This is a genomic window from Bombilactobacillus sp. ESL1097 (assembly GCF_058107205.1).
This window is the reverse complement of the sequence record NZ_JBYLUB010000001.1, coordinates 230,686-346,028: the sequence shown is the minus strand read 5'-3', so window position 1 is coordinate 346,028 and position 115,343 is coordinate 230,686. Positions and strand designations below refer to the sequence as shown.

103 protein-coding genes, 7 tRNA genes, 1 pseudogene and 1 riboswitch (1 of these 112 running past the window's edge) are annotated in these 115,343 nt (G+C 38.8%); of the genes and pseudogenes, 22 read left to right on the top strand and 89 right to left on the bottom strand.

Annotation, left to right across the window (positions count from 1 at the left end; genetic code table 11):
• The 14 genes in view from rplE to rpsJ are tightly spaced (at most 41 nt apart) and all read right to left on the bottom strand, a layout consistent with a single transcriptional unit that may run on beyond the window.
• Positions 1–26, bottom strand: the beginning of a protein-coding gene (gene rplE, locus AC3B6D_RS01555; RefSeq protein WP_489757705.1) for a 50S ribosomal protein L5. It extends 517 nt beyond the left edge of the window; 26 of the gene's 543 nt are visible here — the first part of the coding sequence; it begins with the start codon at positions 24–26; its stop codon lies off the left edge, out of view.
• A gap of 25 nt (positions 27–51) precedes the next feature.
• Entirely contained in the window at positions 52–315 is a 264-nt protein-coding gene (gene rplX, locus AC3B6D_RS01550; RefSeq protein ID WP_489757151.1) for a 50S ribosomal protein L24, read from the bottom strand.
• A gap of 31 nt (positions 316–346) precedes the next feature.
• Entirely contained in the window at positions 347–715 is a 369-nt protein-coding gene (rplN, locus tag AC3B6D_RS01545; protein WP_489755276.1) for a 50S ribosomal protein L14, read from the bottom strand.
• Positions 716–754: 39 nt separating this feature from the next.
• Positions 755–1,030 carry a 30S ribosomal protein S17 gene (gene rpsQ / locus AC3B6D_RS01540; RefSeq protein ID WP_489757150.1) on the bottom strand — a complete coding sequence of 92 codons (276 nt, stop codon included), beginning with the start codon at positions 1,028–1,030 and terminating at the stop codon, positions 755–757.
• A 16-nt stretch (positions 1,031–1,046) separates the two neighbouring features.
• Positions 1,047–1,244: a 50S ribosomal protein L29 gene (rpmC, locus tag AC3B6D_RS01535; RefSeq protein WP_249514631.1), complete on the bottom strand. Its 198-nt coding sequence runs from the start codon at positions 1,242–1,244 to the stop codon at positions 1,047–1,049.
• The gene (rplP, locus tag AC3B6D_RS01530; protein WP_489757149.1) at positions 1,234–1,668 is read right to left on the bottom strand and encodes a 50S ribosomal protein L16; all 435 of its coding nucleotides are present in this window, start codon (positions 1,666–1,668) and stop codon (positions 1,234–1,236) included. The genes rpmC and rplP overlap by 11 nt, the downstream gene beginning before the upstream one ends.
• A 3-nt stretch (positions 1,669–1,671) precedes the next feature.
• The gene (gene rpsC / locus AC3B6D_RS01525; RefSeq protein ID WP_489757148.1) at positions 1,672–2,355 is read right to left on the bottom strand and encodes a 30S ribosomal protein S3; all 684 of its coding nucleotides are present in this window, start codon (positions 2,353–2,355) and stop codon (positions 1,672–1,674) included.
• Positions 2,356–2,375: 20 nt separating this feature from the next.
• Positions 2,376–2,729 carry a 50S ribosomal protein L22 gene (rplV, locus tag AC3B6D_RS01520; protein ID WP_489757147.1) on the bottom strand — a complete coding sequence of 118 codons (354 nt, stop codon included), beginning with the start codon at positions 2,727–2,729 and terminating at the stop codon, positions 2,376–2,378.
• 17 nt (positions 2,730–2,746) lie between these two features.
• Positions 2,747–3,025 (bottom strand): 30S ribosomal protein S19, encoded by a 279-nt coding sequence (gene rpsS, locus AC3B6D_RS01515; RefSeq protein ID WP_489755271.1) that lies wholly within the window; start codon positions 3,023–3,025, stop codon positions 2,747–2,749.
• A gap of 38 nt (positions 3,026–3,063) precedes the next feature.
• Positions 3,064–3,903, bottom strand: coding sequence for a 50S ribosomal protein L2 (rplB, locus tag AC3B6D_RS01510; RefSeq protein WP_489757146.1), 840 nt, complete (start codon positions 3,901–3,903; stop codon positions 3,064–3,066).
• Positions 3,904–3,920: 17 nt separating this feature from the next.
• Entirely contained in the window at positions 3,921–4,208 is a 288-nt protein-coding gene (gene rplW, locus AC3B6D_RS01505) for a 50S ribosomal protein L23 (RefSeq protein WP_489757145.1), read from the bottom strand.
• Positions 4,208–4,831 carry a 50S ribosomal protein L4 gene (rplD, locus tag AC3B6D_RS01500; RefSeq protein WP_489757144.1) on the bottom strand — a complete coding sequence of 208 codons (624 nt, stop codon included), beginning with the start codon at positions 4,829–4,831 and terminating at the stop codon, positions 4,208–4,210. The genes rplW and rplD overlap by 1 nt, the downstream gene beginning before the upstream one ends.
• Positions 4,832–4,857: 26 nt before the next feature.
• Positions 4,858–5,547, bottom strand: a complete 690-nt coding sequence (gene rplC / locus AC3B6D_RS01495; protein ID WP_489757143.1) for a 50S ribosomal protein L3 — start codon at positions 5,545–5,547, stop codon at positions 4,858–4,860.
• Positions 5,548–5,588: 41 nt separating this feature from the next.
• Complete coding sequence (gene rpsJ / locus AC3B6D_RS01490) at positions 5,589–5,897, bottom strand: 30S ribosomal protein S10 (protein ID WP_489757142.1); 309 nt, start codon at positions 5,895–5,897, stop codon at positions 5,589–5,591.
• A 264-nt stretch (positions 5,898–6,161) separates the two neighbouring features.
• Between rpsJ and AC3B6D_RS01485 the strand changes: the two genes are divergently transcribed.
• The gene (locus tag AC3B6D_RS01485) at positions 6,162–6,716 is read left to right on the top strand and encodes a cysteine hydrolase family protein (protein ID WP_489774761.1); all 555 of its coding nucleotides are present in this window, start codon (positions 6,162–6,164) and stop codon (positions 6,714–6,716) included.
• A 66-nt stretch (positions 6,717–6,782) separates the two neighbouring features.
• Here the strand turns inward: AC3B6D_RS01485 and fusA are convergent, their stop codons facing one another.
• The 3 genes from fusA to rpsL are packed head-to-tail and all read right to left on the bottom strand — an operon-like array spanning position 6,783 to position 9,836.
• Positions 6,783–8,876 (bottom strand): elongation factor G, encoded by a 2,094-nt coding sequence (gene fusA / locus AC3B6D_RS01480; protein WP_489757140.1) that lies wholly within the window; start codon positions 8,874–8,876, stop codon positions 6,783–6,785.
• Between the two features lie 35 nt (positions 8,877–8,911).
• The gene (gene rpsG, locus AC3B6D_RS01475; RefSeq protein WP_489757139.1) at positions 8,912–9,382 is read right to left on the bottom strand and encodes a 30S ribosomal protein S7; all 471 of its coding nucleotides are present in this window, start codon (positions 9,380–9,382) and stop codon (positions 8,912–8,914) included.
• Between the two features lie 40 nt (positions 9,383–9,422).
• Positions 9,423–9,836 carry a 30S ribosomal protein S12 gene (gene rpsL / locus AC3B6D_RS01470; RefSeq protein ID WP_489755262.1) on the bottom strand — a complete coding sequence of 138 codons (414 nt, stop codon included), beginning with the start codon at positions 9,834–9,836 and terminating at the stop codon, positions 9,423–9,425.
• 299 nt (positions 9,837–10,135) lie between these two features.
• On the opposite strand from rpsL, the gene AC3B6D_RS01465 reads away from it, so the two are divergent.
• On the top strand, positions 10,136–10,813 hold the full coding sequence (locus tag AC3B6D_RS01465) for a prepilin peptidase (protein ID WP_489774760.1): 678 nt from the start codon (positions 10,136–10,138) through the stop codon (positions 10,811–10,813).
• Here the strand turns inward: AC3B6D_RS01465 and msrA are convergent.
• A complete protein-coding gene (msrA, locus tag AC3B6D_RS01460) occupies positions 10,805–11,323 on the bottom strand; it encodes a peptide-methionine (S)-S-oxide reductase MsrA (RefSeq protein ID WP_489757137.1) in 519 nt (172 codons plus the stop codon). The genes AC3B6D_RS01465 and msrA overlap by 9 nt on opposite strands.
• Before the next feature lie 143 nt (positions 11,324–11,466).
• Between msrA and AC3B6D_RS01455 the strand changes: the two genes are divergently transcribed.
• A complete protein-coding gene (locus tag AC3B6D_RS01455; protein WP_489774759.1) occupies positions 11,467–12,249 on the top strand; it encodes a TraX family protein in 783 nt (260 codons plus the stop codon).
• 71 nt (positions 12,250–12,320) lie between these two features.
• Here the strand turns inward: AC3B6D_RS01455 and rpoC are convergent, their stop codons facing one another.
• The 22 genes from rpoC to pth all read right to left on the bottom strand — a co-directional run bounded on the left by rpoC (position 12,321) and on the right by pth (position 37,950).
• Positions 12,321–15,962 (bottom strand): DNA-directed RNA polymerase subunit beta', encoded by a 3,642-nt coding sequence (gene rpoC / locus AC3B6D_RS01450; protein WP_489774758.1) that lies wholly within the window; start codon positions 15,960–15,962, stop codon positions 12,321–12,323.
• 14 nt (positions 15,963–15,976) lie between these two features.
• On the bottom strand, positions 15,977–19,648 hold the full coding sequence (gene rpoB / locus AC3B6D_RS01445; protein WP_489774757.1) for a DNA-directed RNA polymerase subunit beta: 3,672 nt from the start codon (positions 19,646–19,648) through the stop codon (positions 15,977–15,979).
• Between the two features lie 221 nt (positions 19,649–19,869).
• On the bottom strand, positions 19,870–22,335 hold the full coding sequence (locus AC3B6D_RS01440; protein ID WP_489774756.1) for an ATP-dependent Clp protease ATP-binding subunit: 2,466 nt from the start codon (positions 22,333–22,335) through the stop codon (positions 19,870–19,872).
• A 357-nt stretch (positions 22,336–22,692) separates the two neighbouring features.
• Positions 22,693–22,766 (bottom strand) — tRNA-Pro (locus AC3B6D_RS01435).
• Positions 22,767–22,769: 3 nt separating this feature from the next.
• Positions 22,770–22,843, bottom strand: a tRNA-Pro gene (locus tag AC3B6D_RS01430).
• An 8-nt stretch (positions 22,844–22,851) separates the two neighbouring features.
• Positions 22,852–22,923, bottom strand: a tRNA-Gly gene (locus AC3B6D_RS01425).
• Between the two features lie 36 nt (positions 22,924–22,959).
• Positions 22,960–23,033: transfer RNA gene (locus AC3B6D_RS01420), tRNA-Arg, on the bottom strand.
• 9 nt (positions 23,034–23,042) lie between these two features.
• A tRNA-Leu gene (locus AC3B6D_RS01415) sits at positions 23,043–23,128 on the bottom strand.
• A 14-nt stretch (positions 23,129–23,142) separates the two neighbouring features.
• A tRNA-Gly gene (locus AC3B6D_RS01410) sits at positions 23,143–23,214 on the bottom strand.
• A gap of 26 nt (positions 23,215–23,240) precedes the next feature.
• Positions 23,241–23,313: transfer RNA gene (locus AC3B6D_RS01405), tRNA-Lys, on the bottom strand.
• Positions 23,314–23,392: 79 nt separating this feature from the next.
• Positions 23,393–24,883 (bottom strand): lysine--tRNA ligase, encoded by a 1,491-nt coding sequence (lysS, locus tag AC3B6D_RS01400; RefSeq protein WP_489774755.1) that lies wholly within the window; start codon positions 24,881–24,883, stop codon positions 23,393–23,395.
• An 11-nt stretch (positions 24,884–24,894) separates the two neighbouring features.
• Positions 24,895–25,887 carry a tRNA dihydrouridine synthase DusB gene (gene dusB / locus AC3B6D_RS01395; protein WP_489774754.1) on the bottom strand — a complete coding sequence of 331 codons (993 nt, stop codon included), beginning with the start codon at positions 25,885–25,887 and terminating at the stop codon, positions 24,895–24,897.
• 138 nt (positions 25,888–26,025) lie between these two features.
• Complete coding sequence (gene hslO, locus AC3B6D_RS01390; protein ID WP_489774753.1) at positions 26,026–26,898, bottom strand: Hsp33 family molecular chaperone HslO; 873 nt, start codon at positions 26,896–26,898, stop codon at positions 26,026–26,028.
• Between the two features lie 108 nt (positions 26,899–27,006).
• The gene (ftsH, locus tag AC3B6D_RS01385; protein WP_489757129.1) at positions 27,007–29,079 is read right to left on the bottom strand and encodes an ATP-dependent zinc metalloprotease FtsH; all 2,073 of its coding nucleotides are present in this window, start codon (positions 29,077–29,079) and stop codon (positions 27,007–27,009) included.
• Positions 29,080–29,268: 189 nt separating this feature from the next.
• On the bottom strand, positions 29,269–29,811 hold the full coding sequence (gene hpt / locus AC3B6D_RS01380) for a hypoxanthine phosphoribosyltransferase (protein WP_489757704.1): 543 nt from the start codon (positions 29,809–29,811) through the stop codon (positions 29,269–29,271).
• 8 nt (positions 29,812–29,819) lie between these two features.
• Complete coding sequence (tilS, locus tag AC3B6D_RS01375) at positions 29,820–31,142, bottom strand: tRNA lysidine(34) synthetase TilS (protein ID WP_489774752.1); 1,323 nt, start codon at positions 31,140–31,142, stop codon at positions 29,820–29,822.
• A 39-nt stretch (positions 31,143–31,181) separates the two neighbouring features.
• Positions 31,182–31,589 carry a S1 domain-containing RNA-binding protein gene (locus AC3B6D_RS01370; RefSeq protein ID WP_489757127.1) on the bottom strand — a complete coding sequence of 136 codons (408 nt, stop codon included), beginning with the start codon at positions 31,587–31,589 and terminating at the stop codon, positions 31,182–31,184.
• Positions 31,590–31,605: 16 nt separating this feature from the next.
• Positions 31,606–31,971: an FtsB family cell division protein gene (locus AC3B6D_RS01365; RefSeq protein ID WP_489774751.1), complete on the bottom strand. Its 366-nt coding sequence runs from the start codon at positions 31,969–31,971 to the stop codon at positions 31,606–31,608.
• A gap of 96 nt (positions 31,972–32,067) precedes the next feature.
• On the bottom strand, positions 32,068–32,310 hold the full coding sequence (locus tag AC3B6D_RS01360; protein ID WP_489757125.1) for an RNA-binding S4 domain-containing protein: 243 nt from the start codon (positions 32,308–32,310) through the stop codon (positions 32,068–32,070).
• A gap of 16 nt (positions 32,311–32,326) precedes the next feature.
• A complete protein-coding gene (locus AC3B6D_RS01355) occupies positions 32,327–33,856 on the bottom strand; it encodes a putative polysaccharide biosynthesis protein (protein WP_489757124.1) in 1,530 nt (509 codons plus the stop codon).
• A 4-nt stretch (positions 33,857–33,860) separates the two neighbouring features.
• Positions 33,861–37,382 carry a transcription-repair coupling factor gene (mfd, locus tag AC3B6D_RS01350; RefSeq protein ID WP_489769210.1) on the bottom strand — a complete coding sequence of 1,174 codons (3,522 nt, stop codon included), beginning with the start codon at positions 37,380–37,382 and terminating at the stop codon, positions 33,861–33,863.
• 10 nt (positions 37,383–37,392) lie between these two features.
• A complete protein-coding gene (gene pth / locus AC3B6D_RS01345; RefSeq protein WP_489757122.1) occupies positions 37,393–37,950 on the bottom strand; it encodes an aminoacyl-tRNA hydrolase in 558 nt (185 codons plus the stop codon).
• 410 nt (positions 37,951–38,360) lie between these two features.
• Between pth and AC3B6D_RS01340 the strand changes: the two genes are divergently transcribed.
• The 3 genes from AC3B6D_RS01340 to cbpA all read left to right on the top strand — a co-directional run bounded on the left by AC3B6D_RS01340 (position 38,361) and on the right by cbpA (position 40,310).
• Complete coding sequence (locus tag AC3B6D_RS01340; RefSeq protein ID WP_489757121.1) at positions 38,361–39,332, top strand: L-lactate dehydrogenase; 972 nt, start codon at positions 38,361–38,363, stop codon at positions 39,330–39,332.
• 154 nt (positions 39,333–39,486) lie between these two features.
• Positions 39,487–39,630, top strand: coding sequence for a hypothetical protein (locus AC3B6D_RS01335; RefSeq protein WP_489757120.1), 144 nt, complete (start codon positions 39,487–39,489; stop codon positions 39,628–39,630).
• A gap of 14 nt (positions 39,631–39,644) precedes the next feature.
• Positions 39,645–40,310: a cyclic di-AMP binding protein CbpA gene (gene cbpA / locus AC3B6D_RS01330; protein ID WP_489757119.1), complete on the top strand. Its 666-nt coding sequence runs from the start codon at positions 39,645–39,647 to the stop codon at positions 40,308–40,310.
• A 73-nt stretch (positions 40,311–40,383) separates the two neighbouring features.
• On the opposite strand, the gene thiW is transcribed toward cbpA, so the two are convergent.
• The 8 genes from thiW to AC3B6D_RS01290 form a co-directional block, all read right to left on the bottom strand.
• Positions 40,384–40,893, bottom strand: a complete 510-nt coding sequence (gene thiW / locus AC3B6D_RS01325) for an energy coupling factor transporter S component ThiW (protein ID WP_489774750.1) — start codon at positions 40,891–40,893, stop codon at positions 40,384–40,386.
• A 152-nt stretch (positions 40,894–41,045) separates the two neighbouring features.
• Positions 41,046–41,134: riboswitch (TPP riboswitch) on the bottom strand.
• Between the two features lie 44 nt (positions 41,135–41,178).
• Positions 41,179–41,892, bottom strand: a complete 714-nt coding sequence (locus AC3B6D_RS01320) for a C39 family peptidase (protein WP_489774749.1) — start codon at positions 41,890–41,892, stop codon at positions 41,179–41,181.
• A gap of 183 nt (positions 41,893–42,075) precedes the next feature.
• Positions 42,076–42,420 (bottom strand): type II toxin-antitoxin system PemK/MazF family toxin, encoded by a 345-nt coding sequence (locus AC3B6D_RS01315; RefSeq protein WP_489757116.1) that lies wholly within the window; start codon positions 42,418–42,420, stop codon positions 42,076–42,078.
• Positions 42,404–42,667, bottom strand: coding sequence for a ribbon-helix-helix domain-containing protein (locus AC3B6D_RS01310; protein ID WP_489757115.1), 264 nt, complete (start codon positions 42,665–42,667; stop codon positions 42,404–42,406). The genes AC3B6D_RS01315 and AC3B6D_RS01310 overlap by 17 nt, the downstream gene beginning before the upstream one ends.
• Positions 42,668–42,897: 230 nt before the next feature.
• Positions 42,898–44,022, bottom strand: a complete 1,125-nt coding sequence (gene alr, locus AC3B6D_RS01305; protein WP_489774748.1) for an alanine racemase — start codon at positions 44,020–44,022, stop codon at positions 42,898–42,900.
• The gene (gene acpS / locus AC3B6D_RS01300; protein ID WP_489757113.1) at positions 43,982–44,383 is read right to left on the bottom strand and encodes a holo-ACP synthase; all 402 of its coding nucleotides are present in this window, start codon (positions 44,381–44,383) and stop codon (positions 43,982–43,984) included. Before acpS ends, alr begins: the two co-directional genes overlap by 41 nt.
• A gap of 11 nt (positions 44,384–44,394) precedes the next feature.
• A complete protein-coding gene (gene cshA / locus AC3B6D_RS01295; RefSeq protein WP_489769213.1) occupies positions 44,395–45,897 on the bottom strand; it encodes a degradosome RNA helicase CshA in 1,503 nt (500 codons plus the stop codon).
• Between the two features lie 322 nt (positions 45,898–46,219).
• Positions 46,220–47,587, bottom strand: coding sequence for a UDP-N-acetylmuramoyl-tripeptide--D-alanyl-D-alanine ligase (locus AC3B6D_RS01290; protein WP_489774747.1), 1,368 nt, complete (start codon positions 47,585–47,587; stop codon positions 46,220–46,222).
• Between the two features lie 93 nt (positions 47,588–47,680).
• Between AC3B6D_RS01290 and AC3B6D_RS01285 the strand changes: the two genes are divergently transcribed.
• The gene (locus tag AC3B6D_RS01285; RefSeq protein WP_489757110.1) at positions 47,681–48,895 is read left to right on the top strand and encodes a multidrug efflux MFS transporter; all 1,215 of its coding nucleotides are present in this window, start codon (positions 47,681–47,683) and stop codon (positions 48,893–48,895) included.
• Positions 48,896–48,989: 94 nt separating this feature from the next.
• Here AC3B6D_RS01285 and AC3B6D_RS01280 read toward each other — a convergent pair whose 3' ends face one another.
• The 5 genes from AC3B6D_RS01280 to AC3B6D_RS01260 form a co-directional block, all read right to left on the bottom strand.
• Complete coding sequence (locus AC3B6D_RS01280; protein ID WP_489757109.1) at positions 48,990–49,238, bottom strand: type B 50S ribosomal protein L31; 249 nt, start codon at positions 49,236–49,238, stop codon at positions 48,990–48,992.
• Positions 49,239–49,349: 111 nt separating this feature from the next.
• Complete coding sequence (gene murA, locus AC3B6D_RS01275; RefSeq protein WP_489757108.1) at positions 49,350–50,618, bottom strand: UDP-N-acetylglucosamine 1-carboxyvinyltransferase; 1,269 nt, start codon at positions 50,616–50,618, stop codon at positions 49,350–49,352.
• 153 nt (positions 50,619–50,771) lie between these two features.
• Complete coding sequence (pyrG, locus tag AC3B6D_RS01270; RefSeq protein ID WP_489757107.1) at positions 50,772–52,385, bottom strand: CTP synthase; 1,614 nt, start codon at positions 52,383–52,385, stop codon at positions 50,772–50,774.
• A 238-nt stretch (positions 52,386–52,623) separates the two neighbouring features.
• Positions 52,624–53,166: a DNA-directed RNA polymerase subunit delta gene (gene rpoE / locus AC3B6D_RS01265; RefSeq protein WP_489757703.1), complete on the bottom strand. Its 543-nt coding sequence runs from the start codon at positions 53,164–53,166 to the stop codon at positions 52,624–52,626.
• Between the two features lie 287 nt (positions 53,167–53,453).
• Entirely contained in the window at positions 53,454–53,888 is a 435-nt protein-coding gene (locus AC3B6D_RS01260) for a YwiB family protein (RefSeq protein WP_489757106.1), read from the bottom strand.
• Positions 53,889–53,953: 65 nt separating this feature from the next.
• Here AC3B6D_RS01260 and AC3B6D_RS01255 point away from each other — a divergent pair, with 65 nt between their 5' ends.
• From AC3B6D_RS01255 to mscL, 3 genes are all read left to right on the top strand, one after another.
• A complete protein-coding gene (locus AC3B6D_RS01255) occupies positions 53,954–54,772 on the top strand; it encodes a lipoate--protein ligase family protein (RefSeq protein WP_489774746.1) in 819 nt (272 codons plus the stop codon).
• Complete coding sequence (locus AC3B6D_RS01250; RefSeq protein ID WP_489774745.1) at positions 54,765–56,105, top strand: HD domain-containing protein; 1,341 nt, start codon at positions 54,765–54,767, stop codon at positions 56,103–56,105. The genes AC3B6D_RS01255 and AC3B6D_RS01250 overlap by 8 nt, the downstream gene beginning before the upstream one ends.
• A gap of 142 nt (positions 56,106–56,247) precedes the next feature.
• On the top strand, positions 56,248–56,622 hold the full coding sequence (gene mscL / locus AC3B6D_RS01245) for a large conductance mechanosensitive channel protein MscL (RefSeq protein WP_489757103.1): 375 nt from the start codon (positions 56,248–56,250) through the stop codon (positions 56,620–56,622).
• A gap of 209 nt (positions 56,623–56,831) precedes the next feature.
• Here mscL and AC3B6D_RS01240 read toward each other — a convergent pair whose 3' ends face one another.
• The 3 genes from AC3B6D_RS01240 to purR form a co-directional block, all read right to left on the bottom strand.
• Entirely contained in the window at positions 56,832–57,779 is a 948-nt protein-coding gene (locus tag AC3B6D_RS01240) for a ribose-phosphate diphosphokinase (protein WP_489774744.1), read from the bottom strand.
• A gap of 53 nt (positions 57,780–57,832) precedes the next feature.
• Positions 57,833–59,224: a bifunctional UDP-N-acetylglucosamine diphosphorylase/glucosamine-1-phosphate N-acetyltransferase GlmU gene (glmU, locus tag AC3B6D_RS01235; protein WP_489774743.1), complete on the bottom strand. Its 1,392-nt coding sequence runs from the start codon at positions 59,222–59,224 to the stop codon at positions 57,833–57,835.
• 70 nt (positions 59,225–59,294) lie between these two features.
• Entirely contained in the window at positions 59,295–60,140 is an 846-nt protein-coding gene (gene purR, locus AC3B6D_RS01230) for a pur operon repressor (protein ID WP_489757100.1), read from the bottom strand.
• A gap of 324 nt (positions 60,141–60,464) precedes the next feature.
• Here purR and AC3B6D_RS01225 point away from each other — a divergent pair, with 324 nt between their 5' ends.
• Entirely contained in the window at positions 60,465–61,379 is a 915-nt protein-coding gene (locus AC3B6D_RS01225) for an L-lactate dehydrogenase (protein WP_489774742.1), read from the top strand.
• Between the two features lie 165 nt (positions 61,380–61,544).
• On the opposite strand, the gene AC3B6D_RS01220 is transcribed toward AC3B6D_RS01225, so the two are convergent.
• The 7 genes from AC3B6D_RS01220 to AC3B6D_RS01190 all read right to left on the bottom strand — a co-directional run bounded on the left by AC3B6D_RS01220 (position 61,545) and on the right by AC3B6D_RS01190 (position 68,097).
• A complete protein-coding gene (locus AC3B6D_RS01220) occupies positions 61,545–61,778 on the bottom strand; it encodes a Veg family protein (RefSeq protein ID WP_489757098.1) in 234 nt (77 codons plus the stop codon).
• Between the two features lie 75 nt (positions 61,779–61,853).
• Entirely contained in the window at positions 61,854–62,741 is an 888-nt protein-coding gene (rsmA, locus tag AC3B6D_RS01215; RefSeq protein WP_489757097.1) for a 16S rRNA (adenine(1518)-N(6)/adenine(1519)-N(6))-dimethyltransferase RsmA, read from the bottom strand.
• Entirely contained in the window at positions 62,731–63,303 is a 573-nt protein-coding gene (gene rnmV / locus AC3B6D_RS01210; RefSeq protein ID WP_489757096.1) for a ribonuclease M5, read from the bottom strand. Before rnmV ends, rsmA begins: the two co-directional genes overlap by 11 nt.
• Positions 63,290–64,069: a TatD family hydrolase gene (locus AC3B6D_RS01205; protein ID WP_489774741.1), complete on the bottom strand. Its 780-nt coding sequence runs from the start codon at positions 64,067–64,069 to the stop codon at positions 63,290–63,292. The genes rnmV and AC3B6D_RS01205 overlap by 14 nt, the downstream gene beginning before the upstream one ends.
• A gap of 15 nt (positions 64,070–64,084) precedes the next feature.
• Entirely contained in the window at positions 64,085–66,094 is a 2,010-nt protein-coding gene (gene metG, locus AC3B6D_RS01200; protein WP_489774740.1) for a methionine--tRNA ligase, read from the bottom strand.
• Positions 66,095–66,453: 359 nt separating this feature from the next.
• Positions 66,454–67,149 carry an NAD-dependent protein deacylase gene (locus AC3B6D_RS01195; RefSeq protein WP_489757093.1) on the bottom strand — a complete coding sequence of 232 codons (696 nt, stop codon included), beginning with the start codon at positions 67,147–67,149 and terminating at the stop codon, positions 66,454–66,456.
• A gap of 12 nt (positions 67,150–67,161) precedes the next feature.
• Positions 67,162–68,097 carry a hypothetical protein gene (locus AC3B6D_RS01190; protein WP_489774739.1) on the bottom strand — a complete coding sequence of 312 codons (936 nt, stop codon included), beginning with the start codon at positions 68,095–68,097 and terminating at the stop codon, positions 67,162–67,164.
• 120 nt (positions 68,098–68,217) lie between these two features.
• Between AC3B6D_RS01190 and AC3B6D_RS01185 the strand changes: the two genes are divergently transcribed.
• Positions 68,218–68,730, top strand: coding sequence for a YbhB/YbcL family Raf kinase inhibitor-like protein (locus AC3B6D_RS01185; RefSeq protein WP_489757091.1), 513 nt, complete (start codon positions 68,218–68,220; stop codon positions 68,728–68,730).
• Between the two features lie 102 nt (positions 68,731–68,832).
• Here AC3B6D_RS01185 and AC3B6D_RS01180 read toward each other — a convergent pair whose 3' ends face one another.
• From AC3B6D_RS01180 to trpS, 10 genes are all read right to left on the bottom strand, one after another.
• A complete protein-coding gene (locus tag AC3B6D_RS01180) occupies positions 68,833–69,735 on the bottom strand; it encodes a Ppx/GppA phosphatase family protein (RefSeq protein ID WP_489769225.1) in 903 nt (300 codons plus the stop codon).
• Between the two features lie 124 nt (positions 69,736–69,859).
• Positions 69,860–70,747, bottom strand: a complete 888-nt coding sequence (locus tag AC3B6D_RS01175; protein WP_489774738.1) for a DNA/RNA non-specific endonuclease — start codon at positions 70,745–70,747, stop codon at positions 69,860–69,862.
• A 752-nt stretch (positions 70,748–71,499) separates the two neighbouring features.
• Positions 71,500–71,664 carry a hypothetical protein gene (locus tag AC3B6D_RS01170; protein WP_489774737.1) on the bottom strand — a complete coding sequence of 55 codons (165 nt, stop codon included), beginning with the start codon at positions 71,662–71,664 and terminating at the stop codon, positions 71,500–71,502.
• 177 nt (positions 71,665–71,841) lie between these two features.
• Positions 71,842–73,365: a CAP domain-containing protein gene (locus AC3B6D_RS01165; protein ID WP_489774736.1), complete on the bottom strand. Its 1,524-nt coding sequence runs from the start codon at positions 73,363–73,365 to the stop codon at positions 71,842–71,844.
• 1 nt (position 73,366) lies between these two features.
• Positions 73,367–73,795, bottom strand: a complete 429-nt coding sequence (locus tag AC3B6D_RS01160) for a hypothetical protein (RefSeq protein ID WP_489774735.1) — start codon at positions 73,793–73,795, stop codon at positions 73,367–73,369.
• Positions 73,796–74,250: 455 nt separating this feature from the next.
• Positions 74,251–75,570: a PTS sugar transporter subunit IIC gene (locus tag AC3B6D_RS01155; RefSeq protein ID WP_489757085.1), complete on the bottom strand. Its 1,320-nt coding sequence runs from the start codon at positions 75,568–75,570 to the stop codon at positions 74,251–74,253.
• 23 nt (positions 75,571–75,593) lie between these two features.
• Entirely contained in the window at positions 75,594–76,118 is a 525-nt protein-coding gene (locus tag AC3B6D_RS01150; protein ID WP_489757702.1) for a GrdB-related putative oxidoreductase, read from the bottom strand.
• A 16-nt stretch (positions 76,119–76,134) separates the two neighbouring features.
• Positions 76,135–77,091: a glycosylasparaginase gene (locus tag AC3B6D_RS01145; protein ID WP_489757084.1), complete on the bottom strand. Its 957-nt coding sequence runs from the start codon at positions 77,089–77,091 to the stop codon at positions 76,135–76,137.
• A 15-nt stretch (positions 77,092–77,106) separates the two neighbouring features.
• A complete protein-coding gene (locus AC3B6D_RS01140) occupies positions 77,107–78,417 on the bottom strand; it encodes a Sapep family Mn(2+)-dependent dipeptidase (protein ID WP_489774734.1) in 1,311 nt (436 codons plus the stop codon).
• Between the two features lie 237 nt (positions 78,418–78,654).
• Positions 78,655–79,671 carry a tryptophan--tRNA ligase gene (gene trpS, locus AC3B6D_RS01135; protein ID WP_489774733.1) on the bottom strand — a complete coding sequence of 339 codons (1,017 nt, stop codon included), beginning with the start codon at positions 79,669–79,671 and terminating at the stop codon, positions 78,655–78,657.
• Positions 79,672–80,341: 670 nt separating this feature from the next.
• Between trpS and helD (AC3B6D_RS01130) the strand changes: the two genes are divergently transcribed.
• On the top strand, positions 80,342–82,630 hold the full coding sequence (gene helD, locus AC3B6D_RS01130; RefSeq protein WP_489774732.1) for an RNA polymerase recycling motor HelD: 2,289 nt from the start codon (positions 80,342–80,344) through the stop codon (positions 82,628–82,630).
• Between the two features lie 230 nt (positions 82,631–82,860).
• On the opposite strand, the gene coaA is transcribed toward helD (AC3B6D_RS01130), so the two are convergent.
• Positions 82,861–83,790, bottom strand: coding sequence for a type I pantothenate kinase (coaA, locus tag AC3B6D_RS01125; protein WP_489774731.1), 930 nt, complete (start codon positions 83,788–83,790; stop codon positions 82,861–82,863).
• A gap of 95 nt (positions 83,791–83,885) precedes the next feature.
• Here coaA and AC3B6D_RS01120 point away from each other — a divergent pair, with 95 nt between their 5' ends.
• Positions 83,886–84,473 carry an SGNH/GDSL hydrolase family protein gene (locus tag AC3B6D_RS01120; RefSeq protein ID WP_489757079.1) on the top strand — a complete coding sequence of 196 codons (588 nt, stop codon included), beginning with the start codon at positions 83,886–83,888 and terminating at the stop codon, positions 84,471–84,473.
• Between the two features lie 139 nt (positions 84,474–84,612).
• On the opposite strand, the gene AC3B6D_RS01115 is transcribed toward AC3B6D_RS01120, so the two are convergent.
• The 4 genes from AC3B6D_RS01115 to AC3B6D_RS01100 all read right to left on the bottom strand — a co-directional run bounded on the left by AC3B6D_RS01115 (position 84,613) and on the right by AC3B6D_RS01100 (position 91,925).
• Entirely contained in the window at positions 84,613–86,019 is a 1,407-nt protein-coding gene (locus AC3B6D_RS01115; RefSeq protein ID WP_489774730.1) for an amino acid permease, read from the bottom strand.
• Positions 86,020–86,594: 575 nt separating this feature from the next.
• Positions 86,595–87,251 carry a beta-phosphoglucomutase gene (gene pgmB / locus AC3B6D_RS01110; protein ID WP_489757077.1) on the bottom strand — a complete coding sequence of 219 codons (657 nt, stop codon included), beginning with the start codon at positions 87,249–87,251 and terminating at the stop codon, positions 86,595–86,597.
• The gene (locus AC3B6D_RS01105; RefSeq protein WP_489769843.1) at positions 87,248–90,061 is read right to left on the bottom strand and encodes an alpha-L-rhamnosidase; all 2,814 of its coding nucleotides are present in this window, start codon (positions 90,059–90,061) and stop codon (positions 87,248–87,250) included. Before AC3B6D_RS01105 ends, pgmB begins: the two co-directional genes overlap by 4 nt.
• Positions 90,062–90,221: 160 nt before the next feature.
• On the bottom strand, positions 90,222–91,925 hold the full coding sequence (locus AC3B6D_RS01100) for a glycoside hydrolase family 3 protein (RefSeq protein ID WP_489757075.1): 1,704 nt from the start codon (positions 91,923–91,925) through the stop codon (positions 90,222–90,224).
• A 182-nt stretch (positions 91,926–92,107) separates the two neighbouring features.
• On the opposite strand from AC3B6D_RS01100, the gene AC3B6D_RS01095 reads away from it, so the two are divergent.
• From AC3B6D_RS01095 to AC3B6D_RS01060, 8 genes are all read left to right on the top strand, one after another.
• A complete protein-coding gene (locus AC3B6D_RS01095; RefSeq protein ID WP_489757074.1) occupies positions 92,108–93,118 on the top strand; it encodes an AraC family transcriptional regulator in 1,011 nt (336 codons plus the stop codon).
• A gap of 257 nt (positions 93,119–93,375) precedes the next feature.
• Positions 93,376–94,104 carry a hypothetical protein gene (locus AC3B6D_RS01090; RefSeq protein ID WP_489757073.1) on the top strand — a complete coding sequence of 243 codons (729 nt, stop codon included), beginning with the start codon at positions 93,376–93,378 and terminating at the stop codon, positions 94,102–94,104.
• Between the two features lie 100 nt (positions 94,105–94,204).
• On the top strand, positions 94,205–95,938 hold the full coding sequence (locus AC3B6D_RS01085; RefSeq protein ID WP_489757072.1) for a hypothetical protein: 1,734 nt from the start codon (positions 94,205–94,207) through the stop codon (positions 95,936–95,938).
• Positions 95,939–96,193: 255 nt separating this feature from the next.
• On the top strand, positions 96,194–97,492 hold the full coding sequence (locus AC3B6D_RS01080) for a PTS sugar transporter subunit IIC (RefSeq protein WP_489757071.1): 1,299 nt from the start codon (positions 96,194–96,196) through the stop codon (positions 97,490–97,492).
• Positions 97,493–97,502: 10 nt separating this feature from the next.
• Positions 97,503–98,909 carry a glycoside hydrolase family 1 protein gene (locus AC3B6D_RS01075; protein WP_489774729.1) on the top strand — a complete coding sequence of 469 codons (1,407 nt, stop codon included), beginning with the start codon at positions 97,503–97,505 and terminating at the stop codon, positions 98,907–98,909.
• Between the two features lie 207 nt (positions 98,910–99,116).
• Positions 99,117–100,325, top strand: coding sequence for an MFS transporter (locus AC3B6D_RS01070; RefSeq protein ID WP_489757069.1), 1,209 nt, complete (start codon positions 99,117–99,119; stop codon positions 100,323–100,325).
• 27 nt (positions 100,326–100,352) lie between these two features.
• Positions 100,353–101,819: a GH39 family glycosyl hydrolase gene (locus AC3B6D_RS01065; RefSeq protein ID WP_489757068.1), complete on the top strand. Its 1,467-nt coding sequence runs from the start codon at positions 100,353–100,355 to the stop codon at positions 101,817–101,819.
• A 355-nt stretch (positions 101,820–102,174) separates the two neighbouring features.
• A complete protein-coding gene (locus tag AC3B6D_RS01060; protein WP_489774728.1) occupies positions 102,175–103,365 on the top strand; it encodes an MFS transporter in 1,191 nt (396 codons plus the stop codon).
• Between the two features lie 130 nt (positions 103,366–103,495).
• Here AC3B6D_RS01060 and AC3B6D_RS01055 read toward each other — a convergent pair.
• The 11 genes and pseudogenes from AC3B6D_RS01055 to hdcA all read right to left on the bottom strand — a co-directional run bounded on the left by AC3B6D_RS01055 (position 103,496) and on the right by hdcA (position 115,245).
• A pseudogene (locus tag AC3B6D_RS01055) lies at positions 103,496–104,611 on the bottom strand (MFS transporter).
• A gap of 241 nt (positions 104,612–104,852) precedes the next feature.
• Positions 104,853–105,251 carry a PTS sugar transporter subunit IIA gene (locus AC3B6D_RS01050; RefSeq protein ID WP_489757065.1) on the bottom strand — a complete coding sequence of 133 codons (399 nt, stop codon included), beginning with the start codon at positions 105,249–105,251 and terminating at the stop codon, positions 104,853–104,855.
• Positions 105,252–105,331: 80 nt separating this feature from the next.
• A complete protein-coding gene (gene helD / locus AC3B6D_RS01045) occupies positions 105,332–107,623 on the bottom strand; it encodes an RNA polymerase recycling motor HelD (RefSeq protein ID WP_489774727.1) in 2,292 nt (763 codons plus the stop codon).
• Positions 107,624–108,572: 949 nt separating this feature from the next.
• Positions 108,573–109,349, bottom strand: a complete 777-nt coding sequence (locus AC3B6D_RS01040) for a hypothetical protein (protein ID WP_489774726.1) — start codon at positions 109,347–109,349, stop codon at positions 108,573–108,575.
• 34 nt (positions 109,350–109,383) lie between these two features.
• Complete coding sequence (locus AC3B6D_RS01035) at positions 109,384–110,169, bottom strand: hypothetical protein (protein WP_489769246.1); 786 nt, start codon at positions 110,167–110,169, stop codon at positions 109,384–109,386.
• 19 nt (positions 110,170–110,188) lie between these two features.
• Positions 110,189–110,971 carry a hypothetical protein gene (locus tag AC3B6D_RS01030; protein ID WP_489757061.1) on the bottom strand — a complete coding sequence of 261 codons (783 nt, stop codon included), beginning with the start codon at positions 110,969–110,971 and terminating at the stop codon, positions 110,189–110,191.
• On the bottom strand, positions 110,964–111,686 hold the full coding sequence (locus AC3B6D_RS01025; RefSeq protein WP_489774725.1) for an ATP-binding cassette domain-containing protein: 723 nt from the start codon (positions 111,684–111,686) through the stop codon (positions 110,964–110,966). The genes AC3B6D_RS01030 and AC3B6D_RS01025 overlap by 8 nt, the downstream gene beginning before the upstream one ends.
• Positions 111,676–112,053, bottom strand: a complete 378-nt coding sequence (locus AC3B6D_RS01020) for a GntR family transcriptional regulator (RefSeq protein ID WP_489757059.1) — start codon at positions 112,051–112,053, stop codon at positions 111,676–111,678. Before AC3B6D_RS01020 ends, AC3B6D_RS01025 begins: the two co-directional genes overlap by 11 nt.
• A gap of 176 nt (positions 112,054–112,229) precedes the next feature.
• Positions 112,230–112,760: a histidine decarboxylase maturation protein HdcB gene (hdcB, locus tag AC3B6D_RS01015; protein ID WP_489757058.1), complete on the bottom strand. Its 531-nt coding sequence runs from the start codon at positions 112,758–112,760 to the stop codon at positions 112,230–112,232.
• Positions 112,761–112,805: 45 nt separating this feature from the next.
• Positions 112,806–114,290, bottom strand: coding sequence for an amino acid permease (locus AC3B6D_RS01010; protein ID WP_489757057.1), 1,485 nt, complete (start codon positions 114,288–114,290; stop codon positions 112,806–112,808).
• 19 nt (positions 114,291–114,309) lie between these two features.
• Positions 114,310–115,245: a histidine decarboxylase, pyruvoyl type gene (gene hdcA, locus AC3B6D_RS01005; RefSeq protein WP_489774724.1), complete on the bottom strand. Its 936-nt coding sequence runs from the start codon at positions 115,243–115,245 to the stop codon at positions 114,310–114,312.
• Positions 115,246–115,343 lie beyond the last annotated feature (98 nt).

Here is a 115,343-nt window from a genome sequence, read left to right as displayed (position 1 = left end):
TATTTTTTATGCAAAGCATTTTCCATCTTAGACAAAATCCTCCTTCCTTAATTATTTATCTTTCTTTTTGTCGGACTTTTTAGCAGGTTCTTGAGCTGCTGTCACAACTTTAACATTTGATGCATCAAGCGGAGCTTCAACGTCTTTGATTCCACCGTTAGGTTCTGTTTGAGATGGTTTTTGATGTTTCTTTACCATATTGATTCCCTTAACAGTTACCTTATTGGTCTTAGGAAAAGCCTTAATGACTGTACCAGTCTTACCTTTATCTTTTCCCGCAATGACTTTGACATTATCGCCGGTTTTTACAAACACTGGTCAAGCACCTCCTTATGAATTCCAGATTTTACAAAACTTCGGGAGCTAATGAAACGATCTTCATAAAGTTGTTATCACGTAACTCACGTGCAACTGGTCCAAAAATACGAGTTCCCTTAGGGGTCTTATCAGCGTTAATAATAACAGCAGCATTTTCATCAAAACTGATGTAAGAACCGTCTGGACGATGAGAACTAGATACTGTTCGAACAATAACAGCCTTCACTACGTCACCTTTTTTGACAACGCCACCTGGTGTTGCTTGTTTAACAGTTGCAACAATGACGTCACCAACACCGGCAACTTTGCGACCAGAGCCGCCTAACACTTTAATAGTTAACAATTCACGTGCACCAGAGTTATCAGCAACACGTAACCGCGTTTCTTGTTGAATCAAATTAGGATCCTCCTCTCATGGACTTATCTCAATATCAAATTAAATTTTAACAGCTTTTTCTACAACGTTTAATAAACGGAAACGTTTCAACCGTGACAAGGGACGAGTTTCCATGATACGAACAACGTCGCCAACTTTTGCTTCATTATTGTCGTCTTGGGCATAGAATTTCTTAGAATATCTAAATCGTTTGCCATAGACTGGGTGAGTTTTGTAAGTTTCCACAACGACAGTAATTGTTTTATCCATTTTATCAGAAACTACACGTCCTTGATAAACTTTACGATGGTTACGAGAATTTTCTGTTTCGCTCAATTAATTCCACTCCTTCCTACTTGTCTTCTAATTCTTGTTGACGTAACACTGTCTTAATCCGTGCAATATTTTTACGCACTTGCTTAAGACGTGCTGTGTTTTCTAATTGACCAGTTGCTTGTTGAAAATGCAAATTAAATAGTTCTTCTTTATATTGCTTTTCTTTATCATGCATTTGCGCAGTGGTTAATTGTCTAATTTCACTAGTTTTCATCAGATTCGCCACCTACTTCCTCACGCTTAACAAACTTAGTTTTAATTGGGAGTTTGTTAGATGCAAGCCGCAAAGCTTCACGAGCAACTTCTTCGGAAACACCACCGATTTCAAACATGATCTTTTCACGTTTTACTACTGCTACCCAGCCAGCCGGTGCACCTTTACCAGATCCCATCCGGACACCAACACCTTTTGCAGTGTATGATTTATGAGGGAAGATCTTAATCCAAACTTTACCGCCACGTTTCATGTAACGAGTCATCGCAATACGGGCTGCTTCAATTTGACGGTTAGTAATCCAATGTGATTCTAAGGCTTGTAAGCCATATTCACCAAAAGTTACCTCACGACCGCCTTTAGCAGCACCACGCATTTTACCACGAAATTCACGACGGTGTTTTACACGCTTAGGTACTAACATCGATTAGTTTCCTCCTTTCGCTCCATTATGATCAGTACGATTATTCGTTCTTGGCTTATCTGGTAAAATTTCGCCACGATAAATCCAAGTTTTAACACCCAAATTACCATAGGTGGTTGATGCTTCAACCCAAGCATAATCAATATCAGCTCGTAAAGTATGCAAAGGAACAGTTCCTTCTGTATGCCATTCTGTCCGTGACATATCAGCACCATTTAACCGACCAGAAATTTGAGTTTTGATACCTTTAGCACCAGCACGACGAGTCCGTTGTGTAGCTTGGCGTTGTGCCCGACGAAAAGCAATACGTGCTTCCAATTGGCGAGCAATACTTTCACCAACTAATTTGGCATCCAAATCAGGCTTTTTGATTTCCACAATGTTAATGTGAATATTTTTGCCTGTTAAAGCATTTAATTCTTTACGAAGTTTTTCAACTTCGGATCCACCTTTACCAATAACCATACCTGGTTTTGCAGTATGAATGGAAACATTGATTTTCTTTGCTGCACGTTCAATTTCAATACGTGAAACTGAAGCACTAGCTAACTTCTTTTCAATAAACTTACGAATTTTTAAATCTTCAAGCAAGTATTTAGAAAAGTCTTTTTTATCAGCATACCATCTTGAATCCCAGTCACGGATAACACCAACACGGAATCCAATTGGATTAATCTTTTGACCCACGTTTTTTCCTCCTTATTGGATTATTCGACTTCAGAAACAACAACCGTGATATGGCTAGTCCGCTTGTTAATTGGAGATGCGGAACCTTTAGCCCGTGGACGGAATCGTTTCAAAGTTGGTCCTTCATTTACATAAGCTTCACTAACAACTAAGTTTTGAGCATCCAAATCATAGTTATGTTCAGCATTAGCAATTGCGGATTTTAATACTTTAGCCACAATTGGTGAACCTGCACGTGGAGTGAATTGTAAAATTGCCAAAGCTTCAGCAGCACTTTTACCTTTAATCAACTCTACAACCAAGCGCGCTTTTCTTGGAGCGATGCGAACTGTTTTAGCGGTTGCCGTTGCAGTAGTAATTTGTTCTTCTGCCATCGTATAACCTCTCCTTTCTATGCGCCAGTTTTCTTGTCATCTTTGCTATGACCATGGAATGTCCGTGTTGGTACGAATTCACCAAGCTTATGACCAACCATGTCTTCAGAAATATAAACTGGGACGTGCTTTCTTCCATTGTAAACAGCGATTGTATATCCTACAAAACTAGGAAAAATAGTAGAACGACGTGACCAAGTCTTAATAACAGACTTCTTTTCTTGATCTGCTTGAGCTTCAACTTTTTTTAACAAGTGAGCATCCGCAAATGGTCCTTTTTTTAAACTACGGCTCATTAGACAACCTCCCTTAACGTTATCGTGATCAAACTAAATTATTTTCTCTTATTCTTACGGTGACGTACAATAAACTTCTCAGATTGTGCACGTTTAGAACGTGTCTTCTTACCAAGAGTTTTCTTACCCCAAGGAGAAAGAGGAGATGGATGTCCAACGGGAGCCTTACCTTCACCACCACCATGAGGGTGATCGTTAGGGTTCATAACAGAACCACGAACTGTTGGGCGAATACCCATCCAACGTTTACGACCGGCTTTACCGATATTAATCAATTCGTGTTGTTCATTACCAACAGCCCCGATTGTTGCCCGACATGCAGAAAGGATCATCCGCACTTCACCAGAAGCTAAACGAATTAAGGTATATTTACCATCACGACCCAAAACTTGAGCTGAAGTTCCTGCAGAACGAACTAATTGTCCACCCTTACCAGGCTTTAATTCAATGTTATGAATAACTGTACCAACTGGGATGTTAGCTAATGGTAGTGCATTACCAACTTTGATATCAGCTTGTGCACCAGATTGTAACTTTTGACCAACTTCCAAACCTTTAGGTGCCAAAATATAGGATTTAACACCATCATCATAATGTAATAAAGCAATGTTGGCAGAACGATTTGGATCGTATTCAATAGCCTTAACAGTTGCTGTTACATCATCTTTGGTCCGTTTAAAGTCAATAATACGGTACTTTTGCTTATGACCACCGCCACGATGACGAACGGTAATTTGACCGTATGAGTTACGACCAGCAGTATGACTTTGAGATTCTAATAAAGTCTTTTCTGGCTTCGTCTTCGTGATTTCAGCAAAATCAGAGCCAGTCATGTTCCGGCGACCATTAGTTGTCGGTTTGTATTTAATAATACCCATGCTCATTACCTCCTATTTTACTTGTTTTCAAAAATTTTAATTTCTTTAGAATCAGCAGTCAACTTAACAATGGCTTTCCGCCGACGATTAGTTTTACCAAGATAACGACCAACGCGTTTCTTCTTGGGTTTTACATTCATAATGTTCACTTGAGCAACTTTTACATCAAAGATTTCTTCAATGGCTTGACGTACTTGAATTTTGTTAGCAGTAACTGCAACATCAAAAACGTACTTTTTGTCGTCCATATCAGCCATGGAAGATTCTGTAATTACAGGACGTAAAATGATATCTTGTGCTGCCATTATCCAAGTGCCTCCTCAATTGTTGATAAAGCTGATTGCGTCACAACAATTTGGTTGTTATTTAAAACATCCAAAACGTTAATTCCATCAGCCTTGATTACTTTAACTTTATCAATGTTACGTGCAGATAAGATCGCATTTTCATTGTCAGATTCAACAATCACTAATGTCCGACCTTGAGCATTTAATTGATCTAAAGTTTTCTTAAATTCTTTGGTACTTGGTTTAGTAAAGTTCAAAGAATCCACAACGATCATTTCTTGGTCAGCAACCTTTTGTGAAAGTGCTGACTTAATTGCCAAACGTGCAACTTTACGTGGCAACTTATAAGCATATGATCTTGGTGTTGGTCCAAAGACAACACCACCACCACGCCATTGTGGAGAACGGATAGAGCCTTGACGAGCACGGCCTGTTCCTTTTTGACGCCAAGGTTTACGACCACCACCACGAACTGCAGAACGGTTCTTGACGGCATGATTTCCTTGACGTAATGATGCTTGTTGCATGATAACAGCATCAGCTAAAACATGATTATTAGGTTCAATACCAAAGACTTCATCTTTAATATCTGTAGAACCATTTTTAGAGCCTGTTTGTTTAAAGACATCAATTTGTGCCATTAATAGTTTCCTCCTTTCCTTTCCAATTATTCTTCGTTAGAAGTAGCTTCTTCATCAGAAATCAAAGCACCAATATTCTTTTGGCCTTTAATTCCCTTAATAGTTGATTGAATCTTAACTAATGATTTATTAGCACCAGGAACGTTACCTTTGATCATTAATAAGTTATTCTCAACATCTACTTTGGCAATTACCAAATTTTGTGTTGTAACTTGGTTACCGCCCATCCGTCCAGGTAACATCTTACCCTTAAAGACGCGATTAATGATTGAACCCATTGAACCAGGGATTCGGTGATACCGAGAACCGTGGGTTTCTGGTCCACGTGATTGACCAAAACGTTTGATATTTCCTTGGAAACCATGTCCCTTAGTAATACCAGTAACATCAATCACATCGCCACTAACAAATGTGTCAACTTTAACTTCATCGCCAACTTTGTAATCATCCAAATTTACATCGCGAAATTCACGGATATAATGCTTGGGAGTTGTGTTGGCTTTTTTAGCATGGCCTTGTTGCGGTTTGTTACTTAAAATTTCACGCCGGTCTTCTAAGCCTAATTGAACAGCTTCATAACCATCATTTTCATTGGTCTTAAGTTGCATAACAACATTCGGTGTTGCTTGAATAACTGTTACTGGAATTAATTCGCCTTTATCAGTAAAAAGCTGAGTCATTCCGACTTTTTTACCAAGAATTCCTTTTCTGGTCATGATTACACCTCCATTAATTGATTTATTTTTTAAAGATAAAATTATAATTTAATTTCGATATAGACACCACTTGGAAGATCAAGCTTCATTAAAGAATCAACTGTCTTCGGTGATGGGTTAACAATATCGATTAAGCGCTTGTGTGTGCGCATTTCGAATTGTTCACGTGAGTCTTTAAACTTATGTGGTGAACGAATAACCGTATATACTGTACGTTCTGTTGGTAAAGGAATTGGGCCAGAAATTTGTGCACCAGTTCTCTTTGCGGTTTCAACAATCTTATCAGCTGATTGATCGATAATCCGATGTTCATAAGCTTTAAGACGAATACGAATCTTTTGACTTGCCATGGATTTCCCTCCTTTTTGTATCTTTCAGACACCGGCTCTGTGAAAATTACCGATAGCCCTGCCGTGGCAAAGCGTCCGGGCGTGTCGCAACCTCTCACATCAATGCCGTAGCCACCAATCCAAGTTTTAAGCATAATTATCCCTTGAATCAGCACTCTTACTATATTACACTGATGAATGCCTAATTTCAAGGATTTAGTTGCATTTTATTAGCTATATTTGAAATTGATTATGCTAAAATCAAGAGGAAAGGAAGTAAGCAAAATGTCTAACGAAGCACTATTAATTATTGACTATACAAATGACTTTGTGGCTGATCAAGGCGCGCTAACTGCGGGCAAACCAGCTCAGCAATTGGAATCAGCTATTGTTGATTTAGCTAATCAATTTCTAGATGAGAAGAAGTGGGTTATTTTACCAACCGATCTCCATCAAAAAAATGATCCCTATCATCCTGAATCGAAACTATTTCCCCCACATAATTTAGCGAATACCTGGGGGCGCGAATTTTATGGACAATTACAAACTTGGTACAAACAAAACCAAACTAACTCCTTAGTTTATAATTTTGCTAAGAATCGTTATTCCGCTTTTGCTAATACTAATTTAGATAATTTTTTACGGGAGCGGAAAATTGATACGCTTCATTTAACTGGTGTCTGCACCGATATCTGTGTTTTACACACAGCTATGGATGCTTATAACCGGGATTATCAACTCGTGATCCATGAAAATGGCGTAGCCACTTTTAATCCACAAGGACAGACTTGGGCCCTAGATCATTTTAAAAACAGTTTAGGCGCCACTATTGTTTCATAAGTTAATCATTTCTTTACTGAACACAAAAAAAGCTGGGAAAATTCCCAGCTTTTTTTGATTCAGCAATTAACCAGCGTTACCGCCATTTTTCTTAATAATATCTTCTTGAATACTCTTTGGAGTCTTTTCATAATGATCAAAAGTCATCGTGAAAGTACCACGTCCTTGAGTTGCAGAACGCAAAGTAGTAGCATAACCAAACATTTCAGATAATGGCACAAATGCATTAATCAATTGCGCATTACCACGTTCTTCCATACCTTCGATCCGACCACGACGAGCTGTAACTTGTCCCATAACATCACCTAAGTAATCTTCTGGAGTTACAATTTCAACTTTCATGATTGGTTCCAAGATTACGGCACCAGCATTCTTCACTGCATTATGCAAGGCCATTGAAGCAGCAACTTTAAAGGCAGCTTCAGAAGAATCGACTTCATGGTAAGAACCATCGTATAACTTAGCTTTAATATCAATCAAAGGATAACCAGCTAAGACACCATTAGCCATTGAATCTTTCAAACCATCTTCAACTGATGGAATGTATTCACGTGGAACAACCCCACCAACAATAGCATCTTCAAATTCAAAGCCTTTGCCTTCTTCATTTGGTGTAAATTCAATCCAAACATCACCGTATTGACCTTTACCACCAGACTGACGAACAAACTTACCTTCAGCAGAGGCTTGTTTCGTGAAGGTTTCACGATAGGCAACTTGCGGTTCACCAACTTGAGCATCAACCTTGAATTCACGCCGCATCCGATCAACCATGATATCCAAGTGCAATTCACCCATACCAGCGATTAAAGTTTCACCAGTTTCCGGATTCGTTTCAGCACGGAAAGTTGGATCTTCTTCAGCTAATTTTTGAATAGCAACATCTAATTTATCACGGTCTTCTTTAGACTTCGGTTCAATAGAAACTTGGATCACAGGATCAGGAATTTCCATTGATTCCAAAATCAAAGGATGATCAGGATCAGTCAAAGAATCACCAGTTGTCGTATTCTTCAAGCCAATTGCGGCAGCAATATCGCCAGAGAACACTTCTGGAATTTCCATTCGGTGATTAGAATGCATCTGTAATAAACGACCAACACGTTCCCGCTTATCTTTGGTAGCATTCAAGACATAAGAACCAGCTTCCAAAGTACCAGTATAAACCCGCAAGTAAGTTAAACGACCAACAAATGGGTCCGTAGCAATCTTGAAAGCTAAACCAGCAAATGGCTTAGTATCATCAGCTACTAATTCAACATCATCACCAGTTTCTGGATCTTTGGCATTATATGGACGAACATCCAATGGTGATGGCAAATAATCAACCACGGCATCCATCAACATTTGCACACCTTTATTCTTAAAGGCAGAACCAGCTAAAACAGGGAACAATTCCAAGTCAATAGTAGCTTTACGAATAGCTGTCCGAATTTCATCATTACTGATTTCAGCACCGTCAAGGTATTTCTCCATGATTTCATCATCAACATCAGCTAACTCTTCAATCATTTGTGCCCGACGTTTTTCAGCTTCTTCTTTATATTCATCAGGAACATCAATGGTATCCCATTTAGAACCTAATTCATCTTCGTCATAAAGATCAGCTTTCATTTCGATTAAGTCAATAACACCTTCAAAAGCATCCTCGGCACCAATTGGCATTTGAATTGCTAATGGTTTAGCATCCAAACGATCTTTGATCGTTTGAACAGAATAATCGAAATCGGCTCCTAATTTATCCATTTTGTTAACAAAAACGATTCTAGGAACATGGTAAGTGGTAGCTTGACGCCAAACATTTTCTGTTTGTGGTTCAACACCAGATTGACCATCCAAAACTGTAATTGCACCATCTAACACACGTAAAGAACGTTCAACTTCAATCGTGAAGTCCACGTGTCCTGGGGTATCGATAATGTTAATCCGATGATCCTTCCATTGAGCAGTTGTCGCAGCTGAAGTAATAGTAATACCACGTTCCTGTTCTTGTTCCATCCAGTCCATTTGGGAAGCTCCATCATGAGTTTCACCAATTTTATGAATTTTACCAGTGTAATAAAGGATCCGTTCTGTTGTTGTTGTTTTACCGGCATCAATATGTGCCATGATCCCGATATTACGTGTTTTCTCTAAAGGAAATTCACGTTTATTAGCCATAAGACTAGTACTCCTCTCAATAAATCGGTTTTAAATTACCAACGATAATGTGCAAAAGCCCGGTTGGCATCAGCCATCTTATGAGTATCTTCACGTCTTTTGACAGCTGCACCAGTATTGTTAGCAGCATCCATAATTTCTTGAGCTAAACGTTCATCCATTGTGTGTTCACCACGTAAACGTGCGTAGCTAACAATCCAACGTAAGCCTAAAGTTGTCCGCCGTTCTGGACGTACTTCGATCGGAACTTGATAGTTAGAACCACCAATCCGGCGAGCTTTAACTTCCAAAACTGGCATAACATTTTTCATTGCTTCGTTAAAAACTTCAACTGGATCGTTACCAGTTTTATCTTTAATAATATCAAATGCATCATACAAAATAGTTGAAGCTTTACCACGTTTACCATCGATCATTAAGTGATTAATTAAACGAGTAACAAGCTTTGAATTATAAATTGGATCTGGCAAAACATCGCGCTTTGCAACTGTACCTTTTCTTGGCATTGGAAATCCTCCTAAATAGATCTCTTAGAATTTTGATTGCTTATTTTTTAGGCTTCTTTGCGCCATACTTGGAACGGCCTTGCATCCGACCATCAACACCAGCAGTATCTAACGCACCACGAACAATATGGTAACGAACACCAGGTAAATCTTTCACACGGCCGCCACGAATCAAAACAACACTATGTTCCTGCAAATTATGACCAATTCCTGGAATATAAGCAGTAACTTCGATTAAGTTTGATAAACGAACACGAGCATATTTACGTAAAGCAGAGTTTGGTTTCTTTGGTGTCATAGTACCGACACGAGTTGCAACTCCCCGTTTTTGTGGAGCAGGATTATCAGTAGCAATTTTCTTCATACTGTTATAGCCGAAGTTCAAAGCTGGAGAATCAGACTTTGAAGTTCTTGATTTACGACCTTTACGTACCAATTGGTTAATTGTTGGCATTAAAAGTTCCTCCTTAAAATTTTAAGTACACACATCCAGGTGGTTCTTTTTTGATTAAATAAAAAGACCACACGTGTGGTTTACTAAGCTAATTATGGCACACTAAACCTCTAAAAAGCACAACTATCATGGTAGCATTGAATCAACTTAATGTCAAATTAAATTCCACGCCAATTGCTAACGACCGTCAAAAAATTAATCTCTCTACGATCTTAACATTTACACTCTGGTATCCAATTTTTTTACACTTTATTCAAAAAAATCACCGCAATTTACGTAGTGTGAATTGAGGTGAAAATATGATTATTTTTAAATTATGCTTGAGTATCTGTCTGGCATCTTTCTGTGGCTTAGTTGCCTTACGTTTACCATTAGGATATTCCATTGTCCGCGGACGTTCCCGTTGTGACGTCTGTGCCAAACCACTGAAGTGGTATCATGAAATTCCTATTATCAGCTACCTATTACTACGTGGTCGTTGTGCCTATTGCCACCGCAGAATCTATCCGGGCATTTTTTGGATTGAAGTAATTGGACTAGTTATTGGGCTAGAGGCTAGCTTGCAACATACTGTCAATTCTTATTTATTAATCTTAGTTGGCTTAACTATCGCTCTAAGTGCCATGACCGATTACATCTTTTTGAGTATTTGGCCAGTAACTTTAGTTCCTGCTTATCTCGCTTGCATTATCTTCAACTTCCCCAACTGGCACCAATTGATTTTCATTGGACTTTTTAGTCTATTTATCATTGGTTTTTATTTCTGTTGTCGTCCACGCTTCGGTTTAGGCGATTGCGAAATACTGATTTTAATGAGCCTTTTAACTCCTAATCAGATAACATTACAAATCGTCCTCATTGCATGCGGATTAGCATTAATTGGATTTTTGATTTTATATCATAAACAACATCGTCGAGTTTTAATGCCCTTTATTCCGTTTATTCTCATAGCTTTCATTTTACGCTTTTTATTTTGACCAATGCTCCTTTAAAAACTGTTCTCGCCCACCAGCTTCTTCTAATTGATAACGTGCAGGATTTTTTTTATAAAAAGCTTGATGATAGTCTTCCGCCGGATAAAAAGTTTGTGCCGGTTCAATTTTGGTCACAATTGGTCGATCAAAATGGCCACTTTGAATCAAACTTTGTTTTGAGGCTTCAGCAATCTTTCGTTGTTGTTCATCTTTCACAAAAATAACCGGTCGATAGTTGTCTCCGCGGTCTTGAAATTGACCCATTGCATCTGTAGGATCCGTTTGCTGCCAGTAAATATTAACTAAATCTTGATAAGAAATAATTGCTGGATCAAATACAATTTTGACTGCTTCAGTATGACCAGTTTGGTGACTGGCCACTTGTTCATACGTCGGATTGGGGACGTGACCACCAGTATAACCAGAAATGACTTGTTTAATGCCCGGCATTGTATCAAATGGTTTAACCATGCACCAAAAACAACCGCCCGCAAAAATTGCAGTTTCTTCCATAATTGAAAACCTCCTTTTTATTATTAACTAAGAATAGCACGATTTTAACTAAGATTGGCATAATTGAATTAATGGACAGTTGCAATTGTATAACCCAAAAGTTATAATTCTTATTCGATGTTAAATATAGCAGGAGGATTCCCATGAATCTCAAACTAACTAATTTTAAAAAAGGGTTAACCACTTTTGATTTAAAAATTTTAGGTATTATTCTCATGGTCGTTGACCACATTCATCAAATGTTTTTGCCATTTGGCGCTCCCAATTGGTTAGACTGGTTTGGTCGCCCCGTAGCGACGATTTTCTTTTTTACTTGTGTTATTGGTTTTAGTTACACACATAGCAAAAAGAATTATATGTGGCGCTTATATTTCAGTATGGTCTGTATGTCCCTATTAACCTTTGGTGTAGAACACTGGGTTAAATATGACAAAGTCGTTTTATCAAATAACATTTTTCGAGACTTATTCATCGGTACTATTTTTATGTTAGCTATTGATTATTTTCAAAAGGCGCGCCAACAACAACGTGGCAAAAATATTATTATTGGTCTCTTATTATTTAGCTTACCTTTTGTTGCTTCATTATTAATTTTACCGTTAACTAAAGCTCCTGTACCATTAATGGTCATTGGTACTAGTCTCTTACCAGCTTTGTTATTAGCCGAAAATAATTTTATGGTTTTGCTGATTCCTTTACTTTATCTTTTTAAAGACAATCGCAAAATCCAATGTCTCATTATTGCTTTAGTCGCCCTGATTTACGCTTTATTACGAATGGATCAATGGTTGATGGTTCTGGCGATTATTCCTATTCTATTTTATAACAATCAAAAAGGGCCCGGAATGAAGTACTTCTTTTATATTTTCTATCCAGCGCATATTATTATTTTATATTTAATTTCAGCTTTCATTTATATGCACTAGTTCCATGAACTTGGCAAATTAACGCCAGCAAAAAAACCTTACGAAAAATTTCGTAAGGTTTTTTCTTTACATTAATCACGATTCATTTCAGCTTCAATATCGGATAAGTTAGTATGATCAGTGGTATCGCCTAACACTGCGCCCACCTTTTGTGGTTGCATGTGCCGATACTTAGCCATACCGGTACCAGCTGGAATAATCTTACCAATCATGACATTTTCTTTTAAGCCGACCAATGGATCGCTCTTACCACGAATCGAGGCATCAGTTAGAACTCTCGTAGTTTCCTGGAAGGAAGCGGCTGACAAGAAACTATTGGTTTCTAATGAAGCTTTGGTAATTCCTAATAAGACTGGCGAACCAGTTGCTGGCAATTTACCCTTAATTAAAGCATCGGTATTCGTGTCAGTAAAGTCACCAATATCTAATAAGGAACCCGGTAAGACTTCAGTATCTCCAGGATCTAAGACCCGGATCTTACGTAGCATCTTACGGACCATAACTTCAATATGCTTATCACTGATATCAACACCTTGCATCCGATAAACTTTTTGCACTTCAGATAGCAAATAGTTTTCGGTAGTTTGGACATCAGTAACTTTAATTAATTGCTTAGGATCAATTGAACCAGAAGTTAATTTATCACCCCGCTGAATCACATCGCCTTCACTCACAGCAACACTCGCTGTGTAAGGAACACTGTAGGTGCGGTTATCAATTTTACCTTCAACAGTGATTTCACGAGTATGTTCTGCAGGATTTTCATCAATAGCAGTAACTGTCCCATCAACTTCAGAAATATAAGCTAGACCTTTAGGATTCCGGGCTTCAAAAATTTCTTCAACCCGCGGCAATCCTTGCGTAATATCTTCGCCACCAGCAACACCACCGGTATGGAAGTTTCTCATGGTTAACTGGGTACCGGGTTCACCGATGGATTGTGCAGCAACAACCCCGACAGCTTCACCAACTTCAACTTCTTCACCAGTTGCCAAGTTGCGACCGTAACATTTTTGGCAAACACCATGCAATGTGTTGCAGGTGAAAGCAGAACGAATCGTTACTTTGGTTACACCAGCATCCAAAACTAACTTGGTTAATTCTTCATCCAATAAAACGTTACGTCCAACTAATTCTTCACCAGTTGCGGGATCTAAAATTTCCTTTTGCGTGTAACGACCTAATAAACGATCGGCCAAAGGTTCAATAATTTCATTACCTTCAGTAATGGCCGAGACCTCTAAGCCCCGATCAGTACCACAATCTTCTTCTCTGACAATCACGTCTTGGGCAACATCAACCAAACGTCTAGTCAAGTAACCAGAGTTAGCCGTCTTCAAAGCCGTATCAGTCATACCCTTCCGGGCACCGTGAGTGGACATAAACATTTCCAAAACAGATAAGCCTTCACGGAAGTTCGAAGTAACAGGAACTTCCATCATTCCGCCGTTAGGAGCGGCCATTAAGCCCCGCATTCCTGCTAACTGCGTAAAGTTAGAAATATTACCCCGGGCTCCAGAATCAGACATCATGGAAATTGGGTTCTTCGGATCAAAACTATCAACCAATTGTTGTTGAATCTCGTCTTTAGCATCATTCCAAATGCTAATAACCCGATTATGCCGTTCTTCATCAGTAATTAAACCACGCCGGAATTGCTTAGCTACAGTAGCTACTTGTTTATGTGCTTCATTAACAATATCTTGCTTATCAGACAATTGTGGTACGTCAGAAACCCCAACGGTTAAACCAGATAAAGTACAGATCGTATAACCCAATTCTTTCATATCATCTAGCAATTCGGAAGTGCGTTGAACTTTATAAATCTTAAAGACTTGTGCAATGATATCACTTAAATAACCTTTTTTAAATGGATCAATTAACGGCATATCCGTTAAGCGTTGGTGAATATCTTCACCTTCATTTAAGAAGTATTGATCAGCAACGCCATCAGTTAAGTTAGCCGCAGTTGGTTCATTAATATATGGCATTCCTTCTGGTAAAATCCGATTAAAAATCACTTTACCAACACTAGTTATCATAATCCGATCTTTTTGATCTTCTTTGAAGGCAAAATTAGTCAAAGACTTAGTTGACAAACCAATTCTTGTATGCCAATGAACGACCCCATTTTGAAAGGCCATCTCCACTTCGTCCATGTCTTTAAAGATCATGCCTTCGCCTTCACGACCACGTTCTTCTAGCGTTAGATAATAGTTACCCAACACAACGTCCTGTGAAGGAGTAACGATTGGTTTACCATCTTTCGGAGCTAAAATATGGTGAGCAGCTAACATTAACATCCGCGCTTCTGCTTGTGCTTCATCAGATAAAGGAACGTGAACAGCCATCTGATCGCCATCAAAATCGGCATTATAAGCTTCACAAGCCAATGGATGCAATCGAATGGACTTACCATCAACTAAGACGGGCTCAAAAGCTTGAATACCTAACCGGTGTAAAGTTGGTGCCCGGTTTAACAACACTGGACGTTCTTTAATCACATCTTCGAGGACGTCCCACACCACATCATCTTGCCGTTCAATTTTGCGTTTAGCATTTTTAATATTGGAAGCTAATTCCCGTTCAACCAATTCGTGCATTACAAATGGCTTAAATAATTCCAAGGCCATTTCCCGTGGCAAACCACATTGATAAAACTTCAACGTTGGTCCAACATCAATAACCGAACGCCCAGAATAATCAACACGCTTACCTAATAAGTTTTGACGGAAACGTCCCTGCTTACCTTTAAGCATATGCGATAAGGATTTTAATGGTCGATTTCCTGGGCCAGTTACTGGACGACCCCGTCGGCCATTATCAATCAAAGCATCGACTGCTTCTTGTAACATCCGTTTTTCATTTTGCACAATGATATTTGGCGCATTTAAATCTAATAACCGCTTCAAACGATTATTACGATTAATGACCCGCCGATATAAATCATTCAAATCAGATGTGGCAAAACGCCCACCTTCTAATTGCACCATTGGCCGTAAATCTGGCGGAATAACTGGGATACAGTCCATAACCATCCATTCGGGACGATTACCGGAATCCCGAAAAGCATTTAAAATATCTAAGCGCCGAATTGCCCGCGTCCGCTTTTGACCAGTAGCAGTTTTTAAGAGTTCTTTCAAACCGGCAACTTCTTTATCTAAATCTACGGCCTGTAATAACTCTTTAATACCCTCGGCACCCATTTTGGCATCGAAAGCTTTACCATACTGCTCCCGTTTTTTACGATACTCAGTTTCGGTTAATAATTGCTTATCTTCCAGATCAGTATCACCGGACTTGATAACAACATATGCGGCAAAATAAATAATTTCTTCCAATGCTCTAGGACTCATATCTAACACTAAGCCCATCCGACTCGGAATTCCTTTAAAATACCAAATATGCGTTACAGGAGCTGCTAATTCAATATGCCCCATCCGTTCACGACGAACTTTTGAGCGCGTTACTTCCACACCACAGCGATCGCAAACAATTCCTTTATAACGGATGCGCTTATATTTACCACAAGCACATTCCCAATCTTTGGTGGGTCCAAAAATTCGTTCATCGAACAAACCATCACGTTCTGGTTTTAAAGTCCGATAATTGATAGTTTCTGGCTTCTTAACTTCGCCGTAAGACCAACTTCTAATCTTATCTGGTGAAGCCAGACCAATTTGCATACTTTCAAACTTATTGACGTCTATCAATTGGCAACCTCCTATTATTTATCAGTTGTATCGCCATCATCCGCGTTTAAACTATTAATTTTATCCATTAAATTATCTAAATTAGGTTGTAATTGTGCTTCTTGTTCTTTATTCTTATCAGCCATTTCTTGCAGTTTCCTTTGTTCCTGCTCTTGTGCTAATTTGGATAAAGCATCAACACTCTTAGACGTAGTATCTTCATCCATATCACGTAAACCAATTTCTTGATGTTCATGATCTAGAATCTTCATATCTAAGCCCAATGATTCCAATTCTTTAATTAAAACTCTGAAGGATTCTGGAACCCCAGGTTTAGGAATTGTCTCACCTTTAACAATAGCTTCGTAGGTGTTGACCCGACCAGTTACATCGTCGGACTTATAAGTCAAAATTTCTTGTAAGGTATAAGCTGCACCATAAGCTTCTAAGGCCCAAACTTCCATTTCACCAAAACGCTGACCACCAAATTGTGCTTTACCACCTAATGGCTGTTGCGTAACTAATGAGTAAGGTCCGATGGAACGCGCATGGATTTTATCATCAACCATATGCGCTAATTTCATATAATACATAACCCCGACAGCTACCCGGTTATGGAAAGGTTCACCTGTCCGGCCATCGTACAAAATAGTCTTAGCGTCAGAAGCCATATTAGCTTCTTTAACAGCTTCCCACAAATCATCATCACTGGCCCCATCAAACACAGGAGTAGCCACGTGAATACCTAAATTCCGAGCAGCCATACCTAAGTGTAATTCCAAAACCTGCCCAATATTCATACGGGAAGGAACGCCCATAGGATTTAACAAGATATCAATTGGGGTACCATCTGGCATATATGGCATATCTTCTTCAGGAACCACAATGGAAACTGTTCCTTTGTTACCATGACGTCCGGCCATCTTATCACCCACTTGAATCTTCCGCTTTTGAGCAATATAAACCCGAACCATCGTATTAACACCAGGGCTTAATTCATCGCCGGCTTCGCGAGTAAAGACTTTCACGTCTTGCACAATTCCGCCGCCACCATGAGGCACCCGTAAGGAAGTATCACGTACTTCACGAGCTTTTTCACCAAAAATGGCGTGAAGTAAACGTTCTTCAGCTGATAATTCGGTCATACCTTTTGGTGTCACCTTACCAACTAAGATATCACCATCACGAACTTCGGCCCCAATCCGGACAATTCCGGTTTCATCCAAATCTTTTAACGCATCTTCACCAACATTCGGAATTTCACGTGTAATTTCCTCTGGTCCTAATTTGGTATCCCGAGATTCTGACTCATATTCTTCAATATGAATTGAGGTATAAACGTCATCTTTGACCAAACGTTCAGATAAAACAACCGCATCTTCGTAGTTGTACATGTTCCAAGTCATAAAAGCAATCAGTGGGTTTTGACCTAAAGCCAATTCCCCTTCTTGCATCGCTGGACCATCGGCAATAATTTCACTCTTATCAACATGGTTGCCCTTTTCCACAATTGGTCGTTGATTGTAACATTTACCCGCATTAGAACGCCGATATTTCATCAAATGATAAGTGTCAATCACATCTTCATCGTCACGTTTAACCTTGACAATCTTAGCATCAACATATTGCACTACTCCGGCATGATGGGCTAATAAAGCTGTTCCCGAGTCATGGGCAGCGACATATTCCATGCTGGTTCCCACCAATGGAGAATGTGGCTTTAATAATGGAACCGCCTGCCGTTGCATGTTAGCACCCATCAATGCCCGGTTGGAGTCATCGTTTTCCAAGAATGGAATACAAGAAGTCGCTACCGACACAACTTGACGCGGTGAAACATCCATATAATCGACTTTATCGGCGGTCGTTTCAATATTATCATCTTTATGCCGGGCCAAAATCCGTTCTTCAGCAAATGAACCATCATCATTCAAAGGCGTGTTAGCCTGGGCTACCACATAGTTATCTTCTTCATCGGCAGTCAAATAGTCAATCTTATCAGTAACTTTATGCGTATCCCAAGAAACACGACGGTAAGGAGTTTCAATAAAGCCATACTTATTAACAACCCCATAAGTGGCCAAGTTATTGATCAAGCCAATGTTCGGTCCTTCAGGTGTTTCAATCGGACACATCCGTCCATAATGCGTATAGTGCACGTCCCGAACGGCATATCCAGCTCGATCACGAGTTAAACCACCCGGTCCTAAAGCTGATAAACGTCTCTTATGCGTTAATTCACCCAAAGGATTGTTTTGATCCATGAACTGGGACAATTGTGAAGAACCAAAGAATTCCTTAATAGCTGCTACCACAGGCCGAATATTAATCAATTGCTGCGGCGTTACAGTTGCTGTGTCTTGAATGGACATCCGTTCCCGAACAACCCGTTCCATCCGGGATAAACCTAAACGAAATTGGTTTTGCAACAATTCACCAACAGACCGAATCCGCCGGTTACCCAAGTGGTCAATATCATCAGTGGTGCCAATACCCTCTTGTAAATTCAAGAAGTAATTAATTTCAGCTAAAATATCAGCTGGGGTAATATGCTTGATTTTTTCATCGATATTACCATTGCCAATGATATTAACAATCCGATCTTCATCAGTTTGTGAATAGACTTTAATAATCTGTAATTTAACTGGATCGCCCAAAATTCCTTCATCAGCTGGTTGGAAAGTAACCGCCTTAAAGTCGGGATTTTTGAGATATGGAGCTAATTTGCTCATCGCTTCCCGGTCAATTTTGGTATCTTTAGCTAAGATAACTTCACCAGTTTCTGGATCGGCTAAAGTTTCGGCGAGTGTTAAACCTAACAAACGTGTTTTTAAATTTAATTTTTTGTTTACCTTATAACGTCCCACTGGCGCTGTATCGTAACGCTTTGGATCAAAGAAGCGCGCGTACAATAAGGACCGTGAACTTTCAGCAGTCTTAGGTTCACCAGGGCGTAACCGTTCATAAATATCTTTTAGAGCTTCGGCAACCCGCGAATCACTGGTATCCTTGTGGACATCTTTTTCTAAAGATAAGTTCAAGGAATCACTGTTACTGCCAAAAATTTCCGTAATTTCTTGATCAGAACCAAAACCAATGGCCCGAATCAATTCAGTAATCGGTAATTTTCGTGTTCGATCAATTCGAACATAACTAATATTTTTCGCATCGTTATCGAATTCTAACCAAGCTCCCCGATTGGGAATCACCGTTGTGCCGTAAATCATGCGGCCATTTTTGTCAGCTTCGGCAGTGTAATAAACGCCCGGTGAACGTACTAATTGGGAAACAATTACCCGTTCGGCACCATTAATGATAAAAGTTCCTTGCTCAGTCATTAAGGGAAAATCACCAAAGAAAACATCTTGGGTCTTGATTTCGCCTGTGTCATGATTAGTCAAACGCAAAGTAACGTGTAGTGGTGCAGAATAGTTGGCATCATGATCACGTGCTTCTTCAACCGTATATTTAGGCTTTAATAGTTTATAACCAACATAATCCAAAGATAATGTTCCTGCAAAATCATTAATTGGCATAATATCTTGGAACATTTCTTTTAAACCTTCATCCAAGAACCAATTATAAGAATTAGTTTGAATGTCAATTAAATTTGGTAATGGTAAAACTTCCTTAATCCGCGCATAACTCCGCCGCGTCCGGTGTTTTCCATAATTGACATTGTGGTAACGTACTGTGTCTTGCGTCAAACTATTCACCCTTTCAAATCAAATAAATTACCAGTCAAATATTACAATTTCATTACAAATTAGCATTTAACAATTCGAAAGCAAAAAAAAACCAAAAATAGTTCAAACTATTTTTGCTTTTTTATAATTCCGGCTCGGACAAGATTTCGAGGGAATACGCCCACTGCACCACGCTAATTAATTATAATTAGAATAAAACAAATTCACCTAAGTGTCAAGTTCTAGACTTGAACTTTTTGAGCATGACGAATGTTAAATGATAACTGGCCTTTAGCTACCCCTACCGACAAACGATCACCTGCAACTAATTGCCGCGACAATAATAAATCACTAATTTGATCTTCGACTTGGCTTTGAATCGTCCGGCGTAACGGCCTTGCGCCCATTTGGGGATTGAAGCCTTTCTCCACTAACCAATTTAAAGCTCGCGTTGTAATCGTCAATTTGATTTGCCGTTGTGTCAAACGCTGAACTAAATCTTTCGTCAAAATCTTGACCACTGCTTGTAAATCAGTTTTAGTCAACTCATGGAAAATCAAGATTTCATCAATTCGATTTAAAAATTCGGGCCGGAAAAACTCTTTAGTTGCCGCTAAAATATGATTCTTCATGGTCTGATAATCGTGAGCTGTCGTTTGGTTAAAGCCCACATTATGTTCTTCATTGAGGCTATCAACGCCTAAATTAGAAGTCATAATAATGATTGTATTGCGAAAATCAACTTTGCGACCCTTAGAGTCTGTCAAAAAACCATCATCCAAAACTTGGAGTAATAAATTAAACACATCGCGATGAGCCTTTTCAATCTCATCTAATAAAATCACAGAATAGGGATGATTGCGGACTTGTTCAGTTAGTTGTCCGCCTTCATCGTAGCCCACATAACCAGGAGCTGCTCCTACTAAGCGTGAAGTACTAAATTTTTCCATATACTCAGACATATCAATACGAATAATTTCGTCTTCGCTGCCAAAAACACTTTGTGCTAAAGCTTTGGCTAGCTCAGTTTTCCCAACGCCAGTAGGTCCTAAAAACATGAAAGAACCAATGGGGCGTTTCGGATCTTTTAAGCCACTACGCGCACGACGAATAGCTTTGGCAATGGCTGTCACAGCTTCATCCTGGCCAACAATCCGTTGATGTAATTCATCTTCTAAATGTAGTAATTGTTTGGATTCTTGTTGAGTAATCTTCGTTACCGGAACATTCGTCCATTGCGAAATGATTGTTGCAATATCATCACTAGTTACTTGAGATTGATCATCTGTTGGCTGTGCGCTGCTTTGTTCACTTTCGGCAAGTTCTTGTTGCAGTTTTAATTCCTGCTTCCGTAAAACTGCCGCTTTTTCAAAATCTTGTTGGGCAATAGCCTGATCTTTTTGCATCCCCACATTACTCAACTTTTGCTCCAGGGCCTGCCATTTTTGCGGTTGTTGCTGTGCAGACTGATTAATGTGCACCCGCGCAGCGGCCTCATCAACTAAATCAATCGCTTTATCGGGCAAGAAACGATCTGTCAAATAACGTTTGGATAAATCAACTGCAGCCTGTAAAGCCGCATCGGTAATTTTTAAATGGTGATGTTGTTCATATTCTGGGCGCAAGCCTTTCAAAATCTCATAAGTTTGTTCGGTAGTTGGTTCTTCCACCACAATCTTCGCAAATCGACGAGCAAAAGCCGCATCTTTTTCAATATATTTTTGGTATTCATCTAAAGTAGTGGCACCAATCATTTGGAGCTCACCGCGTGATAGTGGTGGCTTTAAGATGTTCGAGGCATCAATGGCCCCTTCAGCTCCACCTGCACCGATTAAAGTATGCAACTCATCAACAAATAAAATAACATTTTGATCTTGGTTAATTTCATTAATTATCTTTTTCAGACGATCTTCAAATTCACCACGATATTTGGTGCCAGCCACTAGTGAACCCATATCCAACATCATTACCCGTTTATTGAGTAATTCTAACGGAACCTCTTGCTTAATAATTTTTTGAGCAAGACCTTCAACAATTGCCGTTTTACCGACTCCTGGTTCACCAATTAAAACTGGATTATTCTTGGTGCGACGGCTTAAAATCTGGATCATTCGTTCAATTTCTTTGTCTCGACCAATGACCGGATCTAAGTGTTTTTGTTTGGCTGAAATAGTTAAGTCACGGGCTAAAGAATCCAGTGTTGGTGTCGCACTTTGTGAACCATTCATACTCTTTTTTTGGTTAGCCCGATCAACTCGTTCAGAAATGCCCATATTTTTTAATAATAAGCGCTTGGTCTTAACAATACTTAAGCCCAAACTAGTTAAAATCCGTGAAGATAAAATTGTCTGATCATGTAATAAAGCCAATAAAAGATGGCCGGTTCCAACTTGATTAGCACCTAACAATTTGGCTTGTTGACTAGCTTGTTCTAGAACTTGCCCCGTTCTAGGTGAATACGGTAGATAGAGTTGATCTTGGCGCTCATCCGTATTATCGCCATAGCCTGTGAGGGCTTCAATTTCGTCTTTAATATCCTCAGAAGTGACTGTCATTTCAGTAATTGTTTGAGCTGCAACTCCAGAACCCTGTTCTACTAAACCATAGAGTAAATGTTCTGTACCTACAGCTTGATGACGAAAAGCCATTGCGATCTTTTGTGCCAAACTTAGAGCAGTTTTGGCACTATCAGTAAATAATTCGCTCATAACAATCTCTCTTTCTTTTACTTCAATTGAATATTCTTAAAACATTACGTTGTTTGACTATTTTACCGCAGATTAACAAGAGTACCAATGAAAAGTCATCGTAATGAATTAAATTATTAATTTTAGTTTATCGTCAAACACTTATCTGAACAATGATTAAGAATTAGAACCAAAAGCTTCAAACTATTGAAAGTGTGGCTTTTGCCCATAGCAACTCTTGTTCAGTAACATAACATCTTAAAAGCATATAGGTTTAAACAGCATTAATTACGTGACCTCCCTTACTGAACTTTTTAATATACAAAAAGATACGATAAATAATATCGTATCTTCAACCATCATATGTAACTGGACTTATCGGGAAAACAAGATTCGAACTTGCGACCCCTACGTCCCTAACGTAGTGCTCTACCAAGCTGAGCTATTTCCCGAAATCGGGAAAACAAGATTCGAACTTGCGACCTCTACGTCCCGAACGTAGCGCTCTACCAAGCTGAGCTATTTCCCGATGAAAAAAGCGGAAGACGGGATTCGAACCCGCGACCCCCACCATGGCAAGGTGATGTTCTACCACTGAACTACTTCCGCAATCAAATTCACAAATATAAATGTACAATCGTACAATGCACCCAGTAGGAGTCGAACCTACAACCTTCTGATTCGTAGTCAGACACTCTATCCAATTGCGCTATGGGTGCTCATTATAATGCCGAGGACCGGAATCGAACCGGTACGGTAATCACTTACCGCAGGATTTTAAGTCCTGTGCGTCTGCCAGTTCCGCCACCCCGGCGTGATTATAATGAAAGCGGAAGACGGGATTCGAACCCGCGACCCCCACCATGGCAAGGTGATGTTCTACCACTGAACTACTTCCGCAATTAAAACTATCTTCAACGATAGTATGAGTCGCGTGGGGCTCGGACCCACGACCCACGGCTTAAAAGGCCGTTGCTCTACCAACTGAGCTAGCGACTCAATACAATCATCAGCTAACCCAATGACTGTATTAGTATAACAATTTTAATTTCAAAATGCAACTCTCTCAAACAAAAATTTACTTATTTTGTTCACCTGGCCGTAATGTTGGGAATAAAATGACATCACGAATGGATGGCGCATCGGTTAACAACATGACCAAACGGTCAATTCCAATGCCTAAACCACCAGTTGGTGGCATCCCATATTCCAAAGCTTCCACGAAATCTTCATCAATTGGTTCAGCTTCATCATTACCAGCTTCACGTTCTTTAGCCTGAGCTTCAAAGCGTTCCCGTTGATCAATTGGATCATTTAATTCAGTAAAGGCATTGGCATATTCATTACCTAAAATAAACAATTCAAAGCGATCAACAAAACGGGGATCGCGTTCACTCTTTTTAGCTAACGGTGAAATTTCAATTGGATGACCATAGATAAAAGTTGGTTCAGTAATGGTTTCTTCAACAAATTCTTCAAAGAAAGCATTAATAATATGACCAACTTGCCAATAATCTTCGTAATGAACCTGATGTTCATCTGCAAGCTTACGAGCTTGTTCAATGGACATTTCAGGCCAAAAATCAACTCCGGTCCGTTCCTTAATGGCATCAACCATGTGTTGGCGTTTAAACGGTTTACTTAAGTCAACAACATGACCTTGATAAGTCACTTGCTGGGTACCTAAAGCTTTTTTGGCGGCATAGCGAAAAATACCTTCAGTTTCGTCCATCACATCTTCAAAGTTAAAGTAAGCAGCATAACTTTCTAATTCAGTAAACTCAGGATTATGCTTGGTATCAATCCCTTCATTTCGAAAGACCCGACCAATTTCGTAAACCCGTTCCATGCCACCAACGATCAAACGTTTTAGTGGTAGTTCCAAGGCAATGCGCATATACAAATCAATATCCAAGGCATTATGGTGTGTCAAAAATGGTCGTGCCGATGCGCCACCGGCTTGACTATGCAAAACGGGCGTTTCCACTTCTAAGAAGCCATTTTGGTCCAAATATTCTCTAATTGCTGAAATAATTTTGGTGCGTTTCACAAAACGATCGAAACTTTCTTGGTTGGTAATCAAATCCAAGTACCGTTGCCGATAAATTTGTTCCACATTGGTTAAGCCGTGATACTTATCTGGCAATGGTCTTAAGGCCTTCGTTAATAAAGTAACATGATCAGCCCGCACAGTTAATTCACCCATGTCGGTCTTCATCACCGTTCCTTCAATGCCAAACAAATCCCCTAAGTCCGCTTTTTTAAAAATCTGATAATTTTCTTCGCCGACAACATCTTTACGCACATAAAGTTGAATCTTACCCGTCCGATCTTTTAAATCAGCAAAACCAACTTTACCCTTGCCACGTTTGGTCATCATCCGACCAGCAACTTGCACTTTAACTGGCTCAATTGCATCTTTATCTAAAGCGTCATATTGCTCATGCAATTCTTGGGCAGTTGCTGTTGGTTGATAACGATGACCAAACGGGTCAATCCCAGCATCACGTAAGTCTTGCATCTTTTGTCGCCGAACACGTAATTGATCATTCATTTCATTTTCTGCCATATTACTAACCCCTATCTTTGTAATTGTCGTTGCATTGCTTGCTGGGCAAATTGATCCAGCAAGTCATCAACTTCTTGTTGCGTATTCACTTCATTAATGGCCGCTTTCGTGCGGGCTGAACGAGGAATCCCTTTTAAATAGTAAGCGGCCTGCTGCCGAAATTCTGGAACACCAATTCGCTCGCCTTTTAATTCCACTAACCGCGCTAATTGTTCTTTCGCAATTTGAATTTTTTCAGCCGGTGTTGGTTCTGGCAATAATTTACCGGTGTCTAAATAAGTGACCATGGCTTTCAGTGCCCAAGGATTACCAATCGCGCCCCGCGCTACCATCACTGCATCGGCTCCGACTTCATCAATCATTACTTTAGCATCTTGGGGAGTTTTCACATCACCGTTACCCATAAACGGAATGGTTAAATGTTGTGCCACTTCATGTAATAATTCCCAATCCGCATGCCCCGTATACATTTGTGCTTTAGTCCGTCCGTGCATGGCAATGGCATCGGCGCCGCCTTCTTGAGCTGCTAAGGCATTCTCTACAGCCAAAATATGATCGCTATCAAACCCTGTGCGCATTTTCACAGTCAAAGGCTTTGAGATTTCTTGTTTGACCGCTTTCACTAAATCATAAATACTATCCGGATCCAATAACCAATGTGAACCAGCCCCGGTTTTAGTAACCTTTTTCACGGGACAGCCCATATTAATATCGATAATGTCCGCCGCTGTATTTTCGGCCACATATTTAATCGCCGGAACTAACGTTTCCTTCGAACCACCAAAAACTTGAATGCTAATCGGATGTTCGTTAGGATTCACATACAACATTTCATGGGTCTTTTGATTATTGTATAAAATACCGCGATCACTAACCATTTCGCAAACTACCAATCCTGCCCCAAATTCTTTGGCCGTCATGCGAAATGAATAATTAGAAATTCCCGCCATTGGGGCGACCACAACTTGATTGGGGATCGTAACATCCCCTATTTTCCACTCCATACTCTCTTCTTCTTTCTTTTAAAATCAAACCTCAGCCTGTTAAAATTAGCGTCTAGCGTTAATCAATGAATTGGTTAGTTTTAATTTTTTCAGATAACTATCATTTACATGATAGCAAAGTCAATACCCTACTGGCAATTATTTCTGTGAAATCATTTGTTGAATTTCAGTCGGTGTAAAATGATACTTTTGTCCACAAAATTTGCAAACCACTTCTACTGGTTGATTTTCTTGTTCCATAGCCTGCAATTCAGTTAATGGCAAAGCTTGAATCGTTTTTGCAAAGCGTTGTTTGGAACAATCACAAGTAAAACTCACTGGTATTTTCTCTAAAATTTTATTTCCCGTGGCAAATAATAACGTTAAGATTTCTTCGGGACTTTTTTCTTGCAGTAATTCATGCAATGGTGGTAATTGCTGAATCTTGGTGGTTAACGCCGTTAACTCTTGTTCCGTAGCCTGCGGCATGGCTTGCACCATAAATCCACCAGCACAACTCACATGATTATCACTTTCTACGTAAACAGACAGTCCCACTGCTGCGGGAATCTGTTCTGACTGTACTAAATAATACGCATAATCTTCGGCTAATTCACCCGAAATTAATGGAACCTTGCCCGTAAAAGGTTGAGCTAAATGCTGATCTTTGGTAACCGCTAAATAACCATCTTGTCCCACGGCTTTAGCCACATCAATTTTGCCCTTTTGATTCAGCGGCAAACTAATATGTGGATTTTGAACATAGCCTTTCACTTGGCCCTGCGCATTACCGTCCGCAACAATTAACCCGACTGGTCCGCCACCAGCAATCCGCGTAGTTAATAATTCATCATTTTTTAACATGGAAGTACTTAATAATAATGTTCCGATTAAACTACGCCCTAAACTAGCCGTGGAAGCACTCCATGTATCATGATTGACTTGCGCCGTCGCCACTAAGTTAGTGGCCCGTACGACATAAATTCGAAAATGACTATTTTGATTTAAAGCTTTAATTAAATAATCTTGCATCGCAAATTCTCCTTCAAAATTCAGTTGTATCATTTGAAACTCGTTATTAAATCTCCAAAAGCAAGTAAGCACAGACCACTACAGTCTGTGCTTACCAACTTGATTTTGTTATTCTTCAGTTTGATCATCATCACTATCAGCAGGATCTGCAGTGATAGTTTCTTCATGATGTTGTGCAACCTCATGCGCTTGTTTGGCTTCATCACGGCGTTGCGCAGCTTGTTTAGCTTCTTCAAAAGTCGAAGCCTTTTCTGATGGAAATTCATCTTGATTAGTTTCTGGCATATGACCAGTATTATATAAACTCAAAATTTGTTTTTCATCTAAAGTTTCATACTTTAATAGTGCTTGTGCAATCGCCTTATGTTGTTCACGATGGCTTTGGATAACTTCCACCGCCGTTTGATGACCTTCATCTAAAATCTTGCGAATTTCTTCATCAATGGCAGTTGCTGTTTCTTGAGAATAGTTAGGTTGACCGTAGGCCCCAACTGGAGCACCACCTTTTTCAAGTTGGACCATCCCTAAGCGCTCCGACATTCCGTATTCAGTGACCATGGACCGCGCAATTTGCGTTGCTTGTTCAAAGTCATTGGAAGCACCAGATGATTGTACCCCAAAGATAATTTCTTCAGCAGTGCGACCACCCATTAAGCCAGCAACTTGCTCCATTAAATCTTTCTTAGTCAGCAAGTTCTGATCTTCTTTAGGCAACATAATCGCATAACCACCCGCACGACCACGCGGAATAATCGTAACTTTGCGGACAACGCGGGAATCACTCAAAACCACACCAATGATCGCATGTCCTGCTTCATGGTAAGCCACGGTTTCACGTTCTTTAGCAGAAATAACCCGATCCTTTTTAGCGGGACCCGCAATTACACGATCTTCAGCCTCATCAATATCGGCCGCATCAATTTTAGTTTTATTACGTTCAGCCGCTACTAAAGCTGCTTCGTTTAAGACATTTTCCAAGTCGGCTCCGACAAACCCAGGGGTTTGTTGGGCAATAACTTTCAAGTCAACATCATCAGCCAAGGGTTTATTCTTGGCATGGACTTTCAAGATGGCTTCGCGCCCTTTGACATCCGGTTGACCAACTAAAATCTTTCGATCAAACCGACCTGGCCGCAATAAGGCAGGATCTAACACATCCGAACGGTTAGTAGCCGCCATCACGATTAAACCTTCTTTACCGGTAAAGCCGTCCATTTCTACCAATAATTGATTTAAAGTTTGTTCGCGTTCATCATTGCCACCACCAGTTTTACCGTTACCACGTTGGCGACCAATGGCATCAATTTCATCAATAAAGATAATGGCGGGGGCATTCTTTTTAGCACTACTAAACAAATCACGCACTCTGGAAGCACCAACACCAACAAACATTTCCACAAAATCTGAACCAGAAATAGAATAGAATGGCACGGCTGCTTCACCAGCAACGGCACGAGCTAATAATGTTTTACCAGTTCCGGGAGGTCCCTCTAATAAAACACCTGATGGTATCCGCGCACCTAAAGCTAGATATTTCCGCGGATCCTTTAAGAAATCAACTACTTCAACTAATTCTTGTTTTTCTTCTTCAGCACCAGCAACGTCAGAAAAACGAACCTTATTTTTCTTAGGATCAACTGGCTTGGTTTGCGACTTGCCAAAACTCATGATCTTGCCAGCACCGCCACCTTGACCAGCTTGACCCATCATAGAATACAATAAGAATGCGAAGAATAAAAACGGAATTACCGTTAAGGCAATATTAAGCCACATTCCATTCTGTGATTCCTCACGCGTACTCATTTTTGTTTGCGACTTCTGTGCCGCGCGATTAATTTCTTGCAACGTTGAATTATTCGGCAAAACGGTAGCCGTAAAATTCTTTGCCTTAGTTACAGTCGCTGCTGAGTGTGAAAATAAATTAACATTTGACTGACTGCCTTTACTAGTTTCAGACTTTTTTAAAGTTCCTGAAACTTTATAAACACCATTAGACGGTTGAAGCGAAAAATGTTTAATTTTATTAGCTTTTAATTTGGACACAAATTCACTCGAAGAAAGGTTTTCAACTTGTGATGATCCTTGTCCTCCAACAAACCAACTAGTAGCCAAAATTAACAACACGAAAATAATGATATAAAATAGACTATTATTTCGTAGTCCATTTCGATTATTTTTCAATCTATTTTTCCTCCACAAGAATAAACTTGCTTTTCATGCTAACACAATCTCGCATGAGCCGCTAGCCTTGATTAAGATATAACTATGTGAAACAAATGCTTACCACTTAAGCCCTTAACAGCTTTCAGCTACTCAGCAATTAAAACCAGTATATCATATTGTTTTGATTCCACTTGAATTAGAATTAACTTAATTTTGCGTGTAAACTTCTGGCTTTAAAACACCGATATATGGCAAATTACGATAACGTTCTTGATAATCCATACCATAGCCTACAACAAATTCATCTGGACACTGTAACCCCACGTAGTCCACATGCACATTTTGTTGCCGGTTAGCTGGCTTATCAAGCAGGGTCACAATTTTAATGGACTTAGCATGACGAGACTTAAACAAATTCGTTAATTCTTTTAAGGTAATGCCTGTATCAATAATATCTTCGATAAAAACGACATCGCGACCCGTCACTGATACGTCTAAGTCTTTGAGAATTCGAACCTGACCAGACGTTGCGGTTTGACCGTTATAACTTGAAACATCCATAAATTCAATTTCGGCACTTTGAGGTAGTTGCCGCATTAAATCTGTTAAAAAGACAATTGCTCCTTTTAAAATACAAACAAACAGTGGGTCCTTATCTTTATAATCAGCTGCTAACTGTTGTCCTAACTTTTTGTTAGCTTGTGCGATTTCTTCCGCAGAAAAAAGCACTTTCTGCATGTCCTGATCCATTTCCATAATTAATCTCCAATCTTAATTTCAAATAAATATTGTGTAGGGGAAATTTGATAACGATAAATATCTTTAATCCAAACAATTTCTTCATCAAAAGTGACTACCCACAATTGATCTCGCAATAAGCGGGGCAACTTCAAGTTAATCAAACGATCTTTTAGCTTTTGATGCTGCCCGTTCATTAAACGCACACGATCTCCTGGCTGGCGTGTCCGAATCCGAATTCTTTGTGGCAAACGATTAAAATAAAAAGTATTGCGATTGATTTTTGAAGACTGTTTAATTGTAAACTTTTGTCCATCATTTGCAAGACAGGGCTGATTCAACTTGAGCGCAAGCGCGAACGTCTTTTTCGATTGTGACTTCTGAAGCAAACTTAATTTTTGATAAGCTTTCACCAGTAACCAATTTTGTCCAATATCCATCTGGGCGTTAGCCTGTGGTAATAAGCGTTTAACTTGTTGCAATTGGCGGTTAGTTAAATCTAAGTTTAACTGGTGATGGCATACATACTGAATAAATAAAACTGTTTGCTCTGCATTTAAAGAATTAATCGCCGTTAAATCCATATCTAATGCTCGCGCGCCAACACTAATACTAAGCGTTTGTAATTGTTCAAACATTGCTGTCGTTAATTGCACTGACTGTTGTAACTGGGTAGCAAAATTAGTTACGTGCTGGGAAAATTGCGGATTTAATGCTTGCAGTTGGGGAATGATTTGATTGCGCAATTGATTGCGCCACGTAATATCTTCAAAGTTAGTTGCATCAACTGCAAAGCTAATGTGCTGGCGTTGTAAGTAAGCCACTAATTCTTGCTTAGAAAAATTGAGCAACGGTCGTATTAATTGTCCAGAAGCAAAAGCCCGACACCGCTGCATTGCCGGCACTTCCCACAAACTACCACTTCGGATCAATTTCATTAAGATTGTTTCCACTTGATCATCTTGCTGATGCGCAACTAATAATTGTTCTAAATCAAATTGCTTCATTAATTGTGCAAAGTACTGATAACGAAATTGGCGGGCTTGATTTTCTAAATCCGTCACTACCGATTCATGCTGCCAAGTAATCGTATGAAAAGCAATCTGGTGCTGTTGACAAAACTGCTGCACTAAAACCACTTCTGACACACTTTGCGCTCGCAACTGAAAATCAACAGTTGCCACATGAATCACAGGGCGCCAAGCTTGAGGTAATTGTAACACCAAGTTTAACAATGCCAGGGAATCACTACCGCCAGAAACCGCAATTAACACACGCGTTTTAGCAGTCCAATCTTGATAAGTACGCACTTCTTGAACAAATTTAGCTTCTGTCACATCCATAATTTATACTAAAAAAGTCCGGGCTAAACTTGCTCGCACTTAACCACGACGACCACCACGGCCGCCTCTTTTCCCTTCAGTGTTCTTTTTAATCGTTGCCAAACGATCCTGACTTTCTTTCATAAAACCAGCTAATAAGTCATCAAAATCCTCCGATTTATGTGTAGCAACATGACCATGATTATTATGTCCACCATGACGTTTATAACTAGGTTTGGGTTCAGCTTTTTTCATTGATAAAGCAATTTTACCATTATCAACGCTCACCACAATAGCGGTAACTTCATCACCAATACTCAACTTATCATGAATATCTTTGACATAATCATTAGAAATCTGGCTAATATGTACCAGACCACTCTGGCCATTACCAATATCAACAAAAGCTCCAAAATTTTTAATGCCAACCACTTTACCCGTTACTTTTGTTCCTACCGATACGGTCATTTTCTTTCCTTACTCCTTAAAAATTTAAATTTTTATTTGATTCATTAGGAATATTATAAATGATTTCCCCATTTTTAGAATAGTTGAATCGATAACGAATTAAATTGTCGAGATATTCTGGTCGATGTAATTGCTGAATTTCGTTTTGTAAATCGGCGTTTTTATTTTTTGCCGCTGTCAACTTCTGTTGCTGTTGAAAGACACTTTGCTTGGTTACGGCTTGCGTTTTATTAGCTTGATAAATGCGTCCACCAAATAACAGACTAATCAAGGCTAATACACCTAGTAATACCGTTACCCGGCGCCGATGAACTGCTTGAACATGCCGTTTAAATTGACGTTCAGCTGACCGATCTTCATTATCAATGTTAATTGGACTCACGTTATTAGTCCTCGGCTGATTAGACAAAATAATCCCTCCGTTTAGCTATCCTATTTTGAGTATAACAACATTAATATTATATTGTCTATTATTTAATCAGTCTAATCTTTGATACATCTTCGCTGCATCTTCTTTTTTAACAATTTGCGGTGTTGCCACTACGCGTACTTGCACTTGACGATTACCATAGTGAATTGTAATTTGATCACCAATTTCTACATCACTAGCGGATTTAGCAACTCGCTCATTGACTTCTACTCGTCCTTTGTCAGCCAACTCTTTAGCTAATGGCCGTCGTTTCACTAATCGCGACAACTTCAAATATTTATCTAAGCGCATGTTTGACTCCTTTTTTTCACAGAAATTTTGCCCCCGGTAATAACTGCCATTCTGCTTTTGACCACAGATGGCTATAATAACTACCTCCTAAGACTAAGATCACTCCCAAACCAGCTTCGAACAGTGTTTCAATGGCAGCATGGAAACGATCTAGTGGCCAAATAAATTGCCAGCACCAACTAGTAGCTCCAACAATTAATCCCATTGTACCAACAATAACAATAACTTTTAAGCAGAAATTTTCTTTCCAGATAATTTTTTGTAAGAAAGCACCTGAATAATGATAAATCAGTGCGGCCATGACTAAACTAGCTAATAAAGTAGCCCAACTAGCCCCTTGAATTCCCAAAATGGGCATCAAGCCCAAATTAGCTAATAACTTGACCACAATACCAACGACTAACACCCGCCAATTTTTTTGTTGTTGATGAAAAGCATGCATAATCGTATTGATAATGGTGACATAAGAAATAAAGATGAGCGATAAAACATAAATTGCTAAACTCAGACTTTGCTGAGCATTGGTAAAAAGTAAGGTATTGATTTGTGGCATTAAAACGGCCAACCCCACTGCACAAGCACTCGCTAACACCAAGGAAACATGTAAAGTAGCCGCCACCAACTGTTGAGCCTTGGGTCCACGTTGTGCGCTAATTTGTGGTAGTAAAGTTGTCGCAAAAGAAACAGCAATCACAATGCCTAATTGGGCTAGTGGTTGCCCGCGATCATAAATGCCCTTTACTACTTGCGGATGTGCTACGTGGATCTGGCGTAATAACTTCAAGACCGTGACGGAATCAACTAATTGTAACAAAATTAAAATGCTACCAAATAAACTAAGGGCTAAGCCTTCGGTCAAAAAGCGGTGTCTTAGTTGCTGCCAAACAACTGGTTGCGAATTGTCTGTTACTTGCTGTAGGTGAATTTGTGTCCAAAAATACCCTAATACTAATAAACCAACTATGGCTCCTACAATGGCCCCTGCGTGTGCTAAACTTCCCATTAAATATAACGACCAATGAAATTGTTTAAAACCCAGCGCAACGAACACAATCACTAGCACGCGTGCAATTTGTTCACTCACCTGCGCTAAAGCCGTAGGCAACATCAAGAGCTTTCCTTGAAAAATCCCACGAAATAAGGCCGCCAGTGGCGCTAATAGATAAAAGCCTGCTACCGTTTGAATCAAATAACTTAACTTTCGATCGCCCATCAACCGTGCCAAATCTGGCGCAACTAACCACAAAGTTACTGCTGAAATAATCGCTAGTAACACTAACCAATTACGCAAATGCTGATAATTACTTTGTTGGTGATCAGGATCCTCCACCATTATTTGCGAAATAAACATTGGCAAACCGGTTAACGTAATCGCTGTCCAAAGTCCGTAAATTGGATAAACCTGCTGGTAAACAAAAAAGCCGCGATCACCAACAATATTTTGTAATGGGATGCGGTATAAAGCACTCAAAATTTTAGTAATTAGTGCTGATAATGACAGAATCCACGTACTTTGCCACCAAAAATGTAATTGCTTTTTTTTCATTGTTTTAACTTGTCTTTTCTAATTTGGCCTGCGCCTGTTTAGCAAATGGCGTTAAAAGTTGTTTTAAACCAGCTAATAAATCATCAGTTGGTTTTAACTGTAATTTTATCACAAAATAATGGTGCTCATTAGCCACGCGGGCCTTAAAATCAACAGTTGCCAAATTAGCGAAAAGTTGTTTCCCTGTTAAATAACGATTAGCCGCTGGATCAAACGTTATTTCGACTTGTGTCTCTAGTTGCACAATCTTCTTAACCAATGCTTGATCGGCTAAAATCTTTATGGCACTAATCTGCAATAAATTAGTTACTTCTTGTGGAAAACGGCCAAAACGTTCCTGAAGTTCCTGTCCTAATTGGGTAATCTGCTCTAGGGACTTGGCTTCACGTAGCCGCTTATAAATTTCAATTTTTTGACTTTCATCACTGATATACTCATGTGGTAAATAAGCTTCGACATTTAACCGTAATTGAGCATCGGTTAACGGCGTTTGTGCTTGTTGATTGCGCTTTTTGGCAACTGCTTCATTGAGCATTTGCGTATACAAGTCATAGCCCACAGAGTCAATAAAACCATGCTGTTGCTGGCCTAATAAATTACCAGCACCTCGAATAGCTAAATCGCGCATTGCAATTTTGAAACCGGAACCTAACTCTGTAAAATTCTTAACAGCTTCCAAGCGCTTTTCGCCAACTTCTGTCAAAGTTTTATTAGGTTGATACATAAAATAAGCATACGCCACGCGACTGGAACGCCCAACCCGCCCACGTAATTGGTACAACTGAGATAAGCCATAATGATCTGCGTTCTCAACAATTAGCGTATTGGCATTGGCAATATCGACACCGGTTTCAATAATTGTGGTGGTCACCAACACGTCATATTCACCATTTAAAAAACTAGTAATCACACTCTCTAACTGGTTTTCGGACATTTGACCATTAGCAATCCCGACTCGAACATCCGGAATCAGATCCTCCAAGATACTAACGGTTTGCTCCATATCTTCAACCCGATTGTGTAGATAAAATACTTGTCCACCACGCTGGATTTCGCGTTCAATCGCGTTACGAATCACTTCATAATTTTGTTCCATAACAAATGTTTGAATCGGATAGCGGTTAGGAGGAGCCGTCTCAATCACCGACAAATCCCGAACCCCCATCATCGACATGTTCAAAGTTCGTGGAATTGGGGTGGCAGTCATGGATAAAACATCAATTTGTGATTTGAGTTGTTTTAAGCGTTCTTTATGCTTTACACCAAAACGTTGCTCTTCGTCAATAATCAATAGACCTAAATCTTTAAACTGGATATCCTTCGACAACAAGCGATGGGTGCCGACAACAATATCCACGCTGCCATCAATTAAGCCTTGCTTAGTTTGCCGCTGCTGTGCTGTGGTTTGAAACCGTGACATAATCGCAATCTGTACCGGAAAATCCGCAAAACGCTCCAACATCGTCTGGTAATGCTGCTGTGCCAAGATAGTTGTTGGTACCAAAAAGGCCACTTGCTTATTATCATTGACTGCTTTAAAAGCTGCGCGTAAAGCGACTTCTGTCTTACCAAACCCCACATCACCCACTAATAGCCGTTCCATGGGATGGGGTTTTTCCATATCCGCTTTCACTTCCGCAATACTGCGCAATTGATCTGGTGTTTCAATATAAGCAAATTGTTCGTCAAACTTTGTTTGCAAATCATCATCTGGGGAAAAAGCAAAACCCGGTTCTGATTCTCGCTGAGCATATAATTTTACCAAATCATCAGCAATATCTTCGATGTTTTTTTGAACTTTTTGCTTAGTCTTATGCCATTCACTACCACCTAACTTATTTAACTTCGGTGATTTGCCTTCAGCAGACACATATTTTTGGACCATGTTCAATTGCGTAACGGGAATAAACAACTTGCCATCATCACGATACTCAATGGTCATATAGTCCTGGTGCTTACCGTCCACTTCTAATGTCTGCGTACCCAAGAATTTACCAATACCATGATTAACATGGACTACGTAATCTCCCGGTTTCAAATCCGTATAACTTTTTAATCGTTGCGCATTACTAATCGTTGAACGGACACGTTTGCGTTGCGGCTGGCGATTGAATAACTCCTTATCAGTAATAATAACCACTTTTTCTTGGGGCAGATCAACGCCAGCATGAAAACCGCCAGCTACTAATTGAGTCTGACCTTTTTGTAAAGTGGTAAGCGTTGCGGTTTTGGCTGTGATCTCAAAATCGGCTAAAGTTCGTTGTAATTTTTGTAAATTACTTTGATTACTGATTAATAAAACAATCGTGTATCCTTGCTTTTGCCACCGGTTGATCTCCGTCTTTAATAACGGTAAATTACTAAAAAATTGTTGAACACTGCGGCTATTTACATGCAGCAATTGCTGTAAGCGAAAAGTATAACTACTTCTTTGAAATAATGATAGATAAATTTGCGGCTGCTGGATTTTAGTCGTCACTTGATTAAATGTTTGCCGCAATTGTTGTTGTGGCAATAACTTCCCTGTTTCCAATTGTCCGCTCATCCACGCCGTATTTTCTTCAACATTGGCGCGCTCTTGTTCTTGCAAACGATTATAGTCATCGTAAACCAAAACCCCAGTGGGCGCTAAATAATCAGTTAACGTCGTAGTCGTAGAATATAATAAATCCACATATTGATTTAAATTAGCTGGCAGTTGTGCACGTAACATTTGGTCAATATCAGCTTGAAAATTGGTCCGTAACGCCTTTTTAGTAGCGTCATCTTTAATTTTCTTTAAATCAGCTTGCAAACGTTTTTGTAAGCGTTGACCACTTTGTTTCAAGACTTCTGGCGTGACTAATTGATCTTGCGCTGGCGTAATAGTTATTTGTGATAACTGCGCTTGGCTGCGTTGACTTTGCGGGTCAAATTCATGAATCGTATCAAGCTCATCGCCAAACAATTCTAATCTAACTGGTTGGTTACTGGTTAACGGATAAAAGTCTAAGATATCGCCGCGCAAAGCAAACTCACCAGGATGGGCAACTAAACTATCCCGCCGATATCCCAAAGTCACTAGTTGTTGTAGCAGGTGTTCCACCGTAATTTCTTGGCCGACTTTTAAACTTACTTGCGCTTCAGCAAATTGTTCTGGTGTTGGTAACAAATATTCCAGACCACTAACCGAAGTCACCACAATTCCCGGACGTTTCGTCTGTAAAAAATTCAAAGCTAAAATCCGTTGCCGTAAAGCCTGCGGTGAGCTAGTTGCTACTTGCGTCGCAATTAAGGCTTCCACTGAAAAGTTATACAGTTGCTGTGCTGGTAGCAATTGGTGTAAATCATCACATAACAAATCTGCATGGTAATTATTATCAGTAACGAGCAACACTGGTTGTTGTGTTTGCTCAACTAAAGTGGCTAAAAATAATGCTTTAGCCGATCCACTAAGACCCGTCAATAATTGTTTTGATTGCGGTTGTAATTGCGCAATAAATTTTTTCAAATCATGATTTTGTTTTAAAAAATCAACTAGTTGCACTATCTTTCTCCTAATTAAAATCATTCATTGTTTGTTGAAAATTATCCGTAGTAATCCATTGTTCAATCGCTTCAGCTGCCCGCTGGATGCCAGCTTGCGCCTGGGGCGCATCAGCCTCAGAAAATGGATCTAACACCCAATTAATCACTTGTGAACGTTTAGGATGCCCAATTCCAATCTTAACCCGCTTGAATTCTTTGGTTCCGACCGCAGAGATAATACTTTTTATACCATTATGTCCACCAGCTGAGCCTTGTTGACGTAAACGGACCTTCCCAATTGGCATATCTAAATCATCTTGAATCACTAAAATTTCTTCCGGACGAATTTGATAATAATCCATGAGCATTCGTACCGCATTACCTGAAGTATTCATAAATGTTAAGGGCTTAACTAAATAAATTGCTTCGCCCTGTAATTTAAAACGCACATCTAGTGCGGAACATTCTTTTTTGTTTAATTCCACTTGATAATACTGGGCCAATTGATCAATTGTCATAAACCCCATATTATGTTTTGTCTGATCATATTGTACGCCCGGATTGCCTAATCCAAAAATTGCCTTCATAATTTTTCACCTAGTTTTCAAGTTTTAATTACATAATTTATTAACTAATATTGCTTAATTTTTCCAATTCAATCTTTCTCTAAAAAATTTAAGTCCCTTCGACTTAAAATGCTAGTGTTTAGGTTATCACTAATAATTAATGTTCGTTGTGGTTGAAAACAAAGCCCAGCAATTAATATTAATAGCTCGTAATTTTTGATTTCAACATAATTTTAACAAGCATTGCTGCTTGATTATAACATTTATCTTGAAAAAATATCCGTCATAGTAATGGAACTCAAATAGCTTTCTCAGGCTATTTTAGTCTAATTTAATAGTGTCAAATTACACAAACCACTTTTTTTTCAGAAACTTGCGTGGTAAAATCAAGTCGTGCAGTTATTAACAAAGTAAAAAAAGGGGTAGAATTCATGACAAGTATTACAGATAAAAACCATACTAAAATTTTATTAGTTGGTGATGGTGCTGTTGGTTCAACATTTGCTTACGCAATGACTTTACAAGGTATTGCTAACGAAATTGGCATTACTGATATTGCTAAAGATAAGACCAAAGGTGACGCATTGGACCTTGCTGATGCCACACCTTTAAGTTATCCAACTAAACTTTATTCTGCTGAATATAGTGACGCCAAAGATGCTGATATCGTTGTCATTACTGCTGGTGCTCCACAAAAGCCCGGTGAGACGAGATTAGATTTAGTTAATAAGAATTTAAAGATTCTACAAACGATCATTAAACCAATCGTTGATTCTGGATTTAATGGAATCTTTTTAGTTGCTGCTAACCCAGTAGATATTTTAACTTATGGTACTTGGAAGATTTCTGGTTTCCCAAGAGAACGGGTTATCGGTACTGGTACTTCACTAGATACTGCTCGTTTACGGAAATTTGTTGGTCAAGAATTAAATGTTGACCCTCGTTCAGTTCACGGCTATATCTTGGGTGAACACGGTGATAGTGAATTTGCTGCCTGGTCTCATGTAACAGTTGGGGGCTTAACAATGGCTGAATTGCGTGCTACTCATCCAGAATTAACCGAAGAAAAATTAGCTGAACTCAATGATACCATCGTTAATGCTGCTTACGACATTATTAATACTAAAGGTGCTACCTTCTATGGTATTGGTACTGCTTTAGCACGAATCTGCCAAGCTTTGTTACGTGATGAAAATACTGTTTTACCATTATCCGTTGGGATGAACGGTCAATACGGTGTCCAAGATCTATACATCAGTTCACCAACTGTGATTAACCGCAATGGTGTCCAAAAGATTTTGGAAATTCCTTTAACTGATGCCGAAAAAGCTAAAATGGACAATTCTGCAGCGCAATTACGGAAAGTTGCTGAAGATAGCTTTAAAGAAGTTGGCATTAAATAATTTAATTAAACAAAAGACTGAATCAGAGATTGGAGCAATCAGAGTAACAATCACTTCAGTCTTTTTTTATGGCCAAATTAATCGTCATTAATTTGTCAAACCCGGAACTTGGCTTTACAATAAAAGATAATAGATAATGATTGGAGGTTCATCAATGAAGAAGTTCATGATTATTTTATTAGTCTTATGTGTGTTATGCGTTTTAGGTGGCATTGCTTTAGAAAATTGGTGGTTAGGTATTGTACCTTTGTTTGTTGCCTTTTGGCCAGCAGCTTATTTTGCTTCCAGCGATGAGTAGTAAAGGAGACAATCATGCTGATTAAATCACTTGTTTTAAAAAAACAATTTTTAACTACGGTTCAAGAATCAGTTACTTTAGCTGAAGCTTTACAAATTTTAGAAGATACTGGTTTTCGGTGTGTCCCGATTTTAGATGAAACGGGAACAATCTTTCGGGGCAATATTTATAAAATGCACATTTACCGTCACAAATCACGTGGGGGTGATATGAACTTACCAGTTACCTATCTAATCAAGAATGCAACCAAAACCATTCCCGTGAACGCTCCCTTTTTTAAAGTCTTTTTTAATATTAAGGATTTACCTTACATTGCTGTTTTAGACGAGAACAACCATTTTTACGGAATTTTAACACATACTAAATTATTAAATATGTTATCTGAAGCCTGGAATATTAATACTGGTAGTTACGTCTTAACGGTAATTTCCTCGGGACAAAGCGGCGAATTAGCAGCTATGTCTTCAATTATTAGTCGCTATGCTAATATTGCTGGTTGCTTAACCTTGGATGCCCGCAAAACAGCTCTCGTACGGCGGAATTTATTTACGTTACAATCGGGACTGACACCAGCTACGCTAGCAAAAATTGTTCATGAACTAGAAGAAAACAACTTTCGCGTAGCCGAAATTGATGATTTGCAAAAGGGCACTATTTTAAACGAGCTCCCCCAAGCTTAAAGTCAATTGAAGAATTTTTTTAATACTAAAATGAGGCTCGGACAATTTTGGTCCGAGCCTCATTTTTTATTTTTTAACGAAATAACTTTTGGATCTTTTGAAAGGTAGATAATTTACCCAATTTAATTAATAATAAACAAGATACAATAGAACCCATAATGGCTGCGCCTAAAAAACGGGGCGTATAAACGAATAAATATAAGCCACTAGCTGATCCTGTGAACCAGGCCATTACTGGATAAGATAATAATGAACCAATAATGCCCGTACCAATTATTTCTCCCAGAGCAGCTGACCACGAATGCGGCCAAACTTTGTAAAAGAATGCCGCTAAAAAAGCGCCAAAAACCGCTCCTGTTAAAGCTAATGGCGGAATACCTAAAAATAGCATCCGCATTAACCCACAAATCAAGGCCATCAACGTCGCAGCGAACGGATTCATTAATACCGCCGCAATGATATTGACAACACTCGACATGGGAGCCATGCCCTCGACTCTCAAAATTGGTGATAGGATAAAATCCAACGCAATCATTAATGCTATCACTGTTAATCTTTTGACCTGCAAACTTTGTTTCGTCATCACTGTTTCCTCCAACTATTGAATTAAAGTCGAAGGGGGTTCACAGCCTTAAAAACATCTTGAAGCCAAAATAAGTTCAAGAACTAATCAGCTTCAGCCAGATCTCAAAACAATTCCCTTATCTCAAGATCAGTTATCAACAATTAGCTGCCAGCTTATTTTGTGTCTATTCCTGCGCTAGTATTATCTAGATCAGGTTCACGAGTATGTTCTCAGCTATTTAGCACCCCGTAGACTTTCTAAAATTCATTATAGTAGCTTTTGTTGATTTAGGAACACCCAAATTTATTTTTGACTTAAATATAAATATTGAGCTCGCATTCCCGTAAAAGAACGCAATAATTTTTTAATTGGAACTTTCCGATCTTTTTTCTTGAGTGGGTCATTTACATAAAAATAATGTTGATCAATACCAGTCACAACTACCGAATGAATCAAAGGACTGACGGTCATTGTTCCTGAAGGCGTCTTCCATTTGAGCAAATCATTTTTGGTCACTGGTTGAAAATCTAACGTAGCCAAAATCCAAACTGGTTTCTCATGGTGTATCAAACGTTTTAAATCGGCTGGCTGTAAATTTTCGCCACTGTGAACCTGATATTTGTTACCGACAATTTGCCGACACAACTTACTAATTGGTTCCACGTAAACGCCCATAGCTGCATAACCATCTTTGATATTACCAACAAACCCCTTACGCGGATCACCATGGTGCGTCGCATCTACAAAAAAAGGCTGACGGTCAATCTGAGCTGCCAAGTCATTTTTAGTTTCGTGAAAACCATAGTATCGCAATAACATTGACAATGAAGTCACTTCACAGCCATTTTTTAAAGGATTATCCTCTAGTTGATTTTCGTAAGGTACATCTAATAAAACCTCTTGATGGTAAGTGAACGGATTATGCAGACCATCGGCGGCGATAAACAAATAATAACCTAGACCACCAACTAAGAAGATTGCTAAAAAGAATATGACGAACTTTGTAGTTTTTTTCATATAAATAATTATACTCAGATACTGGCTTTTTTGTACGATAATTATTAATTTCGCTAGTTAAAAAAAGTTAAAACAAAAAATGCCCACAAATTTTTAAAAATTTGCGAACATTTTTGTGAAGACTGCTTTCTCAAATGCTATTTAGTACTTCCACTTACAACGTCTTTTATCGCAATCTTAATTTTATACATGAATACTAATTCTTAAAGCTTTATCAACTGCACTCATTTTTTCTGCTGACAGAGTCGTTACTTTTTCTTTTAAACGTTGCTTATCAATTGTGCGAATTTGTTCAGTTAAAATCACTGAATCTTTACTAAAACCATCTTCCTTAGTAATACCAACATGCGTCGGCATCTTCGGCTTTTCGATTCGCCCAGTAATGGCAACAATAACGGTTGTCGGGCTGTAACGATTACCGACATTATTTTGTACTACTAATACTGGTCGCATTCCACCTTGTTCGGAACCAACCACGGGTGATAAATCGGCGAAAAATACGTCGCCACGTTTAATTGGAATAGCCACTGACTTGCCTATCTACTTCCTGTTCACAAATTGAAAAAGCATTACTTATTTCTTCGTTAATATCTGCCATATTTAAATAACCATCAACTAATTGACCTACCATCCGATCCTCTTGCTGAAAGAAGTTAAACAATGCTTCATCAATAACATAATTAGTATCACAAGCATTTTCAGCGCTATACTTCTGCAATCGATCGACGACATCAGAATCTAATTGAACGGAAAAATTTTTCTGAAATGCGGCCATGGTTATTCTCCCCCCTAATCTTTTACCAATTAAATATCATTGTCAACTACCGGACTCAGTCGCTAGCAACTAATTATCCAAAAATCAGCTAATAACTATTATATCTTGTTTAAAAATTATTCATAGCTAGAGTTCAGTGTTCCAGAAGTCTGTTTTTTTAAACTTAACGTTATTTTAACACAATTAATTTAAAAAACAGGACTGCTTCTGACGTTAATTCAGTTGAGTACCTAATTAATATACGTGCGGGGAATTCGCTCGGATAGAGAACATAAAATTTCATAGTTAATGGTTTGACCATAGCTAGCTACATCATCAACACTAATAGTTTGCTGGTCTTGAGTACCGATCAGCGTCACGGTAGTTCCTAACGCATAACGCTGAGGAACTTTAATCATTAACTGATCCATACAAATGCGCCCCACAATCGGACACTTATGCCCTGCTACTAAGACCGAACCACCACTCAAATTTCGATGCCAGCCGTCAGCATAACCCAGTGGCACCGTGGCAATCCATTCCGACTCAGCTTGCACGGTATACGTTGCTCCATAGCCGACTTTGTCACCGGCATGTAACTGGCGCAAAGCAACAATTTGACTAGTTAAGCTTAAAACGGGTTTTAAAGGTAACGACACATCATTACGCAACTTACCGGCCGGACTTAGTCCGTACAAACCAATCCCGAGCCGCACCAAATTACTGTTGTCCAAAGTTGGCGCCCAAATAGCAGTGGCCGTATTAGCCATATGCACATAGGTAAACTTAAGTGGCAATGCAGTTACCGTCTGTTCAAAAGAGGCCCATTGTTGTTGAAAATAAGCCGAATTTTGTTCATCGGCAGTCGCAAAATGCGTAAAAATTCCTTCCGGAATTAATAACGGTGATTGCTCCAAGATTTGACATGCCGCTAATAAACTTGCCTTATCTGCTGGCATTCGAAAACCAATCCGCCCCATCCCAGTATCCAGGGCTAAATGCACCTTCACTGGGGTTTTAACCTGTTTACTAGCTTGCACTAACCATTCATAGCTATCGACGGTTAGCGAAATGTCATGTTGTGTCGCCAACGGTGCTTGTTCAACCGGAACAACATTTAAGACCAAGATTGGTTCTGTAATATGAGCATGCCGCAATTGTAAGGCTTCGTCAATAGTAGCAACACAAAAACCATCCACTTGGACTTCCTGTAAAGCTTTGGCCACTTCTACCGCACCATGATGATAAGCATCAGCCTTCACAACCGCAAAAACTTGCCGCTGAGGGCCGGCCAATTGCCGAAAAGTCAAATAATTCTGTCTTAGTGCCTGCCGATCAATCGTGATCATTGTCGGACGGTGGATTGAAGGTTGCATCTGAACCACTTCCCTTTTCCAAGATAACTTCGGTCATTACATAAGTTTGAGTATGTGAAATCGAAATCCAAACAGTTCCAGTATATACCTTTTGTTTAACATAAGGTTGTCCATTATCACTATTTAAAATTGTTAAATCTTGAAAACTAACCGGCCCAATACCGGTGCCCAAAGCCTTACTAAAAGCCTCTTTAGCAGAAAAGCGGCCCGCCAAAAACTCTTTTTGACGCTGACCGCGATATTGATGAAATACATTTTGTTCTGCTACCGTTAAAACTTTGGTTAAAAAACGGGGCTGTTTTTGATAAGCCTGCCAAATGCGCTCAATTCCTGCTATGTCAATTCCTAAGCCTTGAATCAACTGAAACTCCTTTACCGACTATTATTAGTCCTAATTGTAAAGTTACGATGATGGTTGTTATTATTGTTGCGTTTTTGCCGGTCATCATGAGAATAATGCCGGCGATCATTATTATTGTACCGCCGACGGTCGTTACCCCGATAACGAGAATGTGACCGGTGATCATTACCACCACGGTAATTACGGTTATGGCGACTCGGCAATGGCCGTTCTGGTGTAATCTTTACCGGAATGGCTTCAGGATCTTTCGTCAAATTCTTCAATAATAATTCAACTAATTGAACATCATCATATTGTTCCAATAACTGTTGTGCCACTGTTTGAAACTTATCCAATTTACCATGGCTAATTTGTTCAGCAATCTTTTTAGTTGCATCTTCTAGCTGTCCAGCTAATGCTTGTTGATCAGTTGGCGGCTTTAAGGGCAACATCCGCACCTTAGTTAATTGCTCAATTGCACGTAAATAACTCATTTCATTTGGTGATACAAACGTGATGGAAATTCCAGAGCGACCGGCACGACCCGTCCGGCCAATTCGATGCACATAACTGTCTGGATCTTGGGGAATATCATAGTTAAATACGTGACTAACACCAGAAATATCTAAGCCCCGCGCAGCAACATCCGTTGCCACTAAATATTCTAATTTTCCCGCTTTAAATTGCTTCAGAACACTCATCCGTTTTTGTTGGGACAAATCACCATGAATACCTTCAGCATTATAGCCCCGCGCTTTTAAACCCCGAGTAATTTCATCAACCCGCCGTTTGGTCCGCCCAAAAATAACGGCCAATTCTGGCTTTTGAACGTCAAATAACCGAGTCATGGTATTAAACTTTTCATATTCCTTAGAACGAATCATATATTGTTCAATTTTATCTGCGGTTAATTCTTTAGACTTAATTTGAACTATTTTGGGATCCTTCATAAACTTCTCGGCAATATTCATAATTGGCCGCGGCATGGTTGCTGAATAAAGTAAGGTTTGATGATCCGCTTGCACATTCTTCAAGATATTTTCAATATCTTCAACAAAGCCCATATCCAACATTTCGTCTGCTTCATCTAACACAACCGTTTGGACATGGTCTAATTTTAAAGTATGGCGCTTAATATGATCCAAAACCCGTCCGGGAGTGCCCACGACAATTTGGGGATGATTACGCAAAGCTTGAATTTGCCGCCGAATATCGGAACCACCATAAACTGCTTGCACTGCTACATGATGATAGCGACCTAAACGATGCAACTCTTCTTGCGTCTGCACAGCTAGTTCTCGAGTTGGTGAAATAACCAAGGCTTGAACATAAGGTGCATGTGTATCCACTGTTTGCAATAATGGCAAACCAAAAGAAGCGGTTTTACCAGTACCGGTTTGTGCTTGACCAATGACGTCCACCCCTGATAAAACTAGCGGAATGGTTTTTTCTTGAATGGGCGTTGTCTCTTCAAAACCCGCTTCCTGTGTTGCTTTTAATAAGTCTTCATTTAAATTAAGTTCACTAAATTTCAAAAAATATCCTCCTAGAATTGTGAAAGTCAATCACAAAACAGGGGCTAGTTTTGTATCAAATCAACTGTCTTGTAATCATTATCATTATTTTTCAGAAACTTTCACTAGCTAACTACTTTACCACGTTTTGAATTGAAGATAAAGAACTTTAACTCAAATCAACTGTGACATGGAGCGTTGAGAAGTTAAGTATGGCTTACTTAAGTTTTGGTTTTTAAACTTAAGAACTTGGCCGTAGCTAGTCGCAAACTGCTGCTTCCGGGAACGTCACACCATTACAATCAGCTGTGAAATTGAGTTTTAAATTAAATACCGGAGCAATTTATTTCAATAGTGCCTGCACAACTTCATCTAAGTGCAAACCATTGCTAGCTTTTAATAAAACTAAATCATTGGCCTGAATCGTTGCTTTTAAATCATTAATTAATTGCTGCTTTTGGTTTAGTTCATAAAAAGCCACTGGAAAATCAGGTGGTAAAGCTTTTTGTAAAGCTGCTATCTGTTGACCATATAAGTAAATTTTATTAATTTTAGAAAAATCAATGGCTTGTGCCACACTGGCATGCAACTGAGCTGACTTTTCTCCCAGCTCTAACATATCACCCAACACTAATAGGCGCCGGCCTGGTTGTGTAATCGGAAATTCCTGAAAATTTTTAATCACATCAATCATCGCCGTCGGATTAGCATTATAGACATCACTTAAAATTTGTGTGCCGGCAGCTGTCCGCAACCACTGGGTCCGGTTTTTAGTAGGTTGAAAATCACGCAATGCTGACTGCATTCGTGTTAATGGCACTTGATAATGTCGACCTACTAACAGGGCTGCTAGAGCGTTATCCACATTATAATCACCCATTAACGGTAAACTAAACTCTAAGTTTTCATCCCAGTTAATTTTAAAATTAGTATGTGTCTGATAAGTCTGAATCATCGTCGGATACACATCTAATTGTGATTGCTGACCGAAAGTTTGTTTAGCCTGCGAAACAGTTTGGGCTCTAGTTTGCAATAGCGGCTCTGAGCCATTGTAAATAAACAAACCCGTTGTTTTTAAAGCCGAAACGATTTCCATCTTAGCATCCGCAATTTTAGCTCGTGTGCCGAAGAATTCAATGTGAGCTTCACCAATCATCGTAATGACTGCCACATCGGGACAAACTAATTTTGATAAAGCGGTCAACTGACCGGGACGATCCATTCCCATTTCTACCACTAAAATTTCCGTATCGGGAGCCATTTGTAAAATGGTTAGCGGTACTCCAATTTCATTATTAAAATTAGCCGGTGTTTTCGCTACGCGATATTTTTGCGCTAAAATCGCCGCTACCATATCTTTCGTCGTTGTTTTGCCATTACTGCCAGTAATGCCCACTACTTGGGGATGAATCTGAGCTAAATAGGTTTGGCTCAACTGTTGCACTGCTTTTAGTGGGTCAGCCACCACTAAATAATTCTCAACATTCGTAGCTGGTAACGGATGATCCGCTTGCCACAAGGTGGCCACAGCTCCTTGGTTCAGTGCTTGTGCAACAAATTCATGACCATCACGTTGATCAATCAAGGGAACGAACAAGGAACCAGGCGTCACTTTACGACTATCAAAAACCACATCACGCACGATGGGATCCTCACTAAAGGTTTGCTTCAATTGCAGCAATTGCGCAATCTGACTTAAATGCATTTTCATAAATGTACTCCTTAATTATTTTTATTGAGAATAATTGCCAGAAATTAACTTTTTGAGTGCTATAATATTTTCATGTAAATGGAAGTGAAATTAATGCAGGAAGATCGATATTGGCAAAGAAACATGTATATCTTAACGTTTGGCAATTTTATTGCCGGCATTGGTTTTAGCATGGTTGTGCCATTTTTATCATTATATATTAACACGTTACAACATTTTAGTAATGCTCAATTATCATTTTGGTCGGGAATTACATATTCCATTACCTTTTTAGTTTCCGCGGCTATTTCTCCGATGTGGGGCAAATTAGCAGACCGAAAAGGACGTAAGACCATTATCTTAAGGGCCTCACTGGGCATGGCTATCGTGATTGGTTGTATGTCTATCGTCACTAATGTGTATGAATTGTTAATTTTACGGGCTCTTCAAGGCATCTTTTCAGGATATATTAGCAATTCTAACACTTTAATTGCTACAACTGCGCCCTCCAAAAATGTAGGTAAAGCTTTGGGAACCTTAACAACCGGAACCGTGACAGGTAATCTATTGGGGCCGTTAATTGGGGGCGTGATCGCACAATCCTTCGGTTACCGCCTACCGTTCTTGATTACCGGTATTTTGTTATTGAGTGCCTTCGTTCTTTGTCTATTTTTCGTCAAAGAAGACTTTACTCCGGTACCTAAAGATCAACAGGCAACCTTTAAAGAAGTGTACCACCAAATTCCTAATCCCAAAATTATTATTGGCATGTGTATCACGACCTTCATTATTCAAACAGCTAATAATTCGATTAACCCTATTATTAGTTTGTACGTACATCAATTAATGCATGGTCAAGGTAAAGTGGCCTTTATTAGTGGTTTAGTTACTGCCATGCCGGGAATTCCATCCGCACTGTTAGCTTCGCGCCTAGGCGCTTTAGGTGACCGCATTGGGACTAAACGAGTCTTAATTGTGGGACTCATTTTTGCAACTATCGTTTATATTCCACAAGCTTTTGTCACTAATGTTTGGCAACTAATGGCTTTACGCTTCTTAGTGGGTATTTCAAACGCTGCCCTACTCCCTCAAGTTCAAACTATTTTAGCCAAAGAAAGTCCGCATGAAATTTCTGGCCGGATCTTCGGCTATAATCAAAGTTTTATGTACATTGGCAATTTTGCCGGTCCTTTATTAGGATCGTTAGTTTCAGGAACCTTAGGTTACGCCATGGTCTTCTTATCTACTGCTTTCTTAGAGCTAATCAATTTAGGTTTTGTTCAACAAGTGACCAAGAAACCTAAATTAAAAGACAATGTTAACCAATAGTCTACTAAGAATAACTTAACTACTAATTCTGAGCCGAAAATATTGGCCAATAAAAAACGTCCTCGTAATTGAGGACGTTTTTTTAGTAAAACAATTATTTTTCTGTCAAGCCATACTTCTTGTTGAAACGATCGATTCGACCATCGGCTTGTGTAAACTTTTGCTTACCAGTGTAGAATGGATGAGAATCAGAAGTAATTTCAACCCGAATCAAAGGATATTCTTTACCCTCATAATCGGTAGTTTCATTTGATTGAACTGTTGAACCAGCTAAAAACTTCTTACCCGTTGCTGAGTCCATAAAAACAACTTCATGGTAATCAGGATGGATTCCTTTTTTCATAATTGACACTCCTTGGCCCTAGACCATTTGCTGATCTAGAGATTAATTTGACTAACAACTTGTTATGATAGCACTAAACAAATAAGGACGCAACCAGCTGACTGTCCGATATTAAAATTCTTGTTTTCCATTATAGGAAACATCAGCGCGCAAATTGCGTAATTTCGTAATGATTCGGTCATAACCCCGCATGATATTTTCAGCTTGATGAATGACTGTCGTGCCTGAAGCCATCAGTCCCGCCACCATCAAACTAGCACCACCACGAATTTCTTCTGCAGTTACTTCAGCGCCAATTAAATCATCAGTATGCGTTACTTCAATTTTGCCTTCGACAACTTTAATATTCGCACCCATTTTGATTAATTCGGGGACGTGGCGTGTCCGCTTCGGATAAAGGGTATCAATAATCGTGCTTTTACTATCGGCACGGAACAATAAAGGAGTCAAGGGTTGTTGTAAATCAGTGGCAAAACCCGGATAAGGACTGGTCTTGATTTCCACCCCACTCAATTGACTGTTTGGATAGACAAAAATACTATCCTCGCGAACATCAATATGGACACCTAACTCTTGAACTTTAGCCAAAAAAGCATCTAAATGTTCCGCAATAATATTTTTGATTAAAATACCGTCACCCATTGACGCTGCAATGGATAAATAAGTTCCGGCTTCAATCCGATCGGGAATAATCGTGTGCGCATTAGTGGCGCGTAAACTTTGCACACCCGTAATACGAATAGTTTGTGTACCCACACCCCGAATTTTGGCACCCATATTATTCAAAAATGTTGCCAAATCAATGATTTCAGGCTCTTTAGCAGCATTTTCAATGATGGTCGTTCCCTGTGCTCTGACAGCAGCCAAAATAATATTAATAGTGGCTCCCACTGAAGCCATATCCAAGAAAATCCGGGCTCCATGTAAACCTTCAGGCGCTTCAACGACAATACAATGATCTTTTTCAGATACTTGCGCACCTAAAGCCTTAAAACCTTTAATATGTTGATCAATCGGCCGCGGACCAATATCATCCCCACCAGGAAAACCAACCACTGCCTTGCCAAATCGTCCTAATAAAGAACCAATAAAATAATAAGATGCACGTAAACTATTAACTTTACTATGTGATAAAGAAATCGGAAAAATCGCAGTTGGATCAACTTTTAAAACTTCATCTTTAAACTGTGATTTAACGCCCATTTCCTGTAATAGATCCATTAAGTTATAAACATCCCTAATTTGCGGTACAGAATCTAAAACGACCGGCGTATCTGACAAAATGGTCGCGGGAATAATTGCTACTGTACTATTTTTAGAGCCACCAATAGTGACTGATCCGGAAAGTCTTTTTCCCCCATGAATAACCATTTCTGCCATAATTTTCAATCCTTCTTTGTTAGTCGTTGCCTCAATAGATTATTATCATTATTTTATAATACACGAAATAGTGATGGTCAGTTATCAATAATAATAAATCCCACTATAAAATAATAATATAAACTGTACGCAAAGTACACCTATTATTGGTCTTTAAAAGTCTATTTCGGACAAGTTGCTAGCAGCTTTCATAAATTCTTTAAAAATTGGTTCTGGACGGTTCGGACGCGACAGAAATTCTGGATGATATTGTGTCCCCACAAAGAATTTATTCTTCGGCAATTCAATAATTTCTACTAAATGATTATCTGGCGAAACCCCAGACATAACTAAACCTTTATCTTGTAATAATTCTCGATAATCATTATTAAATTCATAACGATGACGATGACGTTCTTGAATAACACTTTGGCCGGCATAAGCCTGGGCTGTTAAGGTATTCGGTTTTAACTTGCAAGGATATAAACCTAATCGTAAAGTTCCACCGATATCTTCCACGTCTTTTTGATCCGCCATTAAATCAATGACTTTATGCGGAGCATTTTCGTCAACTTCACCACTAGTAGCATCTTTAACCCCAGCCACATTACGAGCATATTCAATGCTAGCCATTTGCATACCCAAGCAAATTCCCAAAAATGGCAAATCATTTTCACGGGCATACTGGATTGCTTGAATCATTCCTTCCAAACCACGGGTACCAAAACCACCAGGAACAATTAACCCATCGACACCTGCTAATTTTTCAGCAACATTATCTTTGGTTACTTCTTCCGCGCTAATCCGCACGACGTCAATATCGGTGTCAAAACAAAAGCCAGCATGTTTCAAAGCTTCATTAATGGAAATGTAAGCATCCTTTAAACCAACGTATTTACCCACCAAAGCAATTTTAGTCTGATGCTTCAAGTTCAATACCCGCTGTTCTAGCTTCTTCCATTCACTCATATCAGCTTGTGGGACATCTAAATGCAAGTAATCACAGACAATTTGGTCCAGATTTTGTTTTTGTAAATTCAAAGGTACTGAATAAAGTGTTGGTACATCCATTGATTCCACCACGGCTTCAGGATCAACATCGCAAAATGAAGCAATTTTATTGCGCATTCCTTGTGAAATTGGCTTTTCTGTCCGCACAACCAAAATATTAGGCTGAATACCCAAGCCCCGTAATTCCTTGACACTATGCTGTGTCGGCTTAGTTTTCATTTCATCAGCGGCGCGTAAATAAGGAACCAACGTTGTATGAATATAAACTACATTTTCCGAACCTACTTCGGATTTCATTTGGCGTAAAGCTTCTAAATAAGGTAAAGATTCAATATCGCCGACTGTGCCCCCAACCTCTGTAATGATCACATCTGAATCCGTGGTTGTAGCAGCCCGCATAATCTTTTCTTTAATCATATTCGTTACGTGTGGAATCACTTGGACAGTAGCCCCATTGTACTCACCTTTACGTTCTTTGCGTAGAATTTCGGCGTACAATTTTCCAGTTGTGACGTTGGAATATTTGTTCAAATCATTATCAATGAAGCGTTCATAATGACCTAAATCCAAATCAGTTTCCGCACCATCATCTGTGACAAAAACTTCTCCGTGTTGATATGGACTCATCGTTCCTGGATCAACGTTGAGATACGGGTCAAACTTTTGTAAAGTCACCTTCAAGCCACGATTTTTTAGCAAACGTCCCAAAGATGAAGCGACGATCCCTTTGCCTAAAGACGAAACAACACCACCAGTGACAAAAATATATTTGGTCATTCAATTTACTCCTTTGAAAATTAATTGAGGGAAAGATTAATGATTTAAACCTTAAACGAAAGCCAGAAACAAAAGCAGAAGTCTCTTTGTCAATCAGCTTCCATTCAAAACTAAAAAAGCTCCCTATTCTATAAGAACAGAGAGCCTTTATTGCACATTGTAAAGTGCCCAAGCGGTATTTTACAATGAATTAAATATCTTGTCAAATTAGATTTAGGCTATGTTATAATGACTGTGCTTATTCAGCATCAGAATCATCGTCATCGTCTTCATCAGAAAACTCACTCAAATCGCCTTCAATACCATCCTGCAAATCATCAGTCGGATCGTCATCGATGTCACTATCATCCGTATTGCCAAAAGTTAGATCTTGATGTGAAAACTTCGATAAATCTGGCGTGTGATCATTAGAGTCTTCCTCGTCATCATCACCTGTGTCGACGGTATCGTCATCATAGTCAATGACATCATCGTCATCGTCTTCATCATCCAAGAAAGCGTTCACGCGTTTTAACGTCGGTGCTTTAACATTATCTGCATCTTCAGGATGGTTGACTTCTTCATCAACAGAATCATAAGGATACCACGTACGTAGTCCCCAGACATTTTCACCTAAAGAAATAAAGCCGCCGTCATCATTTAAATCTGTATAAAATTGCGGTAACCGTTCACGAATCTCGCTATCACTTTTACCCATGAATTGCTGGATTTCATTCACAATATCCGCAAAGGGGAGCACTGAGCCTTTTTGTTCCAAGATTGCGTGCGCTACTTCGATCATGGACAAATCTTTTTTGTCTTCGCCATCGAATTGTTTGAGTTCTAAAGCCAACTACGTACACGTCCTTTCAACGTGGATGGAACCAAAAGAGGATGTTTATAATTGAGACAATTAAAAACACCGATTGTCAATAACGTTTCAAAAAGTCCTGAACTACCTCTTCATTCCTGCCAATTGCACCAGGAAGGTCCAAAACTTCAAACGACTATCTGTTATAGAATGCTCAACTCGTGAGCAACTTTGGTTCCAACCTCTTTCAACAGTCTAGTTCTAATATTACAGATTACTCAACTAAAAATCAATTGTAACTTGTAATCTCCCACCAAATTAGTTCCTGAATGCAGTGAATAATCTAAGTGCACACTACCCGATAACGGCATTTTCGACACTGCCACTTGCAACTGGTTAGTATGTGATACTAACGGAATTTGACCATACTCTGTCATATAATTAAAAGCTTGATCATTTTGTTGGTCAAACATCATATTCGTGGTTAAGTGTTCACCCGTTTGGCGCTTAATCGTGATTTGATTATTGGTGGCAATTTTAACAATCACCTTAATATTTTCTTGTTCTTTTGGTGATTCCTGGTAACGAATATATAGTTTATCACCCATAATCACCGCTTGTCCGGTTTGATCAACTCGATAATTATGAACTTGCCCTTCTTGTATAACCTGCGTTTTTAATTGCACTTGAATATCTTGAGCAGTTCGTTCCACATTATTCACCTCGTTTTATTTGACTGTACTTATTATAAGCTATTTATTAAATTGTGAGGAAAATTATGCTAGAAAAAAAATTATTAATTTATGATGTCAATTATCAAACACCGACGCAAATTCAAACTATTTTTCCAGAGACTGATTATCTCTTAGATTACTGCCAAACAATTCAGCAGCCCTTGCTCCAATTTTGGCAAACTAGTCCGACAGTGATTTGTGGTTTACGCGATAAACATTTGGATCATTTTGCGAATGGTTTGCGTTACTTAAATCAACAAAATTATCACTTAATCATTCGCAACTCTGGTGGTTTAGCAGTTGTGAGCGATCCTGGTGTCTTAAATATTAGTTTACTATTGCCCAATGCAGAGAAATTCTCAATTGATCAAGGCTATGAATTAATGTTGGACTTAATTCAAGGTTGCTTGCCAAACATCAACCTAACACATTACGAGGTTAAAAATTCTTACTGTCCAGGTAATTTTGATTTAGTCATTAATCATCAAAAATTTGCCGGTATTGCTCAACGGCGCCAACACCAAAGTTTAGCCATTATGGCCTATATTTCAATCAACGGTGACCAGTTCAAGCGTGGGCAAATTATTCAGCAATTTTATCAATTAGCTAATCAAGCACACAACGATGTTTATCCAGATGTTGATCCACAGACAATGAACACATTAGCAGCTTTGACAGCTAACGAGCTGAGTGTCATGCTGTTTAAACACCAATTATTGCAAGTTTGTCAACAACAATTTACAATTTCAGATATTACTCCCGCCCAGCTGCAACAATTGCCAAATTATACTGCTACTATGAATGCCAAATTAGAACAACAACAACGTTTAAATCATATCATCAAGGAGAGTCTACATGAATAAAATTGATTTTTTACCCCGCGAAAAAGTTTTACGCGATCCAGTTCATAACTATATTCACGTCCCCTATCGCATTATTTTAGATTTAATCAATACCCCAGAATTTCAACGCTTGCGCCGTGTCAAACAATTAGGAACCACCTCATTTACTTTTCATGGTGCTGAACATTCACGTTTCACACATTGTGTTGGCGTTTACGAAGTTACGCGTTTAATTTGTGATTCTTTTCAACAAAATTATCCCACCCAACATCCTGGGGATGGTTTATGGGATGATCACGAGCGCCTAGTGGCTTTATGTGCTGCTTTATTGCATGATATCGGACACGGACCTTATTCTCACACATTTGAACATATCTTTCATACTGATCACGAACAATGGACCCAACAGATTATTACTTCGCCACAAACTCAGGTTAATCAAGTCTTGCGTCAAGTTAGTCCGGAATTTCCCGCACAAGTTGCCAGCGTAATTGCCAAAACCTACCCCAACGCTCAGGTGGTCCAAATGATTTCTAGTCAAATTGATGCTGACCGCATGGATTACTTATTGCGGGATGCTTACTTTACTGGTACCCAATATGGCATGTTTGATTTAACGCGCATTATGCGGGTCATTCGTCCTTACCAAAACGGAATTGCCTTTGACATTGGGGGCATGCACGCCATTGAAGATTACATTGTCTCGCGTTTTCAGATGTATCAACAAGTTTATTTTCACCCGGTTTCTCGGGGGATGGAAGTCGTGCTGACTAAATTGTTACACCGAGCTAAATTTCTCTATGAGAATAGCCAACTCGTTGGTTTAGAAACGCCCAGTTTACTCATTCCATTCTTTGAAAATCAGATAAGCGTTCAAGATTATGTGCGCTTAGATGACGATGCTCTCAACACCTACTTTAATTTATGGCGGGAGCACCCGGATGCAATTTTACGGAATTTAGCGCACCACTTTCTCGATCGGATTCCTTTTAAATCAATTACCTTTACCGAACAACAAACACCATTAATTGCCAAAATGCAAGCTCTCGTTGAAGCGGCTGGTTTTGATCCCAACTTTTATACTGCGGTTAACAACAGTTTTGATTTGCCCTATGATTTATATGACCCGTCTTCTAAAGAACCCAAAACTCAGATTGAATTAATGCAGCCTGATGGCACCTTGCAAGAACTCTCAACAGTCAGTCCCATTGTCAAGGCGCTCAGCGGTCGTGTCAGTGGCGATCATCGGTTCTATTTTCCTAAAGAAATGCTCGCTGATCCGCAAAGTTCCACCTTTAAAGCCGCATTAAGCGAATTTCAAAGTCATATTCGTAACAATTCTTTGCAAGATTAGCTATGATTAAGAAGAGGGTTTACTTAACAAAAAGTTGGGATCATAAAGACGGTTTGCTATTCAAAAACCACCTCAATACGCTCATCTCAACTTTGAATTATTAGTTGTGACCCTACTTTTGGCAAAGAGGAGTTTGGTGTTCATGTTAAAAGAATTTAAAGAATTTATTGCACGCGGTAGTGTCGTGGACTTGGCCGTAGGGGTAATTGTGGGCGGAGCTTTCAATAAAATTGTCAGCGCCTTAACTAAATACATCCTGAATCCCTTTATTGGATTGTTTTTAGGAAAAATTGATTTATCGTCTATCAAATTGGGAATGTTTCGCGTGGGTGATTTTTTAAATGCAGTCATTGAATTCTTGATTATTTCCTTTGTCGTTTTTTTAATTGTCAAAGGATTAAACGCGTTAGAAAAACCACACGCTCAAGCAGAACCAGAACAGCCGAGTAATGATGCATTATCAGTCCAGTACTTACAAGAAATTCGTGATCTTTTACAAAAGCAAAATCATTCTTAAACTAAATAAGTGATAACATTTAAAAAGCTATGGCAACAGTTGTTTCTTGAGCAATCAAGAACAAACCGTGGTCATAGCTTTTTTTGTTACCAACATTATGTCAAAAGAACTGGAATTCAGATATTTATTCCAGTTAAACTACTATTCTAGAAAAGTAAAGCACGTAGCTACCTTAATTAATACCTTGTTCACCAGCCCTAGGTTAAGGACTAGTGTCGTTTAAATCTAGTTTTAAATAATGGACTAACTGGCGCATTGTCATAAATCCGCTTAATGGCTTCACCCATCAATGGTGCCACCGAAATTTGAACCATTTTATCAATTTTCTTTTCTTCAGGCAATTGAATAGAGTCCGTTACAATCACTTGCTTAATTGGTGATTCTTCTAAACGACTAATTGCCGGACCTGACAACACTGCATGTGTACAAGAAGCGTAGACTTCCTTCGCACCCGCATTCATTAACGCTTGGGCCGCTAACGAAATCGTTCCGGCCGTATCGATCATATCATCAATAATGATACACCGTTTGTCTTTCACATCACCGATGATATTCATCACTTCGGATACATTTGGTCGCGGACGGCGCTTATCAATAATCGCAATCGGTGCTTTTAAAAATTCGGCTAATTTCCGAGCCCGCACCACGCCACCATGATCGGGTGAAACCACGACAGCATCTTGATCAAGACCCTTTTCTAAGAAATAGTCAGCTAATAATGGTGCCCCCATTAAATGATCAACAGGAATATCAAAAAAGCCTTGAATTTGGACGGCATGTAAATCTAAAGCTAAGATCCGATCAGCCCCCGCAGTTTGTAACATATTAGCCACCAATTTAGAGGTAATTGGTTCTCGCGCCCGCGCTTTGCGATCTTGACGGGCATAGCCATAATAAGGAATGACCACATTAATCATCGCTGCTGAAGCGCGGCGTAAAGCATCAATCATGATTAATAATTCCATCAAATTATCATTGACTGGTGCGGAGGTTGATTGAATAATAAAAATTTCAGAACCTCGGATACTTTCTTCAATATTAATTTGAATTTCTCCATCACTGAAACGTTTGACCGAAGACTTACCTAATGGTACTCCGACTTCTTTAGCAATCTTTTCTGCTAAAGGTTTATTAGAATTCAACGCAAAGATTTTCATGGGACTATTAGCTCTCAGTGTAGACATTATTTTCTCAACTTTCTTTTAATCAATTAATCGTTCCAACTTTGATCATCAGCTACTGGCAAATGCGACCAGTAATTAGCTTTATTAACTTGCCGAGCACGCCCTAAAGCCAAATCGTGATAGGCCACGTCCTTGGTAATCGTGGAACCAGCAGCGATAAACGCATGATCGGCCACCTTTAATGGTGCCACTAAATTCGAATTACTACCAATAAAGGCATGATCGCCTACCTCAGTGGACCATTTCTGGACACCATCATAGTTTACGAAAACCACGCCACAACCAATGTTAACATCACTGCCAACAGTGGCATCGCCTAAATAACTCAGATGCCCCATCTTAGAGCGGGCCCCCAAAGTTGCCTTTTTGACTTCACAAAAATTACCAACATGCGCTTGTTGACCAATATGTGCTTGGGGTCTGAGATGTGAATGTGGTCCAATATCACTCTGATCTGCCATCGTTGCTTCTTGCAAAGTAGAACTAGTAATTGTTACGCCATCACCAATCGTTGAATCAACAATTCTGGAGCCGCTCGTAATATAGCAATCTTGACCAATCTTCGTCTGGCCTTTGATGACTACACCGCCTTCAATGGTCGTATCCGGACCAATTTGGACATCAACATCAATCGCAGTTTGTTCAGGAGCTGTCAGCGTCACTCCCGAACGCATTAATTTTTGGTTAATCCGCAGCTGCATTAACTTAGTAGCTTGGGCCAATGCCACGCGATCATTAACACCTAAAGACTCTGAAAAATCAGCCATCTGGTACGCTAACACCCGCTTGTGATCAGCTTGCATCATCCCAATAACGTCTGGCAAATAATATTCACCTTGAGCATTATCATTATTCACTTGATGCAAATAAGTAAATAATTGTTGGTTATCAAAACAATAAACACCAGTATTAATCTCTTGTACTTTTTGTTCCGTAACCGTTGCATCTTTTTGTTCTACAATCCGTAAAACTTGATCATTTTGATCCCGAATTACCCGACCATAACCAAAAGGATCCGGGGCTTGGGCCGTTAACACTGTGGCCCCAGCTTGATTTTGTTCATGAAAAGCAAACAACTTTTCTAAAGTAGCAGCAGTAAATAAAGGTGTATCACCACTAATAATTAAGGTTGTACCTTTTTTAGTTCCCAATAATTCCTCAGCTTGCAAAACTGCATGAGCAGTGCCTAACTGTTCTTTTTGCAAAGCATAAGATGTACGTTCTTGTAATAGTTCTTGAACTTGTTGAGAACCAAAACCCACGACCGTGACAATCTGGCTGGGATGAATTTGCTCGACTTGTGTTAGCACATGGTCGACCATGGCCCGTCCACAAACTGGATGCAACACTTTATAAAGTTGGGACTTCATTCTTGTGCCCTTACCAGCAGCCAAAATTACCGTAAAACGTTCAGACATGAAAATTCCTTCACTTCACTAAATTTATAAATCTTTACCTATACAATCATACATTATTGTTTTAGAGCACTCAATCTTTTGTTTCAAAGCGACTGAAGTCCGTTCGTTCTAAATAGTTGCCTAACGAAATTTGCACTTGTTGATCTTGATGTGCTAACGGTTGAATTTGGAATAAGGAAGTTGCCTGTGTCTTAACCATGGTTGGTTCTCGAACTTCAACTAAAACAGTTACTCCGATCAACTGACCGGAAAATTCTTGAATCAAATTTTCCATGCCTAACACCGTTCCGCCACCCTTCATAAAATCATCAACCGCCAAGACTTTCGATCCTGCCGCTAAGCTACGTTTTGATAATTCCATTTTCTCCACATAATCGGAGGAACCAGCTGTGTAGTTAACGCTTAAAGTCGGGCCTTCTGTAATCTTGGACTCGCGGCGAACAATCACAAACGGCACATTTAAGTATTCAGCAACACTTTGGGCAATCGGAATGCCCTTGGTGGCCATCGTCATAATGGCATCAATGTCTTGCTTCGCATACTGCGTCGCAATTAATTGACCTATTTTATCCAAAATTGTCGGATTCCCCAAGAGATCTGACAAATATAAATAGCCGCCAGGTAAAATCCGCTGGGCATCAGCTAACTGCTCTTTTAATTCTGTTAAATATTTTTGAGCTGTCGCTTGATCAATTCCGGGTGTAAAAATAACTCCACCACCAGCTCCCGGCACTGTTTCTACTAAGCCGATATGTGCGTGCAAAAAGGCTTGCTTAATAATCGTCATATCTTCGCTCAAGGAAGATTTGGCCGAATGATACCTTTGCGCAAAAAAAGTCAGCGGAACTAACTGATATGGTCGTTGCTCTAAATAATGCGTAATATCAATTAAACGTTCACTACGACGAATTTTCATGAAATATTACCTACTTAAATTCTATTTTTATTAATATTATACCGAGAAACCGAACATTTTGAAACAAAGTACCTTTTAGCAGACATCAATGATTCATCTCTTGATAAGAATTTGGCACAACTTTACCAAATTAATTACCAATAATTATTGCCAAACATCTATAATGGAAAAGGTGGGTGTAACCGATCACAAGCATTGCTAAAGCACCAGCTTGTCATCCCCCACTTCAATCTGATAGTGCTTAGGTACCTGCTCTTTGGCGCAACTTATTAAAATTTTGCCTAGTACTCAATCATCTATCTAATTCAAAAGGAGTAATTTATTATGTCAGTTAAAATTGGAATTATCGGTGATGGTCATGTTGGTGACACTTTAGCGCATCATTTAGTGATTACTGGCTTAGTTAATGATTTAGTCTTAATTGATACCAATGAAACTAAAGTTAACGCGGATAAAATAGATTTTGAAGATTCCATGGCTAACCTTGACCATCATGTGAATATCACGGTTAATGACTATGCCGCTTTAAAAGATGCTCAAATCATTGTCAGCACCTTAGGAAAGATTTCATTGACCGCCAAAGGTGATCGCTTTGCAGAATTAAAGTACAACAAAGAACAATTGCAACCAATCACCGATGCTATTAAAAACAGTGGCTTTGATGGGATTTTAATTGTTATTTCTAATCCTGTTGATGCAGTAACCAGTTTATACCAAGAATTAACCGGTTTGCCTAAAAAGCACGTACTGGGCACCGGCACACTATTAGACACTGCGCGCATGAAAAAAGTCGTTGCCCAAAAGTTCGATGTTGATCCCCGTTCTGTTCAAGGGTTCACCTTAGGTGAGCACGGCAATTCTCAATTTACAGCTTGGTCAACTGTCAAAGTTTTAGAACAACCGATTGTTGACTTAGCTCAAAATGCCCCTTGGAAATTGGCTGACCTCAATGAGACCATTAAATTTGGTGGTGCGACTGTTTTCCAGGGTAAGCATTATACTAACTACGGCGTCACAGCGGCAGCGGTTCGTCTTATTAAAGCCATTTTAAGTGATGCCAAAAGTGAATTACCTATTTCTAGTTATCAAGACAAATATCACACTTACATGTCATATCCGGCGATTGTGGGGCGCGATGGGGTAATCAAAACCATTGAGCTGCAACTTACTCCCCAAGAGCAAGCACAATTAGAAAGTTCAGCAGCAACTATTCGCAAGAAATCACAGGGTGCAAGTTGACCAATAATTCGATCAGATCACAAAATTCACTCAAATAATGTTCGTACAACTGGAAAAAGTTGACAGGCATTTTTTATTTTTTATAACATAAGACCAGTGTTATCGGCAAAAACTGGCATGTATTACTGTAAAAAAAGCATAAAAAAAGATTGTCCTCAAGACAATCTAATCAAATGACAATTCAATTGATTTAGTCAACAAATCAGCATAACTATAAGAAACACGTTCAAATGAATTTTCTGTTGGATCCAAATCAACTACAAAAACAGAATGAAATGTTTCAGCTAACTTGCCGTGGCGGCGAGTAACTTTTTTACGTCCAACTTGGGCAACAACTGTAATTCCTTCGCCCAAGTGATTATCCAATGTACGTTTAATAGAATCAAATGTTATTGGCATTAACTCAACCCCTTTAGCACAAATTTTACCATTAAACAATGAAAAATTCAATTTTTCGGCTAAAAAACAGCACTTTTAGGCAAATTGTTGTTTTAGCTGTTGCGTTAATTGTTCCAATTGTACAATCGTTAACTGTTCGGCTCGCACTTGATGTTGCCAATTCAAGTTGGTAAACACCGTTTCTAGTTTTTGCTTATTAACCGGCGATTTACCCACTAACACTAACAAATTATTCCACAAATTTTTACGTTTTTGCTGAAAAGCTGCTTTCACAACTCGTTCAAACCAAACTTCATCATCAATTTGGTAATCAGGACGTTGTGCTAAGTCCAAACTGACCACAGCGGAATCCACCTTTGGTTGGGGCACAAAAGCTTTTTTATCAACCAGTTGTTCAATTTTCACGGTCGCTTTAGTCTGGACATTAACACTTAATTCACCAAACTCACGGTGTCCTGGAGTCGCAGTAATTCTTTGAGCAACTTCTTTTTGCATCATCAAAACTAAACGCTGCAAAGTCACTGGCGCTTGCAATAATTTCCACAAAATAGGTGTCGTAATATAGTACGGTAAATTAGCAACTACCTTCAAGTTAGCTTGCGTTAAATGTTCGGTTTGCACAAATTTAGCTAAATCAACTTGCAAAAAATCAGCTTGGATAATTGTTAAATTATGATAATCCGCCAAATTTTCCTGCAACAGCGTAATCAAGTCCGCATCTAACTCAAACGCATAAACATGCTGCGCCACTTTCGCCAATTGTTGCGTGAGCGCCCCAATTCCCGGACCAATTTCTAAAACCACATCCCCCGGCTTAATCTGAGCACTGGCCACAATTTGATCAATTACCGTAGGCTCTTGTAAAAAATTTTGTCCTAAACTTTTTTTAGCATGAATTTGATACTGATTTAAAATTGCTTGTGTCCGTAATGGATCAGCAATATCATACTTTTCAACTACCATGAATACTCCCTTGAACCTTTTGCACCGCTTGCGCTAACTGCTGGGGTGTAATTTGTAACATTGTTAACCGCCGTAAAAATTGTTTAGCATTGGCGTAACCAATATGCAACTCATCACCAACTAACTCACGCAAATGTCTGGACTCTTTAGCGCCAATCAAATGCCAATCTAATAAGTCCTGTTGCGTAATTAAATTAGTTGCAGCTTGATCGGTGGTAAAGACGGATTGCAACGCCTGTTTAATAACCTGGGCATTCGCATGTTCCAAGCCTAAACTCCCGTGACGATTAGCAGGGACACTATCTTGCCGGCGTAAAAAAGCTTGCTTGACACCGGGAACTTGTTCCACGATTTTCCGGCGAATACGTTCGCCATTAAAATCGGGATCGGTAATCACGATCACGCCTCGCTTGGCCTGCGCTTGCTGAATCAACTTAATCGTCTCATCATTAATTGCCGAGCCATTGGTTTCAATCGTATCAATCGCGTTACCAAAAACTTGTTGAAGGCGGGCCGTATCGTCACGCCCTTCCACAACAATGACTTCTTTAATTTTTTCCATTTAAATCATAAACCTCATGTGCATTTTGATATGTTTGCGCCGCAATGGTTGCCACACTTTCTTGCCGGCAATTAGCCACGGCTTCAACCACAAAACGACTAAAAGCTGGTTGATTCATTTCTCCACGGTGTGGTTCCGGCGTCAAATACGGTGCATCGGTTTCAACCAAGAGACGCTCTAGCGGTGTTTGTATCGCTGCAGCTCGTACTTCAGGCGCATTCTTAAAGGAAACCACACCACTATAGGAAATATAACACCCCAAAGCCAAAAATTTATCCAACCAAGCTAAACTACCATTGAAGCTATGCATAATCACACCATGTGCGGGCCAATGCTGCTTTAGAATCGCATAAGTGTCCTCCAGCGCGTCCCGCGTATGAATGCTGACTGGCAAGTGTAATTGCTGGGCCAATTGCAATTGTTGAATAAAAACCGCTTGTTGAATTGTCGGAGTGGGATTTTGCTCCCAATGATAATCTAAGCCAATTTCACCAATCGCAATGGCACGTGGGTCTTGCAGCTGCTGTAGTAATTTTTTTTGCGCGGCAGCATCAAAATGAGCACTATCTTCAGGATGCCAGCCAATTACTGCAAAAAGTTGGGGGTAACTTTGGGCCAATTGCAAAGCTCGTGCATTTAGCTGCGTGTTCGAGCCCACAATCGCCATTTCTACCACATCCAAGTCTCGAGCTTGCTGTAAAAAAGCAGGCGTTTGCCCCCAAAAAGGATCATCATTTAGATGCGTATGGGAATCAAATATTTTCAAATTATAACCTCATTATTATTCAACACTGGAACCATTAACTAAGTTAGCTGGAACTGTTACTAACTGTACCTGTCCAGCATGTTCAGCAGACAGAAGCATGCCTTGACTCAGTTCTCCACGCATTTTCCGTGGTTTCAAGTTAGTAATCGCTAAAACCTTCTGATGGACTAATTGTTGTGGTTCTGGATAAAATTCGGCAATTCCTGAAATAATTTGCCGTGTTTGACCACTGCCATCATCCAATTGAAATTGAAGTAAGCGATCAGCACCCTTAACTTTTTGGACAGCCAAAATTTCCACTACTTGGACTTGAACTTTGTTAAAGTCATCAATTTGAATCTCAGATTTAGTTTGGGCTTGTTTCTTCTTAGCGGCAGCAGATTTAGTCACTTTCAACGTCCCACTAGCTTGCGCTTTTTGTTGTTCTTGACGCATTGTATCTTTGATATAAGCAACTTCTTCATCATAATCTAACCGTGGAAAAATTGGGGTTGGTTTAGCCACTACTTGACTCTTCGGCAAATGGCCAAATTCAATCTCATTATCCTGTTTCCAATTAAAGCCCAGTTGTGCAAAGATTTTTTGGGGCGCATGGGTCATTACGGGACTGATTAAAATGGCAATAATCCGTAAAGCTTCAGCTAAATGCGCCATCACATTGTCTAAAGTCGCTTTTTGCGCAGGATCTTTGGCCAAGACCCAAGGCTGGGTTTGATCAATGTACTTATTAGTCCGCGAAATCAAAGTCCAGGTAATATCTAAGGCCGTCGAAAATTCAAATTGATCCATGGCTTGATTATAATCGGCAATAGTTTTAGCTACTACTTGCTCTAAATCTTGATCAACGGCAGTTTGCCCCAGCACTAAATCGGGAATTTGTCCCGCACAATATTTATTAATCATTGACACGGTGCGATTTAATAAATTACCTAAATCGTTAGCCAAATCATAATTAATGCGGTGTACAAAGTCTTCGGGTGTGAACACTCCATCACTACCAAACGGAATGGCGCGCATTAAATAATACCGCAAAGCATCTAAACCATAGCGTTCCACTAACATTTCTGGATAGACGACATTGCCACGAGACTTAGACATCTTGCCATCTTTCATTAATAACCAACCATGACCAAAAACTTGTTTAGGTAATGGTAAGTCCAAAGCCATCAAAATAATTGGCCAATAAATGGTATGAAAACGAACGATTTCTTTACCGACAAAATGCACATCAGCTGGCCAGTAGCGATCAAATAAAGTTTGATCAGCCGTACCGTAGCCTAAAGCTGTAATATAGTTTAAGAGCGCGTCAATCCAGACATAAACCACATGCTTAGGGTCGCTCGGGATCGGTACACCCCAATGAAAACTCGTCCGGGAAATAGCCAAATCTTCTAGCCCGGGCTTAATGAAGTTATTAATCATTTCATTTTTACGGCTATCCGGTTGGATAAAGTCCGGATGATCCTCATAATACTGCAATAAACGATCAGCATACTTACTCATCTTAAAGAAATATGACGGTTCTTTGACTAACTGGACTTCATGACCGCTCGGTGCTTTACCACCAATAACTTGACCCTTTTCATCACGATAGACCTCGGCTAACTGTGATTCAGTAAAATACTCTTCATCATCGACGGAATACCAGCCAATGTATTCACCTAAGTAGACATCGCCACTGTCAATTAATTTTTGAACAATTTGTTGGACTGCAGCCACGTGTTGCTGATCAGTAGTCCGAATAAATTTGTCGTTGGAAATCTCGAGTAATTGCCATAATTTTTTAATACCCACCGCCATTTCGTCCACGTAAGCTTGCGGCTGCATGTGCTTAGCTTCAGCTTTTTGCTCAATCTTGAGCCCGTGTTCGTCGGTGCCAGTTAGAAAGAACACGTCAAAGCCCCGGGAACGTTTATAACGTGCTAAGGTATCCGCGGCAACAGTCGTGTAAGAATTGCCAATCGTTAACTTCCCTGATGGATAATAAATTGGTGTTGTAATATAAAATGTTGGTCGTTGTGCCATTGATCTGCCCCATTTCTTCTAAATGATTACTAAATTGCTTAAATAATTAACATGATTATCTGGATTTAAAAAACGACTGTGAACGTAACGCTCAAACATTGAGATTGACGGATAACTATCCTTTATTGAGAACAAAACGAGCATTAAATCCGTAGTACATTTCAAAAGTTCACCATTGTACTTTCCAGCATTTACTCTGCAAAACCCATTTGACCTTTAAAATGTACTCTGGTTAATACTCTCCTGCTCAACAGTTTGATTTTAATCTTCATGTGGACGTCGTTATTGCTTCCACAATCAGAAGCTTGTCCCAACTTCTTTATTATACCTTATCAAAATGCGGAAAACTTGCGCGCTTCTTAATTTAATTGTGCAAAGATTTGCTGAGCATCTGCGGTAATCATAATTCCATCAGCCCCCACGTCAAGTGGTGTCTTATTAACAGCAACCAATTGTGCTTGAGGCTTGCGATATTGAATTAATCCCGCAAACGGATAAACTTGAAAACTCGTACCCACCACAATTAAAACATCAGCTTGTTGAACAGCCAAAACTGCTTGTTGAACAGCCATTTGGGCAATTGGTTCGCCATATAAGACAATATCTGGGCGAATCACTCCGCCACAATTTTGATGATGGTAGTCTGTTAAATAATCATGCCAGTCAACTTTTTGACCACATTTTAAACAAGTTGTTTGGTATAAGGTTCCGTGAAACTGCACTAATTCGTGATTATCCGCCTTTAAATCTAAATCATCAATATTTTGTGTGACAACCTTGCCCTTTTGATTCGCAATTACTGCCATTTTTTGATGAATGACATTGGGCTTAGCTTGTGGAAAGTACAAACTTTGTTTGACAAATTGCCAAAAATCAGCGGGATGATTCATCAGATAATCGTGACTTAGTAATTCTTCCGGACGCTTGTGACCGGAACCAGAATACAAGCCATTTTTCGACCGATAATCTGGAATTCCCGACGCTGTCGAAACGCCGGCTCCCGTTAAAAACGTAACATAATGAGCTTGATCAATAATTGTTTGTAAATCCTGCATTATATAACCTCCTTAACGCAAATGATAGGCCAAATGCTTTAGCTGAAGAAAAGTTTGTAAAGGTTGTTGATAAACTTGGAGATAAGTTTCAGGCAGCAAGGCTTGACCACTAAAGTCTTTGACAGTACCACAATTTTGTAAATCACGTTGATCAACTAATAACACTGCGGGCTTTTTCGTTTGTAAATCCAAAAAATCGACCCGCTTAAATTGAAAAATTTGCCCCACATTGAGCCGTAATTGCCGCGCACTTAGTAACGGCTCAAAAGTAACAAAATCGCTAAAGGGCAAAGCTTGATAGCCTTGCGCTTGTAAAATAGTATTAAACTCTTGCAAGATGGCGATCTCATTGCGCCGCAAGCCCAGCATCGTAGTTTTAAAATGTTGACTAGCTACTTGCCAAAGTTGTTGTGCCTTTTGATAAGCTTGCGGTAACTGATCCGCATAGGAAGCTAGTTCCTCAGCTAAACCAAAAACCAAACCATCCAGTAACTGTAAAGTTTGATAGATGGGATCACTAATATACTGCAAATGTTGCTGGAGTCCTTTAACAAAAGCAGCTTTTACTGCCGGTGTAATCTCGCCAGCCGCTAGTTGTTGTTTAGTTAAAGCCACATGCTCTACGGCACCAATTAAAGTTCGCGCCGTTAATTGTAATTGGCGATCAAACTCCGGCTCGGTAGTTGTGACTAAAAAATCAACCTGGGGCGCAATGGTCATTTCTAACAAAACGTGCCGCAATTCATGTGCTAAAGTAAAATTTAGATTTTGAGAATGCGCTAGAATAATTTCTAAATTCCCCTGCTGATCCATGCGGTGACCTGATTGATCAAAAGCTAACCAAGCTTCATGGCGTTGACTCAAACGCAACTTGATATTACTTTTAGTTTGAGCTTGGACTTGCTGATATAAAGTTTGTACTGCCGGTTCAAATTCTGTAATTTGCATCATTGTTCTCTTCAATCATCTTAGACTTAGTGATTTAGTTGCTTTCTGCCTTAAAATTGCTACAATTTAAGCAAGAATAATTGTACTTATTATAACATTGTTGCAAAGGAAGTCTTACGCATGAAAATCAGTGTGCCCTTAGTCCAGGGACTATTACCTAAAAAGTATGGCAAATTTGCCCCACTGGATGAATTAATGAATGGTTCGAATCCGATTAAATCTTTTCCAATTACCATTCAAGATGTACCTACGCTTACCAAATCTTTAGCATTAACGTTCCTAGATCCCGATTCTATTCCGGTCTGTGGTTTTGAATGGATTCATTGGAGTGCTGCGAACATTGACCCCCGTGTCACCCAAATTCCAGAAGATGCGAGTCAGCATCCGCTACCACAAATGATTCAAGGCAAAAATTCCTCCGCAGGTTCGCTTTTAGGAGAGACTAACCCCCAGCTCAATCAAACTTATCATGGTCCGACTCCGCCTAGTGGAATTCACCAATACGAATTACGCGTTTATGCGCTAGATCAAGTGTTACCACTCGACAATGGCTTTTGGCTCAACGAGTTATTACACGCTATGGCTGGTCACGTCTTAGCACACCAAAAACTAATTCTGCCATACCGCGGTTAATTTCGGGCGCAATTATGTAACTGACCAGAGAACAAGGCCAAAGTAATTTTTCAAACGTTTTTTGATAATATTTTCTACCCTAGAAGTCTGCCAAAAGCTATTTTAACTTTTCGGCGACTTCTTTTTTTGTTGTAAAAAGTCCACCAGAATCCCATCACGCAAAGCATACGAACAAAAATTGATTTGTTGAATATTAAATTTTTGAATAATCGCTTTTAAAGGCATTAACCCCACTGGCATAAAAGGCGCCCGCGCAAATTCCATATTAGTTAGTGCTGAATTAGCTGCTAAATTATTATGTTGAATCCGCTTAATCCAGCGTAGAATAACACTCGCTGGCTGCCACTGATTGGCCGGTAGTTGCATGACTTCAAACAAGGCGCGGTGAACGCCACCAATAACCACTAATTGTTGTAGCTGTGCACTATGACATTTTTGTAAACACGGATCTAGCAAAGTTTGCAGTTGTTGCTGTTGCAGCACCGTCAAACAATCCGGTTGTCCTAAACGATCGTATAGTTTAACGGCGCCGTAAGGCCAACTATGCGCTTGAGCTAGCTGATGCTTTAACACTGTTCCTAATTCGAAACTGCCGCCCCCCATATCTAAGAATAGAAAGTTAGGCTCATCAACAGCTTTTTGAATGGCTAAAGAATCAAAATATGCTTCTTGATAACCGCTTAACACTTGAATATCGATCTGAGCTTGCTGTTTGACAGCCTGCAAAAAGGCAGCTTGATTCTTGGCTTGCCGAATGGCTTCGGTCGCCGTCGCAATGATTTTTGTAATATGATTTTGATCTAAGATTTGACGAAATTGTTTTAATGTTGCCACCCCCGCTTTAAAATTGGCATCATTAATACAACCATCATTCGTCATCTCTTTGGCCAGTTGCACAAATTCTCGATAACGTTGAATTTCTTGAGATACTTGTTGATTTTTAATTTGATAAATCGCCATCCGAATCGAATTAGAACCAATATCAATCAGTGCTAGTTTTAACATAAAATCCTCCTCAATAATATTAGAATACACAATTTTTTACGGAATTACGACCATTAAAATTATTTTATTAAAAAAACAATCTCACACTTTCGTCTAAGATTGTTTTAATTAGGATTTTGTTAACTTACTGCGTATTGGCTTGACCAGTTGTATAGTTAATAGCTGCACCAGCCTGGGTATTAAACGTCCAAACATTAATCATCAAAGCGTTGGGATCTTTGATCGCTTGTGCCTGAACTTGCACTCCACGTGGCACTAATTCATTACCAACATATTCTGGAATAGCTTTATAAAAGACAACTTCGTCTTGATGATTATATAAGAAATTGCGGACTTTGGTTTCCGCATAAGCCATGCCTCCGGGATCATTATTATTATTCGTTCCTACATTCTGAGCCCGTGTTCCCAGGACAATATTATCACTATCCATCGAACCGCCTAATGACCACGCTAATAAATGACTTTTATTATAAATATAGCCACGATAACCTGATAGCTGCACAATTCGATTATTGGAACGCGTCCCCGACCAGCGCTGTTGTTGTGCATCATAATGACCGTCAGCATATTCACCCGATATTTTAGCAGTCGGACTAAACGATGGGCGTTGCATTACTCGTGAGGAATGTTTGACCACATCTTTATACCGAACAAAACTGCTAACCTCACGTGTCCGGCCCAACGAATCAAAACCGCGATAATTAGTTTCTTGTTGATCATTACCGGCTTGTAAATACTGCAAACGCTCTTGTTGCATCCGCGTAATTTGTTTTTTAGTATTCACCGAAAAATTAGGTTGATTGTTTAATAAGATCGCATAATTTTGGGGATATTTATGGATATTAAATTGTAAGTTAACTAAATTATCATGATTAACAATCTTGATATCTTGGGCGGATTGGCCCGCATTATTGGGTGTCCGACCTTTGCCAAAAATCACCACCGCTACAATAATGATGACAATCAGCCAAAAACTTAAATTAGAACCTCTGCTTTTACTTTTTTTTCGCATAACTTTTCCTTCAAAAATCTTTTCAGTATTGCTTAAGCATACCATGATTCTAAAGTAAACTACGCATTTTTTAATTAAAAAATTTGAGTACTAACTGCAGAATATGAAAATTCCAGCTTTTACTTTAGTGCTGAAAATAGTTAAACACCAACTTCTGACTTTGAAAACAGCGTAAACAATGCGAACATTCCTTGTAGTCTAGGAGCAGTCTTCTTAATCTTTATTAAGATTAAATCTCTTGAGTTTAAAATTCCGGACACAAAAAGAGGCTGGTTCTTTTTGTCCCAGCCTCTTACTTAAAATATTAATTAAAAATCTTTGCAAAGCTAAAAAACAAACCATCTGAAAAATTGCTAAGGCAAAATCATGAAGAAACTCATTAGTTCAAACAAGTTAACCATGAATCCACCTTTCAAAACTTTTCTGGTTGCGTTTAAAAAAGTCGTCTAACCGTAAAACATTTAACCCCAACTAATTTAAGCAATCTTTTATTTCACCAACTGCTTTAGAACAGTCTGTTCCACTAATAGCTAAAAACCATAACAATTTTCCCAACCAATCATATAATAAATTTTGTTCTTCAGGGTACAAAAAAAGCCTTCTAAATATTCCAGAAAGCCTAAGGCTCAAAGATCACTTTCAAAACTGGTAATCACTCCAGCTAATTTAAAAAGTAAACTCATAACCTCATCTCTATCAGTAGTTATTATAACACAGCTAAAAAGCTGATCATTAATAAGAACCAATCACTCTTAAGTAATGATTAGGAGGTGAACCATAGCCTTGTCTCTATAAATTTCTTTACCTTTTGGAATCTTCATACTTGCTTGTATAGCAGTATACAATATTACCAAAAGAAAATGAGCCAAAAGTCCTCGGAAATCAAGGGCTTTTTTCAATGGTACATAACTTTTCATAAAAACCTCTCCTCTTATTTTAGATTTTAAAGCACTAATAAACCGGCATAGGCACCACCTCCTTAATCTGTACCACGATTACATCTCTCAAACACGCTCTTTGTTTTTTATTTTGAACACAAAAAAGGCTCAACACTAGTTGTGTCAAGCCTTTGAACATTTTTATTTTTTTAATTATTAATCACCAGAACTCTGTGCCCCCACAATGATGTCAGTATAAATATGTCCATCATTATACGTATAGCAAACAGCCGCACCCATTTCCTTTGCACTAGGATTCATATAATCATCTGTATAACTACTGCCAGAAACATCGTAAAGATTCATTAATCCATTCGCTACCTTATCAGGAGTATTACATTGTGTTCTATCGTATAGATCATCACCCATCATAAAGTTTAACTCCCGAGCATAACTCCAATCATAATTAACTTCGGATAATACCGACCACCAGCTAGAACCATCAGGTCTTGTAGGCTGAGCTCCATTATCATTTGGAATGGCTTCTTCATTAATTCTAGTAGTTGCTGCTTGTGTTAATTTTGAATTAATAGTTAAAGGTGCTAATCCTTTAGCAGAACGCCTATCATTTATTTTATCTAAAATTGCTTTTTGATATGCAGCATTAGATTGATGTTGAATAGGACGATACCAATCGGCAGCACCATCTTCACCATTAGTATTGAAAGGATGATTGTTGCTAGAACTATTGCTTGATGAATTTGAACTAGAAGAATTGGAGTTAGCGCTACCATTGTTAGAAGAACTATTACTGTTATTGCTATTTGATGAGTTTCCGGCGTTGGCTGATGTGCCACCATTGGTTGATGAACTCCCTGTATTAGCAGCTACTGGTGTGAAGTTAGTTGAACAATCATTGGCATTCAGCCATTCGTTGTCGCCAATTTCAAAGAATAAACCACCATTAATATTAAATGTTCTTAAAACACGCCAATCTGAGTTTGCCGGCACACTGGAACTAGTAGCAACACCATTATGGTCGTAAATCTTAGCGCCGTTTCCACTAACGACACGGGCTACATTATAGCTATAGCCAGTTGGTTTGTTGCTTGAATTACTTGAAGAACTGCTGCTAGAACTTGAACTGTTACTTGGAGCAGTAACGGTGGTTGTCGGCTTACCGTTTAAAACAAAGTTTGGCACATCTTTGATATTGTTAGGCGTTACGTTCAAGGTCATATCATCATCACGAACATACATATTAGGAGCTACTTGATAGAACAAGCGTCCTTGAGAGTTGCGGATAACTTTCCCGACTGTCCATTGAGATTGATAAGCCAAGTTAACACCATCATCATAAGTGTTGTTGCCTTGATTATCGTAAATAGCTGTAATTGTGCTATTGATTGTACCAACTAATTTTTGGTTTAACTTACCGGTAGCTGGATCAAAGTTAGCCTTCACATCATTAGCAGCTACCCATTCATTACCGGCTACTTGATAGTAGTAAGTACCGTTAACTTGCTTAGTTTTGCCAACCCGCCAATCGGACTTATTCATAATAACCCGTGGAATTGATTGCATATTATCATCATACAATTGCGCATATGGATCTTTCTTGACGGTAATCACTTTATAGCTATAATCTTTAGCTTGGACATTTTGTTGATTCGTTGTTACTAACGAAATAAGTAATCCCCCAGCAATTAATAACCCACTCAAAACTTTTGATTTTTTCATTTTAGTAACCCTCCACTTTAAAATCTACTTTGCCATGGATATGCTTGCCTTTAATTACACGGTGCACTTTATAACTGTAACCTGTCGGCTTTTTACCTGAAGTGTTACCGCGTGAACTATTAACTTTACCATTTTTATCAAAGTTGGGTTTCACATCGCTACTATTAACCCATTCATCATCGGCTACTTGATAGTAGTAAGTACCGTCAACTTGCTTAGTTTTACCAACGCGCCAATCAGACTTATCATTAATGACCTGGGGAATGGCCTCCATATCATTGTCATACAGTTGCGCATATGGAGCTTTCTTTACGGTAATAACTTTATAGCTATAATTTTTAGCTTGGACATTCTGTTGATTCGTTGTTCCTAACGCAATCAATAAGCTCCCAGCTAAAAATGCCCCACTCAAAACCTTTGTCTTCTTCATTTTCGGTCGCCCCCTCAAATTAAAAACCTACCCTGCTTTAAATACCGTTTTAGCGGATTTACTCAAACGACAAACAGTTCATTCAATATAATCTATCTTTGATTTAAGTAATCTCTGAATTAACTCAACATCAACAAGACTATTCAAACTCTAACTAATATATTATTCTCCTTTAAAGTAATCTCATTATAACGGTGTAATAGTTAATCGTGAAGAGAAAATATTTAAATAAATTAAATATTAATGAAAAATTGTCAATTTGGGGCTGCAACATCTAACTGCCAAATAGCCTCCGACTTAAGAAATCTATAATCTTTTTTATTAGACAAAAAGTGGTGAATAAATAATTTCCACGAATTATTTATCCACCACTCAGCCTTAAATTTTTTCCAAGCGATAGTCTCCCAACAGCGTACTGGTTGAATACTCAGCAGCTGAAAATTGATAATCTGAGATTAAACTTCACTAAAATCAATATCTACACTATCCGTTGCTTGTGCGGACTTTTCTTCTGCCAAGTACTGCTTATCTAGCATTTTAATAAACGGATAATAGATTAAAATTCCTAAAATGATTTCAACAATTTGTAAAACTGAACCCTTCCAACTACCGGTTGCTAACCAGCCAGAAATAATTGGTGGCGTCGTCCAAGGTAACTGCACGCCATTGGTTCGTGGTACCCAACCAGCCATAAACACTAGTCCAGAAATCAAGGTATTTAATGTCGGCACAACAATAAAGGGAATCGAAATAATTGGATTCAAAACAACTGGCAAACCAAAGATTATCGGTTCATTAATTCCAAAAATCCCCGGGACAATCGCTAATTTAGCTAATTCTTTAATGCGTTTAGACCGACAGATAAACAACATAATAACTAATAAAGACAAGGTACTGCCCCCGCCACCATAAGTCGTAAAGATATCAATAAATGGTTGCGTAAAAATGTGCGGTAATGCGGCATGATTTTTAAATGCTGTTAAATTATCCTGTGTTAAAACGAAAAAGATGGGTTGCCAAACCGAGTTAGTGATCGTTGGCCCATTAATCCCAAAGCACCATAGTAAGCTCGCCAAAAAGTTATATAACAAAACCGACGGTAACGAATTGCCAACATGTTTTAATGGTAACTGCAACAATGTATAAATAAAGTTATAAGCTGTATTAAAACTGGTCAAACTAAAAATGATATGCACCAAAAAGAACAGCAAAATGACTAACGCACTCGGTACTAAAGCATCGAATGATTGGCCCACAGCTGGTGGCACACCGTCAGGCATTTTAATTCGCCAACCACGTTTAACAGCAAAACGATAAACTTCTACACTAATTAACGCAATAAAAATTCCTAGGAAGACACCGTTTGGTCCCAAATACATCGTTTGCACGGCACTAACCATTGTCTTACCCGTCTTCACCGTTGTAGGCGTCAAAATTAGAAAAGAAATAATGGCAATGACACTCGAATGAATGGCTTGTAAACCGCGATTTTTACCGTAAGCATAAGCGATCCCCATGCATGATAAAATGCCTGTGAAATTAAAGACCGAATTGGAAACTGCGGAAAACCAATCGTCCCATTTGGAACCTAAAATATGCGTCCAAAATTCACTCCAACCGGGAATTGGAAAGTTACCAATTAACAGAAAAATTGAAGTAACAATAATCAATGGCATGATAATTAAGAATCCATCACGTAAAGATCTCAGCACCACATTGTTGCCTAATTTAGTCGCAATGGGCATTAAAACTTTTTCCATCTTGTTGTTGTGCATTACTGATCCCCCTCATCAATTAGTTAATAACAATACTCAGCTTTAAAACTGGTTAAATCACCTTGATCAACTAGAATATTTCCACCTTTAACTAAATCACTAACGGCTTGATCCACACCTCCGCCGCCTTTTTTCGGCATTTTAACTAAAGTGAGTTCTTCGTGATACTGATTAATTAATGCGGTATTTTTTTCTTGCGCTAATGCCACAATCGGCGCAATTTGCGTATTTTTTTGAAGATAGGCGCTTAATTCACAGGCCATTTGCGAAAACTCAGGGTAATCATAGGTTGGTCCTAAAATAATCAAGTTAGCGGCCATTTTTTCTGCCATCTTGGCAAATTTACTTTGAACTACACTGGCATGAGCACGATAGTAGTCTGTACCACAGTAAAAAGTTCCTAATAATGTCCCCGACTGGGCCTTTAATTCCTGTTCAATCGCTGCCGCGCTCCCCATAGCTAAGCGTTTGCCACCATATGGCGTATCAGCTTTTTCTTTGCCGCCTAAACCGGCTTGAATTTGATCCAAAATAATAATTGCTTTAATCATTTCTACCCCTCAACTAATCAATTGGCTTTTTGATGCGTTGCTCATATTCGTCTAACCACTGCTGACTAACCGGTTGAATCTTGGTTGTATCAGCTTTCGCTGGATAAGCAATCAAAATTTGGGGTTGACTATGTTCAGTTGCCACACTAAAAGTAAACTCGACATTCGTAGCTACTCCCCATTGGCCTTGAGGATTCATGGCAATCAAGGAAAATTCACCCGCTTGACCATATCTCTGTTTTAAATCTCTGATAAACGGATAAACTGCTTGATCACAGGCTTGTTGTGGTGTCAAACCGGCGGCCATTCGCCGCACAATTTCGTAAGACAAACAACCTTTCATAATATCTTCACCTAAACCGGTAGCCGCTGCGGCCCCGATTTGACTATCAGCGTAAAAGCCAGAACCGGACAACGGCGAATCACCCACACGACCCGGTTGTTTCATAAATAAACCCGACGTGGAGGTCCCGACCGCCAGCGCTTGCGTTTGATCTAAAGCAATGGCGCCTACAGTATCGTGACCATCGTATGGATTTAAGGATTGTTGTTGCAATTCTAATTTTTTATTTTCCCAAATTTTTTTAGCGCGAGCTGTCAACATGTTAGTCGTTTCAAAACCGTGCAGCTTGGCGTATTGCGTTGCGCCGGTGCCTACTAAAAAACTATTGTAGTGATTCTGACTTAAAGCTTTGGCCACACTAATGGGATGCTTAACATCCTCAATCCCAGCCACGGCGCCTTGCGCTAACGTAGTGCCGTCCATAAAGGCAGCATCCATTTGTACAACGCCACAAGCGTTCGGTAACCCACCGTATCCGACAGATTTATAATATTGATAGCCTTCTACTTCCTTGATCAAAGCTTCAACAGCATCACCAGCAGATTCTTCTTCAGCCAAAAGTTTACTAGCTGTAACTAAGCCTTCATATGACATGCGCCACGTGGCAATTGTTCCCCATTTTGTCATTGATTGTTTCCTTTCTTACCGTGTCATGGTATAAATTGCTTGCGTATAGATCTCCATAACGGTTAACAGATCCGTTAGTTTCATCCATTCATCTTGTTTATGTGCAATTCCTTTTTGGCCTGGAAATGACGGGCCAAAAGCAACAATGTTGGGCATCACACGGGCATAAGTTGCCCCCGTTGTCGTTACCGGCGTAGCATCCAAGTTCGTCACTTGTTGATAAATTTGGGATAATTGTTGAATTCTCGCATCGTTCGGATCATGATAAACGCTCGGCAAACTGCGAATGATTGTTAATTGACTCCCAGAAAATAATGCTTGCTTCATGCCAGCAGTTACTTGTTGCTCGGTAAATGAAACTGGGTAGCGAATTGCGACTTTTAACACCAAATTATGGTGGTCTTTTTGTAAACTGTATGGCGTTTGAATTAACTTACCACTCGCTTCATCGTGTAACACTAAATTGAGCCCTTCACCATAGTGTTGCTCATGAAAACTTCGTTCTAACCAGTGAAAGTATTGGGCTAAATGCCCTGTTACTAATTGTTGTTCATTAAGCAATTTTGCTAAATAAGTAATCGCATTTTGCCCCATTTCCGGCGCATTAGTTGGTGACCTTTGTCCTTTAACAGCATAGGTTTGCCCATTGATTTGTACTTGTAATTGATCCGGAACATGATCACTGGCTTGATCACCACTAATTTGCGAAAAGTTGGCTAATTCAGCACCCGTAAATGGTGTCGTGATTTGATAATTAACAATCCCGCGTTCACCATAGACTACTGGAAATTTACAATCCGGGGTAAACCCAAAAGTCGGCGGTGCCTCTTGCTGTAAATATAGTGCAATATCTTGACTGCCACTTTCTTCGTCAGAACCAAAAATCAAGCGAATAGTGTGGTGCGGTTTCACACCCAAATCTTTAAGAATTTTCATACCATATAAACATGTAAAGCTGGGCCCTTTATTATCCAAAATACCGCGGCCATACAGCATTTGCTGCACTTGCGTTACAGCAAAGGGTTCACTTGACCAATCATTGCCCGCAGCTACGACATCTAAATGGCCCACAATGGCTTGATAATTTTGATTATCCAAGCCCCACTGGACATAAGCCATTGCGTTATTAACCACCTTAGCTGTAAAGCCATATTGCTGAGCTAGTTGAACTATCTCTTGTAACACTTGCCGTGGTCCCAGACCAAATGGCGCCTGCGGTTGAGCTTGCGACTTCACACTCGGAATTTGCATCAATTTTTGCAAGTCAGTTAAAAAATCAGTTTGTTGCTGGTAAATTCTCTGGTGCACTTGACTTGGTGAAAACATGACATCCTCCTTCAACCAGGATTTTCAGATTAGTAATTAATAATTAAAGCCAATCTCATGCCTATGGCTTTAAAAATAAGATTGGTCTAATCCATTAATTATTTTTCTTTGAGCTTAATATTAATCTTCTCCGAAAGCATTTACAAGATATTTTTTTAAATATATCGTGTCCTAAAATGAGATTGGTAATTGCGAATACAAAAAAAGCGGTGCTGAAAGCCCCACTTTTTCTCAAACTTAATTAAAATAATTGACCCCAATGGCTTGCCGCACTTCTTGCAAAGTTTGTTGGGCAACTTCATTGGCCTTTTGACTACCAGTTTGTAAAATCTGATAAACCGCACCTAAATCTTGCGCATATTCAGCTCGACGCTTCCGAATTGGTGTTAAAACTTCATTTAAAACTTCTTCCAAATACCGTTTAACTTTCACATCACCCAAACCACCATGTTGGTATTGCTCTTTTAGGGACGCAATTTTTTCAGTATCTTGACCAAATAAATCTAAATATTGAAAGACAATATTTCCAGCAATTTTCCCCGGATCTTCTACATGAATATGATCTGGGTCTGTGTACATACGCATTACTTTTTTATGCAAATCTTCTTCAGAATCCGACAAATAAATGGCGTTATTCAATGATTTACTCATTTTGGCATTGCCGTCTATTCCGGGTAAACGTCCCTGACCTTTAGGCGGAAACAAACCTTGTGGCTCCACCAAAACTTCAGCTTGATAAGTTGAGTTGAAGGTCCGCACAATTTCTCTAGTTTGCTCTAACATTGGTTCTTGATCATCGCCAACTGGGACGGTATCTGCTTTGAAGGCGGTAATATCGGCAGCTTGACTAACTGGATAAGCCAAAAAGCCCGCCGGGACACTTTCGCCAAATCCTTTTTGTTGAATCTCGGTTTTGACAGTCGGATTACGCTTTAGTCGAGCGACAGAAACTAAATCTAAATAATACATGGTTAATTCATTCAATGCGGGAATCTGTGATTGTACAAAAATAGTAGACTTACTAGGATCAATTCCCACTGCCAAATAATCCAGCGCCACTTCAATCAAACTGTTTCGAATTTTTTCCGGATTACGCGCATTATCAGTTAAAGCCTGCATATCAGCAATCATGATAAAGCTTTGGTACTGACCACTGTTTTGCAAACGAACCCGATTTTTCAAGGAACCTAAATAATGCCCAATGTGTAATTTGCCGGTTGGCCGATCTGCTGTTAGAATTGTATGTCCTGTCATAATAATTTCTCCTTATTAAATAATATACTGCGACCAGTAGCGCTTGGAAGTTGAGTATAGCCTAGATAAAGGACTTAAGTTTTGGTTTTTAAACTTGAGAACTTTAGCGTAGCTAGACGCAAACTTCTGCTGCTGGGAGCGCTATTCAAATACTGCGACAAAAACCGGTTAAAAGTTGAGGATTAACTTAACCTAAAAGCTTAAGTCGGTCTTTGACTTGAGTTTTTAGGTGTAGTTAAACGCAAACTTTTGGTTTTTGGAGCGCTATATCAAACACTGCGCCCCAAATAAAAAGTCCTATTGTTCACTGAACAATAGGACGAATGACCGCGGTACCACCTGTTTTGCAGAAATAATTTTCTACCACTTACTTTAAAATAAACTAGTATTAAGTTCCACTTCTTAAATAATAGGGCTAACTTTTCAGCAACCAGTCAGTTTCTAATTTCCCAATTAAATAATACTTTGCGCTTAATAGATACTTGTTAGATGTTCCATTAACTGTTAACGTGATTGTAATGAAACTACATTAAAGTACTGAATTGTATCAGCCATCATTCATTTTAGAATATTAGTTGATCAATCTTAAGTGTTATTTTATCACAATTAACAACGAACTTCTTAATAATTAATTTTAGTGCCAATTAATAATTTACTGAAAGGATCAATCATGTCATTTCCTAATAATTCACAAGCTGACGAACAAGCACACTTAGATTTTGTCGAACAACAAATTACTGATCAATTACAAAGCACTTCAGAAAAATTATTGCAAGCCAAACAAGAACGCCGGCGAGTCGAAATCAATTATGGCGCTAACACTCGGGCCAACTATATTGAAACTGATGATATCATGGAAACTTATGCCACCACGCAGCAACAAAAACAATTATTAAACAGTGCTACCAGTAATGAAGAAATTTTACAAAAAAAGCAAACCAACTTGCATAATTTACAAGGTTCGCCTTACTTTGGACGCATTGATATTACTGAAGAGGGGGATGACGATTCCTTATACATTGGCATTGCTTCGTTAGATGATGAACAAGGTGCTGACTTTTTAATCTATGATTGGCGGGCGCCGATTGCCGCCATCTATTACAACGGCACTTTGGGTCCAGTTAAATATCAAACACCTTTAGGGCAACAGACTGTTGATTTAAAACGCAAACGGCAGTTTTCCATTCAAGCAGGCCAAATCAAAAATATGTTTGATACCAATGAAACGATCGGTGACGAGATTTTACAAAACGTGCTTGGGCAAGCTAGTAGTGCGCAAATGCAAAATATTGTCGCAACTATTCAGCGCAAACAAAATCAAATTATTCGTGACACCAAATCAAACATCTTAATTGTTCAAGGCGTGGCAGGCTCTGGTAAAACTTCGACTATCATGCAACGCATTGCGTACTTGTTATATCATAGTCGCCAAAATTTAGATGCCGATCAGATTATTCTGTTTTCGCCCAATCGTTTATTTTCCAATTATATTGCTGAAGTATTGCCTAGTCTGGGCGAAAAAAATATGCGCCAAGTAACTTTTAGTGACTTTTTGACGCAACGGTTACAAGGATTTCATGTTGAAACTTTATTTGAACGTTTTGAAAATGACCAAGTGCAACAAACAATTAGCTATCAAAAAATTCGCCAATTTAAAGAGAGTACTGCCTTAGTCAAAATTTTAGATCATTACGCTGATTATCTTTCCCAGCCAGTATTTAGTAATTTATATTTTAAAGGCCAAATTATTTTTTCTGCTCAAGACATTAGTCACATCTTTGCCAGTTGGCCGAAAAACTTATTAGCTGGTGACAAATATTTAAAAACTAAAAATCATTTAATTAATCAAGTCAAGCATTTAATGCGTAGTCAGCAAAATGCTGATTGGGTCAGTGAAAGCTTTGATAATTTAAGTGATGAACAATATCAACAAATTTTACAGGAGCAAGACTTATTAGACGCCGATTTAACACAACAGCAACAAGCTCTCAGCCATTATTTATTAAAGCAATATTATTTACCACTTTATGATGCCATCTATAATGACTATTTCTTTGATGAAGTCCAGACCTATATCAAGCTGCTCAAGCAAGTTCAACCAACTGATATTACCACCACAGCTTGGCAAGAAATGATTACCGAAATTAATGACCATCTCGAACGACATCAGCTCCACTTAGACGACGCCACTGCCATTTTATATTTACGGCATCTGATTACTGGTCGTGGACAAAATCATCAAATTCAATATTTATTTGTGGACGAAATTCAAGATTACTCTTATGTGCAATTAGCGTACCTGCACCAAGCTTTTCCTAACGCTCAATTAACACTGGTAGGCGACATTGAACAAAATGTTTACCAAACTGATGGCTTACCGAGTGAGCATTTTCAAACGATTGCGCAACTGTTAAATAGTTCGAAGACCAGTTTGATCACCCTCAATCAAAGCTATCGTTCCACAGCTACAATTACGAATTTTGCTAAGCAATTGATTCCGAGCGGATCACAAATTCAAGCTTTTAATCGATCCGGCCACCTGCCAACAATTATTATCAGCAACCAGTTAATCACTGTTGCTAAACAACAAGCACAAGCTTTACTCAAGCAGTACCAAACAGTCGCGTTAATTACGAAGACCCAACTACAAGCCCAACAACTGAGTGAACAAATTGGACTCAAGCATCAACTACTTTCACAAGAAACGTTAAAAATCCCACAAGGCTTAGTAATTTTACCAGTTTATTTAGCCAAAGGCTTAGAATTCGATGCGGTGATTGCTTACGACATTAGTGATGCTAATTATCACACATTAGGCGATCAAGGCATTTTATATACCATTGCTACTAGAGCAATGCACCAATTAAGTTTACTTTGTCGCAATCAATTGCCACAAATTTTACAAAAGATAGAACCCAAAACATATCAAATACTGCGACCAGCAGCGCTTGGAAGTTGAGTATAGCCTAGATAAAGGACTTAAGTTTTGGTTTTTAAACTTGAGAACTTTATCGTAGCTAGACGCAAACTTCTGCTGCTGTGAGCGCTAATTAAAATACTGCGACAAAAACCGGTGAAAAGCCGAGGACTAACCTAACCTAAAAGCTTAAGTCGGTCTTTGACTTGAGTTTTTAGGTGTAGTTAAACGCAAGCTTTGAGCATCCGAAGCGACTAGATCAACCACTGCAATTAATATTTCCGCAAAAAAATTCGATCAATTAAATGTTGTTTCGTTTTGTGCAAAATAACATCGGCACGGTTCATCGTAGGTGCGATATATTCAACCAAATTCTTGTAATTAACATCTTGCCAAACTTGATGGGCTTGCTGCAAAACTTGTTCCTGGGGTTGACTTAAATAACGATAATAATAATCGTTCGGGTTAGGATTTTGTTTTTCCGTTTGTAAAAAGCCTAAAAAGCGTTTCAAATACCATTGCTCTATGAGTTGTGGATCTGCGTCCACATAAATAGAAAAGTCAAAATAATCACTCACATATAAGTTTTGATTTTGTGGTAATTGTAAAACATTAATCCCCTCTAAAATTAAAATATCCGGCTGTTCTAATTTTCCTTGCTGGTCGGGAACAATATCATAAATTTCGTGCGAATATAGTGGATAAGTAACGGTCCCTTGATTGGCTTTGACCGCTTCTAAGAACTGCAGTAATTTTTCATTATCGTAACTCCACGGAAATCCCTTTTCACTTAAAATCTGCCGTCGTTCTAATTCTTGGTTGGGATACAAGAAACCATCCGTGGTCATCTGGGCAATCTTATATTGGGGGTAAGCACGTTCTAACATAATTTTTAAAAGCCGTGCTGTGGTACTTTTACCAACAGCCACACTGCCACTAATTCCAATAATAAATGGTGTTGGATGCGGCTTTTTGCCTAGAAAGTCAGCTTTTTTAATTAGTAACTGCTGATAATTTTTAAAATAGATATGTAACAAATGTCGTAGTGGTTCATAAACTTCCCGGACATCTGTCAACGAAATATGATCGTCAACTGAACGGATTCGTTGGAGATCTGCTGTATCAACCGTCTGTAAATTAGCACCGTGAAATTGCGCCCATTGTTGTCGTGAATATTCATTATAATTCATAAAATCTTGCATTTAACTGCCTCACTCATGATATGATTAAATTAATATTTAGCACTTATTATATCAAAATTTTAAACGCTATCACACTTAACTAAAGAGGTTTTGCTATGCAAAGAATTGTTTTGTTTGGTGACGAAATTCTCGGCGGAGTATATCACAATCAAGTTACCGAGACCTTTACCAAGCGCATCGCCCTAGCCTTTCCTGAAGACGAGGTTATTAATCTCTCTATTCCGGGACACAAAACTACTGACGCCTTAACTCATGTCAACCGCGATTTGGTGGCTTTAGATCCGACCATCGTCATTTTGGGATTTGGTGTAAATGATGTTTCTATTCATGATGAAATTAAACCTGGCTTTTTCACGAATAATCTAACCAGTTTAATTCAAACCATCGGCACTTCTAAAGTAATTCTTTTATCGCCACCGTATACTGACTATCACCATCATCTTAATCATAATTGGCCTCGTCAACTGCAATTTACTTTGGCGGCAGAACACGTTGCTCACAAATTGCAAGTTCCGTTTATTAATCTGTTAAAAAGCATGCAACAACAAAATAATCCGCAGCAATATTTGCAAGCTGATGGTTTACATTTTAATGAGGATGGCTTTGATTTATTATTTGATCTATTACAACCGATCTTAAAGCAGGCTTTAACTACTGCAAAACTCAAAACCCAAGACGCTTAATACGGGACTTGTAAACAAAAAATCATTAATTCATCAAGCATCATAAAAAATGTTCGTTCATACGAGCATTTTTATTTTGTCTCAGTTTAATATCAGGACAAAAAAAGTGCTCCTGAAATTAATCAACAGCACTGTAAATTTAATTTAATTGCTTAGACGTTTTCGGTTGTAAACCACGATTTTGAATCAAATAAACAACCACCATCAACACTTCAAATCCTACACCAATGATAATGGAAATTTGTGTTTCTGGATTCACAAACATAAAGACCAACGTAATTAATAAACCAAAAAGCGCAATATAGTTAGTCACTGGTGCTCCTGGCATTTTAAATGGATGTTCCTGCAACACCTTGGCGTCGGTCTGCTTGCGAAAGCGTAAATGACTAATCAAGATAATGAACCACGGCATCATCCCTGGTAACACACTGGCACCATAAACTAAAACAAACGGATTGGTTTTTAAATGTAGCATTGTGGGCACAAAATCATTTAACAATAAGCCAATTAAGATTCCACCAGACATGATAATTACGGGCAAATAAGGAACCTTATGCTTCGAAACTTTAGTCAAAGTCTTTGGCAAGCTACCGTTCTCCGCCAAAGTATAAATCATCCGACTAGCACTAAAAATACCCGAGTTGCAGCCTGATAAAGCTGCGGTTAAAACCACAAAGTTGATAATTTCTGCGGCAAAAGTTATTCCGACTTTCGCAAAAGTTTGAACAAAGGGTGACCCAATTTTTCCTAATTCATTCCACGGATAAATCGCCACAATGACAAAGATTGCCCCGATGTAAAAAATCAAAATTCGGAAAATCAACGATTTAATGGATTTCACAATACTCTTTTGGGCATCTTGGGCTTCGCCGGCCGTAATACCCACAATTTCAATTCCCTGATAAGAAGCAATGACTAAGGACAAGGAGAAGAAAAAACCTTTCCAACCGCCCGTAAAGAAACCGCCATGAGACCACAAATTACTAATTCCTACCGGATGCCCATGATTTCCTAAACCAAAAATAATTACCAACAGTCCTAAAATAATCATCAGAATAATCGTCAATACTTTAACCAGGGCAAACCACGACTCTAATTGACCGTAAGCTTTGACTGAGGCCAGATTAGCCAACGCCAGTGTGACAACTACGATCACTCCGGCAATCCAACCAGGAAAATGTGGCCACCAAAATTGCAAATATTGCCCCACTGCAATCGTTTCACTAATACCTACTAATAAAAATTCAAAAATATTACTCCACGCTGCTAAATAGCCAGCCAAAGGATGGACGTATTCCGTTGCAAAATCCGCAAAGGAACCCGTTACCGGATTAATATATAACATTTCACCTAAAGCACGCATCACTAAGTATAAGATACCGCCAGCCAACGCATAGGCTAACATCACCGAGGGCCCCGTCCACTTGATGGTGGAAGCTGAACCCATAAATAGACCTACACCAATAGTTCCACCTAGAGCAATCATCTGCATTTGATTGGGTGATAATGATTTATTTAACTGTGGTTCCTGCTGCTTTTTTGCCATAACACTCCTCCAAATTAAAAATTAATTAATTCAATCTTACAACTTGCTTTGAAATTTAAATTCTTCATATGCATAAAGTTTGATCAGTAATTCATCAATCCGACAATAATTACCACATTTTAACGAACTACGTACCAAAATGTAAAGTGTTTTTTAATCTATTAACGTTTTAGTTTAATAACTTTCACGAACAAGAGTTGCAATTCGGTACTAATGAAGGATTATTAAATTAAAAAAATCAATTATTTTTAATCTTTGATATGTTTTCGTAGTATATCCGGCAATGCTGCTAACATAGCTAAAGATTGAGCTTCATTTTCCATAGATAACTTATTCAAATAATCCAAAGATATTCTCCTTTTATATAAAAAGCAAATGAATATTACTTTTCAAAAAATCTAACTAACCTGCAGAAAACCTGCAGAAAAATCATTACTTTTACCCAATAATTTCTCTGCTATATTATAGCTTATTGTTCTAATATTTAAGTATCTATTATGTAAAAGCAAAAGAGATTGCGACAAAGTTATTTAGCAAACATTCACTAAATTGTCCCAACCTCTTCATTGAAATCATTAAGCCGGCATATGCTGTTCAATCGTTGCTAAATCTAATTGAGCAGTTGTTGGTAATAACAATTTGGCTGCTCCTAATTCTTGAGCATCACCAATACCGACCGAAAAAGCCCCCGCCGCATTGATGGCCTGAATTCCTGCAATAGAATCTTCAATCCCGATGCAATTCTGGGGATCTTCATTAATTCCTGCCGCTGCTGCTAAAAAAATGTCTGGTGCTGGTTTACCAGCTTGCACTTTTGCGGGATCAGCAATTGCAGCAAAATAATCAGTTAATTGCAGTTTATCTAAAATCACTGGTGCATTGCGACTAGCCGAAGCTAAGGCAATCTTAACGTGATGTTTTTGCAACTGCTTTAAAAAAGCCACGATACCAGGTAACGTATCACTAGGTTGCAATTGTTGCAATGATTTTAAATATAAATCATTTTTTTCCGCCATCATTGCTTGAAACTCCGTTTCTGGAACTTCAATCTGCAAATAATTCAAGATAGCGGTTAATGAATCAGCTCGACTAACACCCTTGGTTTGTTGCTCTAATTGATCCGGCAATTCTTTTTGAAAATGATTGGCAATTAATTGCCGCCAAGATTGAAAATGATAAACTGATGTATCAGCGATCACGCCGTCTAAATCAAATAATGCTCCTTGAATCATTTTTTACCCTGCTTTCGTTCACTTAAAATTGGTGTTTGCGCTAATAATTGGTTAACTTGTTGTAAATGATCAGTTGAAATATTAATAAATGGGAAGGTGACACTGACTTCAGTTAAGTTCATATCGCCCATACCACCGTTAACTTCATTGGGATTTTGCTTAAAGTAGTCAAGCACCGGATCAATTTGGGAAATTTGCTCTACTAATTCGGAATCAGCCATGATTGCTTTAATCGTCGTCTGGGCTTGATAACGTTCTACATAATCTGTCGTGGGTTGATAACTGATTTGATAAGTGCCCGCTGACAATTCAAAATTGCCACCAGTAAATTGCTGGTCATTAACTTGAACAGTTTGTTGTTCAGCTCTGGGCAAGCGTACTTGAGCGCTAACGCCAAATGGAATCGTTAATTGAATCTTAATTGTATGCTGTGCGTCAGTTTCCACTTGATTATGCACTTTAATTTCACCGTAAGAACTTTGGAAATGACCTTGCACATCAGTTAACCGGTAATCAAATTGTGGCGCAAAAGTAAATTCTTTAAATCCTGGTGTATGCTCTGTCAAGCCTAATAAATATTTATAAGCCCACTGCATAATGGCACCAATACTGTAATGATTCAAAGAATTCATTCCTTGCGGATTCATTGAGCCATCTTCTTGAACCGAATTCCAACGTTCCCAAACTGTTGTTGCCCCTAAATTGACTGCATATAACCAACTTGGAAAGTCTTCATTCAAGAAAATTTCCGTAGCCAATTTATGTTGACCGTTAGCCGATAAAGCTTGGCACAGATAAGGTGTTCCGACAAAGCCCGTTGTTAAATGATTATGATCTAATTTCAAACGTTGCACTAAATCATCCACCACGTGTGCTTTTTGTTGCGGCGTAATTAAATCAAAGAATAGTGCCAAGGCGTAGGCCGTTTGTGAATTAATCGCCACGCGGCCAGTAGCCGTAATATATTCTTGTTGAATAGCTTGTTTAATTTGGCTAGCCAAATCCCCGTATTTTTGGGCATCGGCTGACTGATCCAACAATTGAGCAGTTTGTGCCATAATCGTAGCGGAATAGTAGTAATAAACAGAAGCAATAAAATCTTCATCAGTTTTACCAGTTGGCTTAGCTGGATTTTCTCCATCTAAAGCTAACCAATCACCAAATTGGAACGTTCCTGTCCACAAGTTGGGCGTCGTGGTCTGTGCGCTAATCCAATCAACCCAAGATTTCATATCCGAATAGTTTTGCTGCAAAATAGCTGGATCACCGTAAGCTTGATACATATTCCACGGAATAATCGTGGCTGCATCAGCCCAAGCAGCCGCGCCGCCGTCACCTTGACCCATAGCTGGCGCATACATTGGTAACATACCACCGCGCTGTTGTTGTTCAATTGCCATATCTTTCGCATATTTCTTAAAGAAAGCAAAGACATTCATATTAAAGGCTGCGGTTTCGGAGAAAATTTCACCGTCGCCACTCCAGCCCAACCGTTCATCACGCTGTGGGCAATCCGTCGGGACGTCGATGAAGTTACTGCGTTGACTCCAAATAATATTTTGGAACAAGCGGTTAACTAGTTGATTATTCGTCGTAATGGAGCCGGTATCTTGCATATCGGAATACAAAACATCAGCTTGATAATCGGTCATTTGTAACGGTTGGGTATTGCCGCTAACACGCACATAACGGTAACCAAAATACGTAAAGTGGGGCCGCACCCAACCAGTCGTTCCATCCGAAACATAGGTAAAACTAGCTCGGGCTTCGCGCAGATTATCGCGATAAAAGTTGCCGTTTTGTAAAATTTCACCCATTTCAAAGGTGATCTTGGTACCTTTTGGCTCACGATTATAAAATTCTAACCAGCCAGCCTGATTTTGTTGGAAGTCTAGCACTTGCTCACCAGCTGGCGTTTGAATTAATTGTGGCGTTAATTGTTGGTGGACGGTAATTGGTAAACTCAAGCGATCTGCTAAAATAGCCTTCGAATGGTCAATGACCACTGCCGGTTGCCAATCAGTCACTTCTTTAGTAGCGTCATAATCTTCACCGTAATAAATGGCCGATTTAATTACCTTACCGGCAGTCGTTTGCCAATCCGTGTCTGTCTTAATTACTGCGTGAGTGCCATCAGCATAATCTAAATGATATTCCGCAATCGCCATTTGACGATTACCGTAAATACAATCTTGACCACCATCAAAGCCAAAGTTACCTTTATACCAACCATCAGCCAACGAGATGAGTAACTCATGCTGCCCCGTTGTCAGTTCTTTAGTTACATCGTAAGTTTGCACTTGCACCAACTGATCATACGCTGTCACACCCGGTGTTAAATATTCATTGCCAACTTTTTGGTCATCAATATATGTTTCATATAATCCTAAACCACTAATATATAAGCGCGCTTGTTTTAACGGCTTCTCAATGGCAACTTGTTTTTTCAATAAAGTATTTTGTAAATCAGCATTTTGATTACCAATCCAAGCAGCACTAAAGGCTTCCGTCATTTTGCCCGTTTCAAACCAACTAGTTGCTCTGGCAGTCTGCGTGCCTGCTTGCACCTCAATAGTGACATCATAACGGGTGCGGGGGGTTAAAGCTTGTTGAACTGTAAAGTAATTATCACTAAATTCTTGCCAGTCACTTTCATAAACGGGCTGTTGTTTAGATGTGGTAATAGTTAATTTTTTTTGCACCGGTTGTTGAGTAGCAACGTTTTGTAATTGAAATTCAATTCGTAAATCACTCAAATCAAAGCCGAGTGGTTGTTGCATATGATTAATTAAGATATTCGTAATTTCCATTCTGGTCATCCTCCTAACTTAAGCTGCGAAAAAGAGCGGGTAAAAGGCTAAAGCTAACCTAGACAAATTCAAAAGTCTGAATTTGACTTTTAATTTGGCGTAGTTAGACAGAGACTTTTGCTCTTTAGAACGTATTTATCAAGCTGTTACAAGCAATTTATTACAATCTTGTAGTAAAGTCGCCACAAAATGGATCGACAGGATTAATGCCCTTGAATTCACTTTGACCTGTTAATTTATCAAAAACTGCCTGGATGGTTTCAGCATTGCCAGTATAAGCATTCACAAAAGTTGAGACATTGGGAATATCAAATAAATGATACGGATTAGCAGTAGACACAAAAATTGTGGGAATAGCCTTCATGAACCACGGAGCATCAGCGGCCATCAAATGAACCCAATCAATCCGTGTAGTTGTCTGATTGCTGGCAGTTTCAATATTCGCTACATATAAAGCCAAATCAAATTTTTGCTGTAAATCAGCAACCCCTTCTTCAAAAACTTCATGAAAGTCTAAGTGTGCTTGATCAAATAAAGTGACTTCAAAGCCCCGCTCTTGTAATTGTTTCATAATGCTATCAGTAACACTACCGCCTTCTTTAAAGCCGCCATCATCGCTATCACCTAAAACCACTAAGCGGACCCGAGGATATTTTTGCGGCGTCATTGGTAATAATTGGTCACGGTCTTTGACCAAAGTGACTGATTGATCAGCTAATTTTTTGGTTGCTTGATGATGCTGTTCTAGTTGCAAATCTAACTTGGCGGGTACTGCATCACAAAATTGACCGTTAGTGTCCATAATGCCTTGCGCTAATTTAGTTGCCAAAATTCGGGTCACCGCTTCATCCAAACGTGCTTGTGTAATCACATTATCGGCTACTGCTTGTGTAATATATGCATAGTCTTCATCAATATTCTTATTAAACAAAATCATATCAATCCCAGCATTAATCGTCGCTGGTAATAAATCTTTGCGCGCCATGGCAGCATTGTAACCAATCATCGGTGTTGCATCAGTGATGGTTAAGCCATTAAATTGAAGAACATTCCGTAACAAACCATCGATCAACAACTTGGAGCTCGAAGCTGGCCGTAAGTCTTGGTCACTAATTCCAGGTTCTAAGGCCCGTTCCCAAGCCGGTTGCATAATATGCGCAATCATGACTGCGGGAGTACCATCATTAATTAATTGATGGTAAATTTGCCCGTAAGAATTCATCCAATCATCTTTAGACAAGGAATTCACTGAACTAACTAAATGTTGGTCGCGTTCATCCACGCCATCACCAGGGAAATGTTTAATCACCGGAATCACATGGGCATCTTTTAAGCCCTTAACTTGAGCTTGAGCCATCTTAATCACCCGATGTTTATCGCTCCCAAAAGTCCGCGTATTCATAATTGGGTTCCGGAAATTATTATCAATATCTACAATTGGCGCAAAGGACATATTGTTTCCGACTTGATGTGCTTCATTACCGGCAACATTACCTAATTGGTACGCATTTTCGGGATTGTCACTAGCGGCTACTTGCAGTGGTGTGCCAAACCAAGTGCCTTCATTGACAATACCATTACCACCAGATTCCAAATTAGCAGCTGTCAATAACGGAATTTTACTATTAGTTTGCGCCGTTTCTAACTCCCGCTTAATTTTTTCTGCTTGATCAGGCCGGTACATCACCCCACCAGGTTGATACTTGCGCATAAATTCTTTGAGATCTGTTGTTTGTTCATCGGGACCAATGACAAAGAATAACTGTCCAATTTTCTCTTGAGTATTCATTGCTTGTAATTTTTGTTGAACATAAGTAATTTGTTCTTGTGTTAAGTTATAAGGCTTTGCTGTTAAATCAACCATTTCATCAACCTCCATCAGGTTCTAATCATATAACGATTTTATTGTAACGAAGAAAATTTCATCCAACTATGGTTAAACAGTATAAATCTTCTGTTTATTTCCTAGATAAGCTTCAGAAAAAAGTTATTTTCTACTTTAAATAGTTTATGATTAAAGTAAAAACCAGTGTGGAGGGAATTATTGTGAAACAAAAACTATTAAAAATTTTGCGCTCCAAAAATCAGCCCCGTGATTGGCAAGATGTTTCTGCCACTTTTGCACAACAAGGGAATACATTGAAACGTGCTGGTCAAATCACTGATGAGCCAACCTATGAGTTTTTTGAAACTTACTCTGATGATCTCGTTTTAAATCTCAATGCGATTACGATCTCCGTGCAACCAGTCAATTCTTTTATTCCCTACCATTTACATAATTACATTGAAATTATGATTCCCTTAGTAGGCAATTGCACCGTACATTTGGATAAGCAAACTGTTCAGTTAAATAGTGAAGATGTTTTATTCATTGGTAATCACACGCCTCACAAAGTTGAACCTATCGGTCCAAATGATATTGTCGTTAATCTAGCACTCAAAAGTTCGGCCTTTTCCCTCAACGACCTCAACTTTTTACACCGTAATGGTACCAACTCCAATATCTCAAACCTGTTATTCACCCTCCTATCCAACGAAAATTATAGTGCAGGCCGTTATGTTTGGTTTCAAGTAGAACATCAACCGAAAATTGTCAATAATATTTATGACATTATTGACGAATATTACAATTACGACATTCAATCCCACCAAATCATTCGCTTTGATATTTTAACGCTATTTTCTCGCCTCATTCGCCAAGCCTATCACGCTAAAGCCCACACTCATAAAGTCAAAGATTCGCAAATCAATCTGTTGTCACTATTACTTTATATTGAGAATAACTACCGCACCATTACCCTGACCCAAATGGCCAAAGATTTTGGCTTCAATCCCAACTATCTTTCTACTTATTTAAAGAAACAAACGGGGCAATCTTTTATTCAATTGGTTCATCTCCAACGCGTCAATACTGCAGGGGAATACTTAATCTATACCAAAGCCCCCATTGAAACAATTGCCAGTGAAGTTGGCTATGAAAATCCTTCATACTTTTATAAAGTTTTTAAAAAAATTATCGGCGTTTCTCCTGCCGAATACCGGCGTAATAATCAGTAAAATGATAGCGAATACACAAAAATTATCATTCTTTTGATTTTGAAATGCCATCATGAATTAACGTGGGGATAATTGGCGTTCATCGAATTATTCAAATTGCTCTTAATGAATTTCATAATTAAATAACAAATAATCACGTCAATTTACATCTATTAAATTGGGATTATAATTGTGGTAATTGTTGTTGTGATTTCAGTATCTAATTTCATAATATTTTTAAATAAGATTTGATTGAATTATCAGATTGGAGATAGCCAATGTTGAAAAAGTATCTACAACCGTTGAACTTGATTATCATTATTTCTATCTGTTTGTCGCTACTCACTTTCTCCGGACTGGTCACCCCCGTAAAAGCTAGTAGCCTCTCAAATTTATTGACTAATAACAGCAATGCCACTTTTATGACCAGTCCACACTGGTCCAAACAATCAAACATTACAACAAATAATCTCCTCACTAACACCAATTTATTAAAAGACACCAGTAGTTTGCTTGGAATTAATTATGCCGATGGGACAACAGGTTTTAACTTGCATAGTCAACAAAATTTTGACCAAGCTGCTTATGTTAGCTTAAATTGGGAACAGCTAGCTAATTTATCAGGTGATTATAATGTGCAACGGAGTACCGATCCGTCCAATCTCACCTCATGGCAAAACGTGGCCAGTAATTATGGCAAGACCATTAATGTTTTAAATATTTATCCCACTAATGGCAATCACCTCCAGAATTGGTTACAGATCAAGTACACTAATCCGCAAACGCAGCAAATTCAGACTGTCTCCCAAGGCTTAATCAAAGTCACACCCGTTTCGGCAGCCGATTTTGCGGCCAATCCTACGCAGTATTTGTTTAAAGATAGTTCCGGTAATTATAATTACGACGAACTTTATTTTGGTGCCGCCGATGGCGGTTGGAATGTCGATATTACTAATCAGGTTAAAGATTTAATTAATTACAGGACGCGGTGTTGTCTTCGGTCATGATACCTTAAGAGACAGTCGTCCAGTTTACGATACTTTTGCTCCCAAACTTGGCTTAAAGATCTTCGGCACTCGTGATCTCACTTCCCAAGGTGATGATCGCTTGGGCTCTACTACTGTCGAATTGACCCCAGCTTTTATGAACGAATCCTTAGCCCAATACCCAAATAATCTCTTGAATTATAATCCATCTAATAAATTTACGATTCAATCTTCCCACACTTCTAATCAATTTTATCTTTACAATGGCGGCTCCCAAAAATGGATGGACTTCTTACCACTCACTGACAAAGATCCACATTATCATATTTTGGGACAAACCAAATACAATACTACCGACGAACATTATATTGACCAGTCTGGTCAGAAAAGTTTTACTGCCACCAATGCTACGGCTGACAATAATTGGTATTTAATCACCAAAAACAACTATGCCATGATTCAAACAGGTCACGTCACTAACGCTTGTACAATCGAAGAAGCAATGATCAATGCCAATTTAATGTACTATACCAGCACTCTCAATACTGGCACGACTGGTGAAGATCGAACTGTCAAAGATACTGCCGCCCCTGATGCGCCCACTTTAGATCATGTCACAGCTACGACTGACCAAGATCAAGTTAGCGTTAATGTTCACAGTTTAGATAATGCCACCAACTACTATTATCGAGTCAAAGGCAATGCTGATAATACCACGCAATACTCCAACACCATCCAACAACCAGTCAAAAGTGATATTAAGGGTTATATTTACCAATTAGATGACAATCCTGACACGACGATTACGCCTCATAAAAATACTCAGGGAATCATTGATGGTTCTGATAATGACAACTTCATTGGCGTGAGCGATCCTACCGCTAGTGCTAGCATTGCCAATCTAGATCGCTTTTCCAAGCAATATCTACACGTTATTGCTGTTGATCGGGCCAATAATTACTCCACGACAAGCACCCAAAAAGTTGCTGATTTAATCACTAAATGTCCCGACTTTAGTTACCAAATTTGGAATGACCAGAACTATAACGGTATTTTTGATAGTGACGAAACCGTTAATAATGACCAACAAGTGACTGTTTTCTATAAAAAAAATGATGGCTCTTATGTACCGATCACTTCAGTCACTAGTCTTAGTGGGGAACATGACTTTTTAAACGAATTGCAAGTTAACGCCACTGTGCAAATCGGTCTTAATACCCAGGCTAGCGGTTTTCAAGGCCTGGCCCCTACTAGCGCTAGCGATCTTTCTGAAGGCGATCCCGTAACTATTAATGGGCAACAATATTTATTGTCTCACCCCATTAACCTGACCAAAACTAGTCAAACGCAAAAACTTGGGCTGGTTAATCAGTTACGCTTTTTAAGTTTTCAAAATTTACCACAAATTCAATTTGGCAATGACAAAACGCCAATTCCTGAACAACAAGCGAAAACTTTTATTAATAACAACACCTCTAATTTACAAAATGAATTACAAATCAAAGATACCAGAGCTAGCCAGCCCCAATTCAATCATTACTTTGTACCTTATCAAGTCACAGCACGTCTCTCAAACTTTACCAAAAATGGGCAAGTCGGTTTACAACAAGCACAACTGCTTTTTCAAGAGCAAAATTCTGGACAATCGACTACTCTCAGTCCCAATGATTCCGAGACTTTACTCTACAATTCCAATGCTACTGTTTTAAATGATCTCAACACTATTTACTACTTCGATCCAGCTGGCAACTCACAAATTAAGTTACAAGTCCCCCCACGCGGTTTGAATAATCAGATTCAAGGCGGCGCTTACCACGCAACATTAACGTACACGATTAATAATGCTTTAACATAGACAGACCAATACTCCGCCGCTTGGTAGTGACACCGCCAAATGAGCTTGGTTCTTGCATAATGATTCAGACTTCAAGATTGAGTTGAGCGTTTGCTGTAGCCTTAATAAGATGTCTGACTACGCACTTGATTCCTAAATTAAAAATCTATGAAATCAACACAAAAGCTCACTTTTTTCAATCTAGTCATTCAGCACTTATTCCAACTATACTTAATTTATGAAATCGAATTCAAATTAAGTGTGAGGAGTAAGTCAATGAATAAGTTCCAAGAACTTCTGCAAAAAACTTTGGTGCCCGTTTCTAATAAAATTGGTCAAAGTAAGATTTTACAAAGTATTTCAGCTGGTATGGTCATGACTTTACCAATTACCATTGGTGCTTCTGTCTTTTCCATCTTAGCTAGTTTTCCGATTAAAAGTGTTAGTAATTGGTTTAATTCTTTAAGAATTACTCAACCAATGAACGCTGTCGTTAACGGTTCGATGAACATCTTGGCCGTTTTTATCGTTTTTTGTATTGCTTACAGTTATGCTCAAAAAAGCAAATCGAATGGTGTAATCGCCGGTCTGTTTAGTTTATCGAGCTTTTTTGTGTTAGCACCACAAACTGTCGGTCATGGTAAAAAAGCTATTAACGCTTTTGAAATGCAGTACATGGGTAGTCAAGGAATTATCGTAGCTATTATTTTAGCTATTTTAATTAGTATGCTTTATGTCCGCTTGAACAAAGTTCAAAAACTAAAAATCAAATTACCCGATTCCGTGCCTAGTATGGTTAGTACCTCAATTGAGCCCTTAATTATTGGGATTATTATTTTCACGATTGTCTTTATTGTGGGTGCTATCTTTAGTTATACTCCATATAAAGATGTCTTCCATTTCGTCAACCAATTGATTACGACACCGTTATTGCATGTGGGTGGTTCTGCTTGGACAATTATCTTAGTAATCACCTTGTCCAACTTACTCTTTTTCTTTGGTGTGCATCCAGCTGCTATTCAATCTGTTTTAATGCCAATTGTTATTTCGATGATGGTTGCTAGCGCTCCCGCTTTTCAGCAAGGTAAAACCATTCCGTATTTGCAAAATTTAGTTGCCTTTTCTTTTTCCAATAATGATGCCGCTGGTGCGACCTTAAGTTTGGTGCTGATTGGCTTAATCTTTGGTAAATCGAAACGTTATAAAGAATTCTTTAAAGTTTCCTCAATTCCTAATTTATTTAATATTAATGAGCCAATCGTCTTTGGTTTACCAATCGTTCTTAATGCCTTATTATTCATTCCCTTTGTCTTATCATCATTGGTGTCCGGATTAGTGGCCATCGGTGCAGTCAAAATTGGTTTTATTTCGATGTATAATCCAACCTTAAGTCTGGGTATGCCTTGGACCATGCCCAAAGTCATTGCTGACTTCTTAATTATGGGCTGGCAAGGAATTGTTATTTGGCTCATTAACTTTGCTTTAATGGCTTTGATTTACTTGCCATTCTTTAAAATTTTAGATCAACAAGCTTTAAAAGAAGAACAACAAACCGCAATTAATAAAGGAGAATAACTTTAATACGATGAAACAATTACCCACAGATTTCCCAGATAACTTTTTATGGGGCGCCAGTACCTCCGCTTTTCAAGTTGAAGGTGCCAGCCAACTGGATGGCAAAGGCTTAACGGTCGCCGATTTAAGAGCGCAACAAAGTAAATATTTGGATACCTCTGTTTCGGTTGATCACTATCATCACCTAGAAGAAGATGTGCAATTAATGGCAGACTTAGGCTTAAAAAGTTACCGCTTCTCCATTAGTTGGGCCCGAATTTTTCCTAACGGTAATGATGAACATTATAATCAAGCGGGTGTAGACTTTTATAATCGCCTAATTAATTTACTCGTTGACAATCATATCGAACCTATCGTGACAATGTTCCACTTTGATCTGCCGCAGGGACTGGTAGAGCAGTATAACGGTTGGGCCAATCGCCAATGTATCGCGGATTTTTATCGCTATGCTCAAACTTTATTTAAATTATATGGTGATCGGGTGCACTACTGGTTAACAATCAATGAGCAATCGCTATTAGCTAACGTTCCTTCAATGAATGGTATTAAAGCTGATAACCCGCAAGATTTACGCTTTAAAGGTGAACAATCTAACTACAACATGTTCATTGCGCAAGCGAAAGTTTACCAACTTTGCCATCAAATGTTACCCGATGCTAAAATTGGCCCCGCCGTTTCTTACATGACCACCCTGCCTTACGATCATACTTCCAGTGATGTTTTAAAAAGTAAACAATTAGAAGACTTTATTGGCTACATTGATATGGATATTGCTATCCGTGGACAATTACCTAGCTATTATCTACGTTACTTGCAAGATAATAATTTTCAATTAGAAACCAAGCGCGAGGACGAGCAAACCTTACTTAATGGGCGTGCTGACTTTTTAGGATTAAATTGGTATTCGACTAGTATTTTTAAGCTCAACGACCAAGCCAATCCCAAAATGTTAGACGGAGTGATTTCTGGCGTGGAAAAAGTTCAAGACGAACGTTTACTCAATTCCGAGTGGGATTTTTCCTGTGATCCTCAAGGCTTACGTTATGCTTTACAAAAAGTCAATGACCGCTTTCCTAATGTTCCCATTATTATTACCGAATGTGGTTGGTCGCAAAAAGAAGCTTTAACCACTGATGGTCATGTTCATGATCAAAAGCGTGTGCACTACTTGCATGATCATATTTTCCAATTACTCGAGGCCATTAAAGATGGCGTCAATGTTATTTCCTTTAATCCATGGTCATTTCTGGATTTAATTAGCGTTCATGATGGTATTGATAAACGTTACGGCTTAGTTTTTGTTGATCGCGATAATTATAGTGAAAAAGCTCAAAAACGTTACCCGAAAGATAGTTTTTACTTTTATCAAAAAGTCATTGCCACAAATGCTCAAAACATTACAGCAATGGACAATTAAGATCAAAACGAAGCCGTTTAGTAAAAAATTTGAAGAGACTAGAACAACAAGTTAAATGTGTTCTGGTCTTTTTTTGCTGCAATAATCAAAGCACTTTTATATACGAAATGAACAGACAAGCCCTGCTTTTTCGCTATGGTCTGAAAATTAAAAACAGTAATATACTCAAGACGTCGATGAAAGCGTAACCAAAAAAGGAGAATAGCTATGAATAAAAAACAAATTTCCATGGCTGTCGGGATTTTGAGCATGAATTTATTATTAATGCTCAGCACCACGGCCAGTGCAGCAATTGCAGCGATTGCTCGTTCGTTTCCCCATGAACCAGTTTCCAAAGTGCAATTGATTGGTTCTATTCCTCAGTTAGGTCAAATCATTGCCACCGCCATCTTTACTTACTTAGCTTTTATTATGACGCGCAAAAATTTAGGCCTCTTAGCCGTCGGAATTGTAGCCATTGCTGGGATGTTACCGGCCATTTACAGTAGTAATTTAAATATTATTTTAGCTTGCATGGTCCTGGTTGGTTTTGGTACCGGTACCATTACTAACCTCGTACCCGTTTTACTACAAGAAAATTTTGAAGGTGAGACTCGAGCTACTGTGATGGGCTGGGCATCAGGTGTCACGAACGCTGGAATGATGATCTTTACTTTCTTAGGTGGATTTTTAGGAAAACTAAACTGGCGTAATTTATTCTGGGTTTATAGCTTAGCCTTAATTGTTTTTGTTTTGGCATTTATCCTGATTCCACAAGATACCAAATTAGCCAATACTAAGCAGGATAAAACAGGAACCAAAACTAAAACGGGCTTGTGGTCTTTATTAAAAAGTTTAAACGGTTATGTTTACATCATTTATATTATTAACTTCATGTTATCTTTAGCTATGATGACCTTTGTTTCTAATCAGTCAATTGTCCTCGCTGCTCAAGGTAAAGGTACTGCTTATGTAGCTGGGGTCACTGCTTTGGGGAATGCTGGTGGTATTTTAACTGCTGCCACGCTCAAATATATTCGCAAATTGACTCGCAATGATACCATTGCTTGGGGATTTGTTGCCTTTGCTTTGTCATTTATTTGTATCATTTTTTCATCTAATGTAGTAATGCATGTTATTGGTAATGCTTTCTCAGGCATGGGAATTGTTTTAGTTAACGCCACCGCTCCTTATGAAATGTCGATTTTAGCTGACCAAAAGCAATTTACTATCGCCATTTCTATTAACACACTCTTAGGCTCCATTGCTGGAATGATTGTCCCAATTTTACTAGCAGCATTAAAAATTAAACCGGGTTATAACTCCTTCATTGCGGGCATGATCGTTTCGATTGTTGTAGCTGTAATCTTACTCATTACACGGTTTGGTACTCGTGTAGAAAAAATCAGTCAAGCTAAACAAGCTGCGAATAATTAAACAACTAATTCAAGTGAGGTTTAAAACATGATTAACTTTCAAATTCAAACAGATCAAGTTACTGATTTCCCCCATTATTGGGAAGTGTGCGTCGGTAGTTGCCACGCTTATACGGCGTTACGTGCTGATTATCAGGCGCAATTAACCAAAGCCCATCAGGAATTGGGCTTTAAATACGTTCGTTTTCATGGCTTATTCGATGATGAGATGAGTGTTTGTATCGAGAATTTTGATTTCCAAGGCCAATCGCTTGGTATAACCTACAACTTTACTAATATTGACAAGATCTTTGACTTTTTATTGAGTATTGGCATGAAACCCTTCTTAGAATTAGGCTTTATGCCCAGTTGCTTAGCTTCTGGTGGTAAAACTATTTTTGCCTATGGTGGTAATAATTCGATGCCGGCTTCAGATGCGCAATGGCAAGAATTAATTCACCGCTTTACCAATCATTTACTAGAACGCTACGGCAAAAGCGAAGTGGAATCTTGGTTTTTTGAAGTTTGGAATGAACCCAACTTGCCGCTCTTTTTTGCCGGTACACAAGCCGATTATTTTCATCTATACGAAATTACTGCCAAAACACTGAAAGCCATTGATCCCAAATTAAAGGTCGGCGGACCAGCCACATCCTTTAATGCTTGGATTAAAGAAATGGTTAATTTTTGTGAAGAAAATCAGGTACCACTAGATTTTATTTCATCACACCACTACCCTACGGATGATCCGTTGTGGCAAAGCGGTATGGATATTGACGAATTTTTCAAGCAAACTGGCGGTCAAATCACCGAATATCGCCGCGGTGTTCTCCAAAAAATGACGCGCATCGCCCACCAAGACGCTCAAGGTTATCCGTTGTACTATACCGAATGGAACGTTTCAGCGATGCTAGGTGATTCCATTCATGATGAACCCTATGCGGCGGCAATGATTGCTAAAACTTTAGCCGATAATGATGGCTTAGTCGCTGGTTATTCTTTTTGGACTTTTTCGGATATTTTTGAAGAACAATCCCAAAAGCCCGGACTTTTTCACGGTGGTTTTGGCTTGCAAACTACCAACGGTATTGCTAAACCTGCTTATCGCATCTTTGAGATTTTTCATCAATTAGGAACCAAACGTTTAGCTGTCACAGCTGACTCTAATGCAACTGCCGAATTATTAGCAGTCCAAAACCAAACTGACTTACAATTACTGGCTTACAATCATAATGTTCCTGACCAACCAATTGCGACTGAACAAATCAGCATTCAATTGTCTGGTCCAGATAAAGATTGCACCATTCAAAGAATTGATACTGACCACGCTAATGCCAAGCAAGTTTGGGAGCAAATGGGTAAACCAGAATACGTCAATGACCAACAAGTTCAGACATTACAAGCTGCTTCAAAATTAACCACAGAAACAATTACCCTGAAAAATCAACACTTGCAGCTTTCGTTAAGGCCAAATTCTTGTGCTTTCATTACTGTCCCAGATTATTTTGCTCAATAGCACAATCAAAAAAGTTTCTTCAACAATTAAGCTATTGCAAATCTTAACTGTCTCCAAAATTGATTTTCATTTTGGAGACTTTTTATATGTACAAAGTTTAATTATTTTTAAACTAAAAAGCACTTAAAAATCCCCTACTGCATTTATTTAGCAATTTTTAAAATAAAAATAGCATTAATTATTTACTAACAAATAATTGGTTCTAGACATCAATAGTTTCATATATTGATAATTATTTTAAAAATATCTAAGAAATCAACACATAATTACTCACTTTTACATATGGAGGAAGCGGTTAACACCCTTTATGATAGTTAACGAGTAGTACATAACTCATAATAGAAAGGAATTTAATATGAATCGAAAGAAAACAGTTTTAGCGATTGGTATCTTAAGTATGAACTTACTGCTGATGACTGGATCAGTTATTGGCTCTGCTATTGCCGCCATTGCTAAATCATTCCCCAATGAACCTATTTCCAAAGTACAAATGGTTAGCTCCATTTCCCAGTTAGGCCAATTAATCGCTACATTAGCTTTTACTTGGTTAACGTATAAAATGACACGGAAAAATATTGGTTTAATGGCCGTTTTGTTTGTTTTAATTAGTGGAATTGTTCCATTATTCTACTCTAGCAGTTTGAATTTAATCCTCGCCTGCATGGTCCTACTGGGTTGTGGAACTGGTCTAATTAGTAACGTTAGTCCTATTTTATTACAGGAACATTTTGAAGGTGAAGACCGGGCAAACGTCATGGGTTGGTCCGTTGGTTTTAACAATATTGGTATGATGGTCTTTACTTACGTAGGCGGATATTTAGGTGGTTCTAATTGGCGCAATTTATTTTGGGTTTACTGGTTAGCTTTAATCGTCTTAATAGCGGTTTGGTTTATGGTACCTCAAGATACTAAAATTGTGGCTACTAAAAATGATAACGATAATAAGCAAAGCTTTTGGAGTTTGCTTAAGGGTTTAAACTGGCATGTTTATTTGATTATTATTATTACTTTCTTTACTTCTTTAGCTTTAATGATCTTTATGTCTAATCAATCTATTGCCTTAGCCGCTCAAGGTCGGGGTACTACTTACGTCGGCATGGTCACTGCTATTGGTAATATCGGAGGTATTTTGACAGGCTTCTTATTGAAGTATATTCGCAAGATGACAAAGTCGGATACCATGGCCTTTGGTTTTGTAGCTTTTGCTTTATCCTATGTATTTGTCATCTTCTTTAATAATCCGGCTTGCCACATTATCGGTAATATGTTTTCTGGTATGGGCATTGTGATGGTTAATGCGACAATTCAATTCGAATTATCCATCTTAGCTGACGAGAAGCAATTTCCAGTCGTTATTTCGATGAACACCTTAGTTTCCTCAATTGCCGGTGTGATTGCACCAATGCTCTGGGCCGCAATTAAAATCCCTGCTGGTAAAGCATCATTCATTGCCGCAACTATTATGTGCGCTGTGATTGCTTTAGTATTACTAGTTACCCGAATGGGCAAGGTAATTGAAAAGCAACAAACTCAAACTGAAGCTTAATTTTCAGTAGTTAACTTAACATCCAAAAATAGCGAATTAGCCTTAAAGACTAGTTCGCTATTTTTGTGTATTAAGATTATTAAAAAAGGGCTCGCTAAAGTGACAAAACACTAGCTAACCCTCAATTAAATTATTCATTCGGTAAAGGTTTTTGATGTGTAATTACAATTCCACTAATCAACAATAAAATTCCTAAAATGCTATAAGCAATGAAGATTGGCGTAAAAGAATGAAGCTGGCCTTCAATTACTCCCGTTAGGGTTGGTCCAATCGCTGCTAACAAATAACCGACTGATTGCGCTGTTCCTGATAATTTTGCTGTTTGATAAACGGAACTAGTTTTCCGCTGGAAAAAGACCATACACAAACTAAATGCGGAACCCGAAGCTAAACCAGCGACAATTGCTAAAATCATATTGCCCATAAAGCTGTGTGGCACTAGTAACAAGCCAAAGGTTCCGATCGCAAAGCCACCACCAACAATCGCTACACTCGCATACATTCCCGGCTTTTTGCTAGCTAAAACGGGAATTATTAAGGACATTGGCATCCCACATAGTTGATAAACGGTGGCTAATAATCCGGCTTGTGTGGTTGAAAAACCATTATGACTCCAAAAAACAGGCAACCAAGTTAACATGGAATAATATAACAACGATTGTGTCCCAAAGAAAAAGGTCATAAACCACGTTAAGCGGTATTTTTTAATTGATGGTACTTTAACCGCTTCATGTTTGGTCACTGATTGTTTTTTTGGTAGTTGGCGAACCACAACCCACCAAATCACAAAAGCAATTAAACTAACGGTCGTCATTAATGCAATTGTGGCCGCTAAATTAGTCTTTTTAACTAAAGGTGCTGCTAAACCTGTGCCAGCCGAAGCTACCAACCCCATCGTAAAGGTATATAAACTGGTTAATAAGGTCGCTTTTTAGGGAAAATATTCTTGAATCACTGCTGGTAATAAAACATTGCCGCCAGAAATACCTAGTCCGACTAAAACTGTCCCAATTAATAAAACCCAGGTACTCGGAATGACCCGTAAATAGCCCCCAACCGTTAATGTCAGTAACGTACACCACAATACTTGCGCATTGCCGAAACGAATGCCCCATTTAGCAATCATTGGTGATAATAAGGCAAACATCAGCAAGGGAATTGTCGTCAACAACCCACTTAAACTAGTTGCAAAACCCAGTGCACTATGTAACCACGGCAAGATTGGCGGTAACATCGTAATCGGCAAGCGTAAGTTGGCCGCAATTAAAATAATTCCTATAGCTAAACCAAAATATGTTTTCTTTTTCAAAATACAACATCCTTTACTTCTAATTCTAATACGTTTTAGACACAGCAAGAATAACTTTACTAGCAATTATGCTATTTGGCAACTAATTGGCAACTTTTATCAATCAAAAAGCAACTCAGACAAAAAGAAAATGCTCGTGTACAACGAACATTTTCCTGAATGTATATTATTTTCAATTTTAGTTATAACGTCTTAATTTGGCATTAACATCAACAATCCCATTCTTGCTGGCTGCTAGTAACTTTGTTTTACTTAAATGACCCGCCGTTAAAGATTGGTTCGCAAACTCAATTACCATGGGTAGATTAATCCCACTAACCACCTGCAAGCGCGGATATTTCACCATCAATCGTAAAACGACATCTGACGGCGTTCCACCTAAAAAGTCAATGGCTGCCACTGTCTCTTCTTCCAAGTTTTGTTCCAAAAAATATTCCGCTGCTTTTTGAAAATCGGCCGCACTTTGATCAGCACTTAGACCAACTGCATAAGCATTCGGCAATTCTCCCACAATCATTTCTGCACTAGCTAAAGTCGCCTGAGCCATTTGTCCATGACTCATCAATAACATTCGCATTTTGTTTCCCCCAAGTTACTATTCAATTGGTTTATCAACCAAACTTCAATAGTTTAACATGGTTGTCAAGTAACATTGATTTACTCTTGTACATACAGCTGCTGCGGAACTTGCGCTACCAGTGGTTCCAGTTGCTTAACTGCCAAAATACTGAGGCGATGCATTGCCCGCGAAGCAATTGTATAAATTAATTGGCGTTCATCAGCTTGGAATTGTCCCGCACTAGTATTCCACATAATGACGGCATCAAATTCTAAACCTTTCGCTAAGTAGGCCGGAATCACAATATTACCAGCGGCTAAGCGCTGATTTTCTGAACGAATTAAAGTAATTTTTTCAATTGATTTTAACTGATCATAAACTTGTTGCGCTTGGGCCAAATCACGTGTGATAATAGCCGTCACATATTGATCTTGTTGGTTTAATTGTAATTGATGTAAAACGGCTTTGAGCATCTGTTGTTCATCCGCATTAATCTTCACGTTCGGCAAGTCACCCTCCCGATTAAACGGTGTGATTTTTTCACCTTGCGTTAACAATGCCTTCGTAAACTCGGTAATTTGTTTCGTAGAACGATAAGAATGTGTCAACTGGACCACCCGCGTTTTAGACACATCAAACAATTGCGTAATTTCTTTGAGCAAAGTATTGTTTTGTTCCTTGACTAAAATCGACTGGTTCAAATCACCCAACATTGTATAACGAGCTCTAGGAAAGCTGTACTTTAAATAAGCTAACTGAAATGGAGTATAGTCTTGAATCTCATCAATAAAGACAAACTTCATACTTGTGTCCCCGTGATAACCCGTAATCAAATCATAGAGATATAAGTACGGTGAAATATCCGTAATCGTAATTCTTTTAGCCTTTAAATTTTGCCGAAAGTCTGTTAAATGCTGTTGCCATTGTTGAGGCGTAATATGCCACTGTTGTAAATCTAATAATTGCGGTACTGTTTGTAAAAATTTTTGATACGTCGCAGTTAAGTTGACAAAATTGTTATGCTGAATCTGGCGTGCTAAAGGTTTAAAGGCTTGTGTCACAATCTTACGGGCTAAAAACTTTTGTTCTGCATCACTGTTTTTAAATTCTTGGTCAGGATAATCATACAAAGCCCGTAATTGTTCTTGGCTCAACGACTCAATCGTTTCTTGAACCCATTTCTTGCGCATTTCTTGACCCAAACGTTGATTCAAAATCTTCATGAGTCGTTGTCTAGTACCATCAATGCGATTGATTAACTTATATTGCGAACCAAAGCCATAATAAATTTCGGCAATTTTGGTTTTGGAAATCAAGACCCGTTTCTTAAATTTCAAATCTCGAAAATAAACACCGCCACTGCCTAGAATCTGAGCATAGTTGGTTTCCAATTTAAAGAATTCGATATCGGTCATCAAATCAGTGACCACATCTTGAGCTTGATGAATTGTTTGTTCAAACTGCTCAAACAGAGTTTGTAATTGTAAATGTGGCAAGCGCCGCGCAACATATTGCAAATAAGTCATTTGCACCATATTTTGTTCGCCCATCTCGGGCAAGACTTGGCTAATATAGTCATTAAATAACATATTAGGCGAAAACATTAAGACTTGACCTGAAGTCAATTTACGACGGTAACGATAAAGTAAGAAGGCAATTCGTTGCATAATAGCTGACGTTTTACCCGAACCAGCCGCACCTTGCACAAACAGCAAGTCCGAAGTAGTATCACGAATAATTTGATTTTGTTCGCGTTGAATGGTTGTCACAATGCCCCGCATTTTGGTACTGGCTTTTTCATCCAAAACTTCCAGTAACATCTGATCACCAATGGTTTCTTCGGTATCATATAAAGTCTTAATCTGTCCATCTTGGATAATAAATTGACGCTTTAATTGCACGTCAACTGCTTGCTCACCGTCCGGTGTTTGATAAGTGATTTTCCCCAAATCACCATCATAATAAATTGAAGAAATGGGCGCCCGCCAATCATAAACTAAAAAGTGATCATGGCGGTCGGTAAATGATCCTAAACCAATATAGATGGTCTCTGGTTTACCAGCTGGTAATTCTTGAAAATCAATGCGTGCAAAATAAGGATTTTGTTCCAGCTTTCGTAAGACCCCCAGTTGTTGGTGCGAACGTTGCCAAGAATTATTTCTTTCGGCCAGCATCTGTTGCTGTTGATGAATCGATAATGCCCCCGCCATTGAAATAGCGTCATCACCCATGCCAATATGCACATCATCCCCAAAAGTCCGGTCAATTTCTTTAATGTCGGCTTTGGCGGTGGCCATACTGTGCGTTAATTTTAGTTCGGCCTGTTGAATCTTTTGAACAACATCATTCAAATGTGCTTGTTCTTGTTGCTTGGCTGTTTGTTTTGTCATTCTTTAACTATCCCCAAATTTTTTATTAATAGCTAAACATTTAGTGAAATATTCTAGCATAGAGTGATACAAAATCATAGTTAATACTGCGACAAGTGCCGCTTCAAAGCCGCGGACTAACCTAGGATAACCAATTAAGTGGCGGTTTTTAACTTGATTGGTTATTCGTAGTTAGACACAGGCTTTTGGCACTTGGAGCGCTAATAAACACACTGCGACAAAGGGCGTTTAGAAACTGAGCACTAACCTAACCAAAACTAAAGTTGATTCTTAACTTTAGTTCTTGGGCGTAGTTAGGCGCAAGTTTTTGCCCTTTGGAGCGCTATTTAAGCACTGCGACAAACAGCGTTTAGAAGTTGAGTATAGTCTAGAATAAGGACTTAAGTTTTGCTTTATAAACTTGAGGGCTTATTCGTAGCTAAACGCAGACTTCTGCTGTTTGGAGCGCTAATAAACACACTGCGACAAAGGCTGTTCAGAAACTGAGCAATAACCTAGACTAAGACTAAAGTTGGTTTAGACTTTAGTTCTTAGGCGTAGTTAGGCACAAGTTTCTTGCCTTTGGAGCGCTAATAAACACACTGCGACAAAGGCTGTTCAGAAACTGAGCAATAACCTAGACTAAGACTAAAGTTGGTTTAGGCTTTAGTTCTTAGGCGTAGTTAGGCACAAGTTTCTTGCCTTTGGAGCGCTAATAAACACACTGCGACAAAGGGCGCTTAGAAACTGAGCAATAACCTAGACCAAAACTAAAGTTGATTCTTAACTTTAGTTCTTGGGCGTAGTTAGGCGCAAGTTTTTGCCCTTTGGAGCGCTATTTAAGCACTGCGACAAAAGCTGAGCACTTACCCAGCTCAGACACTGAAAGCTTTGTAATTAATATTGAATGTCGTTAGCACAAATTTTACTACTTAAAGTAGCAGATTATAATGTAATGCCACATAGATTTTTACCGATTAGTCTCTAAGTTATACATTAAAATTGTATTACCCTCAAACAAAAGGAAATCAATAACAATAAACAATCCATCATTAACCATAAAAGTTCCTAAAATGGTAGAAACATTTAATCTACGATAACCAACAAACCAACTTAACCAATCTGAAAAGTCAAACAGTCGCAAAACCAAATAAATAGTTATCACCGTAACAGCTAAGTAAATTAGCCATTTAATCCACTTTTGATTGGGCACAAAATCAGTAATAAATTTTCCTATGAAGCTCACTAAATGTACTACTAATACAGCAAACACTAGCATAATGGCAATAGTTAAAATTACCATTACACCAACTTGAACAATTTGTTTTGTGGTTAACATTAAGTCACTTTTACTGGGCCAATTTACTCGATCTTTCAGAAAAATGGTAAAGCAACTAATACCTAATAAGATGATATCCACTAAAAACATGTATAACCAATTCAACAACACATTCAAAATTTGAACAGCATATAGTTGCCAATCTTTAATTGGTAACAGCCGGTATTGATTGGTAAAAGTTTGATTTTTAGAATTAAAAATCGTCAAAATAACTAAAATAATATCGAAGATAACTTCCCAAATAATCACATTGGCAAAAATTACCAATGACCAATCCGAATGTGGACCTGCACCAATTGAAACCGCACTAGCAAACACAATCATTAATAAATTAATCAATAATAGCTTAGTCGTCTGAATAATTTGTTGACGTGTTAAAACTTTGAAAACTTGTCGCCACTTAGTCATAATCTTGATCCCCCTAATCAATTTGATTAGTTAGTTAATAAGTCGTTTCAACATGTTCCACTAACCAACTATTAATAATCAAAAAGACTAAACTTAACAGTAAAATACCACCAGCAATGATCCAAATTGACGTACTAGCACCCGCATTAACGCTAAAGTAACCACCACTAATTTTCAGATTGAACTGACGGGGACCAATTAACCTGGTAAACAATGGAATTAATAACGTAGCTAGTTTAATAGTTAAAACCATCACGATTAAATAAATGATCCATTTAACTAGTTTAGACGTTCCACCCGGCAAATAATTCAATAAAACATGACTAATCAAATCGACAAAATTGATTAATAAAATTGCCACCACCACTATTAACAGCATGAGCACCAATCCACCCCAGATCACATGCCAATCATTCTGGTTAAGGGAACTACTAGTTGCGTAATGGTGCTGACTAATAATGAAACTTACCGCAATTAAGACAGCTTGAACAACAAAGAAATATAACCAACTACCTACCATACTAACCACTTGCACGATATAAGTTTTCCAGGTAGCAATCGGTAATAACTGATAGCGATTGCTATACATTTGCCGCCGAATTAACATCGCTAACTGCCAAATATAGACAATTCCAAAAACAAAACTCCAAGCTATTAAACTGATTGCTACTGCATCACTAAAATTATGCACACTGCCTTTATTAAATAAAACAATTAAACTAGTCACGAAAACAAACAACAAATTAATAATTAATGTCATAGTAGCCTTTTTAAATTGTTCTCGACTGACTACTTTGAAGACTTGCCAACTATTAGTCATAACTTTCCCCTTAAATAGTTTATTTTTTTGGCTCCAAATAGTTCGTTAACCAAGCATTAACCAGTAACAACAAGATAATCGCCCCAAACAATAAAACATAATTAGCATGCGTATTGCCAGCGAGACTACTCATATGCATCATGGAATTAAACGCAATTGCCCTGAACCAACGAAACATTAATTGTAAAAACTTGATAGCTAGCCATGTAATGACCAAATAAACTACCACCGTCACTACTTTAGACTGCCGTAATGGTAAATAATCCAGAGAAATGCGGCTGGTAAAATTAATGGTATTGACAAACAACAAACTCAAGATTAACCAACCCAAGGAGATTAAGACGACTACTAAGAACACTGACCAATGAGCATGTTCAAAAATTTGAAAATGCTGCATAAAATAATAAAGCGTGCGATTTTGCTGCCAAATTTCTAACAAGACCAAGCCAAAGGCAATAATCAATAGACAGACTTGCATTACCAAAAATATCAGCCAATTCACAACCACCCCGAGAATTTGAGTCAGGTAAATTTTCCACGTAGAAAAAGGAATGAGCTGGTAGCGATTGCTATTGATTTGATTTTGCGTCAAGATGATGGTTTGCACCAGTAGCACTACGGCAAAAACCATGGCCCAAATCAGAACACTGAAGAAGAATTCTTCACCCCAATAGTGATTGCCAGAAAACAACATAAACACCACGGAAATCACCAAAAATAATGCATTGAATAAAATAATAGTACGCAACTTTTTAAATTGTTCTAGAAATACGGTTTGAAACAATGACCACCAGTTAGTCATCCAGTGTGTCCTCCTGTTCTTCATATAGACCTTCAAAATATTCTTCCACCGAACAGTGTTCTTGTTCCACAATTTCTTCGGTCGAACGATGTGTAAGTACTGTTTGGTCTTTAATGATTACTAATTCATCTAAAATCTGACTAATTTCTTCTAAATGATGACTGCTAATCAACACAGAAGCCGAATCATCTACCCAATTGAGCATGCCTTGAATAATTTTTTTTCGACTCATCACATCAATGCCACTAAATGGTTCATCTAATAAATAGAGTTGGGCCTTGCGCGCCAGCGTCAACGCAATCGTTAAACGTTCGCGATTACCTTTGGAGAGGTTACCTAATTTTTGTTTACCTTCCAAATTTAAAAAGTCAGCTAGTTGTTGGTAACGATCTACCACAAAGTCTGGATAAACACTTTGGTAAAACTGCATAATTTTATTAATTGGGGTTTGTGGGGCAAAACCTTGTAGTTCATCGGAATAGCTAACATGCGCTTTTCTTTGTACCACATTATCATCATCTTCGAACAAAATTCTTCCTTTATAATGTTTGGCTACACCAGCAATTAAACGCATTAACGTGGTTTTCCCAGCACCATTAGCCCCTGCTAAACCAATGAAGTGCCCCGTATCTAAAGTCAAATTCACATCATTTAAAATTAATTTATTGTTTTTCCGGTAAGTTAAATCTGCAATTTGTAATAGTTTAGTCGTCATTGTCATTCATCCTCTCACCCAAATATAATTTAATATAATAGAACATTTCTCCCTGATCTAAACCCATTTGCGACAATGCTTCATACATTTCACTCAGTGTTTGATCAATAATCTGATCCCGTAAATGGTCAATAATCTGCGGATTCTCCGTTACAAAATTACCTAATCCCCGCTTCGTAATTACTATCTGTTCTTGAATTAATTCGCCTAATGCTTTTTGAATAGTATTAATATTAACTTCTAAACTCACAGATAGTTCCCGAACAGATGGTAATTTATCACCCAGTCGGTATTTACCAGCGATAATTTGGCGATTGATTAGATCTTTAATTTGTAAATAGATCGGAATATTATCTTTAAATTTCATAATATCCTCCTTCACCTGTGTACCATTACAGTATAACACTAGCACGGCCAATTACAAGTTCCCCGCCAAAAAAGACGACTTCTCAAAATAAAACTTGCCTTTTGAACAATCGTCTCTTTGCATGCCAATTTTTATCAAATTATTCGTTGAATGACTAATGTCTTTTAATTAACGACTCATTTACCAGCTTTAGGCAAAGCTGGATTACTATCTTCATACTCGTATTGGCTAATATAGCCATTTTGCATATAATTGCGTAAACGATCCACTTCCGGACCATGATCCGCATCTAATAATTGCGGAAAACCACCCCGAATAGTATTATCATAGGCCGCTTGCGTATTTTCCTGCGGTGAAATAGCCTGAACTAAATCAAAGGCCCGCCCCGCAATTAAATCATTAAATTGCCATTGTTCTAAATCTTCAAACACAATTTTAATTTTGCCATGCGGTACTCCCTTTAAACATTGCGCACTTTTAACTTCATTTCGACTCCGTTCCTGTAAGGAATGAGGTTGCTTCAAATCATAGTAATAAACTTTCGTGCCCGCGGTAAATATTACTTGTTCCAACTCCCCATCTTGATTCAGGGCAATACTGGTCATTTTTTCTGGAACCGCAGTTAAGGCCGGCAGCACTTTTTTCACTTTGATTTCTGGTAAATATTTGCGAACAAATTGTTCATTATCGGCTAAATCCATACTCATTAACGCACCCTCCTTTACCATTATCGTCTTCAAATACTAAACTACTTAATGTTTAGACATCACAAAGATTAAGCCCAAGACAGCAACTAAAATAATTACCCCGGCAAAGATTTTTTCGTATTTCGTAAAAATTGCAGCTTGAGGGGCATATTGCTTGCGTGCATACATAAAGACCGGAATTCCCAGCGCATAAATAATAAATGACAAAGTTGTATATTCAATCCCCGCAGCGTATCCCATAAAAATAGTTCCTAAAGCTCCTAAGAGACTGATGTAATGGGCTTTCGTGCGCGAAGAAGTTGTGGTTAAATGTTGTGGATTAAAGGTTTTTTCGCTGCTACTTTCTTTAAATAGATAGAGCATCGAAATTAAATACGGCGGTACAGTCATGGTGCCGACAATCGTTAGCATCGTATTAAACGCATTGCCCGCAAAATGCGTGCCAATAATAATAATCTGCATGACAATCGTGGAAACAACTACTGAAAAAGAAGGCACTTTATTTTTATTAATTTTGGCAAAAGCCCGTGGAAAAGTCTGATCTTGAGCCGCCGCCGCCGGCATTTGCGAGAGCAGTAAGGTCCAAGTTAACCAACTAGATAAGACCGCTAAAATGACCCCAAACGTGATAATCAAACGTCCCCAAGGTCCAACTACGAGATTCATTAATTCTCCGGAAGACGGTGAATGCATTACCGCAATTTGACCATAACTTTTTAAACCGAGGGGTAATAGTGAGGCCAACGCATATAGCACTAAACAAATTAAAAAACCATATTTAGTTGCTGTCCGAACATCTTTTTGACTCCGGGCCTTATCAGACAAAACAACTGCTCCTTCAACCCCACCAAAGACCCATAAGGTCGTCATCATTGTATTTTTGACTTGTGAAGCTAAAGAACCAAGATTCTTATCTCCTAAACTAGCAATAGCATGATTAGCAAACATATTAGTCGTGAAAGTCTGCCAATTAAAGACGACAATCATCGTAATTAAGAAGATTGCAGTTGATAAGAGCATTACAACGGTACCAGTGATATCCACCCAACTAGCACCTTTAATTCCATTGAGAATTAATAAACTCATTCCCCACAGAATTAAACTATTTAAGATTAAGGACGGAATATTATTGCCATTGCCAAAAGTTCCCGGCCATAAAGTGTTTAACGTGGACATTAATAATACGGCATATGTTACGTTGGCAAAACACTCGCAAATCCAATAACCCCAACTAACAAAAAAGCCTGTAAAGCGACCAAAACCATCATCGGCATACTTATATAATCCTGTCGTAAACTGCGGCCTGATTTCTGACAAAGTCAAAAAAGAACGCACAATAAACCACATGATCACCCCGGTTAGAATCCAACCGAAGACTTGTCCCAACATCCCAGCTTTAATCGCCATATTTTGCGGCAAATCATAAATGCCACCGCCAACCATAGCGGATAAAACAAACGCAATGAGCCCTAAGACTCCGACTTTTTGCGTCGTTGAATTTTTTGTTGCTTGTTTTTTCTGGGCAGTCACAAGTAGTTTCCTCCTCCCCTTAATACTTAATCTGTTTAGTTTCTACAATGGATTCATAGCCCATTTGGTCTAGCCATTGCGGCAAAGTCAGTTGTTCCATAATTTCCATATCTTTATCTGGCGTTAGTAATGAGCCGTTAGGAATGGCATCAATTGGTAAGGAAAAATAGGGGGCCGCTGTGATAGCATTGCCAATTTGCCCGGGTTCCATCATCGTATGTGCAAAACCAATCCACGAACTAGCAAAAGATGTGTCAGCATCTTGACCACAGGCAGCAATTGATTTAGCAATGGCGCGGCGCCGTTGTGCCAAAAACTCATTCAGCTCAGCTTCACTAGGTGTATTCCAAACGCCAGCATCTTCGATATACATGCTAGAATTATGTTCTGGATCTTTCGCAAACGAAATTGCGATAGCGGACCAAACACCATAACCTTGTCCGGGTTTCATGGCTTGGTCAGCTTTGGGACGCGAAGCGGTCACTCCTTTGTTAGCACAAACAATAAAACTCCCCGGTGCTGGATAATGGCGACGTTCATCGCGGACGCCAAAATATTCAACTAAAGAATCTTGTAATGGTTTAGCGTCATAAATTGGTAATTGACTGCCATCCCACTGTTCCACACTGAATAATGGCTCTGCTTGATCAACCGTCGGATTGCGCAACAAGTCATATCCTAAGAAATGCCCCTGCGGCCCAGTAAAACTTGAGGCTGTTGTCATATTAATTTGTCCGATATAAGCGTTTTTGGTTTCTGCCCGATCATAGGAAACAATACCGTCTAAAACATCATCATCGGTTTTGTCACGCACACCAGCATCAACTTTGATTCCGGTGACGTAACCGTTCCCCAGATTTCCTGGTTCCATGTAGCCTCGTGAATACTTGGTATACGGACTAATTGCAATCCGATCAATCCCCATTTGGTTAAGTTTTAAATCTAATTCTGCCATTTGATAACCCCCATCAATGTTTCAAATTATGAAAATTAATTTCTAGGGCAATCATAAAAGGCTCTAATTTTTTTAGCAAGAAATAAGCTATATAAGTG

What these genes read in the sequence shown, in the direction of transcription:
- rpmC (WP_249514631.1), bottom strand. Translation starts at nt 1,244, where the DNA reads ATGAAAACTAGTGAAATTAGACAATTAACCACTGCGCAAATGCATGAT.
- rplP (WP_489757149.1), bottom strand. Translation starts at nt 1,668, where the DNA reads ATGTTAGTACCTAAGCGTGTAAAACACCGTCGTGAATTTCGTGGTAAA.
- rplV (WP_489757147.1), bottom strand. Translation starts at nt 2,729, where the DNA reads ATGGCAGAAGAACAAATTACTACTGCAACGGCAACCGCTAAAACAGTT.
- rpsS (WP_489755271.1), bottom strand. Translation starts at nt 3,025, where the DNA reads ATGAGCCGTAGTTTAAAAAAAGGACCATTTGCGGATGCTCACTTGTTA.
- rplB (WP_489757146.1), bottom strand. Translation starts at nt 3,903, where the DNA reads ATGGGTATTATTAAATACAAACCGACAACTAATGGTCGCCGGAACATG.
- rplW (WP_489757145.1), bottom strand. Translation starts at nt 4,208, where the DNA reads ATGGCAGCACAAGATATCATTTTACGTCCTGTAATTACAGAATCTTCC.
- rplD (WP_489757144.1), bottom strand. Translation starts at nt 4,831, where the DNA reads ATGGCACAAATTGATGTCTTTAAACAAACAGGCTCTAAAAATGGTTCT.
- rplC (WP_489757143.1), bottom strand. Translation starts at nt 5,547, where the DNA reads ATGACCAGAAAAGGAATTCTTGGTAAAAAAGTCGGAATGACTCAGCTT.
- rpsJ (WP_489757142.1), bottom strand. Translation starts at nt 5,897, where the DNA reads ATGGCAAGTCAAAAGATTCGTATTCGTCTTAAAGCTTATGAACATCGG.
- AC3B6D_RS01485 (WP_489774761.1), top strand. Translation starts at nt 6,162, where the DNA reads ATGTCTAACGAAGCACTATTAATTATTGACTATACAAATGACTTTGTG.
- fusA (WP_489757140.1), bottom strand. Translation starts at nt 8,876, where the DNA reads ATGGCTAATAAACGTGAATTTCCTTTAGAGAAAACACGTAATATCGGG.
- rpsG (WP_489757139.1), bottom strand. Translation starts at nt 9,382, where the DNA reads ATGCCAAGAAAAGGTACAGTTGCAAAGCGCGATGTTTTGCCAGATCCA.
- rpsL (WP_489755262.1), bottom strand. Translation starts at nt 9,836, where the DNA reads ATGCCAACAATTAACCAATTGGTACGTAAAGGTCGTAAATCAAGAACT.
- AC3B6D_RS01465 (WP_489774760.1), top strand. Translation starts at nt 10,136, where the DNA reads ATGATTATTTTTAAATTATGCTTGAGTATCTGTCTGGCATCTTTCTGT.
- msrA (WP_489757137.1), bottom strand. Translation starts at nt 11,323, where the DNA reads ATGGAAGAAACTGCAATTTTTGCGGGCGGTTGTTTTTGGTGCATGGTT.
- AC3B6D_RS01455 (WP_489774759.1), top strand. Translation starts at nt 11,467, where the DNA reads ATGAATCTCAAACTAACTAATTTTAAAAAAGGGTTAACCACTTTTGAT.
- AC3B6D_RS01440 (WP_489774756.1), bottom strand. Translation starts at nt 22,335, where the DNA reads ATGAGCGAATTATTTACTGATAGTGCCAAAACTGCTCTAAGTTTGGCA.
- lysS (WP_489774755.1), bottom strand. Translation starts at nt 24,883, where the DNA reads ATGGCAGAAAATGAAATGAATGATCAATTACGTGTTCGGCGACAAAAG.
- dusB (WP_489774754.1), bottom strand. Translation starts at nt 25,887, where the DNA reads ATGGAGTGGAAAATAGGGGATGTTACGATCCCCAATCAAGTTGTGGTC.
- hslO (WP_489774753.1), bottom strand. Translation starts at nt 26,898, where the DNA reads ATGCAAGATTATTTAATTAAAGCTTTAAATCAAAATAGTCATTTTCGA.
- hpt (WP_489757704.1), bottom strand. Translation starts at nt 29,811, where the DNA reads ATGGATCAGGACATGCAGAAAGTGCTTTTTTCTGCGGAAGAAATCGCA.
- tilS (WP_489774752.1), bottom strand. Translation starts at nt 31,142, where the DNA reads ATGGATGTGACAGAAGCTAAATTTGTTCAAGAAGTGCGTACTTATCAA.
- AC3B6D_RS01370 (WP_489757127.1), bottom strand. Translation starts at nt 31,589, where the DNA reads ATGACCGTATCGGTAGGAACAAAAGTAACGGGTAAAGTGGTTGGCATT.
- AC3B6D_RS01360 (WP_489757125.1), bottom strand. Translation starts at nt 32,310, where the DNA reads ATGCGCTTAGATAAATATTTGAAGTTGTCGCGATTAGTGAAACGACGG.
- AC3B6D_RS01355 (WP_489757124.1), bottom strand. Translation starts at nt 33,856, where the DNA reads ATGAAAAAAAAGCAATTACATTTTTGGTGGCAAAGTACGTGGATTCTG.
- pth (WP_489757122.1), bottom strand. Translation starts at nt 37,950, where the DNA reads ATGAAGGCAATTTTTGGATTAGGCAATCCGGGCGTACAATATGATCAG.
- AC3B6D_RS01340 (WP_489757121.1), top strand. Translation starts at nt 38,361, where the DNA reads ATGACAAGTATTACAGATAAAAACCATACTAAAATTTTATTAGTTGGT.
- AC3B6D_RS01335 (WP_489757120.1), top strand. Translation starts at nt 39,487, where the DNA reads ATGAAGAAGTTCATGATTATTTTATTAGTCTTATGTGTGTTATGCGTT.
- cbpA (WP_489757119.1), top strand. Translation starts at nt 39,645, where the DNA reads ATGCTGATTAAATCACTTGTTTTAAAAAAACAATTTTTAACTACGGTT.
- thiW (WP_489774750.1), bottom strand. Translation starts at nt 40,893, where the DNA reads ATGACGAAACAAAGTTTGCAGGTCAAAAGATTAACAGTGATAGCATTA.
- AC3B6D_RS01320 (WP_489774749.1), bottom strand. Translation starts at nt 41,892, where the DNA reads ATGAAAAAAACTACAAAGTTCGTCATATTCTTTTTAGCAATCTTCTTA.
- AC3B6D_RS01310 (WP_489757115.1), bottom strand. Translation starts at nt 42,667, where the DNA reads ATGGCCGCATTTCAGAAAAATTTTTCCGTTCAATTAGATTCTGATGTC.
- alr (WP_489774748.1), bottom strand. Translation starts at nt 44,022, where the DNA reads ATGCAACCTTCAATCCACCGTCCGACAATGATCACGATTGATCGGCAG.
- AC3B6D_RS01290 (WP_489774747.1), bottom strand. Translation starts at nt 47,587, where the DNA reads ATGAAAATGCATTTAAGTCAGATTGCGCAATTGCTGCAATTGAAGCAA.
- AC3B6D_RS01285 (WP_489757110.1), top strand. Translation starts at nt 47,681, where the DNA reads ATGCAGGAAGATCGATATTGGCAAAGAAACATGTATATCTTAACGTTT.
- AC3B6D_RS01280 (WP_489757109.1), bottom strand. Translation starts at nt 49,238, where the DNA reads ATGAAAAAAGGAATCCATCCTGATTACCATGAAGTTGTTTTTATGGAC.
- murA (WP_489757108.1), bottom strand. Translation starts at nt 50,618, where the DNA reads ATGGCAGAAATGGTTATTCATGGGGGAAAAAGACTTTCCGGATCAGTC.
- pyrG (WP_489757107.1), bottom strand. Translation starts at nt 52,385, where the DNA reads ATGACCAAATATATTTTTGTCACTGGTGGTGTTGTTTCGTCTTTAGGC.
- rpoE (WP_489757703.1), bottom strand. Translation starts at nt 53,166, where the DNA reads ATGATCGAAGTAGCGCACGCAATCTTGGAACAAAAAGGCTCAGTGCTC.
- AC3B6D_RS01255 (WP_489774746.1), top strand. Translation starts at nt 53,954, where the DNA reads ATGCTAGAAAAAAAATTATTAATTTATGATGTCAATTATCAAACACCG.
- AC3B6D_RS01250 (WP_489774745.1), top strand. Translation starts at nt 54,765, where the DNA reads ATGAATAAAATTGATTTTTTACCCCGCGAAAAAGTTTTACGCGATCCA.
- mscL (WP_489757103.1), top strand. Translation starts at nt 56,248, where the DNA reads ATGTTAAAAGAATTTAAAGAATTTATTGCACGCGGTAGTGTCGTGGAC.
- AC3B6D_RS01240 (WP_489774744.1), bottom strand. Translation starts at nt 57,779, where the DNA reads ATGAAAATCTTTGCGTTGAATTCTAATAAACCTTTAGCAGAAAAGATT.
- glmU (WP_489774743.1), bottom strand. Translation starts at nt 59,224, where the DNA reads ATGTCTGAACGTTTTACGGTAATTTTGGCTGCTGGTAAGGGCACAAGA.
- purR (WP_489757100.1), bottom strand. Translation starts at nt 60,140, where the DNA reads ATGAAAATTCGTCGTAGTGAACGTTTAATTGATATTACGCATTATTTA.
- AC3B6D_RS01225 (WP_489774742.1), top strand. Translation starts at nt 60,465, where the DNA reads ATGTCAGTTAAAATTGGAATTATCGGTGATGGTCATGTTGGTGACACT.
- AC3B6D_RS01220 (WP_489757098.1), bottom strand. Translation starts at nt 61,778, where the DNA reads ATGCCAATAACATTTGATTCTATTAAACGTACATTGGATAATCACTTG.
- rsmA (WP_489757097.1), bottom strand. Translation starts at nt 62,741, where the DNA reads ATGGTAGTTGAAAAGTATGATATTGCTGATCCATTACGGACACAAGCA.
- rnmV (WP_489757096.1), bottom strand. Translation starts at nt 63,303, where the DNA reads ATGGAAAAAATTAAAGAAGTCATTGTTGTGGAAGGGCGTGACGATACG.
- metG (WP_489774740.1), bottom strand. Translation starts at nt 66,094, where the DNA reads ATGGCACAACGACCAACATTTTATATTACAACACCAATTTATTATCCA.
- AC3B6D_RS01195 (WP_489757093.1), bottom strand. Translation starts at nt 67,149, where the DNA reads ATGCAGGATTTACAAACAATTATTGATCAAGCTCATTATGTTACGTTT.
- AC3B6D_RS01190 (WP_489774739.1), bottom strand. Translation starts at nt 68,097, where the DNA reads ATGCAAATTACAGAATTTGAACCGGCAGTACAAACTTTATATCAGCAA.
- AC3B6D_RS01185 (WP_489757091.1), top strand. Translation starts at nt 68,218, where the DNA reads ATGAAAATCAGTGTGCCCTTAGTCCAGGGACTATTACCTAAAAAGTAT.
- AC3B6D_RS01180 (WP_489769225.1), bottom strand. Translation starts at nt 69,735, where the DNA reads ATGTTAAAACTAGCACTGATTGATATTGGTTCTAATTCGATTCGGATG.
- AC3B6D_RS01175 (WP_489774738.1), bottom strand. Translation starts at nt 70,747, where the DNA reads ATGCGAAAAAAAAGTAAAAGCAGAGGTTCTAATTTAAGTTTTTGGCTG.
- AC3B6D_RS01170 (WP_489774737.1), bottom strand. Translation starts at nt 71,664, where the DNA reads ATGAAAAGTTATGTACCATTGAAAAAAGCCCTTGATTTCCGAGGACTT.
- AC3B6D_RS01165 (WP_489774736.1), bottom strand. Translation starts at nt 73,365, where the DNA reads ATGAAAAAATCAAAAGTTTTGAGTGGGTTATTAATTGCTGGGGGATTA.
- AC3B6D_RS01160 (WP_489774735.1), bottom strand. Translation starts at nt 73,795, where the DNA reads ATGAAGAAGACAAAGGTTTTGAGTGGGGCATTTTTAGCTGGGAGCTTA.
- AC3B6D_RS01155 (WP_489757085.1), bottom strand. Translation starts at nt 75,570, where the DNA reads ATGCACAACAACAAGATGGAAAAAGTTTTAATGCCCATTGCGACTAAA.
- AC3B6D_RS01145 (WP_489757084.1), bottom strand. Translation starts at nt 77,091, where the DNA reads ATGACAAAATGGGGAACAATTGCCACGTGGCGCATGTCATATGAAGGC.
- AC3B6D_RS01140 (WP_489774734.1), bottom strand. Translation starts at nt 78,417, where the DNA reads ATGTTTTCACCAAGTCAAGTGCACCAGAGAATTTACCAGCAACAAACT.
- trpS (WP_489774733.1), bottom strand. Translation starts at nt 79,671, where the DNA reads ATGACAGGACATACAATTCTAACAGCAGATCGGCCAACCGGCAAATTA.
- helD (WP_489774732.1), top strand. Translation starts at nt 80,342, where the DNA reads ATGTCATTTCCTAATAATTCACAAGCTGACGAACAAGCACACTTAGAT.
- coaA (WP_489774731.1), bottom strand. Translation starts at nt 83,790, where the DNA reads ATGCAAGATTTTATGAATTATAATGAATATTCACGACAACAATGGGCG.
- AC3B6D_RS01120 (WP_489757079.1), top strand. Translation starts at nt 83,886, where the DNA reads ATGCAAAGAATTGTTTTGTTTGGTGACGAAATTCTCGGCGGAGTATAT.
- AC3B6D_RS01115 (WP_489774730.1), bottom strand. Translation starts at nt 86,019, where the DNA reads ATGGCAAAAAAGCAGCAGGAACCACAGTTAAATAAATCATTATCACCC.
- pgmB (WP_489757077.1), bottom strand. Translation starts at nt 87,251, where the DNA reads ATGATTCAAGGAGCATTATTTGATTTAGACGGCGTGATCGCTGATACA.
- AC3B6D_RS01105 (WP_489769843.1), bottom strand. Translation starts at nt 90,061, where the DNA reads ATGGAAATTACGAATATCTTAATTAATCATATGCAACAACCACTCGGC.
- AC3B6D_RS01100 (WP_489757075.1), bottom strand. Translation starts at nt 91,925, where the DNA reads ATGGTTGATTTAACAGCAAAGCCTTATAACTTAACACAAGAACAAATT.
- AC3B6D_RS01090 (WP_489757073.1), top strand. Translation starts at nt 93,376, where the DNA reads ATGTTGAAAAAGTATCTACAACCGTTGAACTTGATTATCATTATTTCT.
- AC3B6D_RS01080 (WP_489757071.1), top strand. Translation starts at nt 96,194, where the DNA reads ATGAATAAGTTCCAAGAACTTCTGCAAAAAACTTTGGTGCCCGTTTCT.
- AC3B6D_RS01075 (WP_489774729.1), top strand. Translation starts at nt 97,503, where the DNA reads ATGAAACAATTACCCACAGATTTCCCAGATAACTTTTTATGGGGCGCC.
- AC3B6D_RS01070 (WP_489757069.1), top strand. Translation starts at nt 99,117, where the DNA reads ATGAATAAAAAACAAATTTCCATGGCTGTCGGGATTTTGAGCATGAAT.
- AC3B6D_RS01065 (WP_489757068.1), top strand. Translation starts at nt 100,353, where the DNA reads ATGATTAACTTTCAAATTCAAACAGATCAAGTTACTGATTTCCCCCAT.
- AC3B6D_RS01060 (WP_489774728.1), top strand. Translation starts at nt 102,175, where the DNA reads ATGAATCGAAAGAAAACAGTTTTAGCGATTGGTATCTTAAGTATGAAC.
- AC3B6D_RS01050 (WP_489757065.1), bottom strand. Translation starts at nt 105,251, where the DNA reads ATGCGAATGTTATTGATGAGTCATGGACAAATGGCTCAGGCGACTTTA.
- helD (WP_489774727.1), bottom strand. Translation starts at nt 107,623, where the DNA reads ATGACAAAACAAACAGCCAAGCAACAAGAACAAGCACATTTGAATGAT.
- AC3B6D_RS01040 (WP_489774726.1), bottom strand. Translation starts at nt 109,349, where the DNA reads ATGACTAAGTGGCGACAAGTTTTCAAAGTTTTAACACGTCAACAAATT.
- AC3B6D_RS01035 (WP_489769246.1), bottom strand. Translation starts at nt 110,169, where the DNA reads ATGACTAATAGTTGGCAAGTCTTCAAAGTAGTCAGTCGAGAACAATTT.
- AC3B6D_RS01030 (WP_489757061.1), bottom strand. Translation starts at nt 110,971, where the DNA reads ATGACTAACTGGTGGTCATTGTTTCAAACCGTATTTCTAGAACAATTT.
- AC3B6D_RS01025 (WP_489774725.1), bottom strand. Translation starts at nt 111,686, where the DNA reads ATGACGACTAAACTATTACAAATTGCAGATTTAACTTACCGGAAAAAC.
- AC3B6D_RS01020 (WP_489757059.1), bottom strand. Translation starts at nt 112,053, where the DNA reads ATGAAATTTAAAGATAATATTCCGATCTATTTACAAATTAAAGATCTA.
- hdcB (WP_489757058.1), bottom strand. Translation starts at nt 112,760, where the DNA reads ATGAGTATGGATTTAGCCGATAATGAACAATTTGTTCGCAAATATTTA.
- hdcA (WP_489774724.1), bottom strand. Translation starts at nt 115,245, where the DNA reads ATGGCAGAATTAGATTTAAAACTTAACCAAATGGGGATTGATCGGATT.